This window comes from Arthrobacter sp. JZ12 (assembly GCF_035189165.1).
GTDB lineage: Bacteria > Actinomycetota > Actinomycetes > Actinomycetales > Micrococcaceae > Arthrobacter_D.
Genome location: NZ_CP045246.1, coordinates 2,349,816 through 2,463,030, shown reverse-complemented (window position 1 = coordinate 2,463,030; position 113,215 = coordinate 2,349,816). Strand labels below are relative to the sequence as shown.

The 113,215-nt window shown below is 64.6% G+C and carries 108 protein-coding genes and 1 pseudogene (2 of these 109 only partly in view); 64 read left to right on the top strand and 45 right to left on the bottom strand.

What is annotated here, in order from left to right; all coding sequences use genetic code 11:
- On the top strand, window positions 1-286 hold the final stretch of the coding sequence (rplQ, locus tag GC088_RS11305; RefSeq protein ID WP_323959110.1) for a 50S ribosomal protein L17. 323 nt of this gene lie to the left of the window's left edge; only the last 286 of its 609 coding nucleotides appear in the window; its start codon lies beyond the left edge, outside the window; its stop codon occupies window positions 284-286.
- A gap of 24 nt (window positions 287-310) precedes the next feature.
- A complete protein-coding gene (locus tag GC088_RS11300; RefSeq protein ID WP_323959109.1) occupies window positions 311-1,237 on the top strand; it encodes a tRNA pseudouridine synthase A in 927 nt (308 codons plus the stop codon).
- A 185-nt stretch (window positions 1,238-1,422) separates the two neighbouring features.
- On the opposite strand, the gene GC088_RS11295 is transcribed toward GC088_RS11300, so the two are convergent.
- On the bottom strand, window positions 1,423-2,772 hold the full coding sequence (locus GC088_RS11295) for an HNH endonuclease signature motif containing protein (protein WP_323959108.1): 1,350 nt from the start codon (window positions 2,770-2,772) through the stop codon (window positions 1,423-1,425).
- A gap of 85 nt (window positions 2,773-2,857) precedes the next feature.
- Window positions 2,858-4,498: a sensor histidine kinase gene (locus GC088_RS11290; RefSeq protein ID WP_323959107.1), complete on the bottom strand. Its 1,641-nt coding sequence runs from the start codon at window positions 4,496-4,498 to the stop codon at window positions 2,858-2,860.
- Window positions 4,499-4,735: 237 nt separating this feature from the next.
- Between GC088_RS11290 and GC088_RS11285 the strand changes: the two genes are divergently transcribed.
- On the top strand, window positions 4,736-5,527 hold the full coding sequence (locus GC088_RS11285) for a response regulator transcription factor (protein ID WP_323959106.1): 792 nt from the start codon (window positions 4,736-4,738) through the stop codon (window positions 5,525-5,527).
- Between the two features lie 25 nt (window positions 5,528-5,552).
- On the opposite strand, the gene GC088_RS11280 is transcribed toward GC088_RS11285, so the two are convergent.
- Window positions 5,553-5,894: an Hpt domain-containing protein gene (locus GC088_RS11280; RefSeq protein ID WP_323959105.1), complete on the bottom strand. Its 342-nt coding sequence runs from the start codon at window positions 5,892-5,894 to the stop codon at window positions 5,553-5,555.
- Between GC088_RS11280 and GC088_RS11275 the strand changes: the two genes are divergently transcribed.
- Window positions 5,874-6,014 carry a hypothetical protein gene (locus tag GC088_RS11275; protein WP_323959104.1) on the top strand — a complete coding sequence of 47 codons (141 nt, stop codon included), beginning with the start codon at window positions 5,874-5,876 and terminating at the stop codon, window positions 6,012-6,014. The two genes, GC088_RS11280 and GC088_RS11275, sit on opposite strands and share 21 nt — an antisense overlap.
- Before the next feature lie 101 nt (window positions 6,015-6,115).
- On the opposite strand, the gene GC088_RS11270 is transcribed toward GC088_RS11275, so the two are convergent.
- The 10 genes from GC088_RS11270 to GC088_RS11225 all read right to left on the bottom strand — a co-directional run bounded on the left by GC088_RS11270 (window position 6,116) and on the right by GC088_RS11225 (window position 17,043).
- A complete protein-coding gene (locus GC088_RS11270) occupies window positions 6,116-7,003 on the bottom strand; it encodes a type II secretion system F family protein (protein WP_323959103.1) in 888 nt (295 codons plus the stop codon).
- 11 nt (window positions 7,004-7,014) lie between these two features.
- Entirely contained in the window at window positions 7,015-7,944 is a 930-nt protein-coding gene (locus GC088_RS11265; RefSeq protein ID WP_416377537.1) for a type II secretion system F family protein, read from the bottom strand.
- Window positions 7,945-7,954: 10 nt separating this feature from the next.
- Window positions 7,955-9,442, bottom strand: coding sequence for a TadA family conjugal transfer-associated ATPase (locus tag GC088_RS11260; RefSeq protein ID WP_323959101.1), 1,488 nt, complete (start codon window positions 9,440-9,442; stop codon window positions 7,955-7,957).
- Entirely contained in the window at window positions 9,439-10,638 is a 1,200-nt protein-coding gene (locus GC088_RS11255; protein WP_323959100.1) for a CpaE/TadZ family protein, read from the bottom strand. Before GC088_RS11255 ends, GC088_RS11260 begins: the two co-directional genes overlap by 4 nt.
- Window positions 10,635-11,408, bottom strand: coding sequence for a Flp pilus assembly protein CpaB (cpaB, locus tag GC088_RS11250; protein ID WP_323959099.1), 774 nt, complete (start codon window positions 11,406-11,408; stop codon window positions 10,635-10,637). Before cpaB (GC088_RS11250) ends, GC088_RS11255 begins: the two co-directional genes overlap by 4 nt.
- Before the next feature lie 26 nt (window positions 11,409-11,434).
- Complete coding sequence (locus GC088_RS11245; protein WP_323959098.1) at window positions 11,435-12,466, bottom strand: pilus assembly protein TadG-related protein; 1,032 nt, start codon at window positions 12,464-12,466, stop codon at window positions 11,435-11,437.
- On the bottom strand, window positions 12,454-12,840 hold the full coding sequence (locus GC088_RS11240) for a TadE/TadG family type IV pilus assembly protein (protein WP_323959097.1): 387 nt from the start codon (window positions 12,838-12,840) through the stop codon (window positions 12,454-12,456). Before GC088_RS11240 ends, GC088_RS11245 begins: the two co-directional genes overlap by 13 nt.
- A 78-nt stretch (window positions 12,841-12,918) precedes the next feature.
- Window positions 12,919-13,149 (bottom strand): Flp family type IVb pilin, encoded by a 231-nt coding sequence (locus GC088_RS11235; RefSeq protein ID WP_323959096.1) that lies wholly within the window; start codon window positions 13,147-13,149, stop codon window positions 12,919-12,921.
- Window positions 13,150-13,315: 166 nt separating this feature from the next.
- Window positions 13,316-14,020 (bottom strand): ATP-binding cassette domain-containing protein, encoded by a 705-nt coding sequence (locus GC088_RS11230; RefSeq protein ID WP_323959095.1) that lies wholly within the window; start codon window positions 14,018-14,020, stop codon window positions 13,316-13,318.
- Between the two features lie 92 nt (window positions 14,021-14,112).
- A complete protein-coding gene (locus GC088_RS11225; protein ID WP_323959094.1) occupies window positions 14,113-17,043 on the bottom strand; it encodes an FtsX-like permease family protein in 2,931 nt (976 codons plus the stop codon).
- 314 nt (window positions 17,044-17,357) lie between these two features.
- On the opposite strand from GC088_RS11225, the gene rplM reads away from it, so the two are divergent.
- The 3 genes from rplM (at window position 17,358) to glmM (ending at window position 19,832) form a co-directional block, all read left to right on the top strand.
- Window positions 17,358-17,801 (top strand): 50S ribosomal protein L13, encoded by a 444-nt coding sequence (gene rplM, locus GC088_RS11220; protein ID WP_323959093.1) that lies wholly within the window; start codon window positions 17,358-17,360, stop codon window positions 17,799-17,801.
- A 39-nt stretch (window positions 17,802-17,840) separates the two neighbouring features.
- Window positions 17,841-18,338, top strand: a complete 498-nt coding sequence (gene rpsI / locus GC088_RS11215) for a 30S ribosomal protein S9 (RefSeq protein WP_323959092.1) — start codon at window positions 17,841-17,843, stop codon at window positions 18,336-18,338.
- 141 nt (window positions 18,339-18,479) lie between these two features.
- The gene (gene glmM, locus GC088_RS11210; protein WP_323959091.1) at window positions 18,480-19,832 is read left to right on the top strand and encodes a phosphoglucosamine mutase; all 1,353 of its coding nucleotides are present in this window, start codon (window positions 18,480-18,482) and stop codon (window positions 19,830-19,832) included.
- Between the two features lie 73 nt (window positions 19,833-19,905).
- Here glmM and mscL read toward each other — a convergent pair whose 3' ends face one another.
- Genes mscL through coaA form a run of 3 tightly spaced genes read right to left on the bottom strand, consistent with a single transcriptional unit; the run spans window position 19,906 to window position 22,270 of the window.
- On the bottom strand, window positions 19,906-20,298 hold the full coding sequence (gene mscL / locus GC088_RS11205; protein ID WP_323959090.1) for a large conductance mechanosensitive channel protein MscL: 393 nt from the start codon (window positions 20,296-20,298) through the stop codon (window positions 19,906-19,908).
- Window positions 20,299-20,345: 47 nt separating this feature from the next.
- Window positions 20,346-21,227, bottom strand: coding sequence for a M15 family metallopeptidase (locus GC088_RS11200; protein WP_323959089.1), 882 nt, complete (start codon window positions 21,225-21,227; stop codon window positions 20,346-20,348).
- Between the two features lie 32 nt (window positions 21,228-21,259).
- On the bottom strand, window positions 21,260-22,270 hold the full coding sequence (gene coaA, locus GC088_RS11195; RefSeq protein ID WP_323959088.1) for a type I pantothenate kinase: 1,011 nt from the start codon (window positions 22,268-22,270) through the stop codon (window positions 21,260-21,262).
- Between the two features lie 104 nt (window positions 22,271-22,374).
- Here coaA and glmS point away from each other — a divergent pair, with 104 nt between their 5' ends.
- The 8 genes from glmS (at window position 22,375) to mgrA (ending at window position 35,303) form a co-directional block, all read left to right on the top strand.
- Complete coding sequence (gene glmS / locus GC088_RS11190) at window positions 22,375-24,297, top strand: glutamine--fructose-6-phosphate transaminase (isomerizing) (RefSeq protein WP_323959087.1); 1,923 nt, start codon at window positions 22,375-22,377, stop codon at window positions 24,295-24,297.
- Between the two features lie 2 nt (window positions 24,298-24,299).
- On the top strand, window positions 24,300-24,671 hold the full coding sequence (locus GC088_RS11185) for a holo-ACP synthase (protein ID WP_323959086.1): 372 nt from the start codon (window positions 24,300-24,302) through the stop codon (window positions 24,669-24,671).
- Between the two features lie 10 nt (window positions 24,672-24,681).
- Window positions 24,682-26,211, top strand: coding sequence for an NAD(P)H-hydrate epimerase (locus GC088_RS11180; RefSeq protein ID WP_323959085.1), 1,530 nt, complete (start codon window positions 24,682-24,684; stop codon window positions 26,209-26,211).
- 102 nt (window positions 26,212-26,313) lie between these two features.
- Window positions 26,314-28,500, top strand: coding sequence for a glycogen debranching protein GlgX (gene glgX / locus GC088_RS11175; RefSeq protein ID WP_323959084.1), 2,187 nt, complete (start codon window positions 26,314-26,316; stop codon window positions 28,498-28,500).
- 53 nt (window positions 28,501-28,553) lie between these two features.
- Window positions 28,554-30,887, top strand: coding sequence for a malto-oligosyltrehalose synthase (treY, locus tag GC088_RS11170; protein ID WP_323959083.1), 2,334 nt, complete (start codon window positions 28,554-28,556; stop codon window positions 30,885-30,887).
- On the top strand, window positions 30,884-32,638 hold the full coding sequence (treZ, locus tag GC088_RS11165; protein WP_323959082.1) for a malto-oligosyltrehalose trehalohydrolase: 1,755 nt from the start codon (window positions 30,884-30,886) through the stop codon (window positions 32,636-32,638). The genes treY and treZ overlap by 4 nt, the downstream gene beginning before the upstream one ends.
- Before the next feature lie 2 nt (window positions 32,639-32,640).
- Window positions 32,641-34,191, top strand: a complete 1,551-nt coding sequence (locus tag GC088_RS11160; RefSeq protein ID WP_323959081.1) for an FAD-dependent monooxygenase — start codon at window positions 32,641-32,643, stop codon at window positions 34,189-34,191.
- A 65-nt stretch (window positions 34,192-34,256) separates the two neighbouring features.
- Window positions 34,257-35,303, top strand: coding sequence for an L-glyceraldehyde 3-phosphate reductase (mgrA, locus tag GC088_RS11155; protein ID WP_323959080.1), 1,047 nt, complete (start codon window positions 34,257-34,259; stop codon window positions 35,301-35,303).
- 115 nt (window positions 35,304-35,418) lie between these two features.
- Here the strand turns inward: mgrA and GC088_RS11150 are convergent, their stop codons facing one another.
- Entirely contained in the window at window positions 35,419-36,765 is a 1,347-nt protein-coding gene (locus tag GC088_RS11150) for a family 4 glycosyl hydrolase (protein WP_323959079.1), read from the bottom strand.
- Between the two features lie 64 nt (window positions 36,766-36,829).
- On the opposite strand from GC088_RS11150, the gene GC088_RS11145 reads away from it, so the two are divergent.
- Entirely contained in the window at window positions 36,830-37,915 is a 1,086-nt protein-coding gene (locus GC088_RS11145; RefSeq protein ID WP_323959078.1) for a carbohydrate kinase family protein, read from the top strand.
- 80 nt (window positions 37,916-37,995) lie between these two features.
- Here GC088_RS11145 and GC088_RS11140 read toward each other — a convergent pair whose 3' ends face one another.
- Window positions 37,996-38,790, bottom strand: a complete 795-nt coding sequence (locus tag GC088_RS11140) for an SDR family oxidoreductase (RefSeq protein WP_323959077.1) — start codon at window positions 38,788-38,790, stop codon at window positions 37,996-37,998.
- Between the two features lie 120 nt (window positions 38,791-38,910).
- On the opposite strand from GC088_RS11140, the gene alr reads away from it, so the two are divergent.
- The 5 genes from alr to tsaD are packed head-to-tail and all read left to right on the top strand — an operon-like array spanning window position 38,911 to window position 42,828.
- Window positions 38,911-40,074 carry an alanine racemase gene (gene alr / locus GC088_RS11135; RefSeq protein ID WP_323959076.1) on the top strand — a complete coding sequence of 388 codons (1,164 nt, stop codon included), beginning with the start codon at window positions 38,911-38,913 and terminating at the stop codon, window positions 40,072-40,074.
- The gene (gene tsaE / locus GC088_RS11130) at window positions 40,071-40,622 is read left to right on the top strand and encodes a tRNA (adenosine(37)-N6)-threonylcarbamoyltransferase complex ATPase subunit type 1 TsaE (RefSeq protein ID WP_323959075.1); all 552 of its coding nucleotides are present in this window, start codon (window positions 40,071-40,073) and stop codon (window positions 40,620-40,622) included. Before alr ends, tsaE begins: the two co-directional genes overlap by 4 nt.
- Window positions 40,623-40,631: 9 nt before the next feature.
- Window positions 40,632-41,285: a tRNA (adenosine(37)-N6)-threonylcarbamoyltransferase complex dimerization subunit type 1 TsaB gene (tsaB, locus tag GC088_RS11125; RefSeq protein ID WP_323959074.1), complete on the top strand. Its 654-nt coding sequence runs from the start codon at window positions 40,632-40,634 to the stop codon at window positions 41,283-41,285.
- Between the two features lie 17 nt (window positions 41,286-41,302).
- On the top strand, window positions 41,303-41,764 hold the full coding sequence (rimI, locus tag GC088_RS11120) for a ribosomal protein S18-alanine N-acetyltransferase (protein ID WP_323959073.1): 462 nt from the start codon (window positions 41,303-41,305) through the stop codon (window positions 41,762-41,764).
- Complete coding sequence (gene tsaD / locus GC088_RS11115; RefSeq protein ID WP_323959072.1) at window positions 41,761-42,828, top strand: tRNA (adenosine(37)-N6)-threonylcarbamoyltransferase complex transferase subunit TsaD; 1,068 nt, start codon at window positions 41,761-41,763, stop codon at window positions 42,826-42,828. The genes rimI and tsaD overlap by 4 nt, the downstream gene beginning before the upstream one ends.
- Before the next feature lie 18 nt (window positions 42,829-42,846).
- On the opposite strand, the gene GC088_RS11110 is transcribed toward tsaD, so the two are convergent.
- Window positions 42,847-43,668 (bottom strand): helix-turn-helix domain-containing protein, encoded by an 822-nt coding sequence (locus GC088_RS11110; protein WP_323959071.1) that lies wholly within the window; start codon window positions 43,666-43,668, stop codon window positions 42,847-42,849.
- A gap of 51 nt (window positions 43,669-43,719) precedes the next feature.
- Between GC088_RS11110 and GC088_RS11105 the strand changes: the two genes are divergently transcribed.
- Window positions 43,720-44,286: a maleylpyruvate isomerase family mycothiol-dependent enzyme gene (locus GC088_RS11105; protein WP_323959070.1), complete on the top strand. Its 567-nt coding sequence runs from the start codon at window positions 43,720-43,722 to the stop codon at window positions 44,284-44,286.
- A 3-nt stretch (window positions 44,287-44,289) separates the two neighbouring features.
- Here GC088_RS11105 and GC088_RS11100 read toward each other — a convergent pair whose 3' ends face one another.
- Window positions 44,290-45,441, bottom strand: coding sequence for a glutamate--cysteine ligase (locus tag GC088_RS11100; protein WP_323959069.1), 1,152 nt, complete (start codon window positions 45,439-45,441; stop codon window positions 44,290-44,292).
- 164 nt (window positions 45,442-45,605) lie between these two features.
- Here GC088_RS11100 and GC088_RS11095 point away from each other — a divergent pair, with 164 nt between their 5' ends.
- Window positions 45,606-46,427 carry a shikimate 5-dehydrogenase gene (locus tag GC088_RS11095; protein WP_323959068.1) on the top strand — a complete coding sequence of 274 codons (822 nt, stop codon included), beginning with the start codon at window positions 45,606-45,608 and terminating at the stop codon, window positions 46,425-46,427.
- A gap of 24 nt (window positions 46,428-46,451) precedes the next feature.
- Here the strand turns inward: GC088_RS11095 and GC088_RS11090 are convergent, their stop codons facing one another.
- The gene (locus tag GC088_RS11090) at window positions 46,452-47,663 is read right to left on the bottom strand and encodes a class I SAM-dependent methyltransferase (RefSeq protein ID WP_323959067.1); all 1,212 of its coding nucleotides are present in this window, start codon (window positions 47,661-47,663) and stop codon (window positions 46,452-46,454) included.
- A 281-nt stretch (window positions 47,664-47,944) separates the two neighbouring features.
- Between GC088_RS11090 and groES the strand changes: the two genes are divergently transcribed.
- The 3 genes from groES (at window position 47,945) to guaB (ending at window position 51,690) form a co-directional block, all read left to right on the top strand.
- Complete coding sequence (groES, locus tag GC088_RS11085) at window positions 47,945-48,241, top strand: co-chaperone GroES (RefSeq protein ID WP_323959066.1); 297 nt, start codon at window positions 47,945-47,947, stop codon at window positions 48,239-48,241.
- Window positions 48,242-48,339: 98 nt separating this feature from the next.
- Window positions 48,340-49,956 (top strand): chaperonin GroEL, encoded by a 1,617-nt coding sequence (gene groL / locus GC088_RS11080; protein WP_323959065.1) that lies wholly within the window; start codon window positions 48,340-48,342, stop codon window positions 49,954-49,956.
- Window positions 49,957-50,181: 225 nt separating this feature from the next.
- On the top strand, window positions 50,182-51,690 hold the full coding sequence (gene guaB / locus GC088_RS11075; RefSeq protein ID WP_323962040.1) for an IMP dehydrogenase: 1,509 nt from the start codon (window positions 50,182-50,184) through the stop codon (window positions 51,688-51,690).
- A 120-nt stretch (window positions 51,691-51,810) separates the two neighbouring features.
- Here the strand turns inward: guaB and GC088_RS11070 are convergent, their stop codons facing one another.
- The 3 genes from GC088_RS11070 to GC088_RS11060 are packed head-to-tail and all read right to left on the bottom strand — an operon-like array spanning window position 51,811 to window position 54,000.
- Window positions 51,811-52,425 carry a hypothetical protein gene (locus GC088_RS11070; RefSeq protein WP_323959064.1) on the bottom strand — a complete coding sequence of 205 codons (615 nt, stop codon included), beginning with the start codon at window positions 52,423-52,425 and terminating at the stop codon, window positions 51,811-51,813.
- 2 nt (window positions 52,426-52,427) lie between these two features.
- Entirely contained in the window at window positions 52,428-53,072 is a 645-nt protein-coding gene (locus GC088_RS11065) for a hypothetical protein (protein ID WP_323959063.1), read from the bottom strand.
- Window positions 53,073-53,121: 49 nt separating this feature from the next.
- Window positions 53,122-54,000 (bottom strand): hypothetical protein, encoded by an 879-nt coding sequence (locus GC088_RS11060; protein WP_323959062.1) that lies wholly within the window; start codon window positions 53,998-54,000, stop codon window positions 53,122-53,124.
- 70 nt (window positions 54,001-54,070) lie between these two features.
- Here GC088_RS11060 and GC088_RS11055 point away from each other — a divergent pair, with 70 nt between their 5' ends.
- The 7 genes from GC088_RS11055 (at window position 54,071) to GC088_RS11025 (ending at window position 64,704) form a co-directional block, all read left to right on the top strand.
- The gene (locus GC088_RS11055) at window positions 54,071-55,210 is read left to right on the top strand and encodes a GuaB3 family IMP dehydrogenase-related protein (protein WP_323959061.1); all 1,140 of its coding nucleotides are present in this window, start codon (window positions 54,071-54,073) and stop codon (window positions 55,208-55,210) included.
- A gap of 50 nt (window positions 55,211-55,260) precedes the next feature.
- Entirely contained in the window at window positions 55,261-56,985 is a 1,725-nt protein-coding gene (locus tag GC088_RS11050) for a glycerol-3-phosphate dehydrogenase/oxidase (protein ID WP_323959060.1), read from the top strand.
- Window positions 56,986-57,035: 50 nt separating this feature from the next.
- The gene (locus GC088_RS11045; RefSeq protein ID WP_416377536.1) at window positions 57,036-57,476 is read left to right on the top strand and encodes a PTS sugar transporter subunit IIA; all 441 of its coding nucleotides are present in this window, start codon (window positions 57,036-57,038) and stop codon (window positions 57,474-57,476) included.
- 119 nt (window positions 57,477-57,595) lie between these two features.
- The gene (locus GC088_RS11040; protein WP_323959058.1) at window positions 57,596-58,405 is read left to right on the top strand and encodes an SURF1 family protein; all 810 of its coding nucleotides are present in this window, start codon (window positions 57,596-57,598) and stop codon (window positions 58,403-58,405) included.
- Complete coding sequence (locus GC088_RS11035) at window positions 58,402-58,863, top strand: DUF3817 domain-containing protein (RefSeq protein WP_323959057.1); 462 nt, start codon at window positions 58,402-58,404, stop codon at window positions 58,861-58,863. Before GC088_RS11040 ends, GC088_RS11035 begins: the two co-directional genes overlap by 4 nt.
- A 45-nt stretch (window positions 58,864-58,908) precedes the next feature.
- Entirely contained in the window at window positions 58,909-60,495 is a 1,587-nt protein-coding gene (gene guaA, locus GC088_RS11030) for a glutamine-hydrolyzing GMP synthase (RefSeq protein ID WP_323959056.1), read from the top strand.
- A gap of 102 nt (window positions 60,496-60,597) precedes the next feature.
- Window positions 60,598-64,704, top strand: coding sequence for a DUF4011 domain-containing protein (locus GC088_RS11025; protein WP_323959055.1), 4,107 nt, complete (start codon window positions 60,598-60,600; stop codon window positions 64,702-64,704).
- Here GC088_RS11025 and cpaB (GC088_RS11020) read toward each other — a convergent pair.
- Window positions 64,701-65,375, bottom strand: coding sequence for a Flp pilus assembly protein CpaB (cpaB, locus tag GC088_RS11020; RefSeq protein ID WP_323959054.1), 675 nt, complete (start codon window positions 65,373-65,375; stop codon window positions 64,701-64,703). The two genes, GC088_RS11025 and cpaB (GC088_RS11020), sit on opposite strands and share 4 nt — an antisense overlap.
- A gap of 52 nt (window positions 65,376-65,427) precedes the next feature.
- Here cpaB (GC088_RS11020) and GC088_RS11015 point away from each other — a divergent pair, with 52 nt between their 5' ends.
- Window positions 65,428-65,643: a hypothetical protein gene (locus tag GC088_RS11015; RefSeq protein ID WP_323962143.1), complete on the top strand. Its 216-nt coding sequence runs from the start codon at window positions 65,428-65,430 to the stop codon at window positions 65,641-65,643.
- Between the two features lie 62 nt (window positions 65,644-65,705).
- Here the strand turns inward: GC088_RS11015 and GC088_RS11010 are convergent.
- Window positions 65,706-65,798: pseudogene (locus tag GC088_RS11010) on the bottom strand (FmdB family zinc ribbon protein); the annotation flags it as partial.
- 145 nt (window positions 65,799-65,943) lie between these two features.
- Window positions 65,944-66,573 (bottom strand): 5-formyltetrahydrofolate cyclo-ligase, encoded by a 630-nt coding sequence (locus GC088_RS11005; RefSeq protein ID WP_323959053.1) that lies wholly within the window; start codon window positions 66,571-66,573, stop codon window positions 65,944-65,946.
- Window positions 66,574-66,646: 73 nt separating this feature from the next.
- Between GC088_RS11005 and galU the strand changes: the two genes are divergently transcribed.
- The 3 genes from galU (at window position 66,647) to GC088_RS10990 (ending at window position 69,167) form a co-directional block, all read left to right on the top strand.
- On the top strand, window positions 66,647-67,549 hold the full coding sequence (gene galU, locus GC088_RS11000) for a UTP--glucose-1-phosphate uridylyltransferase GalU (protein ID WP_323959052.1): 903 nt from the start codon (window positions 66,647-66,649) through the stop codon (window positions 67,547-67,549).
- A 9-nt stretch (window positions 67,550-67,558) separates the two neighbouring features.
- Entirely contained in the window at window positions 67,559-68,182 is a 624-nt protein-coding gene (locus GC088_RS10995; protein ID WP_323959051.1) for a GNAT family N-acetyltransferase, read from the top strand.
- Window positions 68,183-68,258: 76 nt separating this feature from the next.
- A complete protein-coding gene (locus tag GC088_RS10990) occupies window positions 68,259-69,167 on the top strand; it encodes a hypothetical protein (RefSeq protein WP_323959050.1) in 909 nt (302 codons plus the stop codon).
- A 292-nt stretch (window positions 69,168-69,459) separates the two neighbouring features.
- On the opposite strand, the gene GC088_RS10985 is transcribed toward GC088_RS10990, so the two are convergent.
- Genes GC088_RS10985 through GC088_RS10975 form a run of 3 tightly spaced genes read right to left on the bottom strand, consistent with a single transcriptional unit; the run spans window position 69,460 to window position 72,192 of the window.
- Complete coding sequence (locus GC088_RS10985) at window positions 69,460-70,128, bottom strand: response regulator transcription factor (RefSeq protein WP_323959049.1); 669 nt, start codon at window positions 70,126-70,128, stop codon at window positions 69,460-69,462.
- Complete coding sequence (locus tag GC088_RS10980; protein ID WP_323959048.1) at window positions 70,125-71,783, bottom strand: sensor histidine kinase; 1,659 nt, start codon at window positions 71,781-71,783, stop codon at window positions 70,125-70,127. The genes GC088_RS10985 and GC088_RS10980 overlap by 4 nt, the downstream gene beginning before the upstream one ends.
- On the bottom strand, window positions 71,776-72,192 hold the full coding sequence (locus GC088_RS10975; RefSeq protein ID WP_323959047.1) for a hypothetical protein: 417 nt from the start codon (window positions 72,190-72,192) through the stop codon (window positions 71,776-71,778). Before GC088_RS10975 ends, GC088_RS10980 begins: the two co-directional genes overlap by 8 nt.
- Before the next feature lie 121 nt (window positions 72,193-72,313).
- Here GC088_RS10975 and GC088_RS10970 point away from each other — a divergent pair, with 121 nt between their 5' ends.
- Together GC088_RS10970 and GC088_RS10965 are read left to right on the top strand one after the other, a co-directional pair.
- Entirely contained in the window at window positions 72,314-72,934 is a 621-nt protein-coding gene (locus GC088_RS10970; RefSeq protein ID WP_323959046.1) for an ArsR/SmtB family transcription factor, read from the top strand.
- Window positions 72,931-73,125: a hypothetical protein gene (locus tag GC088_RS10965; protein WP_323959045.1), complete on the top strand. Its 195-nt coding sequence runs from the start codon at window positions 72,931-72,933 to the stop codon at window positions 73,123-73,125. Before GC088_RS10970 ends, GC088_RS10965 begins: the two co-directional genes overlap by 4 nt.
- Before the next feature lie 12 nt (window positions 73,126-73,137).
- Here GC088_RS10965 and GC088_RS10960 read toward each other — a convergent pair whose 3' ends face one another.
- Window positions 73,138-73,617, bottom strand: coding sequence for an Lrp/AsnC family transcriptional regulator (locus GC088_RS10960; protein WP_323959044.1), 480 nt, complete (start codon window positions 73,615-73,617; stop codon window positions 73,138-73,140).
- Between the two features lie 80 nt (window positions 73,618-73,697).
- On the opposite strand from GC088_RS10960, the gene GC088_RS10955 reads away from it, so the two are divergent.
- Window positions 73,698-74,633, top strand: a complete 936-nt coding sequence (locus GC088_RS10955) for an N-acetylglucosamine kinase (RefSeq protein ID WP_323959043.1) — start codon at window positions 73,698-73,700, stop codon at window positions 74,631-74,633.
- 32 nt (window positions 74,634-74,665) lie between these two features.
- Here GC088_RS10955 and GC088_RS10950 read toward each other — a convergent pair whose 3' ends face one another.
- The gene (locus tag GC088_RS10950; RefSeq protein ID WP_323959042.1) at window positions 74,666-75,616 is read right to left on the bottom strand and encodes a pirin family protein; all 951 of its coding nucleotides are present in this window, start codon (window positions 75,614-75,616) and stop codon (window positions 74,666-74,668) included.
- Window positions 75,617-75,700: 84 nt separating this feature from the next.
- Between GC088_RS10950 and GC088_RS10945 the strand changes: the two genes are divergently transcribed.
- The 8 genes from GC088_RS10945 to GC088_RS10910 all read left to right on the top strand — a co-directional run bounded on the left by GC088_RS10945 (window position 75,701) and on the right by GC088_RS10910 (window position 83,486).
- On the top strand, window positions 75,701-76,138 hold the full coding sequence (locus GC088_RS10945; RefSeq protein ID WP_323959041.1) for an NUDIX hydrolase: 438 nt from the start codon (window positions 75,701-75,703) through the stop codon (window positions 76,136-76,138).
- A 318-nt stretch (window positions 76,139-76,456) separates the two neighbouring features.
- Entirely contained in the window at window positions 76,457-77,428 is a 972-nt protein-coding gene (gene rsgA / locus GC088_RS10940) for a ribosome small subunit-dependent GTPase A (protein WP_323959040.1), read from the top strand.
- A gap of 229 nt (window positions 77,429-77,657) precedes the next feature.
- Entirely contained in the window at window positions 77,658-78,824 is a 1,167-nt protein-coding gene (locus GC088_RS10935) for an ABC transporter ATP-binding protein (RefSeq protein ID WP_323959039.1), read from the top strand.
- Window position 78,825: 1 nt separating this feature from the next.
- On the top strand, window positions 78,826-79,539 hold the full coding sequence (locus GC088_RS10930; RefSeq protein WP_323959038.1) for an ABC transporter permease: 714 nt from the start codon (window positions 78,826-78,828) through the stop codon (window positions 79,537-79,539).
- On the top strand, window positions 79,539-80,288 hold the full coding sequence (locus GC088_RS10925) for an ABC transporter permease (RefSeq protein WP_323959037.1): 750 nt from the start codon (window positions 79,539-79,541) through the stop codon (window positions 80,286-80,288). The genes GC088_RS10930 and GC088_RS10925 overlap by 1 nt, the downstream gene beginning before the upstream one ends.
- Window positions 80,285-81,262 (top strand): ABC transporter substrate-binding protein, encoded by a 978-nt coding sequence (locus GC088_RS10920; RefSeq protein ID WP_323959036.1) that lies wholly within the window; start codon window positions 80,285-80,287, stop codon window positions 81,260-81,262. The genes GC088_RS10925 and GC088_RS10920 overlap by 4 nt, the downstream gene beginning before the upstream one ends.
- A gap of 114 nt (window positions 81,263-81,376) precedes the next feature.
- The gene (locus tag GC088_RS10915) at window positions 81,377-82,594 is read left to right on the top strand and encodes a pyridoxal phosphate-dependent aminotransferase (RefSeq protein ID WP_323959035.1); all 1,218 of its coding nucleotides are present in this window, start codon (window positions 81,377-81,379) and stop codon (window positions 82,592-82,594) included.
- Window positions 82,595-82,631: 37 nt separating this feature from the next.
- Entirely contained in the window at window positions 82,632-83,486 is an 855-nt protein-coding gene (locus GC088_RS10910; RefSeq protein ID WP_323959034.1) for a polyphosphate kinase 2 family protein, read from the top strand.
- Between the two features lie 50 nt (window positions 83,487-83,536).
- Here GC088_RS10910 and GC088_RS10905 read toward each other — a convergent pair whose 3' ends face one another.
- Both GC088_RS10905 and xseA read right to left on the bottom strand, forming a co-directional pair.
- Window positions 83,537-83,785: an exodeoxyribonuclease VII small subunit gene (locus GC088_RS10905; RefSeq protein WP_323959033.1), complete on the bottom strand. Its 249-nt coding sequence runs from the start codon at window positions 83,783-83,785 to the stop codon at window positions 83,537-83,539.
- Window positions 83,782-85,125 carry an exodeoxyribonuclease VII large subunit gene (xseA, locus tag GC088_RS10900; protein ID WP_323959032.1) on the bottom strand — a complete coding sequence of 448 codons (1,344 nt, stop codon included), beginning with the start codon at window positions 85,123-85,125 and terminating at the stop codon, window positions 83,782-83,784. The genes GC088_RS10905 and xseA overlap by 4 nt, the downstream gene beginning before the upstream one ends.
- Before the next feature lie 220 nt (window positions 85,126-85,345).
- Between xseA and GC088_RS10895 the strand changes: the two genes are divergently transcribed.
- Both GC088_RS10895 and GC088_RS10890 read left to right on the top strand, forming a co-directional pair.
- Window positions 85,346-86,185 carry a hypothetical protein gene (locus GC088_RS10895; protein WP_323959031.1) on the top strand — a complete coding sequence of 280 codons (840 nt, stop codon included), beginning with the start codon at window positions 85,346-85,348 and terminating at the stop codon, window positions 86,183-86,185.
- Window positions 86,186-86,280: 95 nt separating this feature from the next.
- Window positions 86,281-87,366 carry a 4-hydroxy-3-methylbut-2-enyl diphosphate reductase gene (locus GC088_RS10890; protein ID WP_323959030.1) on the top strand — a complete coding sequence of 362 codons (1,086 nt, stop codon included), beginning with the start codon at window positions 86,281-86,283 and terminating at the stop codon, window positions 87,364-87,366.
- 31 nt (window positions 87,367-87,397) lie between these two features.
- On the opposite strand, the gene GC088_RS10885 is transcribed toward GC088_RS10890, so the two are convergent.
- Window positions 87,398-88,642 (bottom strand): DNA recombination protein RmuC, encoded by a 1,245-nt coding sequence (locus GC088_RS10885; protein ID WP_323959029.1) that lies wholly within the window; start codon window positions 88,640-88,642, stop codon window positions 87,398-87,400.
- A gap of 107 nt (window positions 88,643-88,749) precedes the next feature.
- On the opposite strand from GC088_RS10885, the gene ychF reads away from it, so the two are divergent.
- The 4 genes from ychF (at window position 88,750) to GC088_RS10865 (ending at window position 94,716) form a co-directional block, all read left to right on the top strand.
- Entirely contained in the window at window positions 88,750-89,835 is a 1,086-nt protein-coding gene (gene ychF, locus GC088_RS10880) for a redox-regulated ATPase YchF (RefSeq protein ID WP_323959028.1), read from the top strand.
- Between the two features lie 286 nt (window positions 89,836-90,121).
- Entirely contained in the window at window positions 90,122-91,915 is a 1,794-nt protein-coding gene (locus GC088_RS10875) for an ABC transporter family substrate-binding protein (protein WP_323959027.1), read from the top strand.
- Window positions 91,916-92,149: 234 nt separating this feature from the next.
- The gene (locus GC088_RS10870; protein WP_323959026.1) at window positions 92,150-93,691 is read left to right on the top strand and encodes an ABC transporter permease; all 1,542 of its coding nucleotides are present in this window, start codon (window positions 92,150-92,152) and stop codon (window positions 93,689-93,691) included.
- Window positions 93,688-94,716, top strand: a complete 1,029-nt coding sequence (locus GC088_RS10865; RefSeq protein WP_323959025.1) for an ABC transporter permease — start codon at window positions 93,688-93,690, stop codon at window positions 94,714-94,716. The genes GC088_RS10870 and GC088_RS10865 overlap by 4 nt, the downstream gene beginning before the upstream one ends.
- 71 nt (window positions 94,717-94,787) lie before the next feature.
- On the opposite strand, the gene GC088_RS10860 is transcribed toward GC088_RS10865, so the two are convergent.
- Entirely contained in the window at window positions 94,788-95,417 is a 630-nt protein-coding gene (locus tag GC088_RS10860; protein WP_323959024.1) for a PH domain-containing protein, read from the bottom strand.
- Window positions 95,418-95,518: 101 nt separating this feature from the next.
- On the opposite strand from GC088_RS10860, the gene GC088_RS10855 reads away from it, so the two are divergent.
- The 3 genes from GC088_RS10855 (at window position 95,519) to GC088_RS10845 (ending at window position 100,011) form a co-directional block, all read left to right on the top strand.
- On the top strand, window positions 95,519-97,354 hold the full coding sequence (locus tag GC088_RS10855) for an ABC transporter ATP-binding protein (RefSeq protein ID WP_323959023.1): 1,836 nt from the start codon (window positions 95,519-95,521) through the stop codon (window positions 97,352-97,354).
- Between the two features lie 184 nt (window positions 97,355-97,538).
- Window positions 97,539-99,455 (top strand): translational GTPase TypA, encoded by a 1,917-nt coding sequence (typA, locus tag GC088_RS10850; RefSeq protein ID WP_323959022.1) that lies wholly within the window; start codon window positions 97,539-97,541, stop codon window positions 99,453-99,455.
- Between the two features lie 13 nt (window positions 99,456-99,468).
- On the top strand, window positions 99,469-100,011 hold the full coding sequence (locus GC088_RS10845; RefSeq protein ID WP_323959021.1) for a hypothetical protein: 543 nt from the start codon (window positions 99,469-99,471) through the stop codon (window positions 100,009-100,011).
- Between the two features lie 12 nt (window positions 100,012-100,023).
- On the opposite strand, the gene GC088_RS10840 is transcribed toward GC088_RS10845, so the two are convergent.
- Window positions 100,024-100,518 (bottom strand): ArsR/SmtB family transcription factor, encoded by a 495-nt coding sequence (locus tag GC088_RS10840; protein ID WP_323959020.1) that lies wholly within the window; start codon window positions 100,516-100,518, stop codon window positions 100,024-100,026.
- Window positions 100,519-100,594: 76 nt separating this feature from the next.
- Window positions 100,595-100,837 (bottom strand): putative acetyltransferase, encoded by a 243-nt coding sequence (locus tag GC088_RS10835; protein WP_323959019.1) that lies wholly within the window; start codon window positions 100,835-100,837, stop codon window positions 100,595-100,597.
- Between the two features lie 128 nt (window positions 100,838-100,965).
- Here GC088_RS10835 and fdxA point away from each other — a divergent pair, with 128 nt between their 5' ends.
- The 3 genes from fdxA (at window position 100,966) to GC088_RS10820 (ending at window position 103,866) form a co-directional block, all read left to right on the top strand.
- Entirely contained in the window at window positions 100,966-101,292 is a 327-nt protein-coding gene (gene fdxA / locus GC088_RS10830) for a ferredoxin (protein WP_309072692.1), read from the top strand.
- A gap of 61 nt (window positions 101,293-101,353) precedes the next feature.
- Window positions 101,354-102,439: a succinyldiaminopimelate transaminase gene (gene dapC / locus GC088_RS10825; protein ID WP_416377535.1), complete on the top strand. Its 1,086-nt coding sequence runs from the start codon at window positions 101,354-101,356 to the stop codon at window positions 102,437-102,439.
- A 143-nt stretch (window positions 102,440-102,582) separates the two neighbouring features.
- Window positions 102,583-103,866 (top strand): citrate synthase, encoded by a 1,284-nt coding sequence (locus GC088_RS10820; protein ID WP_323959017.1) that lies wholly within the window; start codon window positions 102,583-102,585, stop codon window positions 103,864-103,866.
- Between the two features lie 99 nt (window positions 103,867-103,965).
- Here the strand turns inward: GC088_RS10820 and galE are convergent, their stop codons facing one another.
- Window positions 103,966-104,979, bottom strand: a complete 1,014-nt coding sequence (gene galE, locus GC088_RS10815; protein ID WP_323959016.1) for a UDP-glucose 4-epimerase GalE — start codon at window positions 104,977-104,979, stop codon at window positions 103,966-103,968.
- Window positions 104,980-105,145: 166 nt separating this feature from the next.
- Between galE and GC088_RS10810 the strand changes: the two genes are divergently transcribed.
- Window positions 105,146-105,757 (top strand): hypothetical protein, encoded by a 612-nt coding sequence (locus GC088_RS10810; protein ID WP_323959015.1) that lies wholly within the window; start codon window positions 105,146-105,148, stop codon window positions 105,755-105,757.
- A 15-nt stretch (window positions 105,758-105,772) separates the two neighbouring features.
- On the opposite strand, the gene GC088_RS10805 is transcribed toward GC088_RS10810, so the two are convergent.
- Window positions 105,773-106,642: a hypothetical protein gene (locus GC088_RS10805; protein WP_323959014.1), complete on the bottom strand. Its 870-nt coding sequence runs from the start codon at window positions 106,640-106,642 to the stop codon at window positions 105,773-105,775.
- Window positions 106,643-106,651: 9 nt separating this feature from the next.
- Window positions 106,652-107,620, bottom strand: coding sequence for a 2,3,4,5-tetrahydropyridine-2,6-dicarboxylate N-succinyltransferase (gene dapD, locus GC088_RS10800; RefSeq protein ID WP_323959013.1), 969 nt, complete (start codon window positions 107,618-107,620; stop codon window positions 106,652-106,654).
- Window positions 107,621-107,663: 43 nt separating this feature from the next.
- Between dapD and dapE the strand changes: the two genes are divergently transcribed.
- Entirely contained in the window at window positions 107,664-108,755 is a 1,092-nt protein-coding gene (gene dapE / locus GC088_RS10795; protein WP_323959012.1) for a succinyl-diaminopimelate desuccinylase, read from the top strand.
- A gap of 63 nt (window positions 108,756-108,818) precedes the next feature.
- Here the strand turns inward: dapE and GC088_RS10790 are convergent, their stop codons facing one another.
- From GC088_RS10790 to GC088_RS10775, 4 genes are all read right to left on the bottom strand, one after another.
- Entirely contained in the window at window positions 108,819-109,715 is an 897-nt protein-coding gene (locus GC088_RS10790) for an amino acid ABC transporter permease (protein WP_323959011.1), read from the bottom strand.
- The gene (locus GC088_RS10785) at window positions 109,712-110,389 is read right to left on the bottom strand and encodes an amino acid ABC transporter permease (RefSeq protein ID WP_323959010.1); all 678 of its coding nucleotides are present in this window, start codon (window positions 110,387-110,389) and stop codon (window positions 109,712-109,714) included. The genes GC088_RS10790 and GC088_RS10785 overlap by 4 nt, the downstream gene beginning before the upstream one ends.
- A gap of 67 nt (window positions 110,390-110,456) precedes the next feature.
- Window positions 110,457-111,299, bottom strand: a complete 843-nt coding sequence (locus GC088_RS10780) for a glutamate ABC transporter substrate-binding protein (RefSeq protein WP_323959009.1) — start codon at window positions 111,297-111,299, stop codon at window positions 110,457-110,459.
- 42 nt (window positions 111,300-111,341) lie between these two features.
- Window positions 111,342-112,127, bottom strand: coding sequence for an amino acid ABC transporter ATP-binding protein (locus GC088_RS10775; protein ID WP_323959008.1), 786 nt, complete (start codon window positions 112,125-112,127; stop codon window positions 111,342-111,344).
- Window positions 112,128-112,243: 116 nt separating this feature from the next.
- Between GC088_RS10775 and GC088_RS10770 the strand changes: the two genes are divergently transcribed.
- Both GC088_RS10770 and GC088_RS10765 read left to right on the top strand, forming a co-directional pair.
- The gene (locus tag GC088_RS10770) at window positions 112,244-113,041 is read left to right on the top strand and encodes an LOG family protein (protein WP_323959007.1); all 798 of its coding nucleotides are present in this window, start codon (window positions 112,244-112,246) and stop codon (window positions 113,039-113,041) included.
- Window positions 113,042-113,044: 3 nt separating this feature from the next.
- A protein-coding gene (locus tag GC088_RS10765; protein WP_323959006.1) for a DivIVA domain-containing protein crosses the window boundary here: on the top strand, window positions 113,045-113,215 show its 5' portion. It continues 171 nt past the right edge of the window; the window shows 171 of its 342 coding nt (coding positions 1-171); the start codon lies at window positions 113,045-113,047; the stop codon falls past the right edge of the window.

Below are 113,215 nucleotides of genomic sequence, written 5' to 3'. Positions count from 1 at the left end.
TCCCATGGCTGTCATCGAGCTGGTGCTTGAGGCTGTTTCCCCGAAGCAGGCCGTTGTAGCTGAGGCTGAGCGCGCTGCCGGTAACGCTGCTGAGCGTGACGCTGCTGCTCCTGCTGCTGCAACCGAAGCTCCGGAGGCAACCGAGGCTGAGACCGCAGAGGCAACTGAGGCTGAGACCGCAGAGGTCGCTGCTGAGGACACCACGGTTGACGCCACCGAAGGTGAAGCCGAAGAGACGGTCGTCGTCGAAGAAGGCTCCGTGCCGGAAGCAGACGAGAAGAAGTAGTTCTTCGTCTCATCTGACGTACGCATGAACGATCGAATGCCCGCCATCCTGTCCGTGGATGGCGGGCATTTGCGTGTGCGGATCGATGTAGCGTACGACGGCGGTCCGTTCTCCGGCTGGGCAGTCCAGCCTGGTCTTCCGACCGTTCAGGGCACTATCCAGGCAGGTCTGGAACTGCTGTTCCGTCGCTATGTCCGTGTGACGGTGGCTGGGCGTACCGACGCCGGTGTGCACGCCCGCGGTCAGGTCACCCATATTGACCTTGCTCCCGAGGAGTGGTTCGGGCTGAGCAGGGGGCGCGACGTCGATCCTTCCGTCGCGCTGAAGCGTCGTCTTCAGGCGACTGTGAATCGCAATCTTCCGCCGAGTGCCGCTGCACGGACCGTGTATGCAGGCAACCCGGCGTCGGCGGTGGTGATTCGGTCTGTGGGCCTTGCTCCGGCCGGTTTCGATGCGCGCTTTTCGGCGCTATGGCGTCGGTACAGCTATCGCATTGCGGATCGTCCTGAGCTGCAGGATCCGTTGGCGCGGGGGACTGTCCTATGGCATTCGGAGCAGCTCGACGAGAATCTTTTGAATGAGGGCGCAGCAGCGTTGCTGGGTCTGCAGGACTTTTTGGCTTTCTGTAAGCCCCGTCCGGGGGCGACGACGTTGCGTGAGTTGCAGCGTTTTGAGTTTGAGCGTGGTGCAGACGGCATTTTGTGTGCCACCGTCCAGGCCGATGCTTTTTGCCACAACATGGTGCGTGCCCTGATCGGCTCTGCGCTGCGGGTAGGCAGCGGTGAAGAGCGTCCCGAATGGCTGGGGGAGCGGCTGCGCAGTCGGCGCAAGGATGCGCGCTCTGTGTTGGCTCCGGCTCATCCGTTGGTGCTTGAGGAAGTGCGCTACCCCGACGACGCCGAACTTGCCTCCCGTGCGGAACTCACCCGTGCGAAGCGTGAGGACGCGTAAGCGATCGCTGGTTGGGAAGGTGCCGCTGAAGGCGGTTGCCGAGCGCTGTTGGAGCGCGTTCCAGCACCTTCGCTGACGCGTCCAACTGGCGCCACTTTGGGGCGCATTGCCCCCGCGCTTGAACGCCCCTAATCAACGCACTCTGGGCCCCTCAACGCACTCTGGGCGTCACTTCAATCCGTTCATCAGAACGGTGGTGGTGCTTGGGCTTGTGCGGGGTCGGCTTCTGGCTCGGTTGTGTAGATCCTTCCGGCGAATGAGGTGGCTTGGATGGTGCCTTCGGTGGATTGGGTGTAGTGCCAAAGCCCTTCGCTTTTGAACATGTGGTGGCGTTTGCAGAGCGCGGCGAGGTTGTCGGCGCGGGTGTGCCCGCCCTGATGCCAGGGGATGGTGTGGTCGATCTCGCAACCGGCCGCCAAGCGGTTACAGCCCGGGTGCCGGCAGGTCCTGTCCCGGACCCGGACCCAGTCCTGCAGGTCTTTCGGTGGCCGGTACCGTGTCCTGCCCACCGAGAGCACCACCCCAGTCTCAGGATGGGTGAGTAAACGGGTGAACGAGGGTGCATGGCCGGCCAGCCTGCGGGCGGTCTCCCCATCGATCGGCCCGTACCCGTCCAACTCCGCCGGCTGGTCCCCGCCGAGCAGGGTCATTACCGGGACGGTGACGAACACCCGCGCCCTGATTCCCCGGTACCCCTCGGACAACCGGTCAGTGCGTCCGGCGGTCCCATCGGCGGTCACGGTGGGGTCGGTGGCGCAGGTGTGGGTGAGCAGGTCAGCGAACACGTCCGCCCGTAACTGGCCCAACGTCCTGTCCTCATCCGGGCGCTGGAGGGTGCGGGCTGTGGTGTCGAGGCGGTGCGCGATCCCGTACGCGGCCTCGGCAGGCAGGTAGGCACTGAGCCAGGCCATACCATCCCGGTCCGGTTCGACCATCACGCACCGTTCGCGGGCCTTCTTCTCCCGCCGCACACCCAACGCTTCGGGGTGCAGCCGTTCGCGTAACCGGCGTGCCCGGTGTCCCAGCTTCGGGACGGTGGTGGTCCGGGCGATCTCCAGCAGTTGTTCCTCAAACCCGGGGACCTCGTGTTCGGGGACGCCGCAGCATTCCTGCGCCACCGTGACCGCGTGCCGGCGGGAAATCCTGCCCAACTGCAGCGCCTCGACCGTAGCCGGGAAGAAGTTCACCAGCAGTTTCGCCTGCTCCACCAGTTTCCCGGCCGACCCCTCCGGCACCCGCAGCACCGTACCGACCTCGGCCGCGGTGAGGCTCTCACCACGTTCCTCGGCCACCGGCCGGGCATAGCCCTGCCCGGTGAACGAGGCGACCGTCAGCTCCGAAATCCGGGCCAGCAGCTTGGCTTCCTGCGCATCCACCCACGCCCGCAACGACGCCAGTTCCTCCAGGCATTCCAGCGACCGGTCCAGATCCCGGTTGGTTACCGGGTGATGCGCCAACTGCCCGGCGAGTGGGCCCACCACAGAATCCGACGCCCACAACGCCGTCTCCTCAGCAACCCAATGCCTCCCCGCCATAGAAACATCACATCACCCGCCACTGACATTCCTGCAGCAGGTGCCAGGCGGGGGAGAAACGCACTAAGTGAAGTGCAAAACGCCCCTAGTTCTCGTCTGAACGAAGCAGCGGCAGCTTCACGGTGAACGTGGTTCCCTGCCCCGGCTGGCTGCTGCAGCTGATGGACCCCCCGTGACTGTCGACAATCGCCTTGGTGATCGAAAGCCCCAAACCAACACCCGGAATGGAGGACTCGCGAGCCGCTGCGGTCCGGAAGAACTTCCCGAAGACCAACTTCGTCTCGTTGGGCGACATACCGATCCCGGTGTCCTCGACCTCCAGCAGTGCCGCATCCGACTGCTTCCGAGCACGGACTGTGACAGTGCCGCCGTCGGGGGAGTACTTGATGGCGTTGGAAATCAGGTTGTCGAGAACCTGACGGATCCGAAGCGGATCGGAAGTGGTCCAGAGGATGTCCGGCATGTCGGCCTTCAACGTGACGCCGGTATTCGCTGCCTGCGGCCACGCCGATTCAATACTGTGCTCCACTAGACCGCACAGGTCTGTAGGTCGGAGGTGCACGCTAGCGTTCCCATTCGCGGATGCAAGAAGGTTCGACACCAACGCATACAGCCGCTCAGCATTGCGCCGCGAAACGGAAAGTTGCTGCGTCACGACGGGCGGCAGGTCATAGTCTTCGTCCAGCACCAGGTCGAGATGGCCAATGATGGAGGTCAACGGCGTCCACAGTTCGTGCGAAACGTTGGCCACGAAGTCAGCCTTCGCGCTTAGGGCCTCGACCATGTCGGTGACGTCGTTGGAGACGATCACGGAGCCGCTGAATTGTCCGTTGGCGCAGGTCATGGCGGTTGCCGCCGTCGTTACCGCCCGCTGTGAGTCCTTGGGACCAAGCCACACCAGGTAGTTCGCAAAGGTTTCCCCGGCAGCGGCCCGGGCAACAGGGCTGCGGTTTTCGGCAATCGGGGTGGTCTTGTCTGCAGCGTAAAGGTGGCTGGCGCCGTCGTCGTTGGCGTCGTCGCCGATCAGCACGTCATAGGACCGCTGCTGGCGGTTGGTGAGGGTGCGGTTGCCATTGGCGTCGAGGGCAACGAGGCCGACGTCGATGGTGTCGAGGATTGTTTCGAGGAGGCGTTCGCGCTCGTTCTTCTCGTCTTGGAGGCGGTGCACCTCCGCGTTTGAGACCTCAAGCCGCTTCTGGCTGTGAGCAGCGTTCAGCGTCGCGAAGCGCAGCGATATATTGACGGTCGCCATCGCCACTGCGAGCAGTAGGGCAGTTCCGATCTGACGCATCGGCTCGGTTCCCAGGAGCGGCCCGGCCGCAAGGATAAGGAACGGCCCCACAAAACTCGCGATGAAGCTGAGAACCGGCCGCACCCCTGAAGCGGCCAGCCAAATAACCGGAAAGATCGCCAGGAAGCTGAGTCCAGGCAGCAACTCCGCAGCGCCATTCCGGCTGAAGCCCAGCGCCACGAAATCGAGCAAAGGAATGGCAATATACGCCCCGTGGCGCAGCTTCTCCCACGGAACGAGAAAGGCGGCCACAAGCAGCAGGGCGTGCAGAACCAACCCGATAAGGAAGAGCGGCTCCTGCAAAAGCACCGGTCGTACAACCACGACGCCGGCAATCAACAGTGCCAGCGGCAACTCACACAAGCCGACGCGATAGCGCAGGCGCAAATGCGAATACGCACGCGTTGCTGCCAACAACATCGCGCGATCGCTCACAGTGCCACCCCAGCACGAGCGCGCAATACAGCAGGGAAATGCCTCCGAGACCACGACATAACAGCCATTATCGCGCTTGTAGCACCGATTGTTGTACAGGAAAACTTGATACTGCCGAGGAGGTGCGCAACCCGCGTATGCTGTGATACACGTTACGGCGGGCCGACGCTCGTCGCGGTATTACGTCCTTTTGTGATGAACTGAGGAACACAGTTCTGTTGGGGCCAGGAGGAGATAGTGCGCGATCCAGGAGTGGCGGTTGTCGTTGAGGATGATCTCGACGTACGCAACCTCGTCAGCACCGTCCTGACGCAGTCGGGTTTTGAGGTGCACGCCGTCGCCGAGGGCCGCAGCGCCGTCGACGCCGTTCAGGAGCACAATCCCACCCTGGTGACTCTCGACGTCGGCCTTCCGGACATCGACGGCTACGAGGTTCTGCGCCGCGTACGCAACGTCAGCGACTGCTACGTCATCATGCTGACCGCCCACAACGAAGAGATTGACACGCTCACCGCCCTCCAGTCGGGCGCCGACGACTACGTCACCAAACCCTTCCGCCCCCGCGAACTTCGGGCGCGCGTGGCGGCGATGCTGCGCAGGCCGCGCGGCGGCCTCATCGAGGAGAAGCCTGAAACAACGACGACGGCGGCAGCCCCTGCGGAGGCACCGGCACCGCCCGCTCGTCCGGGGTCGGTCCTGCGGCACAACGGTCTTGAGCTGGACCGGGAAACGCGAACCGTGATGCTGAAGGGTGAGGAGCTGGTTCTGACCCGCAGCGAGTTCGACCTCCTGCACGAACTGCTCCGCAGCTCAGGCGCCGTCCGGACGAAGGGCGACCTGGTGCGCGTTGTGCGGGGCCAGTACTACCGCACCGACACCTACATCAGTGAGGCCGATGAGCGGGCCATCGAGGTTCACATCGGCAACCTGCGCCGGAAGCTTGGGGAGGACCCCAAGAGCCCGCGCTGGCTGATGACCGTGCGCGGCGTCGGCTACCGGTTGGTGCCGAAGCGGCCGGACCACGTCTGACTCTGGCCTAGGCTTCAGCGTCGGGCTAGTTCTGCCCCAGGTAGTGCAGGGTAAGTTCCCGCATGGTCCGCAGGCCGCAGCGGTGAACCTGCGGCAGCGCGCTTTCGGCTTCCTCCAGCTTTCCTTCCCGGAGTAGTTCCTCCAAAGCAGTAGCCAGCGACACAAGCTGTGTCGCGCCAACCATGGTGGACGTGATCTTCAGGCTGAGCACGGCATCCAGCGACGCCGCCTGATTACGGCGGGCGATCGCTGAGGAAATGCGCCCGTCCCGTTCGTCCCACACAGCGACATAGTCGCGCACGAAGGCTCGGGCAGCGTCACGGCTGTCGAGTTGATCCTCAAGATCATGAAGGACATCAGGGTCCACGAGAGGGGTCCTGTCTACACGGTCGCTTTCGCCCTGGTCGTCCCCCGAATCAGCGCTGACGGCGCGCAGGAACTCTGCGTCGTCGTCATTCGCGCTGGGGCGGGGGAGGCCATGAGCTAACGCTACTTTCTGAATGTGTGAGAAAAGTGGGAATGGAGGGATGCTTTGCAAACACTGCGGAATTCTTCGGGATTGCAATAGGCGTCCGCTTGAAGCTTCGGCTATTGACCGCTGAACGTCGCGATCGCGTTGATTACTGCGGGCCCCAGGATGATGATGAACAGCACCGGGAAGATGAAGAACAGCAGCGGGAACAGCACCGTGACTGGGAGTTTCATCGCCTTTTCCTCCGCCCGCTGGCGCCGCTTCACGCGCATCACCTTGGCCTGGGTGCGGAGGACGCCGCTGAGCGCGATGCCGTACGCGTCCGCCTGCACGATGGCCTTCACGAAGCTCCGCAGCTCTGGAACAGTGGTGCGGTCAGCCAGCGCCAGGTAGGACTCGCGCCGGCTCCGGCCCACCTGCATGTCCTGCAGGGTCCGAACCAGTTCCTCGGCGAGCGGTCCCTTGCCGGTTTCACCCGCCCGCTGCATCGCACCTTCGAAGCCGAGGCCCGCCTCCACGGAAATCAACATCTGGTCGAGGGTGTTTGCGAGCTCCACCTGCATGGCCTTTTGACGCTCCTGGCCCTTGCTGTAGAGCAGGAGGTCCGGGATGAAGTAGCCAAGCGCGGTGAGAAAGATTGCGAGCATCGTGATCATCGGCTTTTGAGCGGCGTTGGCCATCAGGAAACCGAGCACGGCCGCCAGAAGGCAGAGTGCCGGCTTGGCGCCGAGCACCTTGCCGAGAGGCATCGACGCGGGACGACCGGCCAACGCAAGCAACTTGTCCAGCTTTTGAATGTACGACGACGGCGTGACCGCCCGTCCCAGCCGAGCGAGCACTCCCGCACCGCCGGGTCGGACATCCTCCGCGGCGTGCAGACCTCGTTGCAGGTTTGCCTGAATGCTCTTGTTGATCTTGCTGGTGCCAGGGGTGAGGAGGGTCCACCCGAGGAAGCCGAGCGGTGCAGCCACCAGAAGGATGGACATCAGTACAACGGGGTTCATTGCCCTACCTCCTAGAACTTCAGATCGATGATTTTGCGGAGCCAGAGGCAGCCGATGGTCATCATGACAATTGAAGCGCCGATCATGACCCAGCCGAGCGGCTCTGTGAACAGGGGGTCGACGTAGCCGGGGCTGACGAGCATCAACATCGCACCGATCCCGAACGGCAGCGCCACCAGGATGTAGGCGGAGAACTTGCCCTCTGCAGCCAGTGCCCGGATCTGCCCCTTGATCTCGCTGCGCTCGCGGATGGTCCCTGCCACCTGATCGAGCACCTCCGCGAGGTCACCGCCGACTTCGCGGTTGATCTGGATAGCCTGTGCGATCCAGGCGAAGTCTTCGCTCTCCATGCGCTTCGACGTGTCCATGAGTGAGACGAGGAGGTCCTTGCCCAGGCTGGTCTCGGTGACCACACGTCGCATCTCGTCCGACGTCGGAGCGTCGGCTTCGACAGCGGCAGCGTCGATCGCGCGAAGAATACTGTGGCCTGCGCGGAGACCTCCGGTCAGAAGCTGCAGCGTGTCGCCGAGCTGATCCTCGAACTTCGAGCGTCGTCGGCTGATCTTGAAGACCAGCACGAGGTGAGCCACTGCCGGCGTCAGAAGGAACAGGAGGATGCCTAGGAACGGTCCTCCGATCACGAGCCCGAGCGCCAGTGCAGCGATGCCGCCGGTGATGACCAGCACGAACATGTCCGCCTGGGTCAGGCGCACTCCCGCCAATTCCAGTTGTTCCGGCCGGTACAGCCGCTGCGGGTGGTTCTTGAGGAACCGCTCGACGGCACGGACGGCAGACCCAGCGAATTTGCTAAGTCGTGAATCCGATTCCTCGGCAGGAGGACGACGGCGGTCCAGCGGCACCGCTGACTGCGCTGGACGCGTCACGTAGAACAGCAGCCCGAGAGCGGTAAGGCAAAGAGCCGTGCCGTATAGGAATAGCAGGGTCATCGAATTACCTCCGACCGCTCAGCGCAGCACCGAAAACGGCCGGTGAGACAGTAATTCCCGTGTCCTCGAACCGTTCCATGAAGCGCGGACGGATGCCGGTGGGAACCGGCTTGCCGAGGAAACGGCCCGACGAGTCCACGCCGGCTGAGTAGTCGAACACGAAGGCATCCTGCAGCGTGACCACGTCGCCTTCCATACCCTGCACCTCAGTGACGTGCGTGATGCGGCGGGTGCCGTCGCGAAGGCGCGAAATCTGGATGACCAGGTTGACTGCCGATGCGAGCTGTTCGCGGATCGCCCGCAGGGGCAGGTCCATGCCTGCCATCAGGACCAGGGTCTCGAGACGCGCGATAGCATCACGGGGCGAGTTGGAGTGCACCGTTGACAGCGAGCCGTCGTGGCCGGTGTTCATGGCCTGCAGCATGTCCAGGGACTCGCCGCCACGGACCTCACCGATGACAATCCGGTCCGGGCGCATACGCAGGGAGTTTTTCACAAGGTCACGGATGGTGACCTGGCCCTTCCCCTCCGTGTTCGGGGGTCGGCTCTCGAGGCGCACCACATGCGGCTGCTGAATCTGAAGTTCCACGGCATCCTCGATGGTGACGATCCGGTCGCCCGAGGGGATGAACGAGGACAGCACGTTGAGCAGGGTCGTCTTACCCGTACCGGTACCACCCGACACGATGATGTTCAGCTTCGCCTTGACGCAGGCGTCCAGCAGCTCAGCCATCTCGGGCGTGAGGGTTCCAAAGCCGATGAGCTTCTCGACGGTCAGCGGCTTCTTGCTGAACTTACGGATGGTCAGTGAAGAACCGTTCACAGCGAGGGGCGGGATGACGGCGTTGACACGGGAACCATCTTCGAGGCGTGCGTCAACGAAGGGGGAAGACTCGTCGATACGGCGGCCCACCTTGGAGACGATGCGCTCGATCACCCGGCGCAGTTGCTCCTCGGACTTGAAGGTCGTGTCAGCCAGCACCAGCTGCCCGCGACGCTCGATGTAGATCTGGTCAGCCCGGTTCACCATGATTTCGGTGATGTCGTCTTCATCGAGCAGTCGCTGGAGCGGGCCGAGGCCCAGCACGTCGTCGGCAACATCCTGGATGAGGCGGCGGCGCTCATCCGGGGTCAGCGGCACCTGTTCGGCGTCAATGACCTGACTGAGTTCCTCACGTGCAGCGGCGCGCAGGTCCTCTTCCTTGAGAGTGGAGTCGCTGAAGCGAGCTCCCATGCGCTCGTAGAGCGCTTCGGCGGCACGCTGCTTAAGGCCTGCGAAGGCGTCAATGCGTGCCGCGGCGGGAGCTTCGGAACCGGGGGCAGCGGCGGAACCGGCGACGACGGCGCTGTGGAAGGCGGGCTCAGCCGCTTCCGGGGGGGCGGCGTGCGCTCCCGCTGGCTTCTCTGCGGACGCCGGCGCTGCTACCGCCGGCGTTGCTGCCTTGAGGTCGGCACCTGAGTTGGCCTGGTTGAGCCGTTCAGAGAGCTTCATCGGACGACCACACGACGGTGGGACTTGCGCCCACTGCTGGCGCGCCATTGGGGATCAAACCGCTGTACCAGACTGCGCAGGTTCTTGGTTGCCGGGTCGCGAACCTCTTCCTGCAGCAGCGGAACACCGCGGTTGGTGGCGAGGGAAATAGCACGTGAACGGGGAATCGACACGTCGACGGGCGCACCGAGCGTAGCTTCGACGTCCTGAACTGACAATCCGGTCTTGGAATCGGCGAAGTTCAGCACCACGTGGCGGGTCTCCGGGAACATATCGAGCTTGGCAAGAATGTCCAGACCGGTGCGCAGTCCGCGCACACTGGGCACATCCATTCCGGTCACCCAGACAGCGTCCGAGCTCTGATCGAGTGCAGCCAGGCTGTGCTCGGTCAGCCCGGGACCTGTGTCGAGCACGACGTACGGGAACTCCGCGCTGAGCTGCTGGATGAGGGTGCAGAGCTGCTCAGCAGAAATGTTGTCAGCATCGGCCGGGTTGCTCGGGGCGCACAGCGCGTAGATGCCCGAGGGGTGCGGGGTGAGGAACGCCTTGAGCACCATGGTGTCTGTGCTCGCCGAACCGGACACGGCGTCCAGCACCGAGTACTCCGGATTGAGGTACAGGGTGGACGCGACATCGCCGAACTGCAGGTCGAGATCCACCAGGACAACGCCCATGGGTGCGATCTTCCCGAGGCCGACGGCAAGGTTGGTAGCGATAGTGGTCTTACCTACTCCGCCCTTGGGGGAGAAGACGCCGACTACCATGCCGCGCTCCTGCTTAGCGGCGGGTGCTGCACTGGCTTCGGCGCGGTGTCGGCTTGCGAAGGCCTGGCAGGCGCGCTCAAGGAGCAGCCGGACAGTAGGGATGTCGGCTGTCGGCTCGATGACGTCACGGATGCCGGCGCGCATCGCGGCAAGTGCCACCGCGGCCTCGTCCGGGGCTACCAGCACCATGCTGAGATTGGGGAAACGGACGTCGACGACGGTAGCGAGACGCAGGGCGCCGTCTACGTTCATGCCGGGCCCGAGCACCAGGACTTCCGGCTGCTGGACCGATACGAGGTCCAGCAGGTCGTCGGGCCGTGACAGCAGTTCTGGCTTGACAGAGAGGACCTCGCCGGGCAGACCGCCGGCGGTGGCGAGGCGGACTTTCTGCTCGAAGGCATTGTCCGCGGTGATGAGGAGGAAACGGCTCATCGGAACAGTCTTTCGTCGTCAACGGTTAATGGGGGAGCGTCGTTGTTAGCTGATGTCGCCTTGCTGAGCCAGATCGATTCGAACTCGCTGGCGTAGATCAGGCGCGCGCCCTGATCGGGATCGACGGCGAGGGTGAGCATCAGGGAGCCGTTAGGCAACGCTTGGGCTTCTGCGGCGGCCTTCTCTTCTTCGGTCATCTCAGGGTCTTCCACTGCTGGTGGTGGCTCAGGAGCGCGTTGTACGGATGAGATTAATACGCGCGGCAGAACCAACTGCGTCGATTCGGCGCCACCGCCATCTCCTTCTTCTCCGGCGGATCCCTTCGACATGAATACACCGACGTAATCACCGGCAGCTACCCGCCCACCAGCGATACGTTGCGGCTCGACCAATATCGACACTTCGTGCAGACCTTTTGGAACCTCGACCGATCCCGGCGTGACCAGGTCTTCCGGCTTGACGAGTCGCTCAGTGACGAGCTGCTCGCCTGGAACCAGGTCCACAGCCGTAACCATGCCGGCGGAGCTGTTGAGGTCCTTGAGTGCCGTATCAGCGACGGAGGCTCCGGGCAGTTGGGTGGTGGACACAGAAGCAGCGAGCTCAGCTACCGGCGTGCCGGCCGGAACAGCTGCCTGCACGACCAGTACATCGACGGGCTGCAGGTCCTGTACTGCGCGAGCATCTGCGCGGTTGGCGTAGCTGAACACCATTAATGCGCCAACAAGCGCGAGGACTACAGCGGCGACGCCGGCAATAAGGCGGGACTTCACGGGAACTCCAGGAGACTAGAGAGAAATCAGTTGGTGAGTTTGACAACGGTGGCCCCGTAGTCGGTGACCGGGCCGAGTTCGTAGTCGCTAGAAAGCGCGGTGTAGGTGATAAAGCGGCCGATGATGCCACGGCAGGAGCCGGAGCAGGCATTCGTCCCAGCCCATTCCGTTCGATTGCGGAAGGTCTTCGGGAGGTCACTTGTACCACCGAATTTCCAGCCCTCAACCTTGAACGCAGCGAATGCGCTTACGTCATAGGAGGCACCGGATCCGGTGCCTGTCACGGAATCGAAGACCGGTAGGAGCACAATTACTTCCTTGCCTGCGGTGATGTCGGCTGCCCACTGGCTCAGCACCGTGTCGCAGTTGGTAGGACCATCGTTTCCGGTGTCTGCGCCACTTTCATTCACGGCAAGGTCGATGTAGGCCCCGCACTTTGACGCCTCCTGCAGAAGCCAGCCGAATCCACCGGGTGTATCACCACCCGAAGGCGACGTGGGGCAGTCGTCATTGGCGTTACTGCCGTGGCTCTGGATGCGTTGCTGACTACCGTCGATTAGCAGGGTGGTTACCTGGCACTTCGAGATGGTAAGTGGGAAGGGCGTGGTTCCCTTGCTGGGACTACCCCAGACAACCGTTGACTTTGCGACTACGGACGATGCCGGCATACCGAGCGCACCGGCGAAGTAGAGGGAAACCTGATTGTCGGTCCGCCCGGCTTCTATCGGATCGGCCGTGACGGTGACTTTCCGGTTCGTCAGGTCGAGATCGATCGACTGCACGTTGCTGAGGCCGTCCAGCGAGTTTTTGTCAGCCAGGTCCTTGGCAAGGGAAGACGTCCCGGAGCACTTGGGATCCGCATCGTCCTTGGCGCAGGCCTGGGCGATACTTAGGGCGCCGGCGTCTGCGCCGTTCTGTAGTTGGGCTTTTTCTGAGTAGAGCAGACCCATGTCGACGGCAAGGGCAGCGAATCCAAGCAGTACTACTAGGAGAATGGCGACGATAACCGCGACGGCACCGTGCTCGCGATCTCCGTCTGCAGTTACTACCCCCCGCATTGCATGACTCCTTTGCCGGTCATAGTGAATGGGCCGGCGATACCGGTAAGCGTGCTCAAGGTGTAGGAGATGGTCATTGTGACCTGTCTGCCAGCGGCGCACGTCGCGGGGCTGGTGGTCGGGCTTGTAGTGAAGGTGAAGTTGGAGTCGGCCAGCCCCAGATCAGTCGCTGCATTCTTGGCAGCCGTCCTGGCATCAGATCGAACATTGGTGATCGCCATAACGCGGACGCCTTCACGGGCAGCATTGGTGAGGGTTACCTGGGCATTGTAGGCCCGCCCGAACTCCATGATGCCAAGGAGCAGGAGAACAAGGACTGGGAGTAGGAGCGCCATTTCGACTGCCACAGCGCCGCGCTCTTGCCCGTTCTTCATGCTGTGCGCCTAACTCTCAGAATAATTGGCTGAGAAAGGGCAGGGAGCCCCATTTCTGAAGCTCCCTGCCTTCCGAAATTACGGGGTGCAGGTAGCGGTAGCTGCAGCCCAAGTGCCGCCAGTGACCGCACACTGAGCTTCGTTGAATGCATCCGCGATGCCGCCACCGAGGAGGGTGACGAAACCGATGATGACAACGGCGATGAGGGCGACCATGATGCCGTACTCGACGGCGGTAGCGCCGGTCTCGTCGCGGTTCATGCGAGCGTTGATGGTGGACTTGGCATCAGCCAGGAATGCAGAGAGCATTTCTTTCTCCTGTATGTACGAGGATGGTTTGGCTGGCCGTTCACCAGCTCTGCAGAAAAGTTAGCAGCGGAAATCCCCGTAAACTCCAGGATTTAACCAATCCTGCGCCAACCCTTTCCGGGTAGCTGTTTCCTGCGCTTTATCTTGAGGCTTTCTTGCGCCTGAGTCAGGCTTTTCTGCCGCTCTGATTGGCGATCTCCGTAGGAACTTCGATCATCTGCGAAGTGCCTAGCTGGCTGTTCGATGGGGAGACGGCTTTGCCGACATGGCCCGATGCAGGTCCCTGCAAGTGTCCGTTGTGCATCTCAAACACTCGGTCGGCGCGCTCGATCAGACGTAGATCGGAAGTCGAAAAAATAGCAGCAACCTGGGTGTCATGAACGACGTCGCTGAGCAGATTTACGAGTTCATCAGAGGCCGGGCTATCGCCTTCTTCGCTTTCATGTATGAGCAGCACCTTTGGCTGATTCGCCACTGCGCGGGCGATACCAACACGCCAGCGCTGATCGGCCGGAAGCTCGGATGGCGGCTGGTGACTACACCCCGCCAAACCGACGAGTTCAAGTAGCTCGTCAACCCGTGCATGACGCTCCGCAGCCGGCATTCCTCGGAGACGAAGGGTTAGCTCGATGTTCTCTGCCACGGTGAGAATCGGGAGCAGACCGGACGCCCCGTGTACCAGGCCCAGGTGCGTCTGCCGCAGCTCGGCACGGTCGGATTCACGCATTACCGTCAGCTCACGATCACCGATGAACACGCTTCCGCCGTCTGGCTCTCCAAGTCCGCTGAGACAGTTCAGCAGCGCGGTTGCTGCGGTGTCGGAAAAGCCCTTCAATGACACCAACTCGCCCGGATAGACCGACAGCGACACATCTTCAAATATGAACTCGGAAGTCGTGCTCGTCGCACTCGCCTTCGAGATCCCGACCGCTCTCAGCACAGGCGTTGGCTTCTTCGTCCGACTCATACCAACTCCCGTTCGAGGCCAGCAGGATTCACATCGCCAAGCCCCACTCTCAGCGCCTGACGCTGCACACGCTTGCCGTAGAGGCAGGCAGCAACCGCGAGGACGAGCAGTTGACCAAGCAGCACCAGCAGGAGCGGTACGAGCGCGACCGACAGTGGCACACCCAAGGCATCGGAGGAGTCCAGCACACTCTGCACCAGCAGCGGAACGGTAACCGTAGCCACTCCCAGGCCCGCAAGCAGGCCAAGCACGACGCCGGCACCACCGACACCGAGCAGCTCCCAGCCGCGGCCACGCACCAAATCCCACACCTGCGTGCCCATCATCCGCAACACCGCGACCTCCGATCGGCGAGACCGGACAAACATCACGACAGTGGCCGTCAATGCTGTCGCGCCGACGAGCAGGGCACCGACCACACCGATCCAGAGCGCCGTCGTCGTTGGTGTGATGAAGCGGGGGAGAAGGCTGCTATCGGCGCTGGCAAATGTCGCGCCTACTCCGGCAACAGCAGCGGCAGCCGCTGCAGAGGCGTCGCTGTCCGTCGAGGCGAGCCACACCTCGCCGGCCCGAGGCGGAGCCGGCGATGCAGCCAGCGCCGCGGCGCTGTAAGCCTGGAGGTCGGCAATCACTGCACCGTTGTCCGAAGCTCCGGGCAGGAGCGGCGACACCGCGGCAACGGTGCCCCCAATCTCAGCCTCGCCTGAAGCCAACGACACAGGATCACCCACAGCGAGACCGAGCTCGGCCGCAAGGTCTGACGTGAACGCCACGGGCAGCGGGCCCGCATCCGCACCGACCATCAGCCGGGCCCGCACCGTGCCTTCGGTCGAGCCTTTCTCAGGGAAACGGACGCCAACGCCCTCCTCCAGCGGCTCAACGCCCGCCGAGGCATCACCGAATGCGTTGCCCGCCAACTGCAGGGTCGGCTCCTCCGCAAATCGTCCCTGCCCGGTGCCGATTCCACCGTCGCTCGCGACGCCGGTCAGCTCCACTTCGTACCCGCTCGACACCTTGCCGGCATCAAGGGCAATGTCGACGGCGGTGACGGATCCCGCTCGAAGACCGTCGGGTAGCGCGAATGACAGCGAGTGAGCCTGCGATTCTGCACCGGACAGAGCCAGCGTGCCGGCTGGGACTGGAACGACAGCTCCTTCCTCATCACGGATCCAGGCCGTGATGGACGCACGGCGGGAGGTGTCTTCTGCATCCGAAATGGCCGCGGTGGAGAACTGCAGGCGCACCTGCGAAGCCGACGGCGTAAGCGCCAACGCCGGTTCGGGTACAGGCGGCTCATAGGCGAGTGCAGTGCTAAGTGCGTCGACGTTGATGAGGTTCCCGCCGGCAGGAAGAAGGCCTGGGAGGGCAGCCGCATCGACCGCAACCAGGGTGGCCGTCTGCGAGCCCAGCTGAACCTCGCCGCGGTGCGCCAGGGAGGCAGCGGTGACGGAGTCGAGTTCCGCATAGGGATTGAGGTTGGGAACGTCACCCGCCGTGTCAAGAACCTGTGAGTCGGGCACAGTCACCCGAACGTCGGATCCGTTGCCGATTTGCGACGCCGCCTCCTGCGACCGATCGCTGGTCTGCATATAAACCGCCGAGAAGGTTGCGCTCGCCATCGTCAGCGCCACCACAGCGGCCGGAATCACAAAGGAGCCGAACCGCCGCGATACCTGACGGACGGCGAGAGGGAGAGCAAGACCAGTTAGCCGCACTGCCCCACGGTCCGACGCACGAGCGAGCAACGCCATCACCAGCAGCGCCAGCACGGTGCCTGCCAACAGCAGGAGCGACGGCGCGGTCTCAGCGAACGGGTTGTCCGTCCCGTGCTGCAGGAACTGCCAGAGCGACACGACCGTCGAGACAATCAGCACGGCAAGTGCGATGAATGATGCTCTCCGCCTGGTCCGCGGGGCAACCACTTGGCGGAATGTCGAAGTAAGGTCCGAGGCCAAAAGACGCGCGAGCTGCACCACCGTGAGGGCACCGACAACGCTCAGGACAGTCAGGGGAATTGGCAGGACCGCGCGGGTCGCTTGCACGGCCTCCGCCGCAGACGCGAGAACACTGGCGAGTCCGCCAGACGAGGTCACGTCGGCGCCGTCGAACGCAGCCTCGTCGCTCAGTCGCTCCGGCAGGTTCTCGAGCGCAGTCGCGTGCTCGGCGAGCTGGTCGCTAGCTGCATCACCAACCGTGAAGACCCACTGAATGCCCGGCTCGCCGCCGAAGCGGGCAATGGCAGCGGGAGGAACTACGACGGCGGTCGGCACAGCCGAGGCCCCAGCAGAAGACTCTGTGCCCTCCACCGGCTCGCTGCCTTCCAAGGGCACCGGATCGAGGAAGGCAGCATCGGGACCGGGGGAATCCAGCGTGGCCACCAGCTCAAGACGAACGGTGCTGTCTGCGCCCTCGACCGCAAAGGTGTCACCGACCTCCAGCCCGAGCGACTCCGCCTTAGCCGCAGCCAGGGCGGCCGGTAGCGGTTCCGACAGTTCCGCTCCGGAACCACTAGCAGCGGTGAAGCGGTCCAGAGAGCCGGCTGCCGGCGTCGTCGTCGGTGTCCAGCCGACCGGCAGGAAGGTGAGGTCGGCCGGAAGGTTCGTGGCGCTGCCGCCGGACGGGACCAGCGGGAGCGGCGGGGAGAACTCGGCGGAGGAGATCTGTAGTCCGCGGTCGAGCCCGAGTTCGGCAAAGACAGACTCGGCAGCGGATCGGTGAGCATCGTCGGCTGCGGGGACGGCAACCCGGAAGTAGCCGCCGCCACCCGGTGATGCAGCAAGGGACCGTAGCGCCTCCGCCGAAGCCACACCGGCGTACCCCACGATGCCCGACAGCGCCGCAGTCAGCACAGCCAGGGTCAGGGCTAGAATTGCCAGAAGATTCCGGCGGGAAGCCGAACGCGGCGAAGCAAGACGAACCAGCTTCACATCCCGCCCTTCCCCAAAAATGACACGAGGAACATCCTAGCGGTCAGGGATGAAGCTCTGTTTTGACCGGGCACACACCTCCACGCTAATCTTGTAAGTCGTTGTGCGTGTCCCATCTCGATACGTCCATGTCCGCGTGCGGCTCAGTTGCAGAGCTACCTGGTCCGCGGAACTGGCCGAGGTCTCAGGGATCACCGGTGTCGTTTCAGTCCTCACCTGAAGTTCCGGTAACGCATGCATCAGCTGCGTTGGCATCGAGAGGTTTACCTCCCGTAGCCGGCGTCACCGTAGAACAAGAAACGAAGGCAAAAACCGTGCGTACGTACACCCCGAAGCCCGGCGACATCAACCGCCAGTGGCACGTCATTGACGCCACCGACGTTGTCCTAGGCCGTCTTGCCAGCCAGACCGCAACACTGCTGCGCGGAAAGCACAAGCCGACCTTTGCCCCCCATATGGATATGGGCGACTTCGTCATCATCATCAACGCTGAGAAGGTAGCCCTCACCGGCGCCAAGCTCGAGCAGAAGCGCGCTTACCGCCACTCCGGTTACCCGGGCGGCCTTAAGTCCGTGAACTACGCAGAGCTGCTGGAGAAGAACCCGGTTCGCGCTGTTGAGAAGGCCATCAAGGGCATGCTCCCCAAGAACTCCCTGGCTGCCCAGCAGATCAGCAAGCTGAAGGTCTACCGCGGTGCAGAGCACCCGCACGCGGCCCAGAAGCCCCAGACTTTCGAAATCACCCAGGTCGCTCAGTAGTCCTGGCCACCAAAGACTAAGAATCACTCAAGGAGAACCGTGGCTCAGAACACTGAAGAGCTGAACGAACCCACCGAGGAGCTCACCAGCTACACCTCGGAATCCGCGCCCGTTTCGGACGCACCTGCCAAGGAGCGCCCCGCGCTGACCGTCGGCGGCTCCGCCGTTGGTCGCCGCAAGGAAGCTGTTGCACGCGTTCGCGTTGTGCCCGGCACCGGCAAGTGGACCGTCAACGGCCGCGAACTGTCGGACTACTTCCCGAACAAGCTGCACCAGCAGGAAGTCAACGATCCGTTCAAGCTCCTCGAGCTCGACGGCGCGTACGACGTCATCGCCCGCATCCACGGCGGCGGCCCCTCCGGCCAGGCCGGTGCACTGCGCCTCGGCGTTGCTCGCGCACTCAACGAGATCGACCGCGAGAACAACCGCCCGGCACTGAAGAAGGCCGGCTTCCTGACCCGCGACGCTCGCGTCATCGAGCGTAAGAAGGCTGGTCTGAAGAAGGCACGCAAGGCGCCTCAGTACTCCAAGCGCTAGAAAAAGCCGCTTGGCTCCACGCGCCAAACTTGCTCCACCCGTTACGCCCGCTCGGCAACTGCCGGGCGGGCGTAACGCTTTAATAGCGTTTGTTGCAGCCCTTCCGGGCACCAAACGCTTCTGACCTTAGGATGGACTCCGATGAGTAGATTATTTGGGACCGATGGTGTCCGCGGTCAGGCGAACGGCCTTCTCACCGCAGAACTCGCTTTGCAGCTGGCCCAGGCGGCCGCCGTCGTACTGGGACACCAGCAGTCCGAGGGCCGGCGACCCACCGCCGTCATCGCACGCGATCCCCGCATCAGCGGCGACTTCATCGCCGCAGCGGTGGAGGCCGGGCTGGCCAGTTCGGGCGTGGACGTGTACGACGCCGGCGTCCTCCCCACGCCGGCAGCCGCCTTCCTCGTCGCGGACCTGAATGCCGACTTCGGCGTCATGATCTCCGCCTCGCATAACCCGGCACCGGACAACGGCATCAAGTTCCTGGCCCGCGGCGGCAAGAAGCTCGACGACGCAGTGGAAGACGCCATTGAAGCGCAGCTCAGCTCGCCGGTGCGCCGCCCGGTCGGCCCCGACGTCGGACGCATCCAGCGCTTCGCAGACGCCGAAGACCGTTACATCGTTCATCTGCTCCAGTCCCTGCCGCACCGCCTTGACGGGCTCAAGATCGTGCTGGACTGCGCCAACGGCGCCGCCAGCGGCTGCTCGCCCCAGGTGTTTTCCGACGCCGGCGCCCAGGTGATCGTCATCGGTGCCGACCCTGACGGCAACAACATCAACGACGGCTGCGGCTCCACCCACCTCGAAATGCTGCAGGCCGCCGTGCTCGAACACGGCGCACACCTCGGAATCGCCCACGACGGCGACGCCGACCGCTGCCTCGCCGTCGACCACGAGGGCACCGTCGTGGACGGCGACCAGATCATGGCGATCATGGCCGTCGCACTCAACTCTGCCGGCCGCCTGAAGGACAGCACGCTCGTGGCAACGGTCATGAGCAACCTCGGACTCAAGCTCGCCCTCCGTGACGCCGGCATCAGCCTGCTCGAAACCAGCGTCGGTGACCGCTACGTGCTCGAAGGCATGCGCGACGGCGACTTCAGCCTGGGCGGCGAACAGTCCGGCCACGTGATCTTCGCCGACTACGCCACCACCGGCGACGGCGTCCTCACCGGCCTGCAGCTCGCAGCCCAGGTGGCGGGTACCGGCCGCAGCCTGAAGGACCTGGCCACGATCATGACCAAGTTCCCGCAGGTCCTCATCAACGTGAAGGGCGTGGACAAGTCCAGCGTCAGTAGCGACGCCGAGGTTCAGCGCGCCGTCCGTGAGGCACAGCAGGAACTCGGTGAAACCGGCCGCGTGCTCCTTCGCCCGTCCGGCACAGAGCCCGTAGTCCGCGTGATGGTCGAGGCCGCCGACATGGAAACCGCTGAGCGCACCGCTGCCGCACTGGCCGGCGTAGTGCAGAACCAGTTGGCGCTCGAACCCGCCTAAGCAAGAGGGAGAGATATGGCTGAGGCCCGGAGAGGAATTCTCCGGGCCTCAGATCGTTTGAGGGCGTGTGCAGTCAGGCGCGCTCGCGAAGGCTGTCCCGGATCTCGGTGAGCAGCGCGATCTGCGGATCCACTTCCGCCGGCTTGTCCTCGATGTGCAGCTTGCGGTCCCGATGCTCGATCAGCTTATTCATGGGCATCACGATGACGAAGTAGACGGCCGCTGCGATCAGCAGGAAGTTCACCAGGGCTGTCAGGAAAACACCGAACTGGATCTCGTTCCCGTTCAGCGTCACCTTGGCGAAATCGTCGAAGTTGGGCGAGCCCACTATCGCCGAAATGAAAGGCATGAGGACGCTCTCCACGAGAGAGTTCACAACGGCGCTGAAGGCAGCACCGATGACCACGGCCACAGCCAGGTCGATGACATTGCCCTTCATGATGAAATTCTTGAATCCGTTCAGCATGAAGTTCAGGCTACCCAAGCTCGCGTGAAAACCTTCGACGGCGCGGGTCAGTAACCGGGCGCCGGCGGAAGGCCGAAGTGCTCCTCCAGCGTCGCAACGCCCGATTGACGCATCGCCGCCGCCGTCTCTTCGCCGACGAAGCGGTAGTGCCAGGACTCGGCGGCAAACCCGGTGATGCCCTCGGCATTGCCCGGATAGCGGAGGATGAAGCCGAACCGGTGCGCATTGGCCGCCATCCACTGCCCGGCCGCGGTGTCGGCGAAGCAGGGCGAAAGGGTGCAGGCGCCGTCGGACTGGCCCACGTCGAACGCCAGCCCGGTCTGATGTTCGGAATGGCCCGCGCGTGCGGAAATGCGGTCGGCCGCGGCGGTGTTGCCGCCGTTCTGCGCCACCCAGTGGTTGTAGGTGGACACCTGATCCTGGTACGAGCGGTAGCCGCTCACCACCGTCAGCCCCACCCCGTCGCTCTGCGCTGCCGCGAACATGTCCTCCACAGCGGCGGCAGTCTCGCCTCGCAACAGGCCGTTTGCTTCCTGCACGGCCAGTGGAACGGCCGGAAGCACCAGTCCGAAGGGGAAATAGTCGATCGGATCGAGCGGCCGGCGCTTATTCACAACAACGGTGATCGACGCCGGATCGTCCACCTCAGGGTTCGGAGCCGCGGCTGGGGGAGCGCTTGGCTCCGGTGCGGCCGTTGCCGCTGTGGTGGTGGGCACGGCCGCCAACGACGACGGCGCGTCCCCAGCGGGTTCCGACGCCACCGTAGGTTCGGGGGTCCGCTGCGCAGGAGCCGGAATGCTGCCGGTGGGAGTAGCTGAAGGTGAGGGGGAGACGGTAGGTGCTACCGCCGTCGTCGTACCGGCGTCAATCGAAGGAGGCTGAGATCCGCAGGCTGTGAGCACGACAAGTACTGCCGCGGTGGTCAGCATCGCCGACGGGATGCGACTCCGCCGACTGGCTGTCAGGTTTTGCGTAGCAGCATTCTTCGGATCGAGTGGTCGGCTTCCTTGGTAAGCACCAGGGTGGCTCGGCCGCGGGTGGGCAGGACGTTCTCCATCAGGTTCGGTTCGTTGATGCGATGCCAGATGTTCAACGCCGTCTCGCGCGCCTCTACATCTGTAAGCGAGGCGTACCGGTGGAAGTATGACTCCGGATTCGCGAAGGCACCGCTGCGCAGCGACTGGAAACGCTGGACGTACCACTCCTCAATATAGGAGGTTTTCGCGTCAACATATATGGAGAAATCGAAGAAGTCGCTGAGGGCCAGGCCCGATCGCCCATCCGCACGCATCCGGGCCGGCGCGAGGACGTTCAGTCCTTCGACGATCAGGACGTCAGGACGGCGGACCACCACCTCGCGCCCGGGCACGATGTTGTAGCTCAGGTGCGAGTACCAGGGGGCGCGAACCTCCTCGGCACCGCTCTTGACCTCGCTCACGAACCGCAGCAGCCGACGCCGGTCGTAGGACTCCGGAAAGCCCTTGCGCTGCATGAGGCCGCGCCGTTCCAGTTCCTCATTGGGGTAGAGGAAGCCGTCGGTAGTGACCAGTTCAACGTTCGGTGTGCCGGGCCAGCGGCGAAGCAGCTCCCGCAGCACACGCGCCGTCGTCGACTTTCCGACGGCGACCGAGCCCGCCACGCCGATAACGAACGGCGTGCGCTTGGTGGTCTCCCCGAGGAAGGTGTTGGTGGCGGCATGCAGCTCACCAGCGGCAGCCACGTAGAGCGAGAGCAGGCGGGACAGAGGGAGGTAGACCTCCCGCACCTCGTCGAGGTTCAGCGCGTCACCAAGACCCCGCAGGCGCTGGATGTCCTCGAGGTTCAGAGGCGATTCGAGCTCGTTGGACAGGCGCGCCCAGGTTTGGCGGTCCAGTTCAACGAAGGGAGTGACGCCGGCGTCCGCTGTTGTCGTGGCGCCGTTGGTCCGGGCTTGCTCAGTCACCCTAGGAATTCTGCCCCTTGGCCGGAACATTAACAAACGGTGCCGACGGTGCCCCAACAGTGCTCCGGGTGACCTACGGCACCTCCGTCCGCCACGAATCAGGGTTCGTGCATCCGGCAGGTAAGCTTTAGCGCATGTGTGGAATCGTAGGATACGTAGGCCGTAACAACGGCGCATCACTCAACAGCGCCGTAGTCGAAGACGTCGATTCAAACGGCAGCCATAGCGCGCTCGATGTTGTCATGGAGGGCCTGCGCCGGCTCGAATACCGCGGTTACGACTCCGCAGGTGTTGCTGTGCTTACCGACCAGGGCATCCAGTCCCGCAAGAAGTCAGGCAAGCTGACCAACCTGATCTCCGAACTTGAATCAACGCCGCTCCCCAACGCGCTGACCGGCATCGGCCACACCCGCTGGGCCACCCACGGCGGACCCACCGATCAGAACGCCCACCCGCACCTGGCCGACAACGGGCGGCTCGCGCTGATCCACAACGGCATCATCGAAAACTTCGCCGAACTCAAGGCTGAACTGCTGGAGCAGGGCGCCACCTTCGCCTCGGACACCGACACCGAGGTTGCCGCCGTCCTTCTCGGCAGCATCTACCGCCGCCTCGCCGAAGAGGGCACGGCCGACGCCCTGACCAAGGCCATGCAGGAAGCCTGCCAGCGCCTTGAGGGCGCCTTCACACTGTTGGCCATCCACCAGGACGCGCCCGACGTCGTCGTTGCCGCCCGCCGCAACTCACCGCTGGTGGTGGGCCTGGGCGAGGGCGAGAACTTCCTCGGCTCCGACGTGTCCGGCTTCATCGACTTCACCCGCCGCGCGGTGGAGCTGGGCCAGGACCAGGTTGTCACCATCACTCCCGAAGAGGTGACCATCACCGACTTCTTCGGCGCCCCCGCTGAGGGCAAGGAGTTCGAGGTGAACTGGGATGCAGCCGCAGCCGAAAAGGGCGGCTACTCCTCCTTCATGGAGAAGGAAATCAACGACCAGCCTGACGCCGTTGGGCAGACCCTGCTGGGCCGCACCGACGCCAAGGGCAACCTCATTCTCGACGAGCTGCGCATCAACGAGTCGATCCTGCGCTCCGTGGACAAGATCGTGGTGCTCGCCTGCGGTACCTCGGCCTACGCCGGATCGGTTGCCAAGTACGCCATCGAGCACTGGTGCCGCATCCCCACCGAGGTGGAGCTCTCGCACGAGTTCCGCTACCGCGACCCAATTGTGAACGAGAAGACCCTCGTGGTTGCCATCTCGCAGTCCGGCGAGACCATGGACACCCTCATGGCTGTCCGTTACGCCCGCGAGCAGGGCGCCAAGGTCGTTGCCATCTGCAACACCAACGGCTCCACCATCCCGCGTGAGTCGGATGCGGTGCTGTACACCCACGCAGGTCCGGAAATCGCCGTCGCCTCCACCAAGGCATTCCTCGCGCAGATCACCGCCGCCTACCTGCTGGGTCTCTACCTCGCACAGCTGCGGGGTAACAAGTACCGCGACGAGATTGCCGACATCCTGCGCGACCTCAATGAGATGCCGCAGAAGATTCAGAAGGTGCTGGACAACGCCGACGCCGTCAAGCAGCTCGGCCGCGACATGGTGGACGCCAAGTCGGTCTTGTTCCTGGGTCGCCATGTCGGCTTCCCGGTTGCCATGGAGGGCGCGCTCAAGCTCAAGGAGCTCGCCTACATTCACGCCGAGGGTTTCGCTGCCGGCGAGCTCAAGCACGGCCCGATCGCACTGATCGAGGAGGGCCAGCCCGTCGTCGTCGTACTGCCATCCCCGCGCGGCCGCGACTCGCTGCACGCCAAGGTGGTCTCCAACATCCAGGAGATCCGCGCCCGCGGCGCGATCACCATTGTCATCGCAGAGGAAGGCGACGAGTCCGCAGCGGCGTACTCCGAGCACGTCATCCACGTGCCGCAGACCTCCACGCTGCTGGCACCGCTGCTGACCACGGTTCCGCTGCAGATCTTCGCGCTTGAGCTGGCAACGGCCAAGGGCTACGACGTCGACCAGCCCCGCAACCTCGCCAAGTCCGTCACGGTCGAGTAACCGTGATCATCGGCATCGGTGTGGACGTTGTCGACGTGCCCCGGTTCGAGCGCCAGCTTGAGCGCACGCCGGGGCTGCGCGACCGGCTGTTCGTGGCAAGCGAGCGGGCGCTCAACACGCGCTCGCTCGCAGCACGGTTTGCGGCCAAGGAAGCTGTTGCCAAGGCTTTGGGCGCACCGGCGGGCATGAACTGGCAGGACTGCTGGATCGGCGTGGACACCAACGGAAGCCCGGTTGTCGAGGTCTCCGGCACGGTCCTGGCCGTCGCCGAGGCCCGCGGAGTGAACCGGTGGCACCTCTCATTGAGTCACGACGGTGACGTTGCAACCGCCATGGTTGTAGCCGAAGGAGAATATCCGGAGGTCACCCGCTAGGATTCTAAGCATGCTTAGTGCCTACACCGGGAAACAGGTTCGTGCAGCGGAGGTCCCGCTGCTCGATGCCGGCCTCGGGGATGTCCTCATGCAGAGGGCAGCGCACGGGCTTGCGCAGGTTGCCGCAGCAGAACTGGCGGCGAGCGGCGGAGTCTACGGAAGCACCGTCGTCGTACTCGCCGGAAGCGGCAACAACGGCGGCGACGCCCTCTACGCCGGAGCGCGCCTCCAGCGCCGCGGTGCGGGCACGACGGCGATCCTCACCTCCGACCGCGTCCACGCCGACGCGCTGGCCGCTTTCCGTGCGGCAGGAGGGCGCGCCGAGCAGCTCACCGATTCAAATCTCGACGACCTCGCTGCCCGCACAGCGGGCGCCGATCTGGTTCTAGACGGGATTCTCGGCACGGGTGGCGTCGGCGGGCTGCGCGACGCCGCGGCTGAGCTGGTGAAGCGGACGGCTGCCTACGGTCGCCCTGGGCGCGTTGTCGCGTGTGACGTGCCCAGCGGGGTCAACGCCGATACCGGTGAAGTCTCCGGGCAGGTCCTCGAAGCCGACGTCACTGTCACGTTCGGCGCCCTCAAGACCGGACTCGTGGCCGGCGCCGGCGCACGGGCGGCCGGGCGGGTTGTCCCGATCGATATTGGGCTAAACGAAACACTTCCCACGCCTGACGCGTACGTTCTTGAACCGGAGGACCTGCGCAGTCTCTACGCGGTGCCGCGTCCATCCGACCACAAGTACAGCCGCGGCGTACTTGGCATCGCTGCGGGATCCGCCATGTACCCAGGTGCCGCCGTGCTGGTGACCGGTGCGGCCCTGGGAACCGGCGTCGGTATGATCCGCTTCCTCGGTCCGCAGGCGGTGACCTCCCTAATCAACACCGTCCACCCCGAGGCAGTCTGCTCACAGGACTCGGTGGGCGAGTCCCACGTACAGGCGTGGCTTGTGGGGCCGGGTGCGACCGAAGACGAAGGCCAGCACCAGCGCGCACATGACGCCATTGCGTCCGGGCTGCCCACCGTCGTCGACGCCGGCGCCCTTCCGCTCCTTCCCGAAACCGTCGGCGGGAACGTGATCCTCACTCCGCACGCAGGTGAACTGGCGGCGCTCTTCGAACGGCGCGGGAACAGCGTCTCCCGGGAGGCCATTGAAGCCGCCCCCGCCGACTTCGCCCGCCGCGCTGCCCGGGAAACCGGTGCCACCGTGCTGCTCAAGGGCAGTACAACGGTGGTAGCGGCGCCCAGTGGCGAGCTGTTCTGCCAGACCAACGCCACCCCCTGGCTGGCCACCGCCGGCTCGGGCGACACCCTTGCGGGCATCCTGGGAGCGCTTGTTGCCACCAATGCTGACAATGACGACGTCGCCGCCGCCCTGGGCCTGCCGCCGTCGTCGCGCTGGGGCGCCCTCGCCGCAGCGGCAGCAATGCTGCACGGTCTTGCCGGCCGACGGGCAGCCCGCAGCGGCCCGGTAGTAATCAGCGATCTACCCAGTTATGTGGGCCAGGTGCTGGCCGAACTGATACCCCTTCGCGACCCTTGATGACACTGTTCACCCAAATGTCGTTGCCCTGCGCTATGAAGGAGCAGGGCACACGCTAACGAATTGACCTACGACCCGAACCGAAACTAGCAAGGAGCACACATGGAACTTTGGCCAGGAGATGCCTATCCGCTGGGGGCAACCTATGACGGCACGGGTACCAACTTCGCGCTCTTCAGCGAGGTGGCAGAAAAAGTTGAGCTGTGCCTGATCGACGACGATGGGACCGAGACCCGTGTGGCCCTCAAGGAAGTAGACGGCTACGTCTGGCACGGATACCTGCCCACCGTGGCACCGGGACAGAAGTACGGGTACCGGGTGCACGGTCCCTACAACCCGGCGGAGGGTCACCGCTGCAACCCGAACAAGCTCCTGCTGGATCCCTACGCCAAGGCGGTCCACGGGAAGTACAACTGGGATCAGTCGCTGTTCAGCTACAACTTCGGCGACGAAAACTCCGTCAACAATGACGACTCAGCCGAGAACGTGATGCTCGGCGTCGTGGTCAACCCCTTCTTCGACTGGGACGGGGACCGCAAGCCCCGCACCCCGTACCACCAGTCGGTGATCTACGAAGCGCACGTCAAGGGACTCACGCAGCTGCACCCGGAGATTCCGGAGGAGCTGCGGGGCACCTACGCCGGCGTGGCGCACCCCGCCGTGATCGCGCACCTGCAGAAGCTGGGCATCACCGCGCTGGAACTGATGCCGGTGCACCAGTTCGTCAACGACAGCACGCTCGAGGACAAGGGCCTGTCAAACTACTGGGGCTACAACACCATCGGGTTCTTCGCGCCGCACAACGCGTATGGCTCCACCGGCGACCTGGGTGAGCAGGTGCAGGAGTTCAAGGCGATGGTCCGCGAACTGCACCTCGCGGGCATCGAGGTGATCCTCGACGTCGTCTACAACCACACAGCCGAGGGCAACCACCTGGGCCCCACCCTCTCCATGAAGGGCATCGACAACGCCGCGTACTACCGGCTGGTTGAAGACGACAAGCGTTACTACATGGACTACACGGGAACGGGTAACTCCCTGAACGTACGCCATCCCCACTCGCTGCAGCTCCTCATGGACTCACTGCGCTACTGGGTCACAGAGATGCACGTGGACGGCTTCCGCTTTGACCTTGCATCTGCCCTGGCCCGCGAGTTCTACGAGGTGGACCGGCTGTCGGCCTTCTTCGAACTCGTCCAGCAGGATCCCGTGGTGTCCCAGGTTAAGCTGATCGCCGAGCCGTGGGACGTTGGGCCCGGCGGTTACCAGGTAGGCAATTTCCCGCCGCAGTGGACGGAATGGAACGGCAAGTACCGGGACACCGTGCGCGACTTCTGGCGGGGAGAGCCCTCTAGTATCGGTGAGTTTGCCTCCCGCCTGACCGGTTCCGCCGACCTCTACGAACACTCCGCCCGCCGGCCCGTGGCATCGATCAACTTCGTCACCGCACATGACGGTTTCACGCTCCGCGACCTGGTGTCCTACAACGAGAAGCACAACGAGGCCAACGGCGAGGGCAACAACGACGGCGAATCGCACAACCGCTCCTGGAACTGCGGTGTAGAGGGGCCCACGGACGATCCGAAGGTCCAGTCCCTGCGTGCCCGGCAGCAGCGGAACTTCATCGCCACGCTCCTGCTGTCCCAGGGCGTGCCGATGATCTCCCACGGCGACGAGCTGGGGCGCACGCAGGAAGGCAACAACAACACCTACTGCCAGGACTCCGAGCTGTCGTGGATCCACTGGGATAACCTTGACCAGCCGCTGCTGGAATTCACCGCCGCCGTGAACAGGCTGCGCTCCGAGCACCCAACCTTCCGCCGTCGTCGGTTCTTCGACGGCCGGCCGGTACGGCGCGGTGAGGGCGAGGCGCTTCCCGACATCGTCTGGCTGGATACCGAAGGGGAGCTGATGGCGCCTGAGGACTGGAACGCCGGATTCGGCCGGTCCATCGGCGTCTTCCTGAACGGCCAGGGAATCCACGGCCGCGATCAGCGCGGCCAGCGCATTACCGACGTGAACTTCCTGCTGTACTTCAATGCGAACGAGGACGCCGTGAAGTTCACGATCCCGTCCGCAGAGTACGGCGAGATGTGGGACGAGGTGATTGACACGGCCGGTGTGTACGCCGACTCCGACCCCATCGCCGCCGGTGCCACCGTGAACGTTGAGGGCAAGTCCATGGTGGTGCTGCGTGCACATGAGGAACCTGAGGACGTCGACCACTCGGTTGCCGCGTCCCTGGCCATCCTCGCCAACGAGAACACCGCCAAGACCGTCACACCCTGACACCTAGCAAGACCCAGTCCACACCCGCACCACCAACCCCACGAGGAGACGCCGTGCAGGCACCCAAATCAACCTACCGACTACAGATTCGATCCAGCTTCGACCTGTCGGCGGCAGCAGAGCTTGTGCCGTACCTCGTGGAGCTGGGGGTGGACTGGGTCTACCTGTCACCGGTCCTCACAGCCGAGCAGGGATCAGACCACGGATACGACGTCACTGATCCCACGTCCATCGATCCCGAGCGCGGCGGTCCTGAGGCCTTCGACACCCTTTGCCGTACCGCTCACGAAGCCGGACTCGGAGTCCTGGTGGACATCGTTCCCAACCACGTAGGAATTGCCACCCCGGCACAGAACGCCTGGTGGTGGGACCTGCTGGCCAAAGGCCGGGAGTCCCGCTATGCGGAGGCGTTTGACGTTGACTGGGACGCCGGCGGAGGACGGATCCGGGTCCCGGTCCTGGGTGACGGCGACGCGGAACTGGAACAGCTCAAGGTGGTTGACGGCGAGCTGCACTACTACGAGAACCGCTATCCCATCGCGGAGGGAACGGCACAGCCGGGAGATACGGGAGCAGACGTGCATGCCCGCCAGCACTACGAGCTGGTGAACTGGCGCCGGGCGGACAGCGAGCTGAACTACCGGCGCTTCTTCGGAGTCAACACGCTCGCCGGCGTCCGCGTTGAGGTTCCCTGGGTCTTCGACGAAGCGCACTCGGAGGTACGGCGCTGGTTCTCCGAATCACTCGTGGACGGGCTGCGCATCGATCACCCGGACGGCCTCGCCGATCCCGCCGGCTACCTCGAGCGGCTGCGGGAACTCAGCGGCGGTGCGTACACGCTGGTCGAAAAGATCCTCGAGCCCGGCGAAGCGCTTCCGGACGGATGGGCCTGCGAAGGAACCACGGGCTACGACGGACTGGCCCTCGTCGACAGGCTGTTCACTGACCCGGCCGGACAGCCCATCCTGGATGCGGCCCTGCCCACCGAAGAGTTCCACCACATGATTCACGGAACCAAGCGGGCGATCGCGGACGGGATCCTGCGTTCGGAGGTGCTGCGGCTGGCACGGCTGGTTCCCTCCTCTGCAGGGCTGGACAAGGACCAGAGCGCCGATGCACTCGCGGAACTGCTCACCTGCTTCCCGGTCTACCGGAGCTACCTCCCCGACGGCGAGGAGCACCTTGCCGAGGCAGTGCTGAGCGCAAAGGTCCGCAGGCCGGACCTCGCCCCGGTGATCGACGCTCTCCACCCGCTGTTGAATCCCTACCTGAACGACAATCCGGAGGAAGCAGCGGAACTGTCGGAGTTGCCTGAGCTGGCCGTACGGTTCCAGCAAACCTCGGGCATGGTGATGGCCAAGGGCGTGGAGGACACCGCGTTCTACCGGTTCAACCGGCTCACCTCGCTCAACGAGGTCGGTGCCGACCCATCCGAGTTCTCCCTCGATCCCTTCGAGCTGCACCGCGCGCTGCTTAACCGCCAGGAGTCCACGCCGCTGACCATGAACGCGCTGAGCACCCACGACACCAAGCGCGGTGAGGACACACGCGCGCGAATCTCGGTACTGTCCGAGATCGCGGCGGACTGGGTGGAGGATCTGGAGCGGCTGAACAAGCTGGCGCCGATCGGTGATCCGGCGTTCGCCTCACTGATGTGGCAGGCTCTGATCGGAGCCTGGCCGCTCAGCCGGGAACGCGCCCACGCCTATGTCGAAAAGGCTTCCCGCGAGGCCGATGCCAGCACCCACTGGACGGCCCCGAACGCCGAGTTCGAAGAGAAGATGCACGACGCCGTCGATGCCGCCTTCGACAACCCCGAAGTGAAGGCTGTTATCACCGGACTGGTGGACAGGACCACCGCCGCCGGCTGGTCCAACTCGCTCGGCGCAAAGCTCATCCAGCTCACGATGCCCGGCATCCCTGACGTGTATCAGGGATCGGAACTGTGGGAGACCTCGCTCGTGGACCCCGACAACCGTCGCCCGGTTGACTTCGCGATCCGCAGGCAGGGCCTGGTTGACCTGGCCTTCGGTGCGCTCCCGCAAGTCGACGACGGTGCCATGGCCAAGCTCCTTGTGGTCTCAAGTGCGCTGCGCCTGCGCAGGGACCGCCCCGAGCTCTTCACCGGGTACCGCTCGGTCCTGACCTCAGGAGCCGCGGCGGACCACGTGTTCGCGTTCGACCGCGGGGGCGCCGTCACCGCCGTCACACGGTTGCCGCTGGGACTGGAGCGTGCGGGCGGCTGGAAGGACACCGCCGTCGTACTTCCCGAAGGCCGCTACAGCTGCGCGATTACCGGCACCGGCTTTGAGGGCGGGCCCGTGCCCGCCAACCGACTGTTCGAAACCTACCCCGTAGCCCTGCTCGTGAAGGAGGAAGCACAGTGAACACACAGTCTGACACCCGCTCGAGGTTCGATGTCTGGGCACCCAAGGCACAATCCGTGACCCTGGTCGCCAACGGCGAGCACTACCCCATGGTCTCCCGGGAGGGGAGCTGGTGGGAGGCACCCAACGCGCCCGCCGGGGGAGTGATCGATTACGGCTACCTGCTCAACGGCGCCGACACTCCTGTCCCGGATCCGCGCTCCCGCCGCCAGCCCGACGGCGTGCACAAGCTTTCCCGCACGTTCGACGCCGGCGCCTACTCCTGGGGCGACGGCGACTGGAAGTCGCCCGGGCTGGACGGAAGCGTCATCTATGAGATGCACATCGGGACCTTCACCCCTGAAGGAACCCTGCACGCCGCGATCGGGAAGCTGGACTACCTTGTCGAGCTGGGCGTCCAGTACATCGAACTCCTCCCCGTCAACGCGTTCAACGGCACCCATAACTGGGGCTACGACGGCGTGCTCTGGTACGCGATCCAGGAAACCTACGGTGGACCTGAGGCGTACCAGCGGTTTGTCGACGCCGCGCACCAGCGAGGGCTGGGAGTCATCCAGGACGTGGTCTACAACCACCTCGGCCCGAGTGGGAACTACCTGACGCAGTTCGCGCCTTACCTCACCGAAGGCAAGTCCAACACCTGGGGCGACTCCCTGAACCTGGACGGACCGCTCTCGGACGAGGTGCGCCGCTACGTCGTCGACAATCTGCTGATGTGGTTCCGTGACTACCACGTGGATGGGCTGCGGCTCGACGCCGTGCACGCCCTGCACGACGAGCGGGCTGTCCATATCCTCGAAGAGTTTGCCGTCGAGACCGACCGGTGCTCCCGTGAGCTGGGCAAGCCGCTGTTCCTGATTGCGGAATCGGACCTGAACAACCCGCGGCTGATCGCACCACGCAGCGCCGGCGGCTATGGCCTGGCGGGGCAGTGGAGCGACGACTTCCACCACGCGGCGCACGTTAACCTCACCGGCGAGACGGCTGGCTACTACGCCGACTTCAACTCGATCGGCGCGCTCGCCAAGGTGTACCGGGAAGGTTTCTTCCACAACGGCACCTGGTCTTCCTTCCGGGAGCGGTCGCACGGCCGGCCCATAGACCCCGCGAAGCACAGCACGCACGAGCTGGTGGTATGCACTCAGAACCACGACCAGATCGGCAACCGCGCCTCGGGTGACCGGATCAGCGCGACCCTCAAGCCTGCGCAGCTTGCACAGGCCGCCGTGCTGAACATTGCCGGTCCGTTCACGCCGATGCTGTTCATGGGCGAGGAATACGGTGCCAAGACACCGTGGCCGTTCTTCACCTCGCACCCCGAGCCCGAACTCGGCAAGGCAACGGCGGAGGGACGCCTCCGTGAGTTCGAGAAGATGGGCTGGGACCCGGACGCTGTGCCCAACCCGCAGGACCCCGAAACCTTCGAGTCCGCCAAGCTCGACTGGACGGAGAAGGACAACCCGGACCAAGCGCGGCTTCTGGACATTTACCGGCAGCTGATCCGGCTCCGCCGCACGAACAAGGACCTTCGGAATCCCGACTTTACCTCGATCAGCGTCGATTTCGACGAGGACGAGCGGTGGCTGGTGCTGGGACGCGGGCGCACCTCAGTGGTGTTGAACTTCGCGGACCGTGAGCAGGAGATTCCGGCCAAGGCCAAGGAGGTTCTCCTCAGCACCGAACCTGGCGAATCGATCGGCAACAAGACCGTGGTGGTGCCGGCGCACGGTGCGGTCATCGTGAAAGGCTGACCATGAGCGCGGCCGAGCGTGAGCTGTCCACGGATGTGCTCGTTGTTGGAGCGGGTCCCACAGGGCTCATGCTCGCCGCGTGGTTGACCAAGCTCGGAGTCGACGTCGTGCTGGTGGACCGGAAGGACGGCCCCACCCGGGAATCCCGGGCGTTGGGCGTCCACTCCCGCAGCATGGAAATCTACGACCAACTTGGCGTGGTTGACCAGGTGTTGGCTGAGGGCTGGCCGCTCGCCAAGCTCCGGCCCGGGTTCGAAAACAGGGCGTTCGATGTTGTGCCGCTTGGCCGGATCGGTTCATCCCTCACCCCGTACCCGGGGATCCACGTTCTCGAACAAAGCAGAAATGAACGGATCCTCCTTGGTCGTCTCGAGGAATTGGGCGGATCGGTGGAGTGGAAGCATGCGCTTACCCGGCTCTCCGCCACCGACGACGGCGTGGAGGTTGAGTGCGACGGCCCGGCGGGGCTGTTGCGGGTCCGGGCGCGGTATCTGGTGGGTGCCGACGGCGGATCCTCCATGGTCCGGAAGCTCAGCGGCATCCCGTTCGAGGGCCTCACCAGCGAGCACACCTTCTACGTGGTGGATGTGCTCGGGGCGAACGGTGTAGCCGAGGACAGCGTCAACATCCGGTTCGGCGCCGAGGAATTCCTGCTGGGTTTCCCCATGGGGCCGGACGGCCACCACCGACTGATCGGAGTGCTTCCCACAGCCTCTGACGAAGACGTGCCGGAATCGCGTGCCCGCGAGCATCTCCAGGGAATCTTCGGTGTTTCCTATCGGGAGACACTGTGGTTCTCCACCTACCGGATCCACCACCGGGTGGCGGCCCGCTTCCGGCAGGGGCCGGTGTTCCTCGCGGGGGATGCCGGCCACGTGCATTCCCCGGTGGGTGCGCAGGGGATGAACACCGGCCTGCAGGACGCCCACAACGTCGCCTTCAAGCTTGCGGATGTGCTGCAGGGCCGCGCATCGGACGGGCTGTTGGACCGCTACGAGGCCGAACGCCGACCGGTGGCCCTGCGGCTGGTCAACACCACCGACAGGGTCTTTGCGCTGGTAACGTCCGGCACCCGGCGGGCGAAAGCTGTCCGGCGGGTGGTGCCGCCCCTGCTTGTTCCGCTGGCAGCCCGGCGGTTGCCTCGTCTTCCGGTCGCCTCGCGGCTGGTCGGCTACCTGGGCCAGCTCCGCATCCACTACTGGATGGACGACGACGCCCGCGACCACACCCTGCGCTCACGACGCCGCGGGCGGGTCATCGGCAGGCGGCTGCCATGGACGGGCAGCAACTTCGAAGCTCTCCGGGCTGCGCAGTGGCAGGTCCACACCTACGGCGAGGTCGACGCAGAGGTGATTGACGCCGTCGGACGCGGTCTGAAAGTGGCCGTGCATTCCTTCCCAGCCGCGGGAAAGCAGGGGCTGGAGGAGGGGATGTGCTACCTGGTCCGGCCGGACGGGTTCGTGGCCGCAGCGGCGCCGGTGCATACAGCGGTCTCGATGCTGCGGAAGGCATTGCCGGACCGCTGGTTCGATGGGGACCAGGACCAGAATTAGAACGACCATAGGTCAGCCATGGGCCGGGAACTGTGTTCCACGACACTCCCGCCTAGGATGAAGCAATGACCTATGAAGCCGCGGGAAACCGCTATGACACTATGCCCTACCGTCGAGTTGGGCGGAGCGGGCTGCACCTGCCGGCCGTTTCGCTGGGGCTGTGGCACAACTTTGGAGACGACAAGCCGTTCGAGGTGCAGCGGGCGATCCTGCGCCGGGCCTTCGACCTGGGCGTGACGCACTTTGACCTTGCCAACAACTACGGACCTCCCTATGGCTCGTCGGAGACCAACTTTGGTAGGCACCTCAAGGACGACTTCAAGCCTTACCGCGACGAGCTGATCATCTCGAGCAAGGCCGGCTATGACATGTGGCCGGGACCATACGGCAACTGGGGGTCGCGCAAGTACCTGCTTGCCAGCCTGGACCAGTCGCTGTCCCGCATGGGCCTGGACTACGTGGACATCTTCTACAGCCACCGTCCGGATCCGGAGACACCGCTCGAGGAAACCATGGGTGCACTGGACACGGCAGTTCGGTCCGGGCGCGCGCTCTACGCCGGAATCTCGTCCTACTCGCCGGAGAAGACCGCCGAGGCCGCGGCGATCCTGCGCGATCTGGGCACTCCGCTGCTCATCCACCAGCCGTCCTACTCGATGTTGAACCGCTGGGTGGAAAACGGGCAGCCCAACCTGCCGGAGGTCCTCGAGCAGGAGGGCGCCGGATCGATCGCGTTCTCGCCGCTCGCGCAGGGCCTGCTCACGTCCCGGTACCTGGGCGGTGTTCCGGAAGGGTCCCGGGCGGCGTCGAACAAGTCCCTGTCCGAGGACCACCTCTCGGATGACAACCTCCACCGGGTCCGCGGCCTCAACGACATCGCCGAGTCCCGCGGGCAGACGCTGGCTCAGATGGCGATCGCCTGGGTACTCCGTCCGCAGAGCAAGGGTGCCGCCATCACCTCGGCGCTGATCGGTGCCTCCAGCGTCAGGCAGCTCGAGGACAGCGTCGGAGCGATCAACAATCTCGAGTTCAGTGAGGAAGAGCTGCGCGCGATCGACGAGTTCGCCGTCGAATCCGACATCAACCTCTGGGCGAGGGCGCTCGACGCCTAAACTCCGCGGATCCGTTGCCTGGCCGCCGTCGACGCGGCATCGGTGCAGCCCCGTCTGCGCCCAGGCAACGGATTCGCGGGTTAGCCCGCAGAACGCTCGTCAGCGCCACGTCGGATCAGCGCCAGAGCTCCGACAGCGCCGGGAACGCCCGCTCGTAGCCGGCGAGCAGCCGCGTCGCCGTATGTGCCGAGTTGATGAGCGGGTGCAGGGCGAACGCCCGCAGCGCGAGCGAGCGATCTCCGTGCACGACGGCGGCGATCACGTCCTGCTCGACGCCCTTCACCTGCGACATCAGGCCGAGCTGGTGCGGGTCCGGCGCCGAAACCGGCAGGGGGATCGCGCCCTGGCCGTCCACACGGCAGGGCACCTCAACCACGGCGTCCGAAGGCAGCCCTGTCACCGCACCCGAGTTGCGGACATTCACAATAAGCTCCGCAGGCTCATCCAGCAGGAGCGCGCGCATGACCGTCAGCGCGATAAGCTCGTAGCCTCCTCCGGCGAGGTCGGCCTCATCCCGGGACTCCTCGGGGGAGCGGGCTTCGGCGAGGTAGCCGGATTCACGGGCGCGGCGGGCCTCCTCCCAGACGTCGAACGGGTTCGGTGCCGAGAGAAGCTCCGGATACAGACCCTCCTGTTGGCGCACCAGCGACTCGCCCCGGGTTTGAGGTGCGGCCGCAACGGACCTCAGGGCCTCAGCGTGGAAGTAGTAGTAGAAGAGGTACTCGTTCGGCACGGCTCCGAGCACCGGCAGGAACTGCGCCCCGAATACCCTGCCTTCCTCGAACGAGCCCAGCCGTCCCGGGTCCGCCAGCAACGCGGGCAGGAGGTCGGCGCCGTCGTGCTCCAGCCGCCGAAGCCAGCCCAGATGGTTCAGCCCCACATAATCGACGCCGGTCAGCGAGCCGAGGGGGAGCGGCACCCCTGCAGCTTCCGCAGCCCTGCGCACCAGACCGGACGCCGAATCGCAGATACCGATTACTCGATTCCCCAGCAACGGCTGGAGGGCCTCGGTGATGATCCCGGCAGGATTGGTGAAGTTGATGACCCACGCGTCCGGGCAGATTCGCGAGATCGCCTGAGCCACCTGCAGCATCTCAGGCACTGAGCGCAACGCATAGGACAGCCCGCCGGCACCGACCGTCTCCTGGCCCAGCACGCCCTCGGCCAGAGCCACCCGCTCATCCAGCACCCGGCCCGCGGCACCACCCGGCCGAATAGCGACGAATACGACGGCGGCCCCCGCCAGGGCATCCTGCAGCGAAACCGACACTTCAAGCGCCGGACGCCGCGCCCCAACCGGCAGCGGCATGCCCTCCACGACGCGCGCGATAGCAGCCGCTCGGGAGGAATCGACGTCGTACAGGCAGACGGAATCGATCAGACCGGCGAACGCTCCTGCAGCGAGCGCCCGATACACAAGGGGCACACGGAAACCTCCGCCGCCGACGACGGTCAACTTCATGAGGCACTCCTTGCGCGGTCATCCGCCGGCACACAGAGCCGGCTGCTTGGGTATGGTGCCGTACATGGCCACCCCGAACCGCTTTGACCCGCTTGCCTCTGTACGGACCGGCACGGATCCGGAGTTCGACCTGCTGATCACCGGTTCGGTGTTCTTCGACATTATCTTCACCGGCCTGGACGTGCTGCCCACACCCGGTACCGAAACCTGGGCGGAGGGGATGGGATCCTGTCCCGGCGGCGTGGCCAACCAGGCGATCGCAGCGAGCCGGCTCGGGCTGCGAACCACCCTCGCCGCGGCGTTCGGCGACGACGGCTATGGGGCTTTCAACCGCAGCATCCTGCAGGGCCAGGAACTGGTGGACCTGTCGCGGTCACGGACTTTCGAGCAGTGGCATTCCCCGGTGACCGTGTCCCTGTCGGTCGACCGGGACCGGTCGATGGTGACCCACGGGCATCCGTCGCCGCTGTCGGCGTCGGAACTGCTCGCGGAGGCGCCCCGCTGCCGCGCGGCCCTCGCGGAGGTCGGCCCGGTCGCCGAACCATGGGTGCAGGAAGCCTCCGCCAACGGAACGCGCCTGTTCGGGGACGTGGGCTGGGACCCGAGCGGGTCCTGGTCCAAGGAAGCCCTCGACTCCCTCCAGCACTTCCACGCGTTCCTGCCCAACGACGCCGAAGCAATGGCCTACACCCGCACCAGCGACCCCTGGGCTGCGCTGTACGCACTCGCCGACCGGGTGCCGGTAGCAGTGGTGACCGTGGGGCAGCAGGGGGCAATCGCCGTCGACTCGCTAACCGGGGAGGAGGAGTGGGTCCCCGCGCTTCCCGTCAACGCCTACGACCCCACCGGAGCAGGAGACTGCTTCGGCGCGGCCTTCGTCACGGGGGACCTGGCCGGCTGGCCGTTGGCCGACCGTCTTGCCTTCGCGAACCTCTGCGCATCCCTGTCCGTCCAGGAGGTCGGCGGTTCCCTCGCCGCACCGGGCTGGGGCGACATCGCGGACTGGTGGAGGCGCATGAGCGCCGGGCGCGACGGCGTCCGCAAGCAGTGGCTGCGGCGCTACGCCTTTCTGGAGGACATCGTTGCGGACATCCCTCCCGGCGCAGTGCGGCGCGCGACGGCGACAATCGCCACCCAGTCGGACGCCTGAGCAGCGCCATCTGACAAGCATCGCCGTATGACAGCAGTGACGACTAACCGGCAGCCGCCGCGCTGGTTCAGACCGGAACCTCAGACTGAGCGCCAATCGTCGCTGGTGATGTGGGACCCGGCCTGTGGGCCCATCTGGAGCATGCCGCCGTCGACAACCCACGAGGCGCCCGTGACGTAACTAGCGGCCGGGGAGGCGAGGAAGGCAATGACCGAGGCGATCTCCCGTGCGTCACCGGGACGGCCAAGCGGAACTCCAGGACGGTGGATCTTGTGCGGGTCTTCGTCCTCGTTGCCCGTCATGGGCGTGGCGATCTCCCCGGGCAGGACGGCGTTGGCCGTGATGCCGCGGTCGCCAAGTTCGAGAGCGATCGTGCGGATCAGTCCGCCCAGGCCGTGCTTGGCGGCGTCGTAGGCGGACGCACCCACCCGGGGCTGCTCCTGGTGGACGCTGGTGACGGCGATGATCCTGCCACCCGTCCCGGCCTGCACCATGCGGCGGGCTGCGCGCTGGATGCACACGAAGGCTCCGTCCAGGTCAGCTGACACCGTGCTCCGCCAGGTGTCCCAATCCAGGTCAAGGAACGGTGTGCCGTCTCCCGTGCCTGCATTGTTGACGAAGATGTCCACGCCGCCCAGCTCCTCGGCCACGCGGTCGATCACGTCGCCGCATGCGGGGTCCGTCGTGTCCAACTGCGCGACGACGGCCTTTCGGCCCTTGGCCTCGACCTCGCGTGCGGTTTCCTCGGCTCCGTCCTTGTCCGAGTGCCACGTGATGCCGACGTCGCAACCTGCTTCTGCGAGGGCAACGGCGGTGGCGCGTCCGATGCCTGAATCCGATCCGGTGACTATTGCGGTCTTGGGTGAGAAGGTCATGTTCCATCCTGTCGCCGTCGTAATCCGGCTGGCAAGGGCCCTCGCCCCGGCATCCGCGGCGAACTGCGGTACGCAGGGCCCAATTCCGACCTGGGCTGCGGAAACTGACAGAATAGGGGCGTGGATTTTTCAGCAGGGCCCTTGCCGGAGCGGCGGGTGGACATCGACCTGGCCGCTATCCGGCACAACGTCAGGCACATCGCGGATATCGCCAGTCCCGCCCGGGTGATGGCGGTTGTGAAGGCCGACGGGTACGGTCACGGAGCTGTTCCCGTGGCGAAGGCTGCGCTGGAGGCCGGCGCCACCTGGCTCGGCGTGGCACACATCTCCGAGGCTGTTGAACTTCGGCGGGCCGGCATCGATGCGCCCGTCCTGGCCTGGCTGCACACCGAGTCCAGTGACTTCGCTGCTGCGATCGAGCTGGGCGTGGACCTGGGTGTCTCAGGCTGGGAGCTCGCGCACGTGGTGGCGGAAGCACGCCGGCTGGAGCGTCCGGCGCGGGTCCACCTCAAGATCGACACCGGCCTTGGCCGGAACGGGTGCCCGCCGGAGAAGTGGGAGTCCCTGCTCGGCCAGACGCTGCAGCACCAGGAGGAGGGGCTGCTCCGCGTAGTAGGAGTCTTCTCCCATCTGGCCGTCGCCGATGAACCTCATCGTGCGGAGAATGACGAGCAGATCCAGCGCTTCCGCGACGCCGTGGCCGTAGCCGAGGACGCCGGCGTCGACCTCGAGGTACGGCACCTGGCCAACACACCCGGAACTCTCTCGCGGCCCGACGCCCACTTCGACCTTGTTCGGATCGGGCTGGGACTGTACGGACTCTCACCCTTCGAGGGGCAGTCTTCCATTGAGCTCGGTCTTCGCCCTGCGATGAGTTTCCGCACCACGGTGGCTAACTGCAAGGAAGTGCCGGCCGGGCATGGTGTTTCGTATGGGTTTGCCTACCGCACGGAGAAGCGGACCACGCTGGGCCTGATTCCCGTCGGCTACGGTGACGGGATACCCCGGATAGCAGTTGGGGCTCCCGTGACCATCGACGGCCGGATCTACCCGGTGGTGGGACGGATCGCGATGGACCAGTTCGTCGTCGACTTCGAGGCCACCGGACTCGTGGACACCGAGGAGAGCCCGCTGGGCCATGAGGTTGTGATTTTCGGCGACGGCAACGGCACGCCCACCGCCGATGACTGGGCCCGCGCTTCAGGCTCGATCAACTATGAGGTGGTCACCCGCATCAGTCCCCGCGTGACCCGCCGGTACGTTGATTCCGAGGCGACCTCATGACCGAACCGGTTTGGTCCCAGGAGATTTCCGTTAACTCGGTTGATGAGCTGCAGCGGTTCGCCGCAGGGCTTGGCGCCGAACTTGCGCCGGGGGACCTCCTTATCCTCACGGGGGAGCTGGGTGCCGGCAAAACCACCTTCACCCAGGGACTGGGCCGCGGACTCGGCGTGCGGGAAGGAATCATTTCCCCCACCTTCGTCCTGGTGCGTAACCACCCATCGCTGACTGGCGGCCCGGGACTGGTGCACGTGGACGCCTACCGCCTGGAATCGGATGCCGAGATCGACGACCTCGACCTCGAATCCACCCTGGAGGACTCCGTCACGGTCGTGGAGTGGGGTGCCGGGCGGGTGGAGCACCTCGCCGACAGCCGCCTCCACGTCACACTGGTTCGCCCCGCGGCAGGTTCGCCGGTCGCCCAGGGCGATGCCGGCGTCGTCGTACCCGGTGGCAACGAAACAACAGATGACGACGACGAACCGCGCCAGGTGCGCATTGACGCCTACGGTCCGCGCTGGGCGGGCATGCAGCCGCGGGCACTGGTCTAGGAGCGTACCGTGCTGATTCTTTCCTTGGATACCTCCGCGGCAGCCAGTGCGGCCGTGATTCGCGACGGCGAGGTGCTGCAGCGATTCTCATCAACAGATACGCGCTCGCACGCCGAAGTCCTGGCTCCCGCCATCCAGCAGTTGCTAGCGGACGCTGACGTCGCGGGAACGGCGCTGGACGCGATCGTTGTCGGCGTCGGGCCGGGACCGTTCACGGGACTGCGCGCCGGTATCGCCACCGCTCGGATGCTCGCGTTTGTATGGGGCGTTCCGCTGCACGGGGTCATGAGCCTGGATGCGGTGGCGCTGGATGCAGGCCACCCGGACGGTGAGTTCGCCGTCGCCACTGACGCACGGCGCAAGGAAGTGTACTGGGCGCGGTACCGCGCGGCGTCGGGCCTGCCGGAACTGGTTGACGGCCCGCACGTCGGCCCCGCCGAAACCGTTCCCGAGCTTCCGGTCTACGGGCACGGTGCAGGACTGTATGCCGAACGGCTGGCAGGAACACCCCACGCGACGGACCTCTGGCCTGACGCCGCCGCGCTGGCCGTCATCGCCGAGCGGACCTTCGCGGCGGGCGGCACCCTTCGGCCCACCACTCCGCTGTACCTGCGGGAGTCGGATGCGAAGGTTCCTGGGCCGCGGAAGAAGGCCCTGCTGTGACGTTCACACTTCGGCCCATGCGCCTGGAAGACATCCCGCTGGTTGGGGCGCTGGAACAGATGCTGTTTCCCATTGACGCGTGGCCGCTTGAACTGTTCTATGACGAGTTCTCACTGGTAGAGACGCGAGCCTACTCCGTGGCTGAAATCGACGGACACCTTGTGGGCTACTGCGGAGTGATGGTGGTGGGCGAGATTGCAGATATACAGACGATCGGAGTGCTTCCTGAACACGAGGGGAAGGGCATCGGCACCGCCATGCTGACGGGAATGCTCGAGGAGGCCCGCCGCCGGGGCGCCGCCGAAACCCTGCTTGAGGTCCGCGAAGACAATCCCCGCGCCCGCAGCCTTTACGAGCGGTTCGGCTTCGAGCACATCCACACGCGGCGCGGCTACTACCGCGACGGCGTCAACGCCCACGTCATGCGGCTGGTCCTCGAAACCGGAGCCGCGCACGAGCCTTCCGGAGATGAATCATGAACCGGTCTGAACCACTGGTGCTCGGCATCGAGTCCTCCTGCGACGAAACAGGTGTGGGAATCGTGCGGGGCACCACCCTGCTGACCAACGCAGTCTCCTCATCAATGGATGAACACGTGCGCTTCGGCGGCGTGATCCCGGAAATCGCCTCCAGGGCGCACCTGGACGCCATGGTGCCCACACTGCAACAGGCGCTCGATGAAGCGGGCGTCACGCTGTCCGACGTCGACGCGCTCGCCGTGACCTCCGGCCCCGGGCTTTCCGGCGCCCTGATGGTGGGGGTGGCCGCAGCCAAGGCGCTCGCCGTCGCGACCGGCAAGCCTCTGTTCGCGGTGAACCACCTAGTGGCGCATGTGGGCGTCGGGCTGCTCGACGCCGGGACTCTCCCGGACAATCTCGGCGCGCTGCTGGTTTCGGGCGGTCATACGGAGATCCTGCGCGTGCGCAACCTGGCCGCCGACGTCGAACTCCTCGGCTCAACCATCGACGACGCTGCGGGCGAGGCCTACGACAAGGTCGCCCGCATCCTGGGCCTGGGCTATCCCGGTGGACCCGCTATTGACCGGATTGCGGCGGACGGCGACCCCAAGGCCATCCGCTTCCCACGTGGGCTCACTCAGCCCAAGTACATGGGAACGGCTGAGGAACCCGGTCCGCACCGGTACGACTGGTCGTTCAGCGGGTTGAAGACCGCCGTCGCACGTTTTGTGGAGGACTGCGAAGCGCGCGGGGCGGACGTGCCGGTGGCCGATGTGGCGGCCTCGTTCCAGGAAGCAGTGGTGGACGTGATCACCTCAAAGGCGGTCCTGGCCTGCACCGAGAACGGCATCACGTCGCTCCTACTGGGCGGGGGAGTGGCGTCCAACTCGCGGCTCCGCCAGCTCACCCTCGAGCGCTGCGAGGCTGCGGGCATCGAGCTGATCATCCCGCCGTCGTCATTGTGCACCGACAACGGGGCGATGGTGGCAGCCCTCGCCGCCCGGATCATCATGGATGGCGGGGAGCCGAGCGGAATCGGCTTCGGCACCGACTCGTCCATGCCGGTGAGTACCGTCTACCTCTAGCCCTGCGCCAACGCTTGGTCAGGGGGCGTTCAGCTTCACGTACTCACCGGGCGTCAGGCCGGTCACGCGGGAGAAGTCGCGCGTGAAGTGAGCCTGATCGGCGTAGCCCAACTCGGTGGCCAGCTGCCCGACTGAGCACCCGCCGACGGCGAGACGGACGCCCGCTTCCTGCAGCCGCCGCCGTTGGATGAGCCACTTCGGGCTGAGGCCCAGCCGCTTGCGGGTCAGGCGCTGCAGCGACCGTTCGTCCAGGCCAACGGCCGCGGCCAGCTTGTCCACGCGGGTCAGCGTCGGAGTCTGCTCAACGTGGTCAGTGATGAGGTTGATGAGCGAGTCCTCCTCATCAAGCGGCGCACACCACGGCGCCAGCCCCTCCGAGACAATCGCCATGCACCGCCGGTGAACTTCCGACGACGACGGCGCGGCCGCCATCTCTGCCCGGACCGACCGGACCGCCTCCCCAAGCTCCGGAAGAGCGTCGATGAGGGGCGCCTCGTTCCCCACCAGCGCAGGCAGCCCCGCACCGTGGAGGCGGTACCCGGCGGCGGCCTGGAACAGCACGCCGAATGCCCAGGATGAACCGCGCAGGACCTTGTGGGAGAGCTCCGGTTCAGGACCCTTTGCGATGGCATAGTCGGGTGCGATGACCAGCAGCGTGCTCGGGTATTGCAGCACGCGCTGGTGGGATTGGACGCCGGCGGGAAAGCTCCAGACCGGAACCCAGAAGTGGCGGATGAGATGCGCGTACTGCGGCGCCGGGGCGTAGCGGAAGAGCTGAGGGGCCGGAACCGTCGGGTCGTGCAACCGGCCGCGGCTGATGGGATCCATTCCGGTTGCCACGTGTCGGATTTTATCAAGACGAGTGTCGGCGCCGACCCCTACGGTGAAGGCATGACTACACACTTAGAGCAGTACCGGGCAGCAAACGCACCCCTCACTGACGTCGTTGAAGCGGTGAATGATTGGACAGCGGAATCGCCCTGTGCCGGATGGACCGTCCGTGACGTGCTTGACCACCTCATCGACACCGAACGGGATTTCCTGGACCAGCACGGGATCGACATTGGGCCGCGACCGTCGACGGAAGCGGACCCGGCATCCGCGTGGAAGGAGCACTCCACCCGGGTGCAGGAGGTCCTGGAGACGCCGGACCTGGCGGAGAAGTCGTTCGATGGTTTCTTTGGTCCGGCCACCGTGGGAGCCACGTTGGCCACGTTCTACGGCTTTGACCTTCTGGTGCACCGGTGGGACATCGCCCGAGGCGCGGGACAGCAGACGCACTTCGGGGATACCGAACTTGATCTGATTGAGGAGTCTCTGAACGGCTTCGGCGAGCACCTCTACATGGAGGGGATCTGCAAACCCGCGTTGCCCGTGTCGGAAGATGCAAGCCGGGAATCCCGGCTCCTGGCACGCATGGGCCGCGACGCCGCGTGGCGATCCGGCGTTAACGCCTGAGGGTCAGTCTGCGGTACCTTCGCGCAACTGACGCACCATGTCCAGCACGACGGCGCTAAGGTCGCCGTTGTGCTCGGCGGCGATGCGCCGCTGGCGCTGGTACCCCGCGCCGCGCTGCAGGATCTTCTCGACGTCGCGCAGTTCCTCGGAGCAGCCCAGCTTGGCGGCGACTGGTTCGAGCCGGTTCAGCTCGTCCATCAGGTGCTCGGTAACCAGACGCTCGTTGCCGGCGGCGTCGAGGATGATGATGGCTTCAAGCCCGTAGCGGGCCGCACGCCACTTGTTCTCCTGCACATGCCACGGCGGCATGGTGGGGATGGTGCCGCCATTGTCCAGGGTGGTTGAGAAGTCGTCCACCAGGCACTGGGTCAGCGCAGCCACAGCGCCGACTTCCTCCAGCGTGGACAGCCCGTCGCACACTCGCATCTCAATCGTCCCAAGCGCACCGACCGGGCGGATGTCCCAGCGGATCTCACTGACGGTGTCGATGACGCCGGTGGTGAACATGTCCTGGACGTAGGATTCGTACTCTTCCCAGGTCCGGAACTGGAACGGCAGTCCTGCCGTGGGCAGTTGCTGGAACATCAACGCGCGCTGCGAGGCGTAACCGGTGTCTTCTCCTCCCCAGTAGGGGGAAGATGCGGAGATCGCCTGGAAATGCGGGAAGTAGTTCACCAGCCCGTCGAGCACCGGCAGAACCTTGTCCCGGGAGTCCAAACCCACATGGACGTGGACGCCGTAGATCACCATCTGATGGCCCCACCACTGGGTCCGGTCAATCAGCTTAAGGTACCGCTCCTTGTCGGTGACCGGCTGCGAGCGCGGAGAGCTGAAGGGGTGCGATCCGGCCGAGAAGAGTTCAACACCCATCGGGTCCGTGACCTCTCGGACCGCGGCGAGTGAGCGCAACAGGTCCTCCTTCGCCTCGGCCACGGTATGGCAAATGCCGGTTACGATCTCGACGGTGTTGAGCAGCAGCTCCTGCTTGATGTGCGGATGCTCATCATCGGCGTGAAGTTCGGGGTGGAGTTCGTTGACGCCCCGCAGCACTTCCTTGGCTACAGAGACCAGCCCGCCGTTGTAGCGGTCAACGAGGGCGAGCTCCCACTCGACGCCGAGCGTGGACTGTTGGGACTTCGCGAACTCAATCTTCACTATGTGCTCCTGACCGGTACCGGACGGTGGGAAATGTGCCTCGGTAACGCGCCATCGCGGGTGAGAACTGTCCCTAATCCTAGTGCAGGGCAAGTGATCGACCGTGCTGGATGACCCGGCTTGGCGTACCCGGTCCGTCATCCACGGCTTGGCATACTGGGGTGGTGCCGATCCTAAACAAAGACATGGTCCTGTCCATCTCGCTCGCCGCCCGTCCCAGCAATATCGGCACCCGCTTCCACAACTGGCTCTACGACGAGCTCGGCCTCAACAACATCTACAAGGCCTTCACCACCACCGACCTCCCTTCCGCGATTGCCGGTGTCCGTGCCCTCGGGATCCGCGGCTGCTCCGTCTCGATGCCGTTCAAGGAGGATGTGATCGCCCTGGTGGACAAGATGGATCCCTCCGCGCTCGCCATTGATTCCGTCAACACCATCGTGAACGACGACGGCGTCCTCACCGCCTACAACACCGACTACCTTGCGGTCGCGCAGCTGCTCGGACAGCAGGCCGGCCTGGCGCCGTCGTCGTCGGTTCTCCTGCGCGGTTCCGGGGGAATGGCGAAGGCGGTTGCCGCCGCGCTGCGGGACGCGGGCTTCACCCGGGTCACCATTGCGGCTCGCAATGAGCAGACCGGACGTGCCCTTGCCGGGTTGTACGGTTTCGCGTGGCAGTCCGAAGCGGGCAATTCCACGGCCGATCTCCTGATCAACGTGACCCCGCTCGGCATGTCCGGGTCCGACGAGTCCGCGCAGTCCTTCAGCGATGAAGCCGTCGCCGCCGCGCAGGTGGTGTTCGACGTCGTCGCACTCCCGGCGGAGACGCCGCTCATCCGCGCGGCGCGGCGCGCGGGCAAGCCGGTGATCACCGGTGCGGAGGTGATTGCCCTTCAGGCGGCCGAACAGTTTGTCCTGTACACCGGGGTGCGTCCGACCGACGAGCAGATCCGCAGGGCGGGTGAGTTCTCCCGCCAGGCCGGCTGACGCTTTGCCCACGGGCAGAATCAGCTAGGTCAGGACGGGATCTACGACGACGGCGACGCGCTCCTCGCCGAGCCGTGTCAGTACCAGCGTGGCCTTGCGGACGGACTTCTTCGAGCCGGCCAACAGTTGCTTGCGCAGCTCCTCGGGCGTGACGGAGGTGCCGCGCTTCTTGATGTCGAGGACGCCGATGTCATTGGCCTTCACCCAGGCCCGGAGCCCCTTGACGTTGTAGGGCAGCACCTCGAGCACCCGGTAGGCGCGGGCGAACGGGGTGTCCACCAGTTCGGGAGCACAGATGTAGGCGATGTTCGGATCCAGCAGATGTCCGCCGATCTGGGAGGCGACATCGGCAACGAGCCCGGTGCGGATGATCGCGCCGTCGGGTTCGTAGAGGTACCCGGCGATCGGGCCGACGGGAGCGGTGGCGTCCTCGCCGAAGTCGGTGCTGCTGGTCAGCTCCGCCGCGCCGGCCGCGCCGATCAGGAGGGCACTCCTACGGACGTTCCCGCGGCGCAGGGCGTTGAACCACAGGACCACCTCGGCGACATCGCCGTCCACCGACACCCACTGCGCCTCGCAGTCTGCGGGTATGGCGTCATGCGGAATGCCTGGGCCCAGCTTCACTCCGACCGGCATGCCCGTGGCCGCAAGGCGCTCCACGAAGGAGAGCGGTGGCGAGAAGGCCTCCGGATCGAACAGGCGCTTGGTGCCCGAGCTTGAGGTGGTCCTCCGCGCCGGATCCAGCCAGACGCCGTCGAACTCGGCAAGATCCACGGTGGCGGCGTCCGCATTCAGGACCGTGGCATTGGACCAGGGGAGCAGGTTCATGGTGGCGGCAGCAGCGGTGGTCTCGTCGAGTTCGACGGCGGTGACGTCCCGGTCCAGCGTGGCAAGGGCCATGGAGTCCGCGCCGATGCCGCAGCCCAGATCGGCAACTTTCTGGAGATTCGCACTGACGTAGCGCTGGGCATGGCGGGCGGCGACGTTCAGCCGGGTGGCCTGTTCCAGCCCGGCCGGCGTGAAGAGCATCCGCGCCGCGAATGGACCGAACTTCGCCTCCGCCTTCGCGCGAAGGCGGGACTGGGTGAGCGCTGCTGCAACCACGTCAGGAGAGTGGCCGGCTGCGCGGAGCTGTTCGTTGAGCCGGAGGCTGTCCGCCTCCGAGTAGGGGCCGAGCGAATTGAGCAGCTCCCAGCCCTCGGGAGTCAGGACGGGGGCAAGGAGGTTCTCGGTCAAGGGATCGCTTTCAAGCTTTCGTAAGGACTGCAGGGCCGGGTTCAGTCTAGAGGGTGGGCTCCTGGATGGTCGTTTGATCCGCTGTTCGGAAAGCTCCGGGGCGGCTCCTAGACGCGTCTGGCACTCGCCTTGACCGAGTGCTAACCGTTTGCATAAAGTCAGACTTGGCACTCTCGCTATGAGGGTGCTAATCCCTCGAGGATGCGCCAACCGGCACCGCGACGACGGTCAGCGCCTGCTCGAACCCCGAATCGTTCAAACCAAGTGAAGGAGAGGTCCGAGTGTCGGTCTCTATCAAGCCTCTTGAAGATCGTATTGTCGTTCGGCCGCTGGAAGCCGAGCAGACCACCGCTTCCGGTCTGGTCATCCCGGACACCGCCAAGGAGAAGCCCCAGGAGGGTGAGGTCGTCGCAGTAGGCCCCGGCCGGGTTGACGACAACGGCAACCGCGTCCCGGTCGACGTCTCCGAAGGCGATGTAGTCATCTACTCCAAGTACGGTGGAACCGAAGTCAAGCACGGCGGCCAGGAGTTCCTGGTGCTCTCCGCCCGCGACGTTCTGGCGATCGTCGTCAAGTAGCTCTTCAGAGTGAACCCCGGCCGTCCCAGGCCGGGGTTCTTTCTGTGGAACACCCCCATTCCTGACATCACTGCACAGGCCTGAAAGGAACGTAAGTTATGGCAAAGCAGTTGGAGTTCAACGACGCCGCCCGTCGCTCGCTCGAAGCCGGCGTCGACAAGCTGGCCGACACCGTCAAGGTGACCCTCGGCCCTCGCGGACGCAACGTCGTCCTCGACAAGAAGTGGGGCGCCCCCACCATCACCAACGACGGCGTAACCATCGCCCGTGAGGTCGAGCTGGACGACCCGTATGAGAACCTCGGCGCACAGCTCGCCAAGGAAGTCGCCACCAAGACCAACGACGTCGCCGGTGACGGCACGACGACGGCTACCGTCCTCGCGCAGGCGCTGGTTAAGGAAGGCCTGCGCAACGTCGCAGCTGGCGCCGCTCCCGGCGCACTCAAGCGCGGCATCGAGGTTGCGGTTGAGGCTGTTGCCGCACGCCTGCTCGAGAACGCCCGCGAGGTTGTCGGCAAGCAGACCGCGAATGTTGCCGCCATCTCGGCCCAGAGCCAGGAGGTCGGCGACCTGCTGGCCGAGGCGTTCGACAAGGTCGGCAAGGACGGCGTCATCACCATCGAGGAATCCTCGACCACCCAGACCGAGCTGGTCCTCACCGAGGGCATGCAGTTCGACAAGGGATTCCTGAGCCCCTACTTCGTCACCGATCCCGAGCGCCAGGAAGCTGTCCTCGAAGACGCGCTGATCCTGATCAACTCCGGCAAGATCTCCGCACTCCAGGAATTCCTGCCGCTGCTGGAGAAGGCTCTCCAGGCCGGCAAGCCGCTGTTCATCATCGCCGAGGACATCGAGGGCGAAGCCCTCTCCACCCTGGTGGTCAACAAGATCCGCGGCACCCTGAACGTTGTTGCCGTCAAGGCTCCGGGCTTCGGCGACCGCCGCAAGGCCATGCTCCAGGACATCGCAACCCTCACCGGTGCGCAGGTTGTCTCGCCGGACCTCGGCCTGAAGCTGGACCAGGTTGGCCTCGAGGTCATGGGTTCGGCCCGCCGCATCACCGTCACCAAGGACAACACCACCATTGTTGACGGCGCCGGCAGCGAGCAGGACGTCGCAGACCGCGTTGCCCAGATTCGGGCTGAGGTTGAGCGCACCGATTCCGATTGGGACCGCGAGAAGCTCCAGGAGCGCCTGGCCAAGCTGGCCGGCGGCGTCGGAGTCATTAAGGTCGGCGCAGCCACCGAGGTCGAGCTCAAGGAAAAGAAGCACCGCATCGAGGACGCTGTGTCCTCCACGCGCGCCGCGCTCGAAGAGGGCATCGTCGCGGGCGGCGGTTCGGCACTCATCCACGCCGTCAAGGTGCTGGACGAGGACCCCACTGTCCTGAAGCTGGAAGGTGACGCAGCAACCGCCGTCGGGCTTGTCCGCCGCGCGCTGGTGCAGCCGCTGCGCTGGATCGCTGAGAATGCAGGTTTCGAGGGCTACGTTGTCGTCGACAAGGTCGGCCAGCTTGAGGTCGGTCACGGCTTCAACGCGGTCACCGGCGGCTACGAGAACCTGGTTGACGCCGGCATCATCGACCCGGTGAAGGTCACGCGCTCGGCGCTGCGCAACGCAGCTTCGATCGCCGCGCTGGTTCTCACCACCGAGACGCTGGTTGTCGAGAAGCCCGCCGAGGACGACGCCGAGGCAGGCCACGGTCACGCGCACTGATCCAAGCGCACTGATTCAAGCCGCTTAGCGGCACGCCGCCAGGCGGCATAGGGCAACGTTCCGGTCTTTTCGAAGGCCGGAACGTTGCTCTTTTCACACCCGGATTACGTTCCCCGGAATAGGGCATCCATAGCATTCGTTCTACGATAGAGGCCGGAATTGCTGGTCCGATCGAGCCGGCCACCCATCCAAAGCATCCCCTGAAAGAGGCGCGCGTTGAGCGAACTGTCGAGCCCCCATGATCCGTTTGCCTTTGTCGGCCTGACTTACGACGACGTCCTGCTGCTTCCCGGACACACTGACGTGATTCCCTCGGAAGCCGACACCAGTTCACGCGTCTCCAGACGCATCACCGTACAGACCCCGTTGCTGTCCTCGGCCATGGACACAGTCACCGAGGCCCGCATGGCAATCGCCATGGCCCGTCAGGGTGGTCTCGGTGTGATCCACCGCAACCTCTCGATCGCCGACCAGGCCGAGCAGGTGGACCGTGTGAAGCGCAGCGAATCGGGTATGATCACCAACCCTGTCACCATCGGCCCCGACGCCACCCTGCGCGAGCTGGACGATCTCTGCGGCCACTACCGCGTATCGGGCCTTCCCGTGGTCGACGGCGAGGGCAAGCTCGTGGGCATCGTCACCAACCGTGACACCCGCTTTGTGCTGGAGTCCGAGTTCGCGCACCGTCTGGTCCGCGAGGTCATGACCCCGATGCCGCTGGTCACCGGCCACGTGGGCATCAGCGGCGAGGACGCCATCGGCCTGCTGGCCAAGAACAAGATCGAGAAGCTCCCGCTGGTTGACGACAATGGCGTTCTTCAGGGCCTCATCACGGTCAAGGACTTCACCAAGGCCGAGCAGTACCCGCTGTCCACCAAGGACGATGAGGGCCGCCTCCGCGTCGGTGCAGCCATCGGCTTCTTCGGTGACGGCTGGGAGCGCGCAATGGCCCTGGTCGATGCCGGCGTCGATGCGCTCTTCGTTGACACCGCCAACGGGCACAGCGCGGGCGTGCTGGAAATGATCGCTCGGCTGAAGGCGGAGAAGTCTGCCGCGCACGTCGACATCATCGGCGGCCAGGCAGCAACCCGTGAGGGCGCGCAGGCCCTGATCGACGCCGGCGCTGACGGCATCAAGGTCGGCGTGGGCCCCGGTTCCATCTGCACCACCCGCGTGGTGGCCGGCGTCGGCGTTCCGCAGGTCACGGCCATCTATGAATCCGCCAAGGCCGCTATTCCGGCGGGCGTTCCGGTTATTGCCGACGGCGGACTCCAGTACTCGGGTGATATCGGCAAGGCGCTGGTTGCCGGCGCCGACACCGTGATGCTCGGCTCGCTCCTCGCCGGATCGGCCGAGGCGCCGGGAGAGCTGATCTTCGTCAACGGCAAGCAGTACAAGACCTACCGCGGCATGGGATCGCTCGGAGCCATGCAGACCCGGGGCAAGAACACCTCGTACTCGAAGGACCGTTACTCTCAGGGCGACGTTATCGGCGACGACAAGCTCATCCCCGAGGGCGTCGAGGGCCGCGTGGCCTACCGGGGACCGCTGTCCTCGGTGGCCCACCAGTTGGTGGGCGGCCTGCGCCAGACCATGTTCTACACCGGTGCGCGGACCATCCCAGAGCTCAAGGCCAAGGGCAAGTTCGTCCGCATCACCTCCGCAGGGCTGAAGGAGTCGCACCCTCACGACATCCAGATGACCGTCGAGGCACCGAACTACAGTTCGAAGTAACGCCTTCCGGCTTAGGCTCAACGCAAAAGCGCCGTCCGGTGCAGAAATCGTGGGAAAGACCCCACGAACCTGCACCTGACCGGCGCTTTTGCATGTATGGGGAACCGTAAAGAGGGACTGTTAGAGCGGCCCGAACTGGAGCCTGCCGCCCTCGTCGGAATGCGTGCGCGCCATCTCCTCAAGGGCCTGCCTCAGTTCCGGCTCGCGGCCGATCCTCTCCCTGAAGAGCCGCTCGGCGTTCTCGATGTGCCAGGCGGGTATCAACAGGGTTCCAACGAATAACGCCACTATGAACAGCAGGCCGAGCACACCGCCGGCGATCGACCCGGCACTCAGGTCCGCGTCTTCCGAGAGCATCAGCGCCAGCATCAAACCAGATGCGCCGACCGCCACCAGGGCGATTCCCGTCCAGGCTCCCCGCACCGTCCGTGGCGCCCTTGACGACGCCGGATGGCCGATTGAGGGCGTCTTCCGCCTGCGCCGGCGGGCAGAGAGAGCGGATGCGACGGCACCTGCGATGAGTGCACCGGTGGCCGCGTAGGGAACCACGCCGGGTGCAGTGAAAACCGTAACGACGGCAATCAACGCCAGCCAGGCGCACCAGAAGTAGAGCATCAGGCAGGTCGCGCGGCTCTGTGCGTCGTTCAGCGCCATCCGCCGAAGCACGCTGGTGCTGCCCTGCCCAGCCTGGCTCAGCTGGGGTGACAGCCAGTACTCAAGGGGGCGGGATTCCATGATCACTCTGAAGCCTTCGCATCGGCGTCAAGGGTCAACGCTTGCCCGAACAGTTCCAGGGCATCGGAGGAGCTCACGTCGCGCTTGGCGAGCTGGTCACCTTCGCCGGTTGCCAGATGCCATGCACCCGATTCATCAACCATCAGGTTTGCGGTCCTGGCTTCGACTCCGAGGCCGTGGTGTTTGATCTGCGCCGCAGCCGGGCGCGCGGCGTTGTCACCCTGAAGGAAATGGGAGGCAGCATCGAGCCCGAAGCTCAGGATCGGTGCCTCGTTTTTGAGCGGTGTGAACCTGTGGGTAGCGCGGCCGCTCACATTGGCAACGAAAGCACCGCCGGCGGAGGAAACCGCGAACAGTACGTGGTTGGTTGACGGCGTGATCAGGGCTATTTCGAGCCACTCGCCGGCTGTCGCCATGACCGCGGCAAGGAATCCGGTGGGCCCCTTCACCCGGATGTCTTCTCCGTCCAGCTCGGCAAGGTCCCGAACCAACAGGGTGCTCAGCCCGGCACGCTGAAGATCGGCATTATCGGCGTGCGGTGTAAGGCGGAAGATGTCCCGGGTGATCGTGCACGATTCGGTGTCGTTGAACGCCAGCAGAGCCAGGATCTCGTGCTCGGTGAGGTGCAGGGCGGTTGCGTCGGCCACGGGTTGTTCTCCTGGGTTGGATGTCAGTGCGTGCTCCTAGGCGAGACTACTAGCCGAAGGCCCAGTTCCATGCGTCGCGTGCTCCGTCTGCGACGGCATCGGCGCCGTCCGCGATGACGTCACCCGCATCGGACGCGAAGTCGGTAATCCGCTCCGTCACCGGCACATCACCGGACAGGAATTGAGCGCCGGCCCACACCAGTGAGGCAGCTGCAAAGAAGGGTGCAGCCGGGGTGGGAGTAAGGCTGCCGGCAGCAAGGATGGTGGTGATTGCGCCATCGGCTACAACGTGCCCGTCCCCCGACTGGAAGCCCTGGTACGCCTGGCCCAGCCCGGTGATGATACTGAGGCCGCCGGCGAACTTGCCCACGAGGTTGAGGGCATTGAGTGTCTGGGTCCCGCGGAGATAGCCCACTTCGGGTGCGGTGCCGAAATTGGGGGTCAACAGGTCCGCCCGCGCCATGGCGTTCAGGAGGCGCTCGGCACCAAGGCCGCCGGCAGAGGCAACCCAGTTGGCTATCTGGTAGGGAGGCCAGGCCCCGAGATCGCCCACCGCGTTACCGAGAAGGTCCAGCAGGTCATCATCTCCGGAACCACCGGCGTCGTCCGTGGCACTGGCGGGCACGCCGTCGAAACCCCCGCTGATACCGCCGCCGCCTGCGTCACTGGCCCGGTCCTGCTCATCTGCCTGACCCACCAGGACGCGGGACTGGGTTTCGAGCATGGACGCTGCCTGGTGCAGTTGGACCCGGAAGCTGGAGTGCCACTGCGACCGGAAGCGGTCGGCATCGCCGCCCTGCCAAGGGACTCCGTTGAGGGCCGCAGTGATGGTTTGGTCCGCCGTCGTGAGTGTCTGGCCGAAGTTGCCCATTGACTGGGCGAGGCTGCGCAACTGGTCGGGATTGGCGCCGAGGGTCTCACTGGTCATGGTCCGACTCTAGGGGTGACACCGGAATAGCCGCGATGGGCACCTCTCCCCGCTGGGATAACCTAGACCGGTGACTTACGAGATTGAGATCGGCCGAAGCAAGCGCGGACGCAGGGCATATTCCCTGGATGATCTTGCGGTGGTTCCCTCCCGCCGCACCCGTGACCCGCGGGACGTCTCGGTTTCGTGGCAGATCGACGCCTACCAGTTCGAGATGCCGGTCATCGCCGCGCCGATGGACTCCGTCATGTCTCCCTCCACGGCAATCGCCATGGGCAAGCTCGGCGGCCTGGGTGTACTCAACCTCGAGGGACTCTGGACCCGTTACGAAGATCCGGCTCCGGTCCTTGAGGAGATCGCCGGCCTGGCAACCGAAAACTTCAGCCCTGCCGCGACCCGCCGCATGCAGGAGCTCTACGACGCTCCCATCCAGGCGGAGCTGATCACCAGCCGCCTCGCGGAGATCCGCGACGCCGGCGTCACCGTGGCCGGCTCGCTCACGCCCCAACGCACCCAGCAGTTCTACAAGACCGTCCTGGCGGCCGGCGTCGACATCTTCGTTATCCGCGGAACCACCGTGTCCGCCGAACACGTTTCCAAAACGGAGGAACCGCTCAACCTCAAGCAGTTCATCTACGAGCTCGACGTCCCGGTTATCGTGGGCGGCGCCGCCGGCTACACGCCAGCCCTCCACCTGATGCGCACCGGCGCGGCCGGTGTCCTGGTCGGCTTCGGTGGGGGAGCGACGACGACGACGCGCCGCGCCCTGGGCATCCACTCGCCGATGGCGTCGGCCATTTCCGACGTCGCGGCCGCCCGCCGCGATTACCTGGACGAGTCCGGTGGACGCTACGTGCACGTCATCGCCGACGGGGGGATGGGCACGAGCGGCGACATCGTGAAAGCCATCGCCGTCGGAGCCGACGCCGTCATGCTTGGCTCCGCACTGGCCCGCGCCGACGAGGCACCCGGCCGCGGCTGGCACTGGGGCCAGGAAGCCCATCACGGTGAGCTGCCCCGCGGCGACCGGGTGAACGTCGGAACGGTCGGACCGCTGGAGGAAGTGCTGTGGGGCCCGTCGCACCACACCAACGGAACCTCCAACCTCATCGGTGCGCTCCGACGCGCAATGGCCACCACCGGGTACTCGGACCTGAAGGAGTTCCAGCGGGTGGAGGTTGTCCTGTCGCCCTACCTTTCGAACGACTGATTGCCTAGAGTTGAGGGACCAATCCGCGACAACGAAGGTGGATAACGGCCATGATCAGAGGTGTCCTCAGCCCCGAGCAGCGTGAGAAGTCAATTGAAGCGCTCAAGTCCACAACCGGGCCAGGCAAGGAGCTGGACATTCTGATCGTGGGAGGCGGCGTCGTCGGCGTAGGTTCTGCCCTCGACGCAGTCACCAGAGGGCTTGATGTCGGAATCGTCGAGGCTCGCGACTGGGCATCCGGAACCTCGTCCCGGTCCTCCAAGCTAATCCACGGCGGACTCCGTTACCTGGAGATGCTCGACTTCGCCCTGGTGCAGGAGGCGCTGAAGGAGCGGGGGCTGTTGATTCAGCGAATCGCTCCGCACCTGGTCCGCCCGGTTCCGTTCCTGTATCCGCTGACCAAGCGCTTCATCGAGCGGCCGTACGTCGGCGCGGGCATCATCCTCTACGACACCATGGGCATGACGTCCGGGAACTCCCGCGGCGTACCGATGCACAAGCACCTCACCCGCCGGGGCACCCTGCGCGCGGCGCCCAGCCTGAAAGACAACGCGATGGTCGGGTCCATCCGTTACTACGATGCGCAGGTCGACGACGCCCGGTACGTCGTGAACATGATTCGCACCGCAGCGTCCTACGGCGCCAAGGCGGCCAACCGGGTATCCGTCGTCGAATTCCTGCGCGAGGGCGAACGCGTGGTCGGAGCCCGCGTCAAGGACCACGAGACCGGCGAGGAATTCAGCATCCGCGCCAAGCAGGTCGTGAATGCCACGGGAGTCTGGACCGACGAGACCCAGGCGATGGTCACGGAGCGCGGCCAGTTGAAGGTGCGCGCGTCGAAGGGAATCCACCTGGTGGTTCCGCGGGACCGTTTCCAGTCCACCGTCGGGCTCATCCTGCGCACGGAGAAGTCCGTCCTGTTCGTCATTCCGTGGGGCAGGCACTGGATAATCGGCACTACTGACACCGACTGGAACCTGGACAAGGCACATCCGGCGGCATCGTCGTCGGACATTGACTACATCCTTGAGCACGTGAACCGGGTGCTGAAGCGCCCGCTGACCCGGGAAGACGTCGAAGGCGTCTATGCGGGCCTGCGGCCTTTGCTGGCGGGGGAGAACGACTCAACGGCCAAGCTCTCACGCGAGCACGTGGTTGCGCACCCCGTTCCGGGGCTCGTGGTGGTTGCAGGCGGCAAGTGGACCACCTACCGGGTGATGGCGCGGGATGCGGTGGACGAGGCGTCGCGCGCGTTGGATGAACGCGTACCCGACAGCTGCACCGAGACAGTGCCCCTGCTCGGCGCCGAGGGGTACCGCGCCGCGTGGAACAGGCGGGCGCGCCTTGCTGACGAGTCAGGCGTGCACGTTGCGCGGGTCGAGCATCTCCTGCAGCGGTATGGGACGCACGCCGAGCACGTGCTGTCGCTGATCAGGGAAACCCCCGAACTGGGCGAACCGCTGCCCGGTGCCGATGACTACCTGGAAGCAGAGGTCGTCTTCGCAGTCACGCACGAAGACGCGCGGCACGTCGAGGACGTGCTGACCCGCCGAACCCGTATCTCGATCGAGGCCTGGGACCGCGGGGTATCTGCGGCACCTGTCGTCGCGCGCCTGATGGCGCCCCATCTGAACTGGAGCGATGCGCAGGTCGACCGTGAAGTGAAGCACTACCTTGCGCGGGTGGAGGCCGAGAGACTCAGCCAGCAGCAGCCCGACGACATCTCCGCCGACAGCGCGCGCATGGGAGTGGAAGACGTGGTGCCGCTAAGCTAGCCGTTGTGACACCCCTCGACCTGCACGACGCCGAACTGACCACGCCGCACATGGTGATCCTCGACATGGTGGCCGAGGACAAGGCCGACGCCGCAGCGCAGCTTGCCGCCAGGCTGTATGAGTGCGGCCGGATCGACAACCTCGAGGGCTTCCTCGATCTGGTCAACTCGCGCGAACACCAGATGGCCACCGGCCTGCCCGGCGGCGTCGGTGTTCCGCATGCCCGCAGCGAGCACGTGAAGCAGACCTCGATCGCCGTCGGCGTCACGCGCTACGGCCACAGTTTGGACTTCGGCGCGCTGGACGGCCCTGCCACGCTTGTGCTGTTGATCGCAACGCCCGCGGAGTCATTTTCCGAGCACCTCGAAGTGCTGGCCACCCTTGCGCGCTCGCTGTTCAAGGAGAACTTCCGAGAATCACTGCGTCGTGCCCACGACGCCGAGGTGATCAGCGAGCTCATCAACTCATCCCTGGTCTTCTTCGACCACTAGCCGGAGTGCGCGGATTGCCAGCAGTAGCAGATCTTCCCAGTCACTAACTCGCGTGATCTACGTCTCTGGGTGAGGGTTCGGATTCGTATCCGTCAGCGGGCAGGAAGTACCGTTAAGAGGTGTTGAAAACCGCGCTGAAGCCGCGCTGGATCCTTGCGCTGGTCCTCGCCATGGCCATAGCCGCGCTTTTCGTACTGCTCAGCCAATGGCAGTTCTCACGCTCGCAGGAAGCTGCCCCGCCGCCGCCGAGTACCACCGAGCAGGTCCAGCCCCTCACGGAGGTGTTTCAGCCTGGCGTGCCGATGACCGCAGGCATCGCCGACCAGATGGTCACCATGGACGGGCAGTTCCTGCCCGATACGCAGGTTCTCGTGCAAACCCGGCTTCAGGGCGACCGGCAAGGGTTCTGGGTGGTGTCAGCCTTCGAAGTGGCGGAGTCCGGGAATCCGAACGCAGTGCTGCCCGTGGTGCACGGATGGGTGCCTGACGCCGCCGCGGGCAACGACGCAGGCAGTCATCTGCCGGAACCCGACGGCCCAGCAACAGTGGAAGGGCGATTGCTGCCCACTGAGGCACCCGTCGTACAGCGGCCCGTCGAAGGGCAGGTGGCCTCCCTGTCCGTCGCCGAACTGATCAATGTTTGGGATGTCCCGTCTGTGTACTCCGGCTTTGTCGTAGCCTTCCAGACCACGGTCGGCGGCGAGCAGTTGCAGGTTGAGGCGCCGATGGAACCGGTTCGGGTCGGGCCCCAGCCGCAGGAGACGCCCATCAACTGGCTCAACATCTTCTACGCCGTCGAATGGTTCGTCTTCGCCGGCTTCGCCTTCTTCCTGTGGTGGCGGCTTGTCGCTGATGACCACCGCCGAACCCTGGAAGACGAACAGGACCTGCTCAACGCCGCACCGAACCACGACGAGGTAAGAACGTGACCGAACCTGCACCGACCAACACCACCGCGAAGCGACGCTTCGGCGGCACTCCCGCGCAGATCCGTTCAGCGCTGGGCTTCTACAAGTTCCTCGCGTACGCCACGGGTGTAATGCTGCTTCTGGTTGTTGTCGAGATGGTTGCCAAGTACGGCTTCGGCGCCGAAATCATCGCCGGCGGTTCTGCCGGTGCCCTCGGCCTGGTCCAGGAAGCCCAGGTCGACTCAGCGGGCGGCTTCAACCTGTCCACGGCCGTGCTGATCGTTCACGGCTGGCTGTACGTCGTCTACCTAATCGCTGATTTCCGCCTGTGGCAGTTCATGCGGTGGCCGTTTTCCCAGTTCGTGATCATCGCACTCGGCGGTGTCGTGCCTCTGCTGTCCTTCATTGTGGAGAAGCGCGTCCACCGGCGGGTGGAGGAGGAGCTGGCCGCTCATCCCGAAGCGCGGTCGAGGTACTGAGCACATAATGTGCAGCCGGACCGGCACTACCACTATTCTTGACTAGTGACTACCCCCGCTTCCGCTCCAGAACACCAGCCGGTCCTCGTCGTCGACTACGGCGCACAGTACGCACAGCTCATCGCCCGGCGGGTGCGGGAAGCGGACGTGTACTCGGAAATCGTTCCGCACACGCTCAGCACGCAGGAGCTGCTGGCAAAAAATCCTGTCGCAATCATCCTCTCCGGCGGTCCGTCGAGCGTCTACGCCGAGGACGCGCCAAGGGTCGACCCTGAGCTGTTCGACGCCGGCGTACCCGTTCTCGGTATCTGCTATGGCTTCCAGGCCATGGCCGACGCCCTTGGCGGCACCGTCGCGAAGACAGGCCTCCGCGAGTACGGGTCCACAGATGTCGCGGTTGCCAGCGGTGCCCGTTCCATCCTCGAGGGCACTCCCGAGCACCAGAACGCCTGGATGAGCCACGGCGACTCGGTCCAGGAGGCACCAGACGGCTTCGACGTGCTCGCCAGCACGGCCGGCGCACCGGTTGCGGCGTTCGCCAACGAGGACAAGCAGCTGTACGGAGTGCAGTGGCATCCCGAGGTCAAGCACTCCGTGCATGGTCAGCAGGTGCTTGAGAACTTCCTGTTCAAGGGTGCGCGCCTTGACCCGAACTGGACCACGGGAAACATCGTCGAAGAGCAGGTTGAGCGGATTCGCCAGCAGGTGGGTGATTCCCGCGTCATCTGCGGCCTGTCCGGAGGGGTTGATTCGGCCGTCGCTGCAGCCCTCGTCCAGCGCGCCGTAGGGGATCAGCTTACCTGTGTGTTCGTGGACCACGGCCTGCTCCGCGAAGGCGAGGCCGAGCAGGTTGAGCGTGACTTCGTTGCCGCAACCGGGGTGAACCTGTACGTCGCCAACGAGCAGCAGCGGTTCCTGGATGCCCTCGAGGGAGTCGAGGACCCGGAGACCAAGCGCAAGATCATCGGCCGCGAGTTCATCCGCGCATTCGAGGAAGCCGAACGCGCCATCATTGCCGAGGCCGAGGCCCACGGCGAGAAGATCCGGTTCCTCGTCCAGGGCACCCTCTACCCGGACGTCGTTGAATCCGGAGGCGGCGAGGGCGCTGCGAACATCAAGAGCCACCACAACGTGGGCGGGCTTCCGGAGGATCTTCAGTTCGAGCTGGTGGAGCCGCTGCGTACCCTCTTCAAGGATGAGGTCCGCGCGGTAGGCGCGCAGCTTGGCCTTCCCGCCGAGATCGTAGGACGCCAGCCCTTCCCCGGGCCCGGCCTCGGCATCCGCATCGTCGGCGCCGTGAACCAGGAGCGCCTCGAACTGCTGCGCAAGGCGGACGCGATCGCCCGCGCCGAGCTCACCGCGGCCGGTCTCGACAATGAGGTCTGGCAGATGCCCGTTGTCCTCCTGGCCGACGTGCGCAGCGTGGGCGTCCAGGGCGACGGCCGCACCTACGGTCACCCGATCGTCCTGCGCCCGGTCTCCAGCGAGGACGCCATGACGGCGGACTGGTCGCGGCTTCCGTATGACCTGCTGGCTCGCATCTCCAACCGAATCACCAATGAGGTGGAGGGCGTCAACCGGGTTGTGCTCGACGTGACGAGCAAGCCGCCGGGCACCATCGAGTGGGAGTAGGCCTCCCATCCGGGGGAGAGTAGTCCTCCGTGCCGGGGGAATTTGGCTCCGGCCCGCGTTGCTTGCCGCCCGTTGCAGGCTGCGTCGGATAGCTTGTAGAACATGCCTATCTGGTCAAGATCAGGCCGCGAGGCCGCAGGGAAGAGGACAACCGTGCCAGTGCAGGATGCCGGGGACTCCGCGGAGGACTTCCTGATCCCCTGGCTGCGTAGGCTGGGTCCGCACGCGGGAAGCGACACGCTCCTTCACTTCACGCCGTCGCGCTCCAACAGCATCGACCTGACCCATGCCCACCCTTCCGGCCTGGCACAGCTTCTGGCCGGAAGGCGGACCCGCCTGTCCACGCTCCTGCGCGACCCCGACCAGTACGGCGCTGCCATGAAGGCAGCCCGCCTGCTGCGGGCGAAGGTCTACGAACTTGCCTCGGAGCGGGGAATCGACGTCGGCTACGTGGCCGCCGGGACTGCCTCCTGGCGCTCCATCGACGACGCCGGCCGCACGGACTCGCTCACTGCCCCCGTGCTGCTCACCGCAGTTTCCCTGACGGTGCACAGTTCACAGGATGACTACGAACTTCAGCTCACCGAGCAGGCCCGCCTCAATCCCGCGCTGGTGCGCACCCTGCAGCGGGATCAGGGCATCGATTTCGACGCCGATGCTGTCGCCCGCCTTGCGTACAGCACCGCGCGCTTCGACCCGCACCCGGTCCTCGACCGGCTGCGGGCGCTGACTGACAACGTTCGCGGCATGACGATCGAGCACCACATCCTTGTCTCGACGTTCGCCGACCTTGCCGACGTCGGCTCCGACGCAGCCGTCCGGCCCGAGCATCCGCTCCTGTCCGCGCTCATGGAGGCCGCTCGGGAAGGCATTGAAGCTCCGTCGGAGGCTGAGGCACCGATTCGGGAAACGCCGCTTGATGACCGGCATCCGTCCACCGAGTTCCTGATCCTGGACGCTGACACCAGCCAGCAGCGGGTGCTGGACGCGGTTGCGGCCGGCGGATCTCTGGTGGTGTCCTCCCCACCGGGAACTGGGCAGACCCAGACCGCGCTCAATGCCGCGGCGTCGCTGGCGGAGCAGGGCAAGAGCGTGCTCGTAGTGGCGGAGCGGCGCGGAACCCTCAACGAGTTCGTCCAGCAGCTCGATGCCCTCAACCTCGGTTCGCTGGTGCTTCAGCTCAACGCCAACGGCAACGCTGCGCAGCTGAAGGACCAGCTCATCCGTGCCATTGTGCGGAACGAGAAGGCGGGCAAGCCCAAGCTTGATTCGCTGCACGAGACCCTGGTGTCCCACCGCCACAAGCTGCTGGACCACGTCCGGTCCCTGCATAACGTGCGCTCCCGCTGGGGATGCTCGCCCTACCAGGCAATGCAGTCCCTGGCGGAACTGACCTCGCTCAGCCCGGCTCCCGCAACAACGGTCCGGCTGAAACGCAGCGTCATGGACAGCATTCCCAACCGGACCGAGCTGACGGGCCGTCTCCGCCGTGCTGCGGAACTCGGTGGCTTCAGCAGGGAAGCCACCCAGAGCCCCTGGTACGGCGCCAGGCTGCGTAACCGGAAGGAAACGGAACACGCGCACAGCCTCGCGGTTGACCTGGCCCGCGACATTCCTGAGCTCCGGAACAAGGTCCTTGCGGTTGCCGAGCATTCGCACATCGAGCTCGGTGCAACTTTTGAGGAATGGGGCGGTCAACTGGACCTGCTCGTCGCGGTACGGGCCAGCCTCGACAAGTTCACACCGGACATTTTCGACCGTCCGGTGACGGACCTGATCTCGGCAACGGCGCCGTCGTCCTGGCGGCGGGAGCGCACCATCGAGATGAGCTCAATGACGCGCTCAAGGTTGCGCAGAGTAGCCAAGGAATACGTCCGGCCCGGAGTGCACATCTCGGACCTGCACCAGTCACTCGTCGAGGTGCAGGAGCAGCGCACCCTTTGGACTCGATACGCGAAGTCCGAACGGCATCCTTCGGTGCCGACAGGACTGGCGGAGATCAACAGTTCCTACCGCAAGGTGCAGCAGCAACTGGCGGAGCTTACATCGATCCTCGCGGGCACTCCGGCCAGGCCGGAGCTGTCAGGCATGGCTCTCGATGAGTTGGCCGCGTTGCTCGAGAAGCTCGCTGAGGACAAGCAGAGCCTGGCAACGCTCCCGGAACGCACGCTGCTGCTCGACGAGATGCGCGAAAACGGCCTGGGTGAGCTGCTTGACGATCTTGCTGCCCGCGAGGTTAGCGCACGGCAGGTGGGTGCGGAGCTCGAACTGGCCTGGTGGCAGTCGGCGCTGGAGGCAATGATCAGCGGCGACGATTACCTGGCAATGTCCGACGGCGGCAGCCTGCGCACGCTCGAAGCCGAATACCGGCTTGCCGACAACGCACATGTGGCGTCGGGCGCGGCACGCATTCGTTGGGCCCTCTCCGAACGGTGGCGCGGTGCCTTGGAGACAATGCCGGCGGAAGCCGAACAGCTGCGGTCCCTGCTGCGTGCCGGAGAGCCGGATCTGGAAGCGCTGTGCAGCCAGGCGGACGAGCTGGTGACAGCGTTGATGCCCGTCTGGGCGGCCAGTCCGCTTGTCCTGCCGCTGGTGCTTCCGCAGGGCAAGACTTTCGACGCCGTGATCGTGCTGGACGCGGAGTCGATTTCACTCCAGTCGGTGGTCCCGGCCCTCGCCAGGTCGCGTCAGGTCATCGCATTCGGTGATGACCACCTCGGGGGGCCCCGTAGTTTCACGGTGTCGGTCGAGGAGCAACGGCGTACTGGGCAGGAGCATCTACCCAGCGCCTACCGGGCCCTTGCCGCCGTTCTGCCGTCGCTTTCCCTGCGCGATGTCTACCGCGGGGTGGACAGGTCGTTGACGGCTTTCCTGAATGAGCGCTTTTACGAAGATGGGCTGAACCACCTGCCCGCCGCGGCTGTCCTCGCGGGGACGGGCCGGGGGTTCGAGGTCGAGTACCTGCCGGACGGTACTGGAATGCCCAGCTCGGATCACGACGGCGTTGAGAGTGTTGCCGCCGAAGTCACCAGGGTGGTGGACCTGGTGTTCGAACACATCCGGCAGCGCCCCAGCCATTCCCTTGCGGTTGTCACCGCCAGCGCGCGGCACGCGCAGCGTGTGGGGGAGGCGGTGCGCCTCGCGATGGCCGACGCGCCGTGGGCCGCCGACTTCTTCAAGCCTGGACCGGAATCGTTCCGGATTGTGCCTGTCGGCAGGGCCGCCGGTCTGACGAGGGATGCGGTAATTTTCTCGCTCGGCTTCGGACGGACTCCGCATGGAAGGGCACTGCATAACTTCGGGCCTCTGTCCGCTCCCGATGGCCGCGGGCAGTTTGTGACTGCGATGACCCGAGCGCGGTATCGGCTGCACGTGTTGACCTGCTTCCGCCCCGGGGACCTTGACCCGGAGCGGCTCGGCCACGGCGCCCGGGATTTCTACGAGCTGCTGCTCCGCGAGTTGTCCCAGGAGGTACCGCCGACCGGTGAAGTCGACAGCGACGCAGTGAGCGATGATCCGCTCGTTGCTGACCTGATGGACCGGCTCCGTCATCGGGGCGCCGAGGTGCGGGGCGGATATGAGGGCGTCCTGGACATCGCTGCACGCGCTTCCGACCGATGGCTGGAACCTGGGCGTGACGCTGCAATACACGTTCCTCCTGTGGCGATCGAATCGGACGGCAGTGAACGGTACCGTTCCATGACGGTGCGTGAACGGAGCCGGCTGCGCCCACAGCTTCTGGAGAGGCAGGGCTGGCGCTACGTCCCGTTGTGGACGATCGAGGTATTCACTGATCCCGAGGGTTGCGCCGACCTCATTGCGGACTATCTTGGACTGGAGCGTGCAGACGCAGGTAATCCAGTACAGGGCGCCGGCGAACCGGTTGTACAGAGCGGAGTGAGTGTGGCTAGCGGAGCTGATGAAGCTGACCTGAATGGGCCGACGGACGCATCGGAGGAAGCTGCCGAGTCCCGGCAGGACGAAGTGGTGGATGTGGAGGCGGCGGAGTCCGGCGCGGGAGAAGCAGAAGAAGACGCTGCTCCCAAGCCTGCGGCAGCCCAGCCGAGTTCGCCTGCATCGACAGCCACCGCGCCTCATGGCGATGTGCTTCCCCAGCGTGCGGCCGAAGACGATCCGCGCTCCTGGAACGACGACGAGTCCAACCACGACGAGTGGCTCAAGGAGCAGAAGCCCCCTCATTGGAGCTAGCCTTCCGCTGAGGTGAGGACCAGGTGGACATGACCGGTGCTCGAGGCGCCGGCAAGCGATGCTGCCTCATCGGGCCCTGCGGCAACTACTACGAGGCCTTCCTCCTGGCCGCCGGGCGCCTGGAAGGGGCCTGAACCTGACTCTTCCGAGGTCCATAGCACGGGCAGGCCGCGCGCGAGCACCGTGTTCTGTGCAGATACCTCGAAGCCGTTTCCGGTGCTGAGCACCACGTCCACCCGCTGCCCGGGCGAGAGCAGTTGAACGGTCGAAGCATCAGCTGGGCGTAGGGGGACGGCAACGGTGCCCGGTGGGCTGCCAGCGAGCAGGCCTGAGCCGACGAGGAAGTTCCGCGCAAGGACATCCCCTGCGTAGACGGGGGTGGCAAGCTGCTGTCCCGCAAGGAGCTCCACTGACTCGAAGGAGTGCTGAGGGACAGCCGCGCGGGGAAGGCTGACGAGTGTCAGATTGTCCGCGCCGAGAACGGTTCCTACCGGAAGGTCCGCTCCGGCTGCCACCACCTGTACGGTCTCCGGGTCTTTCGGCAGGAGTGCTTCAACAGCCACTCCCGCAGCTGCGCAAAGGAAGGCGGCCGCCAGGAGCCGTCTCTTGCGAAAGAGGAACCCACGCAGCCTGAAGCCGAATCCACCAACGAATTTTGCCGAAGTGCTCATGAGCCCAACGCTAGGAACTCGGACGGAAGTGCACGGCTGACCGAGGGAGAATGTGGAAAAGCCGCACAAAAAGGCACCGGCTGTCGAGGACAACCGGTGCCTTGCGCAGGATCAGGCCGGAGCGGCCGTTGCAGCCTTCGAGGTCGAACCGGATCCGGAAGTTGAAGCGGCGGCCGAAGCTTTGCTGTCGGAACCCGATGATGTCGAACTCTTCGAGGAGCTTCCGGTTTCAACCGACGAGGAGGCGGACCTGGAATCGGTGCGGTAGAAACCCGAACCCTTGAAGACCACGCCGACGCTGTTGAACTTCTTGCGAAGCAGGCCCTCGCACTCGGGGCACACGGTCAGGGAGTCATCGGAGAACGACTGCTGGACATCGAAAGCGTGGCCGCAGTCCCTGCAAGCGTAAGCGTATGTAGGCATGGACAATCCTCCTGAAGGAACGCTGTTCGGCGGAGGGCCGCTGCGCCGCTGAGGAGGTGCATCCGGTGACCCGGCTTACCCTAGCTGGCACTCAACCCTTCCGAGTGCCAATTCTACACTGACCTGCCCGTGTAGCGGAACGTTCCTACAGGGTGACCCGCAGGCCCGAGGGTGTGAAGGCACCACCAAGCGGTATGTCCAGGACGGTGCTCTCGAAGCTCGATTCGGGCAGGACTTCCTCGTCGAACAGGTAGCCGAGCACCGGCGTTTCGGGTGCTTCGACACCGAGTTGCGCCAGGAACCGGTCGTAGTATCCGCCGCCCTGGCCCAACCGGTTGCCGTGTACGTCGATGGCAAGTCCCGGAACCAACACCAGACTGATGGGCAACAGCGCCGTGAAGTGGAACCGTTCGCCAACCGGTTCCCACAGCGGAGCCCGCGGGCTTTTTGCCAGCGGTATACGCGGTTCCCAGCGCGCCCAACTCAACTGGTACTGGGGCTCACAAACCGGCACGACGACGTCGTACCCTGCCTCGCGGAGGGCCGGCAGCAGTGCCGCTGTGCTTGGCTCCGTGGGCGCCGACAGATAGGCGGCGACTACCGGGGGCCCGGAGCGGCCCTGAGGTGTGGACGCCGTTCCGGCGAGCCACCGGAGCACGTGCTCCGCCAGGGCTGTTCCCGCTGCCTCCTGCTCGGAGCCGGAACGTCCTTCGCGGCGGAGACGCAGCGAACGGCGCAATTCTTCCTTGGTGGCAGACCCGGCGCGTACGTCCATGTCTGGCACTGTACAGGTTGCCGCAGTGTCGGACGCCGCGCGTAACGGCGGGGATTTTCTGTAGTGTTGTGGCATGACTGAGCGACCACGTGTAAATAAGGCCGTTATCCCCGCAGCTGGTCTGGGTACCAGGTTCTTGCCGGCCACCAAGGCTATGCCCAAGGAAATGCTTCCGGTCGTGGACCGGCCGGCAATCCAGTATGTCGTCGAGGAAGCAGTTGACGCCGGGATCAATGACATCCTGATGATCACCGGTCGCAACAAGCGCTCACTCGAGGATCACTTTGACCGGGTGCCGTTCATCGAACAGACACTGGAAGCCAAGGGTGACCACGACAAGCTCGCCTCAGTACGCCGAACCTCAGAACTGGGAGATATCCACTACCTGCGGCAGGGTGATCCCAAGGGTCTGGGCCATGCAGTCCTGCGCGCCAAACTGCATGTGGGTGAGGAGCCGTTCGCGGTCCTTCTCGGCGATGACCTGATCGACGAACGTGACGAACTCCTTGAAACCATGATTGAGGTTCAGGCACAGACCGGTGGTTCGGTCATCGCCCTCATCGAAGTGGATCCTGAGCAGATCAGCGCCTACGGCTGCGCCGATATCTCATCCCTCAACGGAGAAGGGTACGTTCGGGTCAACAAGCTGGTCGAGAAGCCGGCAGTTGACGAGGCACCTTCCAACCTGGCAGTCATCGGACGCTACGTCCTGCACCCCCGCGTCTTCGAAGTCCTTGAGAAGACGGGACCGGGGCGTGGCGGCGAGATCCAGCTCACCGACGCCCTGCAGACGCTCGCCGCAGCAGACGGCGAAGGTTCGGGCGTCTACGGTGTGGTCTTCCGCGGCCGCCGCTATGACACGGGTGACAAACTGTCCTACCTCAAGGCAGTCGTGACGCTGTCTTCCGAGCGCGAGGACCTCGGCCCCGAACTGCGCGAGTGGCTGCGGGATTTCACCAGCTCCCTCTCTGACTAGTCTCCGCCGATGTGGGGCCGCTTCGCCTGGCCGGTGACGCTGGAAACAGGGGACATCGTCCTTCGCCCGATTCGTCACCGGGACAAGCGGGAGTGGATGCAGGTGCGGCACCGCAACATCGAGTGGCTGGCACCGTGGGAGGCATCCAATCCAGCCCCCGGCGGCTACCTGCCGAGCTATCACGAGATGGTGCGGGCCTTGAATTCCCAGGTCCGCACCGCCAGTGCCCTGCCCTTCCTGATCACAATGCGGTCGCAGGCGAGTTCCCGGCCTGCCATCGTTGGGCAGCTCACTGTGTCCGGCATTGTCTGGGGTTCTGCGCTGACCGCTACCCTCGGCTACTGGGTCGACCGGGAGCATGCAGGTAGGGGAGTAGCGCCAACAGCGGTTGCGCTGGTGACGGATTACTGCTTTTGGGAGCTCGGCCTGCATCGCATGGAGATCAACATAAGACCGGAGAACTCCGCCAGCCTTCGGGTGGTAGAAAAACTCGGCTTCCGTGATGAAGGCGTGCGCAAGGACTACCTGCACATCGCCGGATCCTGGGCTGACCACCGGTCTTTCGCGCTGACGGCGGACGAAGTTCCGGGCGGCCTGCTAAACCGTTGGCAGGATGCGCAGCCCCGAATGTAGGAACGCCGCGACATAGCCTTCGACACACCGCGGGGAATGAGCTCCCCGTGAGGAATCTGCTCATAACGTTTTGTGAGTGGACTTCTCATTGAACAGCTCGGTGGTACTGGCGGCAGTCGTCGGGCTCTGGCTGATTTGGGTCGCTCCCTACCTGCTGCGCCTACGCCAGCCGATTCAAGCCTCCGGCATAGGCCACCTAGCACTTTCAAGCACCGCAACCGGGGACTCCGGGTTCCAGAGGAGCGTCATGAACATGTCCACCACCGAGTCCCCGACCACAGTTGCAGGCGCATCAGCAGTGCATACCAAGCAGTCGAGCGCGACGACCGGCGGGCCGTCCGGGCAGGCATTCAGGATCCGATGGGGCAGGCTGGGCATCGCCGCAGCCGGTGCTGTGGCAATGCTCGCCGCGCTCGTGACCTCGGTGCTCGCGGTAGTCGGTCTGGTCCCGTCAGTGGTTCCCGTTCTAGCGCTCCTGGCTGCCATCGCGTGCGTGGCTGTGCTGCGTTTCCTCGCAGTTCGCGGTCGTCGTCGTGTGTCTGTCCCCGAAAGGACAGCCGCCTCAAGCAGCAGCGCCCCGGCGCAACCGGAAGTTTCGAAGCCACAGCGACCCACCGCGCTCTTCAACGCCGAGGAAGCTGCCGGCGAAGGAAAAGCTGCCGATGACGACGCCGTTCCCGTCGATCCCGCGCCTCCCGCCTTCACGGCCGCGGAACTGCGCGCCGCGGCGCTTGCCGTGGCAGCTGAAGCAGGGGACAAATCAATCGGAACTGGTACTCCGTGGCAGCCGGTAGAGGTGCCGAAGCCAACGTACGTCGAGGCTCCCAAGGCTGAGCGTCAGGAACCAGCGCCGCTGGACCTGCCCGAAGCGCCGAAGCCCCAGGCCAAGACGCCGCTGAAGAACAGCGCTGTAGCGCCCAAGGTCGAAGCTTCTTCGGCACCCCGGTTGAACCTGGACGAAGTCCTTCAACGCCGCCGCGCCTGACATCGAAGAAGTGCAGAAAGCTCTCACGAACGTGAGAGCTTTCTCATTTTCAGTTCCTCGTTTTCTCACCTTGCGTCGGCATGCTGGTGTACAGAGTTCCTCCCCAGCCCGTGGTCGTCCGAGAAAGTCGTGTCATCGACGGCCACGTCCCACGGACCCGGATGCGTCCCCCCAACCGCATCCGGGTCCGTCCACGTTCAGCGCAGGTTCGGAGCAGGTTCGGAGGGCAGTCGAGTAGCGTCATTCGAGTAGCGTCGGAGACGCTTCGGGCGCGTTCTCGCGCCAGTGGCACTCAATCTTCAGCAACCAGGCGATAACCCATGCCGCGCACGGTCGCGAAGCGCTCGGCTCCCAGCTTGTTCCGGAGATACCTGACGTAGACGTCCACAACGTTGGACCCCGGGTCGAAGTCATAGCCCCAGACGCGGGACAGGAGCTGCTCGCGGCTCAGCACCTGTCCGGGGTTGCGGAGGAAGGCTTCTGCGAGGGCGAATTCCCGCGCAGACAGGTCCACCTCCTTGCCATTAACGATCGCCCTGCGGGATCTCAGATCGAGCTGCAGATCGTTGTGGGAGAGGACCGAGTTATCCGCCGACGGAGACTCCTGCCGAAGACGCAGCCGTACCCGGGCCAGCAGCTCCTCGAAACGGAACGGCTTCGACATGTAGTCGTCCGCACCGCCCTCCAGGCCGGCCACAGTGTCATCCACCGAGCTGCGGGCGGAAAGGATGATTACCGGGATGGAGTTCTTCGATTCCCGAAGCCTTCGGAGCACCGTGAAACCGTCCTGGTCGGGCAGGCCGAGGTCCAGCACGGCAAGTTCGAAGTCACCCGTCTGCGCCAGGTTGTAACCATCCCTGCCATTGTCGACGACGGTTGGCACATACCCGGCCGATCGGAGCCCTTTTGCCACGAACGAGCTGATGCGCTCCTCGTCCTCAATGATCAGAATCTGGCTCACTGCCGCCCTCTCGTTTCCGGCGTGGAGGAGGAACGCGTAGGCAGCAGCGGTATCGCCATTGTGAAGGTGGCCCCCTGATGAAGCGCGGACCGAAGTTCCATCTGCCCGCCGTGGGCCTCGGTGATTGCGCTGACGATTGTCAGCCCGAGGCCCGCCCCCTCCGTCCGCTTGCTGCTGGGGCCCCGCTCGAACCGCTCGAAGATCCGTTTCTGATCCTCACGAGCAATACCCCTGCCCTCGTCCCGTACCCACAGCCGTACGCCGTCGTCGTCTTTCCGCGATCCTATCGCGATGGTCGTGCCCTCCTCGGTGAACTTCACGGAGTTGGCAGCCAACTGGAGCCAGGCCTGCGTGACGCGCCGGGGATCGAGCATGGCAATAGCCTCGGCGCGGGCATCGACAGTCCACCGACGGTTGCCGAGGGTGCGTGCCTTGTCCATGACGTCGTCGGTAAGTCGGCCAAGATTGACGGGCTCGGGGCGGACGAAGCCGGGGCCTGCGATACCGGCAAGCGTCACGAGGTCGTCGACGAGCATCCGCATTCGGTCAAGCTCGTCGAGCGCTATGTCGCGAACTGCCCGCACATCGCCCGGATCCTCCGAGTCCTGCAGCTCCAGGTGGCCCTGCACGATGGTGATCGGGGTTCGCAGTTCATGTCCGACGTCGTCGAGCAATCGCCGCTGTGAGTTGAAGGAGCCTTCGAGGCGGTCAAGCATGGCGTTGACGGTACGGGTGAGCTCGGACAAGTCGTCGTCGCCGCTGACCTCGATGCGCTGGGACAGGTCGGTATCGGTGATGCGCTGGGTTGTGGTGCGCAGCCTATGAATGGGAGCAAGCAGCTTTCCGGTCAGCAGGAAACCGACGACGCCGATGAGCACCAGGGTGGCGAAGCTGATCAGCGCGAAGGTAGCGAAAGTTCCATTCAGCTTGCTGTGCTCAGCATCGGCGTCGAATCCAAGGATGAAGTACGTGGGCCGTTCGTCCAGGGCCAACTGGACTGGAGCCACAAGAACCCGGTACTCGGTGAATCCGGTGGTGACCGACTGGATCGTGACTTCGTCCCGCGATGCCGTGAGGTCGACGTACTCAACCAGTTGAGGATCGTCCTCGAGGCGGACCTCGACCTCCTGGTTGGCAAAGAAGATGATTTCTCCTTCACGCATGGCCATCATGCCTTCATTGGGTTGGGTGAGGGTGCGATTCATCACGACGTAGACGAGCTGGTCAGCCCGATCGAAAGGTTGGAGTGTGTCCGGGTCGATGCCGGTTTCGAGCAGGGTTTCGAATTCCTGGAAGCTGCGGGTGAGGGAGTCGTCCATTGCCCGATTCAGGTCGTTCCGCTGAATCGCGTACGCCGTCGATCCGGCCAGGAGGAGTCCGAGGGCGCTCAGCAGCAGCATGGCTGACAGGACGCGGCCGCGGATTGTCGAGGGTCCCTTCAGTAACTGCTTGATCCGGCTCCTGAGTGGGCGCCGTTGAGGCACCGAGCCATCTTCGTCCAGTTGCTCATCCGCAGGGGGCTGTGGAATCTTGACCAGGACGGTCGGTGCAGAAGCGGGCAATGGGTCAGGAACAATTCGTTCCGTATTCCGCACGCCATCGGTGGCCTCGGACGTCGGTGGTCCTGCCTGCGGATGCGCCCCCGACCTAGTCATCGTCGAAGTCCTCCTCAATCTCGATGTCCACCTCGACGTCATCGTCGATGTCGTCGTTGCCTCCGCGGCCATGGCCGCTGTCATCGTCCCCATCGTCATCGATCACAGGCGGCGGTACCGGAACAACAGCGGGAGGAGCAACTGCCTCGGTTGGTTCCTCGGAGGGTGACGGCGAGGGGGAGGGCGTCGGCGAGGGAGAGGGTGACTGGGTAGGTGACCCGGATGGCGAAGGGGTAGGAGACGCGGTTTTCGGCGGAGTGGGCGTCCCGGTCACGGTTATTCCGACAGCCGGACCAAGGTTCTCCGGAGCGGGGCTGCGCAGGGCGCCGAGCAGGCCCAGACCCACAGCACAGACAGCTCCGGCACTGCCTGCAGCTATCAGCCACGTTTGCACTTGCGACCGCATCATGGTTCCAGTATCGCGACTCATCATGAGATAGGGATGAGAATCGAAGCTGTAAAGGATCTGCAAAGACTAGTTTGCAAACAAAACCTTGCAAAGGTTACTTTGCAATCCTATGCTTGACGGTATGGAACCTGCACGGCCCGCCGACCGCACCGTCGACCTCAGCGTGCTGAAGGCTCTTACGCATCCGCTGCGAATTCAGCTTCTCAATGCGTTGTCGCAGTTCGGCCCGCAGACAGCCAGTGCGCTCGCTGCACGGCTCGGGGAGTCTAGTGGGTCCACCAGCTACCACCTGCGGCAACTCGCGCGCCACGAACTGGTCCGCGAGGTTGAAGGAAGAGGTTCCGCACGCGAGCGCTGGTGGGAGCGTCCACCGGGTGCGCTGAATCTCTACTCGAGCGAGCTGGCCCAGGATCCTGGAGCGCGCGACGTCGCCGCGATCGTCAACCGGGAGTTCAGCCACAGCCGCGCCGCCCTGCTCGAGGACTACATGGAGCGTGCTCCGCAGGTCCTCCCGGAGGAGTGGCTCGAAGCGTCCCTCATTTCCACTATCAACGCACGCCTGACGGCTGCGCAGCTTGCTGAACTGTCAACGCAGCTCATGCACTACGCCCGTGAGCTGTTCGAAAAGTACCGCCCCGAGGGCGACGCCTCCCCGGATGCCAAGGCGGTGCAGATCCACCTCAACACCTTCCCTATCATTCAGGGCCAGTTTCCAGAGCCCCGGAAAGAGCGCACGTCATGACCACCCTTACCAGCCTTTCCCTAGCCAGTCGTCCGTCCGGATTCGATGCCCTTCTGATCCAGCTGGGCCGCTGGCTCGTACGTTACGGCGAGCGGCTTGCCGCGCGTCAGCAAACCGTTGTTTCCCATACCCGCCACGAGGACCGGCTCCGGGACGGAATCGCCATGCGGCATTCAGGCATCTGGCCCTGACGCTTCCGACGCTCAGGGAAGGAGGCCGGGGTTTCCCGGCATGTGGTTGAAGACCAGCGTCGTCTCGGTATGGCCGACAACGGGGTCAGTCGTCAGATGGTCCAGTACCCAGTCACGCAGGGCATCGGTATCGGAGACTGCGAGGTGGATGAGGTAATCCACTGCACCGGAAACGTGGAAAGTGGAGACCACTTCCGGCAGCGCCGGAACCCGCGACGTGAACCGGTCGATCTCCTCGCGGTCGTGGCCCTTGAGCTGAACGGAGATCAGCGCCTGCACAGCCCGCCCGATCATTGCCGGATTCAGCTCCGCGTGGAAACCGGTGACCACGCCGCGTTCCATGAGTTGGCGCGTCCTCAGCAGTGCGGTGGACGGCGCAACGCCCACCTTCTCCGCAAGCTGAGCGTTCGTAATTCTCGCGTCCGCCAGAAGCTCCTGGACGATTCGGCGGTCCACCGCGTCCAGCCCGTCCGGTTTGCCCATGGTCGCCATGCCGATGCACCTGCTTCGCCTGTCGTCCTGTCTTGCGGGAATTGTTTCCAGCGTACCGGCGTCTGCGTAGTCTTGTGCCCATGCCGACCCCGCCCCCTGAAACTCCCGTTGATACAAGCCCAGAGGTTGCGGCGGAGGCCTCGGAGGTGATCGGGGTTGATATCGGCGGAACCAAAACCCATGGCATCCGCTGGAGCGGTGGAGCCGTTGTCGCCGAGGCGAGGACCGGCAGCGCGAACGTGCAGAACGTGAGCGGTGAAGAGGCTGCGTCCAGACTGGGAGAACTTTTCGCTGTTCTTGGAGGTGGCGTCGCGCGCGTGGTGGTGGGGGCCGGCGGGGTGGACACCGACGACGACGCCGACGCCCTCCGCCGCCTCATCGCCCCTCATGCTCCCGGCGCCTCGATCGATATCGTCCACGACACCCGCCTCATCCTCGCAGCCGGAGAAGCGCTCACCGGAATCGCATTGATCGCCGGAACCGGATCGGTTGCCTGGGGAGCGGACGGGAACGGCAGGCAAGCCCGCGCGGGCGGGTGGGGCTACCTTCTCGGGGACGAGGGAAGCGCGTACTGGGTGGCCCGGGAGGGCGTCCGGGCAACCCTGCGCCGGTTCAACCGGGGACAGGCTCTGGGTGCGCTGGGCATCGCCGTCCTGAAGGCAACCGGCCTGGCTCATCCCGAACAACTGATCGCACTCTTTCACGGAGGCTCATCCCGACAATTCTGGGCAGGGCAAGCCGGTGTGATCTTCGAAGCGGCGGACGCGGGAGACCCCGACGCACTCGCGATTGTCGAACAGGGAGCAGCGCATCTTGTGGGTCTGGTGAAGGATGTAGGGACGGTGCTTCAGTTGCACGGCCCCGTGGTAGTTGGGGGTGGGCTTGCCACGCACCAGGCCACGCTGAGGACGATGCTCCATGAAGGCTTGGCAGACAACGGCTTCACCGATGTTCGATTCCTGAGGACCGACCCGGTTTACGGGGTGAGATACCTGCTGGCCACCGGCAGTCTCTGAGGGCCAGCGGCCGATCGGCCTTCAGCGCCGGCCTAACGTCGGCGGCGTCGGGGTGTAAGCCGCACGGAGGGGAGTTCAGGCGCCGGGATGCGTTCGCCTCCGTGCCCGTCCACAGTTCCGAATCGGTGATGGCCGTTCTCCCAGTCCTCGCGTGCCTGTGCGATTTCCTCATGGCTCCGGCCCACGAAGTTCCACCACATCAGCAGCTCCTCGCCGAAGGGCTCCCCGCCGAGCAGCATCCAACGGCTGCCGGCGGATGCCCGCGCGCTGAAATTTGACCGGCCAACGCCAAGATATGCCAAGGGCCCCGGTCCTACTGGCTGTCCGTCGATCTCTATTACTCCCTCAAGCACCAGCACCGCGTGCTCGAAAGACTCGTCTAGCGGGAACTCGATGTCGCCGCCGTCGTCGGATCGGAGTTCTGCCCCAACCAGGGGAGAGTACACCGACGCCGGGCTCTGGACGCTCGCAAGGGAGCCAACCAGGACTGTGCCGCTGAAGTTGGTTCCGCTGATCCGGGGGAGGTCAGTGTGCCGTTCGAAGGCCGGCTCGGTGGATGCTGCAGCCCCGGGCAACGCGATCCACAATTGAAGGCCGGCGAGCAGTTCGCCCGGGGTGCTGAACTCGGAGTGCGAGATGCCCGAGCCCGCAGTCATGATGTTGAGTTCTCCCGGGCGGACAACGACGTCGGAACCAACGCTGTCCCGGTGACGGACTTCACCCAGCAACGGCCAGGTCACCGTTTGCAGCCCGGTGTGCGGATGCGGCAGTACCCGCATGGCGGTCCTGTCCGGACCGAACGCGTCCAGAAAGCACCAGGCACCGATGGTCGGCAGCGCCCGCTGGGGCAGCGTCCGGCGGACGCTCATCGCCCGCACCCCGCCAAGGGGAACTTCCCGGTCAGGCAACAGTTCGACGGTTGGGGTCGTCCGGGCAGCGCTTTCGCAGGCTGTCTCGGAGGGATGGACGTCGAGATTACTCATGGTGCTCCTGCTGATTGCGGTGGGATCAGGATAACGCCGGACCGGTCCAATCCACACGGCTAGACTGGCTGCCATGGTGCAGGAGTGGGATACCCGCGTGGGGGCGTACGCCGTCGTGATCCGGAACGGGTCAATCCTCCTTGCGCACTGGAATCAACCGGGAAAGGAAGCCTGGACACTCCCGGAGGGGGACTGGAATTTGGCGAGGGTGCTCCGGAGGCCGCCGTCCGGGAAGTGCTGGAGGAGACGGGCTACGTAGTCGAACTCGACGAACTGCTGGGCGTTGACAGTGTGCACGTTCGCGCTGAGGACCGGTTGAACCGCTCCGGCCGCCCGCTGCATGCGCTGCGTATCGTCTACCGCGCCCATCCTGTCTCGGGCGAGTTGGTGCATGAGCTGGACGGCTCAACGGACGAGGCGGCCTGGGTCCGGCTCGAGGACGTCCCCAACCTGCGGCGGGTGGACCTGGTGGACAAAGCGCTGCACCTCTCTTACCAAAGCCGAGCCCACGCGCTACCATAAGTCCTCGTCCCGTGATTCCGCGGGCACTTGACTCTTTGGGGCCGGCAGGCCCAGCTGATTGATTGAAGTTTCGGGAGGTGAGGTCATGAACACCGTTGCCGTCGCTGCGCGCTGCGCGCTACCCCTCATTCTCCTTGCCTTCCGCGCACCGTCCTCCTAGGACCCGAGCCACTAGGCTCACGGAAGGCTCCTCCCGAAGGACCTCCCGTGACTTCCCTTGAGAACTATGGCTATACCGATCGCATCCGCGGTCTCTTCACCTTTTCCTTTTCATCACCTTCTTTTCAACCAGCGTCGAACCTCCTCGAACCTGGCCGCGTGATCCGCGCCGACCGCGGCCGCGCCGTCGTCGTCACTGACAGGGGGACTTTCCATGTCGTCACCGACGGCACCCCGGTGACGGGTGACTGGGTAGCGCTAAAAAGGGCGGACGACGACGGCGCCCCGCCCGCCGTCGTCGGCGTCCTTCCGCGCTACTCGGCGCTGCAGCGCAAGAAGGCGCACGACCCGCTGTCCGAAGCGCAGGTGCTGGGCGCAAATCTCGACCTGGTGGGGGTGGCGGTTCCCATCGATCGTGCCCTGTCGACGAACAGGCTCGAACGCACCCTGGTTGCGGCATGGGATTCCGGGGCAGTGCCCATCGTCATCCTCACCAAAGCGGACCTGAGCGGCCGCCACGACGACGTTGTCGCCCAGACCGTCGAACGCGCCCGCGGAGTGGAAGTGTTCACTACGTCCGCGGAGTCCGGGGATGGAATCGATGTGTTGCGGGAGCGGATTGCGCCGGGCAGTACGGTGGCGCTCCTCGGTCCCTCCGGCGCGGGCAAGTCCACACTGATCAACGCGCTCGCCGGCGCGCCGGTACAGGCTACCGGGGCAGTGCGTGCCGGCGATGGCAAAGGTCGGCACACCACCACAGCCCGGGAACTTGTCCCGCTGGGCAACGGTGCGGTGCTGATGGACACGCCGGGGATCCGGGGGTTCGCCCTCTGGAATGCCGAAGCCGGCCTCGAGCCCGTCTTCGGCGATATCGAGGCACTGTTCGGATCCTGCCGCTTCCGAGACTGTGCACACGACAGCGAACCCGGTTGTGCAGTACGTGCCGCAATAGAGGCCGGTGAGGTAGAGGAGCGCAGATGGATCAGCTATCAGAAGATGCAGCGTGAACTGGCCGGCCTGCATCGGAGGCAGAGCGTCGCGGAGCAGCGCCGGCATGCCCGTTCGTTCAATCGCCTGGCGAAGGATGCTGCCATGGCGAAGGATTACCGCAACCGCTTCCGTGAGCAATGAACAGTCGCGGGAAGCGCGGCCGGAATCGTTCCGGCAAGGGGGAACCGGTTCCGTCCTAACGATTCGAGACAAATATCCCGCGCGGCCCATACAAGCGCTTGTGCGCGCCGAACGCCTAGCTAGACTCATCAAGACGACGCCGCCTGCCAGCGCCCCCGGAACCCATGAGGGTTCAGGAAAGCGCTGAAGCAGCGTGCCATGGCGTCCCGTCGACGAAAGGCATGGCTGCATGACTGACGGAACAGCGGACCCCAGCGGAGCCTCGGATGGACTGGCGGCGATCCGTTTCCAGAACGTCTCCAAGCAGTACGGAGGGGGAGCGGCCGCCGTCGAGAATCTGAGTATGGACATCCCCCGCGGGGCAATCACCGTTTTTGTCGGCCCCTCGGGATGCGGCAAGACCACGTCACTGCGGATGATCAACCGGATGGTGGAACCGTCGTCGGGCACCATCCTCGTGGACGGCCGTGACGTTGCCCGTCGGAAGGCCGCGGAACTGCGTCGGTCGATGGGTTATGTGATGCAGTCCTCCGGCCTGCTACCGCACCGCTCGGTGCTGGACAACATTGCCACCGTGCCGCGGCTGAACGGCGTCCCGAAATCCGAAGCGCGCAGGCGCGCGGCCGAACTGCTCGACGTCGTCGGGCTGGCCCAATCCCTCGGCAAGCGGTATCCGGGACAACTCTCCGGAGGACAGCAGCAGCGCGTGGGCGTTGCGCGGGCACTGGCCGCAGACCCGCCGATCCTGCTGATGGACGAACCGTTCAGCGCGGTCGACCCGGTGGTTCGCCATGAGCTCCAGGAGGAGCTGCTCAGGCTCCAGCGGGACCTGGCCAAAACAATCGTGTTCGTCACTCACGACATTGATGAAGCCACGGTGCTGGGCGACAGGGTTGCGGTTTTCGCCACCGGAGGCCGTCTGGCGCAGTACGCGACCCCCGAAGAAATCCTGCGTGCCCCCGTGGACGAGTTCGTTGCCGGCTTCGTCGGCAGGGACCGCGGCTTCCGGCGCCTCTCCTTCCAAGCAGGCGACGGCGTGCCGGTGCACCAGGTGGAGACCGTACGCCTGAGCCACCTGGGCCCAGGCGCTTCGGGAGCAGGTTCCACCTGGACCCTGGTCGTTGACGACGACGGACGCCCCCGCGGCTGGGTGGCTCCCACGGCGCCGTTCGGCTCAAAGGAGCAGGCCGACGTCGTGCCGGGCGGTTCCCTCTACCGCAAGGGTGACTCCCTCCGCCGGGCCCTGGACGCGGCCCTGTCCGCTCCTTCAGGGCTTGGCGTCACGGTTGACGACGACGGGAGGGTCCTCGGAGTCGTTCACGCGAGCGAGGTGCTTGAGCTGATTGAAGAAGGCAGGGCCGGCCGAGGTTCCAGCGGCTCAGGCTCGGCGGTCTGACATGGAGTGGTTTCGGGACAACTTCTCCCACATCGCCGAGCTGACGGGCTACCACCTCGTTCAGGCCATCCTCCCGCTGGTGCTCGGGGTTGCCATCGCCGTACCGGTTGCGCAGGCAGCCCGGCTCAACAAGGCGCTCGCCGGCGTTATCCTCACCACTTCCGCGCTCCTGTACACGGTCCCGTCGCTTGCCATGTTCGTGCTCCTGCCGATCGTGCTGGGTACCCGTGTGCTGGACATGGTCAACGTGATCGTCGCCCTGACAATCTATGCAGTGGCACTGCTGGTGCGATCCACGCTGGACGCGCTCAACTCGATCGACGACGGTGTCCGGCAGGCCGCGGTGGCCATGGGCTTTTCACCCCTACGGCGTTTCCTCACCGTGGATCTCCCGTTGTCCATCCCGGTCCTGTTCGCCGGCCTGAGGGTCATCTCGGTGACGAACATTTCGCTGGTGAGCGTCGGTGCCCTGATCGGCATCCCCAGCCTGGGAACGCTCTTCACCGACGGTCTTCAGCGCAACTTCCCAACCGTGATCGTGATCGGCATCCTGGTGACGCTCGTACTCGCACTGGTCATGGACCTGCTGTTGGTGCTCCTTGAGCGGGTCCTGACCCCGTGGGTGCGTAAGTCGGGAACACGGACAGAGGCTATTACGACGACCGTGCACGCTGATCCTTCCACCCACGTTTCCCGGACGGAGGCAGGGGCCTGATGGATTACTCGAGCAGCAACCTGCTGGTGCAGATCTACGAATGGCTTACATTCCCCGCGAACTGGAGCGGGCCCGCCGGGATACCGATGCGCGTCGCCGAACATCTTGTCTATACCGGCCTGACCATCCTGATCGCCGCCGTGATTGCCGTTCCGATCGGGCTCATTGTCGGCCATACCGGCAAGGGACGAGTAGTCGTGGTGTCCGGCATCGGCATCCTGCGGGCGCTGCCCACCCTGGGCGTCCTTATTCTGTTCGTGCTGTTGGCGGGGCTCGGGCTGATGCCTCCCATCTGGGCGCTGGTCCTGCTCGCGGTACCGCCGATCCTGGCCGGAGTCTACTCAGGGATTGCCTCAGTGAACCCCGCCACCGTCGACGCCGCGCGCAGCATGGGCATGAACGAACTGCAGGTGCTGTTCCGGGTTGAACTGCCCAACGGCCTGCAGGTGATTCTGGGCGGGTTCCGCGCCGCCGTGCTGCAGGTGGTGGCAACCGCCGCCGTCGTCGCCTTCATCAATCTGGGTGGGCTGGGAGTGTTCCTGATCGAGGGCACGCAGCTTCGCGACAACGGACGCCTTTTCGGCGGTGCCGTGGTGATCGCCGTCGTCGCCATTGCGGTGGACGGTCTCATGGCATTGCTTCAACGATTTGCTGTCTCGCCCGGACTTCGCCTGCGGCGCGCTCCGGCCGAACCGTCAAAGACCGGTGGGCAGTTCGCCCACGCCAGTGCACAAGGAGGAACACCATGATCAACTCATCATCCCGACGCAGAGTCCGGCGCAGCCTCATCGGACTGACCGCAGGCCTGGCCGCGGCGCTGGCGATGACTGCATGTGGGGCCAACTCGGACCCCCAGGGCGCCGGCGAAGCCGAAGGCACCGAGGGCAGCAGCAGCGGACCTCTGGTAGTGGGCTCGGCGGACTTCCCCGAGAGCCAAATCATCGCCGAGATCTATGCCGGCGCCCTGAATGGAGCAGGCATAGAAGCGGACACCCGCCTCAATATCGGATCGCGCGAAATCTACTTTGCCGCCGTCGTCGACGGGTCTGTCGACGTGGTGCCCGACTACAGCGGTAACCTGCTGCTGTTCGCCGATCCCGAAGCCACTGCAGAATCTCCCGAGGACATCATGAGCGCCCTGCCGGAGGCACTGAAGACGAACTCGCCCGACGCCAACCTCGGCGTGCTGGAAGCCTCGGCGGCCGAGAACAAGGACGCCATGGTGGTCACGGCAGCCACCGCCGAGGAATACGGGCTCACCTCCATCGAAGACATGGGCGAGGTCTGCGACGAACTGGTGATCGGTGCGCCCGCAACCTTCGCCGAGCGAGCCTACGGGCTGCCCGGCCTGGAGGAGAAGTACGGCTGCGTGCCCAAATCCTTCGAGGCAATCAACGACGGCGGTGGCGCCGTCACGCTGGAGGCTCTCCTGAACGATGACATCCAGGTTGCCGACATCTTCACCACCACGCCGTCAATCGCCGACAACGATCTGGTGGTGCTGGAGGACCCGGCGAACAACTTCATTGCCCAGCAGGTGGTTCCGCTCGTGAACCTCGACAGCGTAGCGGAGGATGCACAGGCGGTACTCAACGAGGTCTCGGCGACGCTCACCACGGAGGACCTGATCAACCTGAACCGGGAAGTCAGCGGCGATGAGAAGCGGAACCCCGCAGACGCAGCAGCCGACTGGCTCGAGGAAAAGGGCCTGGCCGGAGAGTAAACCAGCACCAGCCCGGGCACGCCGCCGAATCCCCTGCTGTGGTCATGACGTAGTGGTCATGTTGCCTTGATCACAATGCGCAGGCGGGTGCCCGGGCTGTGGCATTCTTTGTTAATGGCTGATTTCAAGCAATCCGACAAGCTGCAGAACGTCCTCTATGACATCCGGGGACCGTTGCTTGAGCATGCCAAGCGGATGGAGGCGGAAGGTCACCGCATCCTCAAGCTGAATATCGGAAACCCGGCGCCGTTCGGCTTCGAAGCGCCGGACGCCATCCTGGTGGACATGATCCGCAACCTGCCCAACGCGCAGGGCTACAGCGACTCGCGTGGCATCTTCTCGGCGCGCACCGCCGTCGTGCAGTATTACCAGAGCCGCGGTATCCAGAACATCGACGTCGACGACGTGTACCTCGGCAACGGGGTCAGCGAGCTCATCACCCTCTCGCTGCAGGCGCTGCTGAACAACGGCGAGGAAATCCTCGTCCCCACTCCCGACTATCCGCTCTGGACGGCGTCCGTCAGCCTGGCCGGCGGTACAGCCGTCCATTACCTGTCCGACGAAAGCAACCACTGGTGGCCGGACGTCGAAGATCTCGAATCGAAAATCACGCCTCAGACGCGCGGCATTGTGCTGATCAACCCGAATAATCCCACCGGAGCGGTGTACCCGCGCTCCGTGATTGAACGCATCGTCAACCTTGCCCGGCAGCACGGTCTTATCATCTTCGCGGACGAGATCTACGAGAAAATCCTGTACGACGACGCCGTACACGTGAACGCTGCCTCAATCACCGGTGATGACGTGCTCTGCCTCACCTTCAGCGGGCTCTCCAAGGCATACCGCATCGCAGGCTTCCGCAGCGGTTGGATGGCCATTTCCGGGCCGAAGCACCGTGCCGCCGACTACATCGAAGGCATCAACCTGCTGGCCAACATGCGCCTGTGCGCCAACGTTCCCGCCCAGCACGCAATCCAGACCGCGCTGGGCGGATACCAGAGCATCAATGACCTGATCCTGCCGGGCGGCCGCCTGCGCCAGCAGCGGGATAAGGCCTACGAGTTGCTCAACGCGATTCCCGGCGTCTCCTGCGAACTCGCGATGGGTGCGCTGTACCTGTTCCCGAAGCTGGACCCCGAGGTCTACCCGATCAAGAACGACGAGCAGTTCGCTCTTGACCTGCTCAAGCAGCAAAAGATCCTCATCTCCCACGGCACGGCGTTCAACTGGGTCAACCCCGACCACTTCCGCATGGTCACGCTGCCCAGCGTGCGCGACATCGAAGATGCCATCGGACGCCTTGCGGAGTTCCTGAGTACGTACAAACCCTGATCAGCGCGCTGGACGGCGCCCTCAATGAGGAGGTTCAATGCTTGTTGCTCCAGAGTTCAGTATTTCTCCAAGTACGTCACTGCTTGCCGGGCCGGACGTTCGTCTCGAGCGGATTGACCCTGCGTCCACGCCCGGTTTCGACGGCGGAAAGCAGGCCGGGGAGGCAAAGCTGACTGCTGGGAGGAAGGCGCTGTCGGAGCTGCAGGAGAAACTCTTCGCGGAAAGCCGGTTCGGGAGCGAGATTTCCGTTCTGCTCATCCTTCAGGCCATGGACACGGCGGGGAAGGGGGGAATCGTGCGCCACGTCGTGGGCGCCGTTGACCCGCAGGGTGTGCAACACCATGCCTTCAAGTCACCCACCGAAGTCGAGAAACAGCACCACTTCCTGTGGAGGGTGAAAAAGGAGCTTCCCGGTCCGGGCATGATCGGGGTCTTCGACCGGTCCCATTATGAGGACGTGTTGATTCATCGGGTCCGGAAGCTTGCAGCGCCGCAACTCCTAGATGAGCGTTACGGTGAGATCCGGGAGTTCGAGGCGGAACTTGTGCACTCAGGGACCCGCCTGATCAAGGTGATGCTGCACCTCAGCAAAGACGAGCAAAAGAAGCGCCTTGCGAAGCGGTTGGAGCGCAAGGACAAACACTGGAAGTACAACCCGGGCGACCTCGAGGAGCGGGCGCTGTGGGACGAGTACCAGAACGCCTACCAGATGGCGATCGAACGCACCAGCACGCCTGACGCTCCATGGTTTGTGGTTCCTGCCGACCGCAAGTGGTACGCACGGATCGCTGTCCAGCAGCTGCTCACCGATGTGCTCGCCGGAATGCAGCTGAGCTGGCCGAAGGCTACCTTTGATGTTGCCGAGGAGAAGGCAAAGCTCGCCGCCACCTGAGGGTAGCCGTAGATTCGGGCGGATACAGTCCTGGGTGTCAGTCCTGCCCCTCAGTCTTGCGCTGCGGCTTGCGGACCGGATTGTTCCCGGGCCGCTGCAAGGCGCTTGCGCGCACCTTCAAGCCACTGTTCGCAGTGGTCGGCCAGCGCCTCGCCCCGCTCCCACAGCGCGAGCGACTGCTCCAGGCTGACGCCGCCCGCCTCCAACTGCCCAACCACCTTTACGAGCTGTTCGCGGGCGTCTTCGTAACTCAGCTGGGATACGTCACCTGCGGCTGAGTGTGGGGGGTTGTCGGTCATTCTTGTTCCTTACTCTGGGGTGACTGCGCGGGCGCAACAGGCGAACCTGGCTCATTGCCGGCGTCCAGTGAACGTGCGCTCAACTTTCCGCCTGCAACGCGGATTTTGAGGAGCGATCCCGGCGGTGCCTGTGCTGGCTCCCTCACCACGGATCCCCGATCGTCCTGGACAACCGCATATCCCCGGTCCAAGGTGTTCTGTGGCGACAGCGCCCGCACCTGAGCGCGCAGGTGCAACACCCGGTCCGCTTCCCGGTGGACAGCACTCTCGATGGCCATGGTGCTTCGGTTGCGCAGCCGGACGAGGTCATCATGCCGGATGCTCACCATCCCTGCGGGCTGCGAGAGCACAGGACGCGACCGCAGGTGCGCAAGCCGCTCAGTCTCGCGCGACATCAGTTGATCCATGCAGCGGGAGAGCTGCGCGCGGGCCTGCCGAATGCGCTCGAGTTCCTCGGTTACCTCGGGCACCACGCGCTTGGCTGCATCGGTTGGTGTGGAGGCGCGAAGGTCAGCTACGTCGTCGAGCAGTGGATGATCGGCCTCATGGCCGATTGCACTGACTACGGGAGTGCCGGCGGCAGCGACGGCGCGCACCAGCTCCTCACTGCTGAAGGGAAGCAGATCCTCAAGGGAACCACCGCCCCGCGCGATGATGATGACGTCCACGGCAGGTGACCGGTCAAGCTCGGCAATCGCGGTGCGAATCTGCGAAACCGCGTTCACGCCCTGCACAGCAACTTCCCGGATCTCAAACTCAACGGCGGGCCACCGGAGTTTCGCGTTGCGGAGGACGTCCTTCTTGGCATCGGAGTCCCGGCCGGTGATCAGCCCGATCCGGTGGGGCAGCAGCGGCAACTGCCGCTTACGGGAGGGGGAGAAAAGACCTTCAGCCGAAAGGGCCTGCCGCAGCCGTTCGATACGCGCCAGAAGGTCACCAAGACCCACCGGCCGTATGTCCCACGCCTGCATGGACAAGCGGCCGGATTTGACCCAAAAGTCCGCCTTCAAACGGGCAACCACGCGGGATCCGCGCTCGAGGGGCACCGCCAGGCGGTCCATGACAGTGCCCCACACCGTGAGCGAGAGCGAAATCTCGGCGTCCACGTCCCGCAGCGTTACGAAGCACATGGTGCCTCGCTTGTTCAGTTCGATGACCTGACCTTCAACCCAGGCCGCCGGCGCACGTTCGATGTGCGCCTTCAACTTCTCCGACAACACGTGCAAGGGCCAGGGGCGTTCCGCGGACGTTTCCGCCGCTGTTTCGGGCAGCGTGGAGGAATCTGTTCCGGGGGGCGGCGCAGCTACCACGGTGCCCTGAGGCCCGCCGTCGTAATTCATGATCTGCGTCCTCGCAATATTCTCCCTGGCGCCCGAACGGGGACCGGCCAGAGGGGTGAGTTCGTACTGACAGTTAATGTTTAGCAGGTGCTTCCGACATTGCCCTCACCCAATCCGTGCCTGTGCAGGAGCAGAAGGCATATACCGGTGGCAATGCGGGCATGTTCCGAACTGTGGCAGGCATAATCGCAGGAGCACTCCAACAACGAAACGGGAGCAGATGCGAACCGCAGGATCGGCCTTCTTTGTCCTGTTGTCCCTTGTGATCGGCATTGTGGCCCTGCCGGCAGCGTGGATCGCGACGCACCTCGCGGCACAAGAAGGGTTTGTCCGCTTTGCTTCCCCGCTTGCGAATGATCCGGAATTCACTGGCGCCCTGACAGCGGCTCTCGTGGAGGAAACTACCGCGAGCGTCGCCCTCCAGCCCGAGGTGGAGCAGGCAGTCCAGCCCCTCCTTGCGCAGATTGCTGAAGGAATTACTGGTCTGCCGGGCTTCGACCAGGCATGGGATGACACGCTTCGCCGCTCCCACGCCCTGACTTTCAGCTCCCAGGGCTCGGTCCCCGCTGAACAAGGGGAACCCGCATTCTTGCTGGACATCGCGCCACTCGTAGCTTTGCTGACTGGTGAAATCGGAGGGCAGCTCGGCGTCGATGCTTCAGCGCCCGAGCAAACTGTTCTTGAGATCGGGCAGGGCAGCACAGGTGACGCGGCCCGGTGGGTACAAATGGCCGGCGACCTATGGCCTGTTCTGGCTGCAGCGTTCGTAGTGTCAGGGCTGATCGGCATTGCAGTGGCGCGCCGTCGCAGCTCCACCCTTGCGCTTCTCGGTTCCGGCATCATGCTCGTCAGCGCCGGCCTCTGGCTAGCAGCCATGCTTGCTCCTGATCTTCTGGCCCGATCCGCTGAACCAAGCTCGGCAGCCGGTGTTCTCAGGAATGCGTTGGCCGAGCGCGCGGGCGACAGCTTCCAGGAATGGTGCCTTGCTGCCCTGGCCGGTGGAATTCTCCTGGCAGTTGCGGGAATCATCGGCCGGCTTGTAAGTGGAACTCGCCGCTAGATTTCATTCGCGCCGGTGGTGGCGGAACTCGGCTCTGAGCGGACACCAACGCCCTGCCGCGAGAGGGGCGGGTGCCTGCCGATACCATTGAACCCATGTCCACAACAGCAGTATCCGTACCCATGCCCACGGTGCCCAGGAAACGTCGCTCACCGGAGGAAGTGCATGCTGCCGCTCCTGTGGCGGGTTTGCGAAGGGTCCTTCTGGCTGCTCCCCGCGGCTATTGCGCAGGCGTTGACCGCGCAGTCATCGCGGTGGAGAAGGCGCTCGCCCACTACGGACCTCCGGTGTATGTCCGCAAGCAGATTGTGCACAACCTGCACGTGGTCTCCACCCTTGAGGAAAAGGGAGCGATCTTCGTTGAGGAAACGGATGAAGTCCCAGAGGGTGCCCTCGTGGTCTTTTCGGCTCACGGCGTCTCCCCGGCTGTGGTGCGTTCGGCGGAGGAGCGCAACCTAAGGACTATCGACGCTACCTGCCCACTGGTCACGAAGGTTCACCGTGAGGCGGTCCGTTTCGCCCGCGACGACTTCGACATCCTGCTCATCGGCCACGACGGGCATGAGGAAGTGGAGGGGACGGCCGGGGAAGCCCCGGACCACATCCAGTTGGTCAACGGCCCCGAGGACGTGGACAAGGTAACCGTGAGGGACCCTGAGAAGGTGATCTGGCTTTCGCAGACCACACTCAGCGTCGACGAGACCATGGAGACGGTTGCCCGCCTGAGGGAGCGCTTCCCCACACTGCAGGACCCGCCCAGCGATGACATCTGCTACGCCACCTCCAACCGACAGGCTGCAATCAAGAAGATCGCTCCGGACGCTGATTTGGTGATCGTCGTCGGTTCGGCAAATTCCTCCAACTCCGTCCGGCTGGTGGAAGTCGCCCTCGAGTACGGTGCAAAGGCCTCCTATCGGGTGGACTTCGCCAACGAGGTGGATGAATCCTGGTTCGAAGGCGTTTCTACCGTGGGCGTCACGTCCGGGGCCTCGGTGCCGGAGAACCTGGTACAGGACGTACTCCGGCTGCTTGCCGAGTACGGCTATGCGGACGTGGAGGAAGTTGTCACCGCAGAGGAAGACATCATCTTCTCGCTACCCAAGGAGATTCGCGCGGCACTGAAGGCTATGGGCGATCCGTCCAGCGGTCTTGGCGGTCGCGGACAGCGGCCCACGTCCTGATCGGTGCGTGGTCCCTTCCGAGGCAGCGCCCCTAGGCAGAACGTTCCGTAGGTTCCGCTTCGAGGGGCAGGTCGATCAGTTCCGGTGCGCTGAGAAGCCGGGGAGTAGCTTCGACGCTCGTGGTAGTCAAGCCAGGTTGATCCTCCGCCGGTTCGAACGCATTGATCCTTCTGGCAGTCGGAAGGACGCGGTTCTCCAGGGTCCCGATGAAGGAGTTGTACTTCTCCACCGAGCTCTTGAGAGAACTTCCAAGCCGGGTGATGTGCGAACCCATGGTGCCCAGGCGCTCATAGAGCTCGCGGGACAAGTCGAAGAGTTCCTTCGCGTTCTCAGTCAGTACGTCCTGCCGCCAGCTGAAGGCCACGCCCTTCAGGATTGCCAATAGCGAGACAGGCGAGGCCAACACAACGTTGCGGGCAAAGGCGTGGTCGAGCAGGCCGGGATCGGCCTGCAGGGCGCTGGATAGAACCGATTCCACCGGAATGAAGCACACCACGAGGTCCGGGGAGTTTGCCGTTCCTTCCCAGTAGCGTTTCCGGCCGAGCGCATCGACGTGGGCACGCACTGCCTTCACATGTTGTGCGAGCAGTTCCTTGCGGCGAGTCTCGCCGGAGGCGTCCTGCAGTTCTCCCTGCTCCGGTTGAGCCTGGGCCTCCAAATAGGCGTCGAGCGGGACTTTCGCGTCAACGACGATCTGCTTGTTTCCGGGCAACTGGATGACCATGTCGGGGCGAGCGGAGTTGGAGCCCGATTCCCGGGAAGCGATGGTCAGCGTGGCCTGCTCCGAGAAGTCCACGCGCTGCATCATGCCTGCAGCTTCAACGATGCGCTTGAGCTGAACCTCACCCCAAAGTCCACGAGCCGTGGTGCTGCGTAGAGCTGAGGCGAGCGACTGGGTTGTGGACAGGAGTCTGGAGTCGGAGACCTGGGCTTCGTGCAGCTGCTGGGCGAGCCGTCCGAACTGCTGCGCGCGGTCACGCTCCAGCAGCCCGACCTGCGCCTGAACCTGTCCCAGCTTGTCCGCCAGGGGAGCGATGGCGCGAAGGACCGACTGGTCCTGTCCCGACTGCTCCACAAGCTGCCGATTCTGTGCATGCAGCAGACCGTTTTCGGCCTCTGCCGCCGCACGCGCGGTGACCGCGGCACCCAGCCGCGCGCCGGCGTCGTCGATCTCATTCTGCAGCCTTGCAATGGCGCGGCGGCTGTAAAGGAACACCGCGGCCGCACCGATAAACAGCCCGACCAGCGTGGCGAGCAGAACCAGAAGAAGCGTCATTCCATCCATGACTCCACCATCGCAGGTGGCTCTGACATTTCTGCGTACCCGGGTTCGTGGCTGCACGAGCGCGCGGTTGCTCCGGGCCGACGGTAGACTGTTCTCCCGTGGCTCTTACTATCGGCATCGTCGGACTGCCCAACGTCGGCAAATCAACTCTCTTCAACGCCCTGACCCGGAACACAGTCCTGGCTGCAAACTATCCGTTCGCAACGATTGAGCCGAACGTTGGTGTCGTGAACCTGCCGGACCCACGGTTGGCTCAGCTGGCCGAACTCTTCAGCTCTCAGCGTGTCCTGCCTGCCACCGTTTCCTTCGTGGACATCGCCGGCATCGTGAAGGGCGCGTCCGAGGGCGAGGGACTCGGCAACCAGTTCCTCGCAAACATCCGTGAAGCCGAAGCCATCGCACAGGTTGTCCGGGTATTCGATGATCCCGACGTGGTGCACGTCGACGGTGCAGTCAATCCGGTGTCTGACATGGAGACCATCAACACCGAGCTGATCCTCGCGGACCTGCAGACCCTGGAGAAGGCCATTCCCCGGGTTGAGAAGGAAGTGAAGATCAAGAAGCGTGAAGCCGCGCAGCTCGCAGCTATGCAGGCTGCCCAGTCAGTGCTCGAACGGGGCGACACCATCTTTTCCTCCATCGCCAGCGACAAGCTTGAGATGGAGCACTTGCGCGAACTGAGCCTCCTCACCGCCAAGCCGTTCATCTATGTCTTCAATGCCGATGACTCGGTGCTGGGCAACCCGGAGCGGCAGAAGGAACTGCGCACGCTCGTCGAACCGGCTGACTGCATCTTCCTTGACGCCAAGCTTGAAGCGGACCTCGTGGAACTGGACCCCGAGGAAGCGCGCGAGATGCTGGAGATGAACGGCCAGGAGGAATCGGGGCTGGACCAGTTGGCACGGGTGGGGTTCCATACCCTCGGCCTCCAGACTTACCTGACCGCCGGTCCCAAGGAAGCGCGCGCCTGGACCATTCGTAAGGGTGCCACCGCGCCCGAGGCAGCCGGTGTCATCCACTCGGACTTCCAGCGCGGGTTCATCAAGGCGGAAGTGGTGTCCTTCCAGGACCTGCTCGACGCCGGTTCCATGGCGGAGGCCAAGGCCCGCGGCAAGGTGCGGATAGAGGGCAAGGAATACGTCATGGCCGACGGCGATGTGGTGGAGTTCCGCTTCAACGTCTGATTCATCCCTGCCACCCGGCAGCGTCTCCTAAGTCCCATGCCGGGTGCCGTCGTTGGCAGGGCGGCCCCGAGGGCCAAGAATCTGCGTTGCCTTATTGTTCCTCAAGCAAACTTTTGGTTGCATTCCGGTAACAACCATCATCCAGCTTCTTTTTCGATACCTGCCGGTAACAATTACCACCTAGGCTATTCCCCATGTGAGACACGCCACTTTGACCATCAAAGTGCGTGTCAGTCCTTTGTAAACCACGAGGGACATCTTCCAGAACATGAAACAAGGAGGCGGAATGCGTTTCGGACGTACTTCCAAAGCCGTAGGTGTGGCGGCAATTGCTGCACTTGCACTTAGCGCCTGTGCCGAGAGCGGCGGCGGCGAAGATCCTGGCACTGAGGGTGGGGGAGAGGCATCCGGCGGTGCCATAACCGTTGCCGAGGTCAATCCGTTCAGCTCGTTCAACTCCGACACCGCCGTCGGAAACGTTGATATCAACAACAAGGTGGCGCTGCTCACCACGAACGACTTCTACTACATCAACGACCAACTCGAAGTGGTTCGCAACGAGGAGTTTGGAACGTACGAAGTCGTCTCCGAAGACCCGCTGACCGTCACCTACACCATCAATGAGGGTGTTACCTGGTCTGACGGCGAGCCGGTCGATGCTGATGACCTGCTGCTGTCGTGGGCTGCAAATTCGGGCTACTTCGACGACGAAAATGATCCCGATCCCGAGGCTGAGGGCGACGAAACCGGCAAAACCTACTTCACCCCTGCCACAACCTCCGGTCTTGACCTGACCTCCATGCCGGAGCTCGGCGAAGACGGCCGTTCAATCACGCTGGAGTACTCCAAGCCCTACGCTGACTGGGAAATCGCCTTCGGTGTCAATGACACCCCCGCGCACGTCGTGGCAACCAATGCTGGTCTGGCTGACGGCGACGCGCTGATCGAAGCGATCCAGAACGCACCGGAAGGTGACCCGGAGAACCCGCAGGAGCGGCCGGAGATTCAGGCGATCGCAGATTTCTGGAACACCGGCTTTGATTCCACCAGCCTGCCAAGCGATCCTTCCCTGTACCTTTCGTACGGCCCTTACGTGGTCTCGGAGATGGTCCCCGACCAGTCCATGACCCTGGTCCGCAATGAGGACTACAGCTGGGGTCCCGTCCCGAACATTGACGAAATCACCATCCGCTACATCGGCGACGCCAATGCCCAGGTCCAGGCGCTGCAGAACGGTGAAGTGGACATCATCCAGCCGCAGGCGTCAGCTGACACGCTGACTTCGCTCGAGGCTATCGACGGTGTGGAGATCCTCCAGGGCCCTGAACTGTCGTTCGACCACCTGGACCTCTACCAGGAAAGTGGAGTCTTCGCTGACGAAAACGTCCGCAAGGCCTTCATGATGACCGTGCCGCTTGAGCAGATCGTGGACGCCACGGTTCGCCCGCTGGACCCTGAGGCCGGCCCGCGCCGTTCGCAGATCTTCGACTTCGGCACCGAGCCCTACAACGCTGCCATCGAGGAGAACGGCTCGGCCGAGTACGCCGAACCGGACATCGAGGGCGCGAAGGAACTGCTCGACGGTGCAACTCCTGAAGTTCGCATCATGTACAACGCTGAGAATCCCAACCGTGTGGACGCCTACACTCTCATCGCTGAAAGTGCTGAGCAGGCCGGCTTCAAGGTGGTCGACGTCGGACTCCCCGGCGCTGAATGGGGACCGGCACTCGAAGAGGGCGGCGCCCGTTGGGACGCCACGATCTTCGGCTGGATCAGCCCCGGTGTCGGCGTGGTCGGCGTACCGCAGCTGTACGGATGCGGCTCTGCCTCCAACTACGTCGGTTGGTGCGATGAGGAAGCACAGGCCGCGATGGACGAGCTGGTCCTGACCACCGATCCCGCTAAGCAGCAGGAGCTTCAGACCCTCGTTGACACCCGCCTCTACGAGACCGGATTCGGCCTCCCGCTGTTCCAGTCCGTCGGCATCAACGGTGTAAGCGACCGCGTTGAGGGAACCAAGTACATGTCCAACCAGGACGGTATCTGGTGGAACTACTGGGAGTGGTCCGTAGCGGAGTAGTCCGCGGGCTCTTCCAGTCCACTTGAATAGCAAGATCAGGAAGCGCTGGCGTCGAAATCGGCTCCAGCGCTTCCTGACGTTTCCCGAGGCTAGGCCAAGGCATCAGATGCCACCGATTGGCAAAGCCCAAATATCCGTAATGGGTGACGTACATTACGCTCTGTTTCATGACCTCCCGGGTTACCCGGGTTCCAATCGGGTAGATCCCGACGCTCAACTCTGAGGCTCACACAAATGCTGACGTATATCGTTCGGCGGCTGATCGTCGCTGTACTCATACTTCTTGGCGCTTCTTTCCTCGTTTACATCCTGACAGCGGTGTCGGGTGATCCCCTTGCGGATCTGCGGGAGAGCAACGCCCCGAACCGGGACCAACTCATCGCGTTCCGCACCGACCTGCTCGACCTGGACATCCCCCCGGTGCTCCGATACTTCGCGTGGCTCGGTGGTGCCGCCGGCTGCCTGGTGCCGTTCGCCGGCACCTGCGACCTGGGCAATGCGATCAACGGAGCAGAAGTAACCCAACTGCTCGAACGCGCGATGGGCCAGACAATCCTGCTCGTGACCGCGGCCACGATCCTCGCGATCCTGATCGGCATCACGCTCGGCATCATCACTGCACTAAGGCAGTACAGCGGCCTTGATTACGGCGTCACCTTCATGGCGTTCCTGTTCTTCTCGTTGCCGGTGTTCTGGGTCGCCGTGCTGCTCAAGGAGTTTGGCGCGATCGGCTTCAACGACTTCCTGCGGGAGCCGAATATTTCACTCCTCGCCCTCGTGATCTGCGGACTCCTGATGGCGGCGTTGGCTTACACGGTTGCCACCGGGCCTTTGAAGCGCCGCCTGCTGGTCGCCGGTGTCGCTTTCGTTGTCGTCGCAGCACTGCTCTGGCTACTCGACACCATCGGCTGGTTCCTGACTCCGGGTCTCGGTCCGATCGTGCTCGCCATCGCAGGCGTCGCCGTAGCCTTCGGAGTCACCCTGCTGACGGCAGGACTGAAGAATCGGAAGGCACTGCACTCCGCTCTGATCGTCGTGGCGATCGGCATGATCGCCTACTTCGCTGTGCAGCCCCTGCTGGACCGCGCGACACTGCTGATGATCGTCATCCTCGGAGTCGCTACCGTGCTGATCGGCGTCGCCGTCGGTTACTTCATGGGCGGTTACGACAGGCGCCAGAACATGAGTGCGGCAGGCCTTACCGCCTTCATCATGGGATTCCTCATCCTGCTCGACCGCTTCATGCAGTCCTGGCCGGACTACTTCAACAACGGCCGTATCCGCGGCCGTCCAATTGCGACCATTGGTTCGGCGACACCGAACCTCGATGGCGACTTCTGGATTCGCGGACTCGACACCTATACCCACCTGCTGCTTCCGACGATCGCACTCATGCTGATCTCCCTCGCCGGGTACAGCCGCTATTCGCGGGCCTCGATGCTCGAAATCATGAATCAGGACTACATCCGCACCGCCCGCGCGAAGGGACTCGGTGAGCGGACAGTCGTGATGCGGCATGCATTCCGCAACGCCCTCATCCCGTTGGCCACGCTGGTTGCGTTTGATATCGGCGGCCTTATCGGCGGTGCGATCATCACCGAGCAGGTCTTTGCATTCAGCGGCATGGGCCAGCTGTTCGTTCAGGCACTGCGAGTGGTGGACCTGAATCCCGTCATGGGCGTCTTCCTGGTGACAGGCATTCTGGCCCTGGTCTTCAACTTGGTGGCGGACCTTGTCTACTCCGTCCTCGACCCGCGAGTGAGGGTGAAAGCATGAGCACTCAGGTTGGTGCAAACAAGAAAAAGGTTGACCCGAACAGCGAAGTCAAGGGCCTCAGCCAGGGGCAGATTGTCCGCAAGCGGTTCTTCGGGCATACGGCTGCGGTGATCAGTCTCGTCGTCTTCTTCGGTGTAGTGATATTGGCATTCACCTCCATTGGATACGCCGGCATACCCGGGTGGTGGAAGTGGAACTACATTGAAACTCCGCCGCTGGCTACACCGAACGGTGCACCTACGTGGACGCTTCCGTTCAACTTCGGAGACCATCCGTTCGGGCAGGACCGCGTTGGACGCGACCTGTTCGCGATGACCATGCGCGGAGCGCAGCTCTCCCTGATCATCATGTTCATCATCGGCATTGTCGGCGGCATCATCGGCGTCATCGTCGGCGGTGTGTCCGGGTACTTCCGTGGATGGGTTGAAGCGGTGCTGATGCGCCTGACCGACGTCATCATCATCATCCCGCTGCTCATCCTCGCTGCAGTGCTGGGAACCTTCGGAAACAGCCTCGCCGGAGACGGCACGTTCTTCGCCAGCATCTTCGGTGGAAGTGCGGGCGTTATCCTCCTGGGGCTCTTCGTCGGGCTCGTAATCTGGACAGGCCTCGCGCGCCTTGTGCGTGCCGAGTTCCTGAGCCTTCGCGAACGTGAGTTCGTTGACGCTGCCCGGATCGCAGGTGCTTCCAACAGCCGGATCATCTTCAAGCACATCCTGCCCAACGCGGTGGGAGTGATCATCGTGAACACCACGCTGGTAATGGCCTCGGCGATCCTGCTGGAAACCGGCCTCTCCTTCCTCGGCCTCGGTGTCCAGGCGCCCGACATCTCACTGGGCAGCCTGATCAGTGACAACCAGGCGGCGTTCGCCACGAGACCCTGGCTGTTCTGGTGGCCCGGCCTCTTCATCGTGATCATCTGCCTGTCCATCAACTTCATCGGCGACGGCCTGCGTGACGCGTTTGACCCCCGCCAGAAGAAGTTCAACGCGAAGAAGGCCGCCGAGCCCCGGAAGCCTGCCTGATGTCCCGGTTTACCTTGCCACGCGCCACCGGTGCCGCATCACGTCTCACCGGTCTACTGTCTCTGCGAATGTCACTGCCAAGCGAACGTAACAATGCTGAGCAGCAGCAGGCCGGTGACGACGGCGAGCGGCAGCCAATTGAGCTGCCGCACCACCCGCGCGGACTCGGCTCCGTCGGTATCAATCAGACCGCTCTCAACCTGGCGCTGCCACTCGGTGCGCACCAGAAGGGCAGCAAGCCCGGAATCAGTGTTGGTCAGGTCTCCGGGGCGGACGCTCCCGGCCGGACCATAGCTCGTGCCGGGAAGGTTCTTCATGTGCTCCGGCTTCCCGGCATAGGTACCGCGGACGCCGGGAGCCGGCGCTGCCCAGGCGCTGTAACTGCCGCCGGGCGTCACCAGTTTCAGGGCGTACTTGGTGTCCACGTGAATGAGGGCGCCCCAAGGCACGGTGACAGTCCGTACAGGGTTGCGGAGCTCGACGGCTGCCGGGCCAACCACAACTGTCGGGTACCAGAACAGCCACCACGCCACAGCCCCGATTGCGAGCAGGGGCGCGGTCGAGGCCAGCGACTGGAACCCGGAGGACGCCACGGACGCCGCCAGGCCCACCCCGACCACAACCCCGGCAATCACAAGAATCCAGCGGCTGCTGCGCGGACGGAAGACGGTGGTACCGGCAGGGCGCTGCGGCGAATTCATACCCCTATATTTTCAACTTTCAAGCACGGTGCAGTAATCAGCGGGCAAACAGCCCCGACGGACGCACGGTGCCGACGGTCACGCAGTGGAAGGACAACACTATGACCCACGACATCATTGACGGCAGCGGCAACGGGGATTCGCGCGCGGCCGCACGCGGCCCTGTCCTTGAAGTGAAGAACCTCAGCGTCGACTTCGGCGTCGAGAAGGAATGGGTACCTGCGGCGATTGACCTGAACTACCACGTCAACGCAGGTGAGGTCCTCGCCATCGTGGGGGAGTCCGGTTCCGGCAAGAGCGCAAGCTCGATGGCTTTGCTCGGCCTGCTGCCGAGCAACAGCAGGGTGCGGGGAGAGGTCCTGCTGAACGGCAGGTCCATCCTCAACCTGTCGCCGGGCAAGCTGCGAGAGGTTCGCGGCAACGAGGTCGCAGTCATCTTCCAGGAGCCCATGACTGCGTTGAATCCGGTGTACACCGTGGGCTTCCAGATTGTGGAGACGCTTCGTCTGCACAACGCGATCTCGCCGGACGAAGCCAGGGAACGCGCGCTGAAGCTCCTCGAGATGGTGGAGCTCCCGGATCCCGAGAAGGCATTCCGCTCCTACCCGCACCAGTTGTCGGGAGGACAGCGGCAGCGCGCCATGATCGCGCAATCGCTCTCCTGTGACCCGAAGCTGCTGATCGCCGATGAGCCCACGACCGCTCTGGACGTGACCGTCCAGGCGGAAATCCTGGACCTGATGCGCAACCTGCGCAACAAGCTCGACAGTGCGATCGTGCTGATCACTCACGACATGGGTGTGGTTGCCGACCTTGCCGACCGGATCGCGGTCATGCGCAAGGGCGTCATTGTCGAGACCGGATCCGCCGAGAAGATCTTCAGCGCTCCCGAACACCCCTACACGCAGGATCTCCTTGCGGCCGTTCCCCACCTGGGGCAGGGCTCCGACGACGGCGGTGACGACGTCGACATCACCGCTGCGCTGGCAGCGGCCACCCACTCCGGGCTCGTCGGCGTGGACCGAAACGAGCTTGAGCGCAGGGAACGAGCAGTTCTGGAAGGCCTCGAGGAGTCCCTGACAGCTACTGAAGACACTAGTGGCGAGGCGGTCCTCGAGCTGCGCGACGTCGCGATCGAGTACCCCAAGCAGGGCAGGGTGCCGGCATTCCGCGCCGTCGAAGGTGCCACCCTCACTATCCGCCCGGGAGAGGTCATGGGCCTGGTGGGTGAATCGGGCTCAGGCAAGACGACCATCGGCCGTGCCGCCGTCGGGCTTCTTCCGGTTGCGGAAGGATCCCTGCGTGTGGTGGGTACGGACGTCTCGGGGCTCAAGCCCACGTCGCGTGAGTTGGGCGCCGTCCGGCGGAACGTCGGCATGGTGTTCCAGGATCCGTCGTCGTCGCTCAATCCGCGCCTTCCCATCGGTGAGAGCATCGGTGAGCCCATGTATCTGGCGGGCGAAGCGAAGGGCGCGGCGCTGCAGAAGCGTATCGAGACGCTCCTGGACCAGGTGGAACTGCCCCGTTCCTACCGCAACCGCTACCCGCATGAGCTCTCCGGCGGCCAGAAGCAGCGCGTCGGCATTGCCCGTGCGCTGTCCCTGAAGCCGAAGCTCATGGTGGCGGATGAGCCCACTTCCGCGCTCGACGTGTCGGTGCAGGCGAAGGTGCTGGAGCTGTTCCAGAACCTGCAGCAGGAGATGGGCTTCGCCTGCCTGTTCGTCACCCACGATCTCGCTGTCGTGGACGTCCTCGCAGACTACATTTGTGTGATGCGCCGTGGCCGCATCGTGGAGCAGGGGACCCGTGACCAGATCCTGCGCAACCCGCAGGATCCGTATACGCAGCGCCTGCTTGCCGCCGTGCCGCTTCCCGATCCGGAGAAGCAGCGTGAGCGGCGCGAACTGCGCGCGCAGTTGCTCGCGGCAGGGGAGTAGTTCCCTTCTTCACCAGTACGACGGCGGTGCCGCCTTTGATTCAAAAGGCGGCACCGCCGTCGTTTGCGTGCTGGGAAGGAAGGCCCGTTTAGGCCATCTTTTGCCCAGCGCCTAGAATAGAAACAGCGCGCGCTGTGCCGCCCGCTTTTTCCTTTCCCTGATCTTAAGAAGCGAGTCATCACGCATGTCTGTATCCACGAGCAACACTGCAATCCGCAGCGACCTCCGCAACGTTGCCATCGTGGCCCACGTGGACCACGGCAAGACAACGCTCGTGGACGCGATGCTGAAGCAGACCAACTCCTTCGCCGCGCACGGCGAGGTTGCAGACCGGGTCATGGACTCCGGCGACCTCGAGCGCGAAAAGGGCATCACCATCCTCGCGAAGAACACCACCGTGTTCTACGAGGGCCCGTCCTCCAACGGTGAGCGCATTACCATCAACGTCATCGACACCCCTGGCCACGCCGACTTCGGCGGCGAGGTGGAGCGCGGTCTGTCCATGGTTGACGGCGTCGTCCTGCTCGTAGACGCATCCGAGGGGCCGCTTCCCCAGACCCGTTTCGTGCTGCGCAAGGCCCTTGCCGCGAAGCTTCCCGTGGTACTGCTGGTCAACAAGACCGACCGCCCTGACTCCCGCATTGACGAGGTGGTCAGCGAGTCCATGGACCTGCTGCTCGGCCTGGCATCGGACCTCGCCGACGAGGTTCCCGACCTGGACCTGGACTCCGTGCTCAACGTGCCCGTTGTCTACGCCGCAGCCCGCGCGGGTGCCGCTTCGCTCGAACAGCCGGCGGATGGCGAGGTTCCCGCGAACGACAACCTCGAGCCGCTGTTCAAGACGATCATCGAGCACATTCCGGCCCCGAGCTACGACCCTGAGGGTGTCCTGCAGGCGCACGTCACCAACCTCGACGCCTCCCCGTTCCTCGGCCGCCTTGCTCTCCTGCGAATCTTTAACGGCACCCTCCGCAAGGGCCAGCAGGTTGCCTGGGCACGCCAGAACGGCGAGCTCAAGACCGTCAAGATCACCGAGCTGCTCGCCACGAAGGCCCTTGAGCGTGTTCCGGCAGAGTCTGCCGGCCCCGGTGAGATCGTTGCGGTGGCCGGTATTGAGGACATCACGATCGGTGAGACGCTGACGGACGTCGAGAACCCGCAGCCGCTGCCGCTGATCACGGTGGACGACCCCGCGATCTCCGTCACCATCGGCATCAACACCTCGCCGCTCGCCGGCAAGGTCAAGGGTGCGAAGGTGACGGCGCGTCAGGTGAAGGACCGCCTGGACAAGGAACTAATCGGCAACGTGTCGCTCCGCGTGCTGCCGACCAGCCGCCCGGATGCGTGGGAGGTGCAGGGCCGTGGTGAGCTGGCTCTGGCCATCCTCGTTGAGCAGATGCGCCGTGAGGGCTTCGAACTCACCGTCGGAAAGCCCCAGGTTGTCACGAAGACGATCGACGGCAAGGTCCACGAGCCGATGGAGCACATGACCATCGACGTGCCCGAGGAATACCTCGGCGGCGTAACCCAGCTCATGGCTGCGCGTAAGGGCCGCATGACCAACATGGCCAACCACGGAACCGGTTGGGTGCGCATGGAGTTCATCGTTCCTGCCCGCGGTCTTATCGGCTTCCGCACCCGCTTCCTCACGGACACCCGCGGAGCCGGCATCGCTTCCTCCTACTCCGAGGGCTACGAGCCGTGGGCAGGAGACATCGAGTACCGGACCAACGGCTCGATGATCGCCGACCGCGCTGGAGTGGTCACGCCGTTCGCCATGATCAACCTGCAGGAGCGTGGCTCGTTCTTCGTGGAGCCCACCTCAGAGGTTTACGAGGGCATGATTGTCGGCGAGAACTCGCGCGCCGACGACATGGACGTGAATATCACCAAGGAAAAGAAGCTCACCAACATGCGTGCGGCTTCCTCCGACAGCTTCGAGAACCTGACCCCGCCGCGCAAGCTCACCCTCGAGGAGTCCCTCGAATTCGCCCGCGAGGACGAGTGCGTTGAAGTGACCCCCGAGGCGATCCGCATCCGTAAGGTCATTCTGGACGCCAACGAGCGCCTGCGCGCCGCCCGTTCCCGCGCCCGCGCGTAGGGCGGACGGTCGCGTGCCGGCCGCGGCTGACGACGCGGGCAACCGCAGTCTTAAGGACGGGAACGACGACGACGGTGCTGCCGCCGTCGTCGTCCCTCCCGCCGGTTCCGGTACGGAACCCGCGCCCAGGCGCACCAAGGCTGTAGCCGCCGCACTTGCCGGCGGAGTTGGAACAGCGGCGCTGGGAACCGCCCTGCACGGGCACATCTGGCATGTGCGCGATGCGGCGCTGCCCATCGGTGCGGTGGCCGCCGTCGTCCTCGCGGTCTGTGTTGCGGTGTACGTTGCGCTGTGGGCGCGTAATGTCCTGGTGGCTGCGCTGACCGGCGTGGTCGCGTACGTGCTGGTGGGCGTCGCTGCGTCGATGGGCGCGGGCGGTTTCATCGCAGCGGGAGTCGAAGTGAACGGAGTTGCCCCACCCGTGGCGGTGGCTGGAACCGTGTGGGTGGTTGGCCTCGCGGTAGGGACCGTGGCGGCCGTTGCGGTGTCGTGGCGCGTCCTGCGCCAGTCAGCGCGACCTTCAGGGCCAGGTAGCCAAAGACGCGACCTGGACTAGGCAGCAGAAAAGCTAGTCCGCGGTGCGGTCTAGATGGTGGGCCAGCATGATTGAGGTCGCGGTGCCGTCCTCGTCCGATTCCCGGTGGGCGTACTCCTCGAAGATTGCCCGGATCTTGTCCATCATCTCCGCGCGGTGTGCGTCGTTGAGCCGGACGCCAAGCCGCCAGACGTCAATCTCCGATGGACGAAGGCCCTCAATCTCCTGCAGGAACGTCTCAACTAGGACGGGCGCAGCGTTGGGCATGCGGCTTCCCCAGGAGAGACCTGTTGCCCGGTAGGGGATTTCCTTGGCGCCACGGTTGCCGGTCCGCGGCTCCTCAGCGCGCAGGAAGCCAGTCGAGAGCAGGGTTCGAACGTGGTGCAGCGAGGTGGCCGGGTTCAGATCCAGCACCTCGGCGATCTCCTTGTTGGTGCGCGCCTTGTGCAGGCACAGCCGGAGGATCCTCAGCCGGACGGGGGAGCTCAGCGCCCGGCCGCGTGCCTGGACATCCTCATCTGTTCCCATAATCAACAGCATACGTCAGCACGCACTCACCGATTGATTTTAGTCAATCGCGTGGGAGGCTAGGGCGCACGGGGCTTCAGTTGCCGGCTGCGCGACGCGGTGCACGCCGGGGCGGAGGCGGCGGAACCGGCTTGGCGGCGGTCACTTTCTCCAGCGGAACGACGACGTCGCCTCGCCTTCCGGACACCGTGCAGGTCGCGCTGTCCCTCGCCGAGAGCTCGCCGAGTGCGTCGGTAAGGCCGCCGTCGATCCTGTACCGGACCACCACCCGGGTTCCCAGCGGTATCTCCATCAGTAGTGCCGCAGCCGGGGTGGTCATGTGCATAGCGTGCCATATTACGGTGTTACGGGGCGTGCGGGCTGATGCTGTTCCATCCTGCCGTTGCGTTAAGCTGGAACAGCGACAAAGCCGAGAGCGGCAACCGGATCCTAGGGAAGGCGTGGGAAGTGACCTACGTAATCGCACAGCCGTGCGTGGATGTGAAAGACAAGGCCTGCATCGAGGAATGCCCGGTCGACTGCATCTATGAAGGCGAACGCTCCTTGTACATCCACCCGGATGAGTGCGTGGACTGCGGAGCGTGCGAGCCCGTTTGCCCGGTTGAGGCAATCTACTACGAGGACGACACTCCGGAGGAGTGGGCCGACTACTACAAGGCCAATGTCGAATTCTTCGACGATCTCGGCTCCCCGGGCGGGGCAGCAAAGCTCGGGAACACCGGGAAGGACCACCCGATGATCGCCGCGCTTCCGCCGCAGAACCAAGAGGCCTGATCACAGCGTGACGTCGAACAAGGCTTTCGGGCTCAACCTTCCGGACTATCCCTGGGACGCCATGGCTCCCTACGTCCAGGAGGCGCAGCAGCATCCTGACGGCGCGGTCAACCTCTCCATCGGTACGCCGGTTGATCCCACGCCGGAGATTGTGCAGAAGGCGCTTCGGGGCGCGTCCAACGCGCCGGGCTATCCCACCACCCACGGAACCGTGGAGCTGCGCCAGGCGATCAGCAGCTGGTTCGCCCGCCGCCGCCAGGTGCGCGGGCTCGACCCCGATGCCATCATGCCCACCGTCGGTTCGAAGGAACTGGTTGCCTGGCTGCCCACGCTCCTGGGGCTGGGAGCGGGCGACGTCGTCGTGCGCCCCACCGTTGCGTACCCCACGTATGACATGGGGGCCCACTTCGCCGGTGCCACTCCCGTAGCAGCGGACTCACTAGCCGAGCTGGATCCGGCCACGCGCGCGAAGGTGCGCCTCGTCTGGGTCAACTCGCCCTCCAATCCCACCGGGGCGGTGCAGGACGCGGCGGCCCTCCGGGCAATTGTCGACGACGCCCGCGGGCTCGGCGCAATGGTGGCCTCCGACGAGTGTTACGCCGAACTCGGCTGGGGCGCCTGGGATCCGGCGCGCGGCGGTGAGGCGGTTCCCAGCATCCTTGACGAGCGGGTCAGCGGTGGAAGCCACGAGCTGCTGCTCTCCGTTTACTCGCTGAGCAAGCAGTCGAACCTGGCGGGCTACCGTGCGGCGTTCGTCGCCGGCGATGCCGGTGTGCTCCCGAACCTCATCAACTCCCGCAAGCACGCGGGCATGATCGTTCCGTATCCCGTGCAGGAAGCCATGCGCGTCGCCCTCGGCGACGACTCCCACGTCGCCGCACAGAAGGACCTGTACCGCTCGCGGCGGGAGCAGCTTATTCCTGCCCTGCAGTCGTTCGGCCTAACCATTAGGGATTCCGACGCCGGACTGTACCTGTGGGCGACGGCGGGGGAGGACACCTGGCTCACTGTGAAGCGGTTCGCAGAGCTCGGGATCATCGTTGGACCCGGAACGTTCTACGGCGATGCGGGCAACGGGTACGTCAGGGTCGCACTGACCGGGTCCGATGAACGGGTGGCCGCAGCCGCAGCACGGCTCTCCCGCTGAGGTCCGCTCCGGTGCCCGTGTTGCTATTGCACAACGACGGGTCTCTCAATTAGTGCTCCGGGCGTTCCTGCCGGTAGCGTTTTAGCTGACTATGTTGTCTAGCCCACACGCATGCTTTCACTCAAACTCCACAAGGAGAGTCAATGACTGAGCAAAATGGCGCCTCCCTCCACTACGACGGAGGAAGCCTGAGCCTCCCGCTTATCACCGCGGCTGAAGGCAACCACGGATACGACGTCTCGAAGCTCCTGAAGCAGACCGGCGCCGTGACGTTCGATCCCGGTTTCATGAACACGGCGGCCACCACCTCCTCGATCACGTACATCGACGGTGACCAGGGCATCCTCCGCTACCGCGGGTACCCCATTGACCAGCTCGCGCAGCACTCAAGCTTCCTTGAGGTCTCCTACCTGCTCATCTACGGAGAGCTTCCCACCCCCGCCGAACTTGCGGCCTTCGACGACCGCATCCGCCGCCACACCCTCCTGCACGAGGAACTCAAGGGCTTCTTCGGCGGATTTCCGCGGGACGCACACCCCATGCCGGTGCTGTCCTCCGCTGTTTCGGCGCTGTCCACCTTCTACCAGGATTCCCTGGATCCGTTCGATGACGAGCAGGTGGAACTGTCCACTTTCCGCCTCATGGCGAAGCTTCCGGTCATCGCTGCCTACGCACACAAGAAGTCCATCGGTCAGCCCATGCTGTACCCGGACAACTCCATGAACCTGGTGGAGAACTTCATGCGGCTGTGCTTCGGCCTGCCCGCTGAGCCGTACGAGCTCGATCCGGTCATGGTCAAGGCCCTTGACCTGCTCCTCATCCTGCATGCGGACCACGAGCAGAACTGCTCCACCTCGACCGTGCGCCTGGTCGGAAGCTCGAACGCCAACATGTTCGCGTCCGTATCCGCCGGCATCAACGCCCTCTTCGGTCCCCTCCACGGCGGCGCCAATGAGGCTGTGCTCAACATGCTCCGCAAGATCCAGGCCACCGGGGTAGAGCCGGAGGCGTTCATGGAGAAGGTCAAGAAGAAGGAAGACGGCGTGAAGCTCATGGGCTTCGGACACCGCGTCTACAAAAACTATGACCCGCGCGCCAAGATCGTGAAGGCAACCGCCCACGACATCCTGTCCCGCCTCGGCGGCAACGACGAACTGCTCGACATCGCTATGCGGCTCGAGGAGAAGGCACTCGCTGACGACTACTTCATCGAGCGCAAGCTCTACCCCAACGTGGACTTCTACACCGGCCTGATCTACAAGGCCATGGGGTTCCCGGAGAAGATGTTCACCGTGCTGTTCGCGATCGGCCGCCTCCCCGGGTGGATCGCCCAGTGGCGCGAGATGATCAAGGATCCGCAGACCAAGATCGGCCGTCCGCGCCAGCTGTACACGGGAGCATCGGAGCGGCAGTACCCCGCGCGCTGACCCGCGTCGGTCAAGTAACCCCAGTACGACGACGGACGGTCACCTTCCCCGTGAAGGTGACCGTCCGTCGTCGTAATCCTGGAAGTTCCGCTGCCGCGGTCAGGAAGCGTAGCCCTGGGGGTTGTTCTTCTGCCAGCGCCAGTGGTCTTCGCACATGGTGTCGAGGTTGCGGTGCGCCGACCAGCCCAGGTCGGCCAGGGCTGAGGACGGATCCGCGTAGCTGACGGCTGCGTCTCCCGGGCGTCGCGGTGCGAATTCGTAGGGGATTTCCCGTCCGACCGCCTTCGAGAAGGCGGCGAGTACCTCAAGGACCGAGGAACCGTTGCCCGTACCGAGATTCCAGCGGTGCACGCCGGGGTGGGTGGTGAGGAAGTTCAGCGCGGCCACGTGTCCGTCGGCCAGGTCCACCACGTGGATGTAGTCGCGGATGCCGGTGCCGTCCGGAGTGGGGTAGTCGTTCCCGAATACCATCACCTTCTCGCGGCGGCCGACTGCCACCTGCGCGACGAACGGGAGAAGGTTGTTGGGGATGCCGGTGGGGTCTTCGCCGATCCGGCCCGATTCGTGTGCGCCGACCGGGTTGAAGTAACGCAGCAGGGCGATGTTCCACCGACCGTCTGAAGCGCCGACGTCGCTCAGGATGTCCTCGATCTGCTCCTTGGTGCGGCCATAGGGGTTGGTGGCGTCCAGCGGCATCTTCTCGATGAGGGGCACCTCCTCAGAGGCACCGTAAACCGTGGCCGACGAACTGAAGACGAGGGTGCGCACGTTATGGCGGTCCATGGTGCGCAGCAGGTTCAGGGTGCCGCCGACATTGTTGTGGTAGTAGAACAGCGGCTTCTCTACGGATTCGCCCACGGCCTTCAGGCCCGCGAAGTGAATGACGGCGTCTACGGAGTCTGCCTCGAATACTGCGTCCAGAGCGTGTTCATCGAGAAGGTCGACCTTGTGGAAGGTGAGCTCTCGCCCCGCCAGTTCCTCCACCCGCCGAAGCGCTGTCTCGCTGGAGTTGTACAGGTTGTCCACTACAACAACATCGTGGCCGGCCTCAAGCAGCGCCAGTGTTGTGTGTGAGCCGATGTAACCGCTTCCGCCGGTGACGAGTATCTTCATGCTTCCAAGTCTAGTGACAGCCCGAAGTTGTCCCGAAGTAAGTCCGACCACCGTTGCATTCACCTCTGGAGCACACAGGCCTATCGGTCTACCCTTGAGGAATCACGCCCGGAAGTGACCGGCCGGGCCGCCGGTCACGAGTCCGGGAGAGAGGCCAGGACCACGTATGCACGTCGACAAGGCGCCCTCCTGGAGTGTGAGTGTGCGCTCGTCGTTGTCCATGTGCTTCGCGCTCTATTTGCGGGATTGTGCCGGGCTGGGTGTCATCGGCTCGCCCGCCGTCTCGCCATTGAAGCCACCGGTTCACTGTGCTGATCCCCGTCAGGCGGTCCACTCGGTGGGCGGGCTGACCGCGCTGCGGGTCGAGTGGGAGGCCTGGTGGTATGAACTGGTTGCGGCGAACGGGGCGGACGGAACACTTCCCACTCCGCCCGATTTTCCGGAGCTCGACGCCATGCCGGCTCTTCAGCGCTACACCCACGCTCGTTACGGCACGGCCCTGACCTGGGTCCAGGAGGCCGAGGAGGCTCGCCGCAAGCGGGACCTGGAGCGGGTGTCGAAGGGCATCAAGCTGGACTATGGGAAGCTCGTGGGCGAGCGGGAGCTCGAACTGGGTAGGGCGGCCCGGCACTTTTCGCTCGTTGTAATCGAGCTGCCCCTCAGCGAGCCGCGTGCCTGGTTCGTGGAACCTGACATGCTGATCGCGAGCGAAGACCTGCAACTGGACGAGGCGGCGTTCCGAAGCTACGTTCAGCCCGTCGTCGAGTTCATCGCCTGAACCTGCCCGGAGCTGTTAGGCCGCGGGAGCGGCGACGGTAATGAGCACGCGCCCGGTTTCGGTTTCGGCTGCGTTCCAACCTCCCTCGCTTCGGTCCCAGAGCAGCCCGGCGTAGGAAACCGAAGTGATTCCCAGCCCCTGCGCGTTGGCGACTGCCCACTGCGCCGCAGCCCACCCGTACGATCCCGATGCGCTCGCAGCCACTTCGCCGCCGGAGCTTTCCACGCTCAGTCCCGGGAAGGCGGCGGCGAAGCTCGCAGTGACGGCTTCCGGGTTGCCGGCGGTTGCCGGCTCGCGCAGCACGCAATTCAGCGACGCCGGGGACTGGCCAGTAAGGGCCGATGCAAAGGCACGGCCTTCCGGTTCGTGGTCGGCGTACGCATCAGGGTAGGCGCTGCGCTGAACCTGCTGCGCAGCCTCAGTAATGGGCATTGACTCATAGTCCGGGACGGTGACCAGCACGTCGTAGAAAGCACCCGCAGCGTAGACCGGATCCTGAACCTGTTCCTCGCTGCCCCATCCCTGTGACGGGCGCTGCTGAAAAAGCCCCCGCGAATCGGGGCCCGCCATATCTCCGTAGTCGAGATTGCGCAGCCCCGACTCCTGCACCGCAGTAGCGAGCGCGATGGAGGCGGCCCGTGCCGGCAGGCCGCGGGTTACTGCCACTGCGGCGATGGTCGAGGCATGGGCCGCCTGGTCCGGCCGCAGCTCGTAGGTGTCCTCCCCGACGACGGCGGTGCAGCGCTCCCGCACGAGGACCTCGGACGAGTCGAGTTGGACCAGGGCCAAATAACCGCCCCCGCCGACGACGGTGGCCAGGGCAAGCAGCACGCCCGCTGTACGGAGGCGCCGCCGTCGTCGTTCCCTGGCTTTCGTCGTTGGCACAGCCGTTCCCTAGTTGGCGTGCAGGGCTGCGTTCAGCTCGATACCCTGACCTGTGCGCTGTCGCGCCTCAACGACACCGGTGGTGGAGTTGCGGATGAAGAGCACCGAGGACTGGCCGGACAGCTCTGCAGCCTTGACGATGGAGCCGTCCGGAAGGGTGACCTTGGTTCCGGCGGTGATGTAGAGGCCGGCTTCGACAACGCAGTCATCGCCGAGGGAGATCCCGATGCCGGCCTGGGCGCTCAGCAGGCAGCGCTCGCCGATGCTGATGCGCTCCTTGCCGCCGCCGGAGAGGGTGCCCATGATGGACGCACCACCACCGATGTCCGAGCCGTTGCCGACGACAACGCCGGCCGAGATTCGGCCTTCGACCATGGAGTGGCCCAGGGTGCCGGCGTTGAAGTTGACGAAGCCCTCGTGCATGACCGTGGTGCCTTCGGCGAGGTGCGCGCCCAGGCGTACGCGATCGGCGTCGGCGATGCGCACGCCGGACGGCATGACGTAGTCCACCATCCGGGGGAACTTGTCCACTCCGTAGACAACGACGGCGCCGCGGGAGCGCAGTCGCAGGCGGGTGGTTTCGAAGCCGGCTACGGCACAGGGACCGAAGTTGGTCCACACCACGTTCGCCAGGAGGCCGAAGATGCCGTCGAGGTTGATGGTGTTCGGCTGGACCAGACGGTGGGAGAGAAGGTGGAGCCGAAGGTAGGCGTCGGCGGCGTCGACCGGAGCCGCGTCGAGGCTGCTCGTGGTGGTCACCACTTCCTGGGTGACTGCCCGCAGGGCATCGGGAGCTGCGATGGCGTTCAGCTCGGTGCGCAGGGACTCGGCGTCGGCGTTCAGGTTGCCGAGAGCAGGCTGCGGGTACCAGACATCGAGTACGGATCCGTCCTCGGCCAGCGTGGCCAGTCCTATTCCGGAAGCGGTCCGGTCGGCGGTCACGGAAGGGGCAGGGGCAGCGGAAGCGGTCTCAGTCATGGCCTCCATTCTACCGAGCAGCTCGGCCACTACCCTTATCAGCATGACTGTTTCGGATCTTCCGCTCCTGGACCCTACAAAGGACGTGGCGCAACTCACGGCCGACATCATCGATATCGACAGTGTGTCGGGAAATGAGAAGGTCCTTGCCGATGCGGTGGAAGTTCTGCTTCGCAGCTGCAGCCACCTGGAGGTCGTCCGCGATGGCGACTCGCTCATTGCGCGCACAACACTCGGCCGCCCGGAGCGGGTGATCCTCGCCGGTCATCTGGACACCGTGCCGCTGCCGAGGGTGCCCGGATCACGGGGAACCGTCCCGAGTTCGTGGGAGGGGGAGATTCTCTACGGCCGGGGAGCGACGGATATGAAGGGAGGCGTCGCGGTCCAGTTGGCGCTGGCGAAGGCGCTGACAGCGCCTTCGCGCGACATCACCTACGTCTTCTATGACCATGAGGAAGTCGAAGCCGCACTGAGCGGGCTGGGCAGGCTCGCCGAGAAGTTCCCGGACCGGCTGCAGGGTGACTTCGCCGTGCTGCTTGAGCCCACCGACGGGACGGTGGAGGGCGGCTGTAACGGCACGGCCCGGTTCAACGTATCGACGACGGGGCGCGCGGCCCATTCAGCCCGGGCCTGGATGGGCGAGAACGCCATTCACAAGCTGGCCGAGGTGCTGGTGCGGTTGCGGGACCATGAGCCGGCCACCGTGACGGTCGACGGCCTGGATTTCCGGGAGAGCCTCAACGCAGTGCTCGTCTCGGGAGGTACGGCCGGGAACGTCATTCCGGATCATGCGGTCCTTGAGGTCAACTACAGGTTTGCGCCGGACAAGACACCGGAACAGGCCGAGCAATACGTTCGCGACCTCCTGCAGGGCTTCGACGTTGTCCGCACGGACGCCGCCGCCGGTGCACGACCGGGCCTGAACCATCCCGCAGCAGCGGCCTTCGTCGCCGCGGTCGGCGAGGAACCGAAGCCGAAGTACGGCTGGACCGACGTGGCCCGCTTCAGTGCTCTTGGAATCCCCGCGGTGAACTTCGGACCCGGTGATGCACTGCTTGCGCACTCGGATGACGAACACGTACATGCGGACGCTGTCCGCGCCTGCTACCGCCACTTAAAGAACTGGCTCGCCTGAGTCCGTAGACCAAGGCGAGCCAGATCGGGAAGGCCGGTTTGGAAAGGCTGGTGCCAAAGGCGGTCAGGCCGCTCCGACGCCGGTGCCCGTGCCGGCCGGGTCGGCAGCCAACACCTTCTCGTTCTTGTCCTTACGCGTCTTGCCCCCGGTGCGGAAGCTCAGGAAGCCGGAGAGCCGGGTGGCCAGTGACGTCAGCAGGAAATTGATGACAATGAAGATCAGCGCTGCCACAAGGAGGGACTGCAGCATGTTGCCCTCACCCGAGCCGAGGCGGCGGGCGTAGGCGAGCAGTTCCGAGTAGGTGATGATGAACCCGAGGGCAGAGTCCTTCAGGATGACCACGAACTGGCTGATCAAAGCCGGGAGCATCGCAACGAGCGCCTGCGGAACCTCGATCGCCCGCAGCGACTGGCTCCGGGTCATGCCGATCGCAAGCCCGGCCTCGCGCTGACCCTTCGGGAGGTTGTGGACGCCGGAGCGCACCAGCTCTGCGATGACCGAGCCGTTGTACAGGGTGAGACCGAGTACGACCGCGATGAACGGCGAATCCTGCGGGCGCACGATGTCCAGGCTGCCGAAAAGCAGCCAGAAGAAGATCATCATCAACAGCACGGGGACTGCACGGAAGAACTCGACGACGATGCTGCTGATCCAGCGGATCACGGCAACATGAGACAACCGGCCGAGGCCGAAGATCAGCCCGAAGAGAATGGACGTGACTACCGAGATTGCCGCGGCCCGCAGTGTGTAGCCCAGTCCTTCAAGCAGGAAGAACCGCCAGGTATCCCACTCGAGGAACGGTGCCCACCGCTCCGGAGCGAACTGCCCTTGACTGGCAAGAGCGGAGACGAGGTACCCGATGAGGCCGATGATCAGGATGGCTCCGACTACATTGCCGATCATGATGTTGCGGCGGGCTTTCGGGCCCGGCGCATCGAAGAGGACCTGTTGAACGCTCATCGAGCCACCGCCAGTTTCCGGGAAAGCCAAGTGGTCAGGAGCCCGATGGGAATGACTAGGATGACAAACCCAAGGGCAAACGTAAAGAAGATCGGATAGATGACGTCGGACCGGAACTCGATCATTTCCTTCATCACCGTCGAGGTTTCGATCGCTACGGACCCCGCAGCTGCCACCGTCGAATTCTTGATCAGGGCGATCAGCACGTTGCCCAAGGGCGCAATGGCGCCGCGGAAAGCCTGGGGCAGGATGATCAGGCGGGCCGAAGGCAAAAAGCTCAGCCCGATAGCGCGGGCAGCTTCGGCCTGTCCCAACGGCACAGTGTTTACGCCGCTTCGGATGGCCTCGCAGACGAAGGCCGCGTGGTAGACGGCGAGTCCCAGGATCGCGATGCGGAACAGGCTGAGATTCAGGTCATCAGCAAGGGAGAACCGCAACTGGCCGAAGAGCGCAAGGAATCCGAAGGCCAGGATGATCGTCAACGGGGTGTTGCGGAAGATGTTGACATAGGCAGCGCCCAGCCACTGCAGGCTCGCGATCGGTGAAATGCGCATGAGCGCGAGCAGTGTTCCGAGCAGCAGCGCCCACAGACCCGCCCACAGGGTGAGCTGGATATTGACCCAGAACGCTCCGAGTACGTCGTACTCGGTCAGGAGGGACAGATAGTCCTCCATGTTTCGGCCTCCAATACATAGATGAGCGGTGGAGCGGCCAAGGCCGCCCCACCGCACTTAGGGTCGATCAGGCGCAGGCATCCGGCGTCGGCGGGTTCAGTTCCGCGTTCGGCTCGTAGTCGACACCCTCGAGGTTGGCGTCCAGTGCTTCCTGCCAGGCGCCCTCTTCAATCATCTTCTCGATGGCCGCGTTGATGTCCTCGCAACGGTCGCTGCCCTTGGGCAGGCCTACGCCGTAGCGCTCCTCGGAGAAGGTGTTTCCGACAACCTTGAAGTCGCCGCTCTCAGCGTTGGCTGCCAGGCCGGCGAGGATGATGTCGTCGGTGGTGACGGCGTCGATCGCGCCGCTGGCCATCACGGACACGCACTCTGCGTAGCCGGGCTGCTCCACGAGGTTCACGCCGGGAACCTCTTCCTGGATGTTGGTGGCGGAGGTGGATCCGGTGACCGAGCAGAGGTTCTTGCCGTCGAGGTCCTCGGGTCCGGTGATGTCGCTGTCCGACGGAACCAGGAGGTCCTGGCCGGCAATGAAGTAGGGACCTGCGAAGTCCACGGTTTCCTTGCGGGTGTCCGTGATGGAGTAGGTTGCGAAGATCATGTCAACCTGCTCGTTGGAGAGCATGTTCTCGCGGTTAGCGGAGGGCGCCTCCACCCATTCAATCTGCTCCTCGGTGAAGCCCAGCTCACCGGCGACGTACTTGGCCACGTCGACGTCGAATCCGGTGTAGGTATCGCCCTCGTCAAAGCCGAGGCCGGGCTGGTCGAACTTGATGCCGATCCGGATGGTGTCGCCACCGGCTTCGGCTCCGCCGCCCTCTCCACCGCTTTCGCCTCCACCGCCGCCGCAGGCAGACAGTGTCAATGCAGCTGCCGCTGCCATGGCTGCTGCCGCATATCGTGTTGTGCGCATGATTTCTCCTCGCGTTATTTCCTGATGGGAACTCGTGGGTAGCTAGTGGGCAAGGATTTTGCCCAGGAAATCCTTCGCCCGATCGCTTTGCGGATTGGTGAAGAATTCTTCGGGTGTCGCCTGTTCGACGATCTGTCCGTCCGCCATGAAGATCACGCGGTCGGCTGCCTTCCGAGCGAAGCCCATCTCGTGGGTCACGACGATCATGGTCATGCCCTCCTTCGCGAGGGAGACCATCGCGTCGAGGACTTCATTGATCATTTCGGGGTCAAGGGCCGAGGTGGGCTCGTCGAAGAGCATCACCTTGGGCTGCATCGCGAGGGCGCGGGCGATTGCGACGCGCTGCTGCTGGCCCCCGGAGAGCTGGGCGGGCAGTTTCTGCGCCTGATTGTCGACGCCGACACGCTTCAGCAGCGACATGGCGAGTTCCTTCGCGGCGCCCGGCTTCATACCCTTCACCTTCACGGGCCCGAGCGTCACGTTCTCGAGGATGGACTTGTGCGCGAAGAGGTTGAAGGACTGGAACACCATCCCGACGTCGGCCCGCAGTCTCGCCAAGGCCTTTCCCTCGGCGGGCAGTTCCTTGCCGTCGATGCGGATCTCCCCGCTGTCGATGGTTTCCAGGCGGTTGATCGCCCGGCACAGCGTCGACTTGCCGGAGCCGGAAGGGCCGATGACCACGACTACTTCGCCGCGGGCAACGTCCAGATTGATGTCCCGCAGCACATGCAGTTCACCGAAGTGCTTGTTGACGTTCCGGAGGGATACGAGCGGCTGTGCCGAATTGGAGACGGACGCAGAGGTGCTCGACTGTGTGTCACGAGTCATAAGTAGAAATGTAGCGAAAGATTCCCCAGCGGCGATACGTCGGCCCGCACAAACCTTGAATCGTGATTCAAAGGCAACCAAAAGCGTGCAGGCGCGGCGGCAGTTAGCCTTGGTGTATGAGTCCCCATATCGGTAATTCCTCGGTCGGCAACAACGATCGGCAGCCGGGTGCCGCGGCGTCTCCTACCCGGCGCCGTGGGCAGGTTGAACTGCGACGACACCAGGCCGAAACTGTGCAGTCCGACCGGTACCTGCTCGACACGGAGGAAGAAACCCCCTTCACCAAGACTGATCCCTGGCGCGTGCTGCGGATCCAGAGCGAGTTCGTGGAGGGTTTCGGGACGCTCTCACAACTGGGCAAGGCCATCAGTGTGTTCGGATCGGCACGCACGCCCCGCGACTCCCCCTACTACGCGGTGGGCGAGCAGGTCGGGAAGCTGCTTGTGGAAGCGGGATACGCGGTCATAACCGGGGGAGGGCCCGGGGCCATGGAGGCTGCGAACAAGGGTGCCTGCGAGGCCGGCGGTGTATCGGTGGGCCTGGGAATCGAGCTTCCCTTCGAGCAAGGTATGAATGAGTGGGTAGACCTCGGGATCAACTTCCGGTACTTCTTCGCCCGCAAAACCATGTTCGTGAAATATGCCCAGGGATTCATCGTGTTGCCGGGCGGCTTCGGGACGCTGGATGAGCTCTTCGAGGCGATGACACTCGTGCAGACGCAGAAGGTTACGTCATTCCCCATCGTCCTGATCGGAAAGGACTTCTGGGGGCCGCTGTGGCAGTGGGTCCAGGACACCCTGCTCACTAACGGCATGATCTCCGAGAAGGATCTCTCGCTGGTGCACCTGGTGGATGATCCGGCAGATGCGGTGCGCGCGGTCCTCCAGGACACCGCGTCCCACAGGGGACCCTGAGCGGTGTCGATCCTGCTGTTGGTACTGGCAGTACTCGTGGTTGGCATCACCGCCTTCTTCGCCGTCGGCCGTTACCGCCCGGGCGGCCGGGAACCCGCCGTCGTACCCGGCCTTGTTGAGCCCACACCAAGCCTTCCGCCGGTGCTGCTGCCGGAGAATCCCGGTGCTGCCGAC

Excerpts from the sequence above, each read along its gene's own strand:
- GC088_RS11300 (WP_323959109.1), top strand. The coding sequence starts at position 311 with ATGAACGATCGAATGCCCGCCATCCTGTCCGTGGATGGCGGGCATTTG.
- GC088_RS11295 (WP_323959108.1), bottom strand. The coding sequence starts at position 2,772 with ATGGCGGGGAGGCATTGGGTTGCTGAGGAGACGGCGTTGTGGGCGTCG.
- GC088_RS11275 (WP_323959104.1), top strand. The coding sequence starts at position 5,874 with ATGAAGGACATCAGGGTCCACGAGAGGGGTCCTGTCTACACGGTCGCT.
- GC088_RS11270 (WP_323959103.1), bottom strand. The coding sequence starts at position 7,003 with ATGAACCCCGTTGTACTGATGTCCATCCTTCTGGTGGCTGCACCGCTC.
- GC088_RS11260 (WP_323959101.1), bottom strand. The coding sequence starts at position 9,442 with ATGAAGCTCTCTGAACGGCTCAACCAGGCCAACTCAGGTGCCGACCTC.
- GC088_RS11255 (WP_323959100.1), bottom strand. The coding sequence starts at position 10,638 with ATGAGCCGTTTCCTCCTCATCACCGCGGACAATGCCTTCGAGCAGAAA.
- GC088_RS11245 (WP_323959098.1), bottom strand. The coding sequence starts at position 12,466 with ATGCGGGGGGTAGTAACTGCAGACGGAGATCGCGAGCACGGTGCCGTC.
- GC088_RS11240 (WP_323959097.1), bottom strand. The coding sequence starts at position 12,840 with ATGAAGAACGGGCAAGAGCGCGGCGCTGTGGCAGTCGAAATGGCGCTC.
- GC088_RS11235 (WP_323959096.1), bottom strand. The coding sequence starts at position 13,149 with ATGCTCTCTGCATTCCTGGCTGATGCCAAGTCCACCATCAACGCTCGC.
- glmM (WP_323959091.1), top strand. The coding sequence starts at position 18,480 with ATGAGTAGATTATTTGGGACCGATGGTGTCCGCGGTCAGGCGAACGGC.
- mscL (WP_323959090.1), bottom strand. The coding sequence starts at position 20,298 with ATGCTGAACGGATTCAAGAATTTCATCATGAAGGGCAATGTCATCGAC.
- GC088_RS11200 (WP_323959089.1), bottom strand. The coding sequence starts at position 21,227 with ATGCTGACCACCGCGGCAGTACTTGTCGTGCTCACAGCCTGCGGATCT.
- coaA (WP_323959088.1), bottom strand. The coding sequence starts at position 22,270 with ATGTTCCGGCCAAGGGGCAGAATTCCTAGGGTGACTGAGCAAGCCCGG.
- glmS (WP_323959087.1), top strand. The coding sequence starts at position 22,375 with ATGTGTGGAATCGTAGGATACGTAGGCCGTAACAACGGCGCATCACTC.
- GC088_RS11180 (WP_323959085.1), top strand. The coding sequence starts at position 24,682 with ATGCTTAGTGCCTACACCGGGAAACAGGTTCGTGCAGCGGAGGTCCCG.
- glgX (WP_323959084.1), top strand. The coding sequence starts at position 26,314 with ATGGAACTTTGGCCAGGAGATGCCTATCCGCTGGGGGCAACCTATGAC.
- GC088_RS11160 (WP_323959081.1), top strand. The coding sequence starts at position 32,641 with ATGAGCGCGGCCGAGCGTGAGCTGTCCACGGATGTGCTCGTTGTTGGA.
- mgrA (WP_323959080.1), top strand. The coding sequence starts at position 34,257 with ATGACCTATGAAGCCGCGGGAAACCGCTATGACACTATGCCCTACCGT.
- GC088_RS11150 (WP_323959079.1), bottom strand. The coding sequence starts at position 36,765 with ATGAAGTTGACCGTCGTCGGCGGCGGAGGTTTCCGTGTGCCCCTTGTG.
- GC088_RS11145 (WP_323959078.1), top strand. The coding sequence starts at position 36,830 with ATGGCCACCCCGAACCGCTTTGACCCGCTTGCCTCTGTACGGACCGGC.
- GC088_RS11140 (WP_323959077.1), bottom strand. The coding sequence starts at position 38,790 with ATGACCTTCTCACCCAAGACCGCAATAGTCACCGGATCGGATTCAGGC.
- tsaE (WP_323959075.1), top strand. The coding sequence starts at position 40,071 with ATGACCGAACCGGTTTGGTCCCAGGAGATTTCCGTTAACTCGGTTGAT.
- rimI (WP_323959073.1), top strand. The coding sequence starts at position 41,303 with ATGCGCCTGGAAGACATCCCGCTGGTTGGGGCGCTGGAACAGATGCTG.
- tsaD (WP_323959072.1), top strand. The coding sequence starts at position 41,761 with ATGAACCGGTCTGAACCACTGGTGCTCGGCATCGAGTCCTCCTGCGAC.
- GC088_RS11105 (WP_323959070.1), top strand. The coding sequence starts at position 43,720 with ATGACTACACACTTAGAGCAGTACCGGGCAGCAAACGCACCCCTCACT.
- groL (WP_323959065.1), top strand. The coding sequence starts at position 48,340 with ATGGCAAAGCAGTTGGAGTTCAACGACGCCGCCCGTCGCTCGCTCGAA.
- GC088_RS11070 (WP_323959064.1), bottom strand. The coding sequence starts at position 52,425 with ATGGAATCCCGCCCCCTTGAGTACTGGCTGTCACCCCAGCTGAGCCAG.
- GC088_RS11060 (WP_323959062.1), bottom strand. The coding sequence starts at position 54,000 with ATGACCAGTGAGACCCTCGGCGCCAATCCCGACCAGTTGCGCAGCCTC.
- GC088_RS11050 (WP_323959060.1), top strand. The coding sequence starts at position 55,261 with ATGATCAGAGGTGTCCTCAGCCCCGAGCAGCGTGAGAAGTCAATTGAA.
- GC088_RS11045 (WP_416377536.1), top strand. The coding sequence starts at position 57,036 with ATGGTGATCCTCGACATGGTGGCCGAGGACAAGGCCGACGCCGCAGCG.
- GC088_RS11025 (WP_323959055.1), top strand. The coding sequence starts at position 60,598 with ATGCCTATCTGGTCAAGATCAGGCCGCGAGGCCGCAGGGAAGAGGACA.
- cpaB (WP_323959054.1), bottom strand. The coding sequence starts at position 65,375 with ATGAGCACTTCGGCAAAATTCGTTGGTGGATTCGGCTTCAGGCTGCGT.
- GC088_RS11005 (WP_323959053.1), bottom strand. The coding sequence starts at position 66,573 with ATGGACGTACGCGCCGGGTCTGCCACCAAGGAAGAATTGCGCCGTTCG.
- galU (WP_323959052.1), top strand. The coding sequence starts at position 66,647 with ATGACTGAGCGACCACGTGTAAATAAGGCCGTTATCCCCGCAGCTGGT.
- GC088_RS10995 (WP_323959051.1), top strand. The coding sequence starts at position 67,559 with ATGTGGGGCCGCTTCGCCTGGCCGGTGACGCTGGAAACAGGGGACATC.
- GC088_RS10980 (WP_323959048.1), bottom strand. The coding sequence starts at position 71,783 with ATGACTAGGTCGGGGGCGCATCCGCAGGCAGGACCACCGACGTCCGAG.
- GC088_RS10975 (WP_323959047.1), bottom strand. The coding sequence starts at position 72,192 with ATGATGCGGTCGCAAGTGCAAACGTGGCTGATAGCTGCAGGCAGTGCC.
- GC088_RS10970 (WP_323959046.1), top strand. The coding sequence starts at position 72,314 with ATGGAACCTGCACGGCCCGCCGACCGCACCGTCGACCTCAGCGTGCTG.
- GC088_RS10965 (WP_323959045.1), top strand. The coding sequence starts at position 72,931 with ATGACCACCCTTACCAGCCTTTCCCTAGCCAGTCGTCCGTCCGGATTC.
- GC088_RS10960 (WP_323959044.1), bottom strand. The coding sequence starts at position 73,617 with ATGGCGACCATGGGCAAACCGGACGGGCTGGACGCGGTGGACCGCCGA.
- GC088_RS10955 (WP_323959043.1), top strand. The coding sequence starts at position 73,698 with ATGCCGACCCCGCCCCCTGAAACTCCCGTTGATACAAGCCCAGAGGTT.
- GC088_RS10950 (WP_323959042.1), bottom strand. The coding sequence starts at position 75,616 with ATGAGTAATCTCGACGTCCATCCCTCCGAGACAGCCTGCGAAAGCGCT.
- GC088_RS10935 (WP_323959039.1), top strand. The coding sequence starts at position 77,658 with ATGACTGACGGAACAGCGGACCCCAGCGGAGCCTCGGATGGACTGGCG.
- GC088_RS10930 (WP_323959038.1), top strand. The coding sequence starts at position 78,826 with ATGGAGTGGTTTCGGGACAACTTCTCCCACATCGCCGAGCTGACGGGC.
- GC088_RS10925 (WP_323959037.1), top strand. The coding sequence starts at position 79,539 with ATGGATTACTCGAGCAGCAACCTGCTGGTGCAGATCTACGAATGGCTT.
- GC088_RS10920 (WP_323959036.1), top strand. The coding sequence starts at position 80,285 with ATGATCAACTCATCATCCCGACGCAGAGTCCGGCGCAGCCTCATCGGA.
- GC088_RS10915 (WP_323959035.1), top strand. The coding sequence starts at position 81,377 with ATGGCTGATTTCAAGCAATCCGACAAGCTGCAGAACGTCCTCTATGAC.
- GC088_RS10910 (WP_323959034.1), top strand. The coding sequence starts at position 82,632 with ATGCTTGTTGCTCCAGAGTTCAGTATTTCTCCAAGTACGTCACTGCTT.
- GC088_RS10905 (WP_323959033.1), bottom strand. The coding sequence starts at position 83,785 with ATGACCGACAACCCCCCACACTCAGCCGCAGGTGACGTATCCCAGCTG.
- xseA (WP_323959032.1), bottom strand. The coding sequence starts at position 85,125 with ATGAATTACGACGGCGGGCCTCAGGGCACCGTGGTAGCTGCGCCGCCC.
- GC088_RS10895 (WP_323959031.1), top strand. The coding sequence starts at position 85,346 with ATGCGAACCGCAGGATCGGCCTTCTTTGTCCTGTTGTCCCTTGTGATC.
- GC088_RS10890 (WP_323959030.1), top strand. The coding sequence starts at position 86,281 with ATGTCCACAACAGCAGTATCCGTACCCATGCCCACGGTGCCCAGGAAA.
- GC088_RS10885 (WP_323959029.1), bottom strand. The coding sequence starts at position 88,642 with ATGACGCTTCTTCTGGTTCTGCTCGCCACGCTGGTCGGGCTGTTTATC.
- GC088_RS10875 (WP_323959027.1), top strand. The coding sequence starts at position 90,122 with ATGCGTTTCGGACGTACTTCCAAAGCCGTAGGTGTGGCGGCAATTGCT.
- GC088_RS10870 (WP_323959026.1), top strand. The coding sequence starts at position 92,150 with ATGCTGACGTATATCGTTCGGCGGCTGATCGTCGCTGTACTCATACTT.
- GC088_RS10865 (WP_323959025.1), top strand. The coding sequence starts at position 93,688 with ATGAGCACTCAGGTTGGTGCAAACAAGAAAAAGGTTGACCCGAACAGC.
- GC088_RS10860 (WP_323959024.1), bottom strand. The coding sequence starts at position 95,417 with ATGAATTCGCCGCAGCGCCCTGCCGGTACCACCGTCTTCCGTCCGCGC.
- GC088_RS10855 (WP_323959023.1), top strand. The coding sequence starts at position 95,519 with ATGACCCACGACATCATTGACGGCAGCGGCAACGGGGATTCGCGCGCG.
- typA (WP_323959022.1), top strand. The coding sequence starts at position 97,539 with ATGTCTGTATCCACGAGCAACACTGCAATCCGCAGCGACCTCCGCAAC.
- GC088_RS10840 (WP_323959020.1), bottom strand. The coding sequence starts at position 100,518 with ATGGGAACAGATGAGGATGTCCAGGCACGCGGCCGGGCGCTGAGCTCC.
- GC088_RS10835 (WP_323959019.1), bottom strand. The coding sequence starts at position 100,837 with ATGACCACCCCGGCTGCGGCACTACTGATGGAGATACCGCTGGGAACC.
- dapC (WP_416377535.1), top strand. The coding sequence starts at position 101,354 with ATGGCTCCCTACGTCCAGGAGGCGCAGCAGCATCCTGACGGCGCGGTC.
- GC088_RS10820 (WP_323959017.1), top strand. The coding sequence starts at position 102,583 with ATGACTGAGCAAAATGGCGCCTCCCTCCACTACGACGGAGGAAGCCTG.
- galE (WP_323959016.1), bottom strand. The coding sequence starts at position 104,979 with ATGAAGATACTCGTCACCGGCGGAAGCGGTTACATCGGCTCACACACA.
- GC088_RS10810 (WP_323959015.1), top strand. The coding sequence starts at position 105,146 with ATGCACGTCGACAAGGCGCCCTCCTGGAGTGTGAGTGTGCGCTCGTCG.
- dapD (WP_323959013.1), bottom strand. The coding sequence starts at position 107,620 with ATGACTGAGACCGCTTCCGCTGCCCCTGCCCCTTCCGTGACCGCCGAC.
- dapE (WP_323959012.1), top strand. The coding sequence starts at position 107,664 with ATGACTGTTTCGGATCTTCCGCTCCTGGACCCTACAAAGGACGTGGCG.
- GC088_RS10790 (WP_323959011.1), bottom strand. The coding sequence starts at position 109,715 with ATGAGCGTTCAACAGGTCCTCTTCGATGCGCCGGGCCCGAAAGCCCGC.
- GC088_RS10785 (WP_323959010.1), bottom strand. The coding sequence starts at position 110,389 with ATGGAGGACTATCTGTCCCTCCTGACCGAGTACGACGTACTCGGAGCG.
- GC088_RS10780 (WP_323959009.1), bottom strand. The coding sequence starts at position 111,299 with ATGCGCACAACACGATATGCGGCAGCAGCCATGGCAGCGGCAGCTGCA.
- GC088_RS10775 (WP_323959008.1), bottom strand. The coding sequence starts at position 112,127 with ATGACTCGTGACACACAGTCGAGCACCTCTGCGTCCGTCTCCAATTCG.
- GC088_RS10770 (WP_323959007.1), top strand. The coding sequence starts at position 112,244 with ATGAGTCCCCATATCGGTAATTCCTCGGTCGGCAACAACGATCGGCAG.